The sequence below is a fragment of the Sinorhizobium garamanticum genome, assembly GCF_029892065.1.
Classification (GTDB): domain Bacteria; phylum Pseudomonadota; class Alphaproteobacteria; order Rhizobiales; family Rhizobiaceae; genus Sinorhizobium; species Sinorhizobium garamanticum.
Genome location: NZ_CP120373.1, coordinates 616,831 through 732,173, shown reverse-complemented (window position 1 = coordinate 732,173; position 115,343 = coordinate 616,831). Strand labels below are relative to the sequence as shown.

General features: G+C 61.1%; 98 protein-coding genes, 3 tRNA genes, 1 pseudogene and 1 riboswitch (2 of these 103 only partly in view). Of the genes and pseudogenes, 56 read left to right on the top strand and 46 right to left on the bottom strand.

Features of this window, described 5'->3' with window-relative positions; translation table 11 throughout:
• Positions 1-567 carry the 3' portion of a phosphate signaling complex protein PhoU gene (gene phoU, locus PZN02_RS03530; protein ID WP_280660239.1) on the top strand. The gene continues 147 nt to the left of window position 1, outside the view, so the window shows 567 of its 714 coding nt (coding positions 148-714); its start codon lies off the left edge, out of view; the stop codon is at positions 565-567.
• A gap of 121 nt (positions 568-688) precedes the next feature.
• Positions 689-1,372 (top strand): phosphate regulon transcriptional regulator PhoB, encoded by a 684-nt coding sequence (gene phoB, locus PZN02_RS03525; RefSeq protein WP_034797168.1) that lies wholly within the window; start codon positions 689-691, stop codon positions 1,370-1,372.
• Positions 1,373-1,446: 74 nt separating this feature from the next.
• Here phoB and PZN02_RS03520 read toward each other — a convergent pair whose 3' ends face one another.
• Positions 1,447-1,965 (bottom strand): GcrA family cell cycle regulator, encoded by a 519-nt coding sequence (locus PZN02_RS03520; protein ID WP_280660238.1) that lies wholly within the window; start codon positions 1,963-1,965, stop codon positions 1,447-1,449.
• A 416-nt stretch (positions 1,966-2,381) separates the two neighbouring features.
• On the opposite strand from PZN02_RS03520, the gene PZN02_RS03515 reads away from it, so the two are divergent.
• From PZN02_RS03515 to PZN02_RS03505, 3 genes are all read left to right on the top strand, one after another.
• Complete coding sequence (locus PZN02_RS03515; RefSeq protein ID WP_280660237.1) at positions 2,382-3,581, top strand: aspartate aminotransferase family protein; 1,200 nt, start codon at positions 2,382-2,384, stop codon at positions 3,579-3,581.
• A gap of 33 nt (positions 3,582-3,614) precedes the next feature.
• Positions 3,615-4,532 carry an ornithine carbamoyltransferase gene (argF, locus tag PZN02_RS03510; protein WP_280660236.1) on the top strand — a complete coding sequence of 306 codons (918 nt, stop codon included), beginning with the start codon at positions 3,615-3,617 and terminating at the stop codon, positions 4,530-4,532.
• Between the two features lie 455 nt (positions 4,533-4,987).
• On the top strand, positions 4,988-5,983 hold the full coding sequence (locus tag PZN02_RS03505) for an Hsp33 family molecular chaperone (RefSeq protein WP_280660235.1): 996 nt from the start codon (positions 4,988-4,990) through the stop codon (positions 5,981-5,983).
• Between the two features lie 36 nt (positions 5,984-6,019).
• Here the strand turns inward: PZN02_RS03505 and apaG are convergent, their stop codons facing one another.
• Positions 6,020-6,412, bottom strand: coding sequence for a Co2+/Mg2+ efflux protein ApaG (gene apaG / locus PZN02_RS03500; protein ID WP_153438655.1), 393 nt, complete (start codon positions 6,410-6,412; stop codon positions 6,020-6,022).
• Positions 6,413-6,522: 110 nt separating this feature from the next.
• On the opposite strand from apaG, the gene PZN02_RS03495 reads away from it, so the two are divergent.
• On the top strand, positions 6,523-7,137 hold the full coding sequence (locus PZN02_RS03495) for a CDP-alcohol phosphatidyltransferase family protein (RefSeq protein ID WP_280660234.1): 615 nt from the start codon (positions 6,523-6,525) through the stop codon (positions 7,135-7,137).
• Positions 7,138-7,190: 53 nt separating this feature from the next.
• Here PZN02_RS03495 and PZN02_RS03490 read toward each other — a convergent pair whose 3' ends face one another.
• On the bottom strand, positions 7,191-8,375 hold the full coding sequence (locus tag PZN02_RS03490; protein ID WP_280660233.1) for an O-succinylhomoserine sulfhydrylase: 1,185 nt from the start codon (positions 8,373-8,375) through the stop codon (positions 7,191-7,193).
• A 44-nt stretch (positions 8,376-8,419) separates the two neighbouring features.
• A riboswitch (SAM riboswitch) is annotated at positions 8,420-8,498 on the bottom strand.
• 74 nt (positions 8,499-8,572) lie between these two features.
• Here PZN02_RS03490 and PZN02_RS03485 point away from each other — a divergent pair.
• The 3 genes from PZN02_RS03485 (at position 8,573) to PZN02_RS03475 (ending at position 10,905) form a co-directional block, all read left to right on the top strand.
• Entirely contained in the window at positions 8,573-9,670 is a 1,098-nt protein-coding gene (locus PZN02_RS03485; protein ID WP_280660232.1) for a 2'-deoxycytidine 5'-triphosphate deaminase, read from the top strand.
• Positions 9,671-9,821: 151 nt separating this feature from the next.
• Positions 9,822-9,896: transfer RNA gene (locus PZN02_RS03480), tRNA-Gly, on the top strand.
• A 157-nt stretch (positions 9,897-10,053) separates the two neighbouring features.
• Positions 10,054-10,905, top strand: a complete 852-nt coding sequence (locus PZN02_RS03475; RefSeq protein WP_280660231.1) for a transporter substrate-binding domain-containing protein — start codon at positions 10,054-10,056, stop codon at positions 10,903-10,905.
• 19 nt (positions 10,906-10,924) lie between these two features.
• Here PZN02_RS03475 and PZN02_RS03470 read toward each other — a convergent pair whose 3' ends face one another.
• From PZN02_RS03470 to PZN02_RS03450, 5 genes are all read right to left on the bottom strand, one after another.
• The gene (locus tag PZN02_RS03470) at positions 10,925-11,737 is read right to left on the bottom strand and encodes a sterol desaturase family protein (protein WP_280660230.1); all 813 of its coding nucleotides are present in this window, start codon (positions 11,735-11,737) and stop codon (positions 10,925-10,927) included.
• Positions 11,738-11,928: 191 nt separating this feature from the next.
• Positions 11,929-12,339 carry a tellurite resistance TerB family protein gene (locus PZN02_RS03465; protein ID WP_280660229.1) on the bottom strand — a complete coding sequence of 137 codons (411 nt, stop codon included), beginning with the start codon at positions 12,337-12,339 and terminating at the stop codon, positions 11,929-11,931.
• A 48-nt stretch (positions 12,340-12,387) separates the two neighbouring features.
• Positions 12,388-13,197, bottom strand: coding sequence for a thermonuclease family protein (locus PZN02_RS03460; RefSeq protein ID WP_280660228.1), 810 nt, complete (start codon positions 13,195-13,197; stop codon positions 12,388-12,390).
• A gap of 13 nt (positions 13,198-13,210) precedes the next feature.
• The gene (locus PZN02_RS03455) at positions 13,211-13,870 is read right to left on the bottom strand and encodes a S24 family peptidase (RefSeq protein ID WP_280660227.1); all 660 of its coding nucleotides are present in this window, start codon (positions 13,868-13,870) and stop codon (positions 13,211-13,213) included.
• A 220-nt stretch (positions 13,871-14,090) separates the two neighbouring features.
• Positions 14,091-14,606 (bottom strand): winged helix-turn-helix transcriptional regulator, encoded by a 516-nt coding sequence (locus tag PZN02_RS03450; protein ID WP_280660226.1) that lies wholly within the window; start codon positions 14,604-14,606, stop codon positions 14,091-14,093.
• Positions 14,607-14,889: 283 nt separating this feature from the next.
• On the opposite strand from PZN02_RS03450, the gene PZN02_RS03445 reads away from it, so the two are divergent.
• Together PZN02_RS03445 and PZN02_RS03440 are read left to right on the top strand one after the other, a co-directional pair.
• Positions 14,890-15,366, top strand: coding sequence for an SRPBCC family protein (locus PZN02_RS03445; RefSeq protein WP_280660225.1), 477 nt, complete (start codon positions 14,890-14,892; stop codon positions 15,364-15,366).
• 115 nt (positions 15,367-15,481) lie between these two features.
• Positions 15,482-16,258: an aminoglycoside adenylyltransferase domain-containing protein gene (locus tag PZN02_RS03440; protein WP_280661372.1), complete on the top strand. Its 777-nt coding sequence runs from the start codon at positions 15,482-15,484 to the stop codon at positions 16,256-16,258.
• 43 nt (positions 16,259-16,301) lie between these two features.
• On the opposite strand, the gene PZN02_RS03435 is transcribed toward PZN02_RS03440, so the two are convergent.
• From PZN02_RS03435 to PZN02_RS03420, 4 genes are all read right to left on the bottom strand, one after another.
• Complete coding sequence (locus tag PZN02_RS03435) at positions 16,302-16,883, bottom strand: threonine transporter RhtB (protein ID WP_280660224.1); 582 nt, start codon at positions 16,881-16,883, stop codon at positions 16,302-16,304.
• 483 nt (positions 16,884-17,366) lie between these two features.
• A complete protein-coding gene (locus PZN02_RS03430) occupies positions 17,367-19,580 on the bottom strand; it encodes a 3-hydroxyacyl-CoA dehydrogenase NAD-binding domain-containing protein (protein ID WP_280660223.1) in 2,214 nt (737 codons plus the stop codon).
• 21 nt (positions 19,581-19,601) lie between these two features.
• Positions 19,602-20,810, bottom strand: a complete 1,209-nt coding sequence (locus PZN02_RS03425; protein ID WP_280660222.1) for an acetyl-CoA C-acetyltransferase — start codon at positions 20,808-20,810, stop codon at positions 19,602-19,604.
• 108 nt (positions 20,811-20,918) lie between these two features.
• A complete protein-coding gene (locus PZN02_RS03420; RefSeq protein WP_280660221.1) occupies positions 20,919-22,715 on the bottom strand; it encodes an acyl-CoA dehydrogenase C-terminal domain-containing protein in 1,797 nt (598 codons plus the stop codon).
• A gap of 418 nt (positions 22,716-23,133) precedes the next feature.
• On the opposite strand from PZN02_RS03420, the gene PZN02_RS03415 reads away from it, so the two are divergent.
• The 6 genes from PZN02_RS03415 (at position 23,134) to PZN02_RS03390 (ending at position 30,708) form a co-directional block, all read left to right on the top strand.
• Positions 23,134-26,826 (top strand): peptidoglycan-binding protein, encoded by a 3,693-nt coding sequence (locus PZN02_RS03415; RefSeq protein WP_280660220.1) that lies wholly within the window; start codon positions 23,134-23,136, stop codon positions 26,824-26,826.
• A gap of 16 nt (positions 26,827-26,842) precedes the next feature.
• Positions 26,843-27,424, top strand: coding sequence for a hypothetical protein (locus tag PZN02_RS03410; RefSeq protein WP_280660219.1), 582 nt, complete (start codon positions 26,843-26,845; stop codon positions 27,422-27,424).
• A gap of 356 nt (positions 27,425-27,780) precedes the next feature.
• On the top strand, positions 27,781-28,707 hold the full coding sequence (locus PZN02_RS03405) for a sulfite exporter TauE/SafE family protein (protein ID WP_280660218.1): 927 nt from the start codon (positions 27,781-27,783) through the stop codon (positions 28,705-28,707).
• Positions 28,707-29,510 carry a TIGR02186 family protein gene (locus tag PZN02_RS03400; RefSeq protein ID WP_280660217.1) on the top strand — a complete coding sequence of 268 codons (804 nt, stop codon included), beginning with the start codon at positions 28,707-28,709 and terminating at the stop codon, positions 29,508-29,510. The genes PZN02_RS03405 and PZN02_RS03400 overlap by 1 nt, the downstream gene beginning before the upstream one ends.
• Before the next feature lie 132 nt (positions 29,511-29,642).
• On the top strand, positions 29,643-29,879 hold the full coding sequence (locus tag PZN02_RS03395; RefSeq protein ID WP_280660216.1) for an Lrp/AsnC ligand binding domain-containing protein: 237 nt from the start codon (positions 29,643-29,645) through the stop codon (positions 29,877-29,879).
• Between the two features lie 271 nt (positions 29,880-30,150).
• Entirely contained in the window at positions 30,151-30,708 is a 558-nt protein-coding gene (locus tag PZN02_RS03390; RefSeq protein WP_280660215.1) for a dihydrofolate reductase family protein, read from the top strand.
• Between the two features lie 87 nt (positions 30,709-30,795).
• Here PZN02_RS03390 and pdeM read toward each other — a convergent pair whose 3' ends face one another.
• The 4 genes from pdeM to PZN02_RS03370 form a co-directional block, all read right to left on the bottom strand.
• Complete coding sequence (gene pdeM / locus PZN02_RS03385) at positions 30,796-31,521, bottom strand: ligase-associated DNA damage response endonuclease PdeM (RefSeq protein WP_280660214.1); 726 nt, start codon at positions 31,519-31,521, stop codon at positions 30,796-30,798.
• An 82-nt stretch (positions 31,522-31,603) separates the two neighbouring features.
• Positions 31,604-34,150 (bottom strand): ligase-associated DNA damage response DEXH box helicase, encoded by a 2,547-nt coding sequence (locus PZN02_RS03380; protein ID WP_280660213.1) that lies wholly within the window; start codon positions 34,148-34,150, stop codon positions 31,604-31,606.
• A gap of 90 nt (positions 34,151-34,240) precedes the next feature.
• Positions 34,241-34,876, bottom strand: a complete 636-nt coding sequence (locus PZN02_RS03375; protein WP_280660212.1) for a YitT family protein — start codon at positions 34,874-34,876, stop codon at positions 34,241-34,243.
• Positions 34,877-35,083: 207 nt separating this feature from the next.
• Entirely contained in the window at positions 35,084-36,022 is a 939-nt protein-coding gene (locus PZN02_RS03370) for a class I SAM-dependent methyltransferase (RefSeq protein WP_280661370.1), read from the bottom strand.
• A gap of 153 nt (positions 36,023-36,175) precedes the next feature.
• Between PZN02_RS03370 and PZN02_RS03365 the strand changes: the two genes are divergently transcribed.
• Genes PZN02_RS03365 through PZN02_RS03355 form a run of 3 tightly spaced genes read left to right on the top strand, consistent with a single transcriptional unit; the run spans position 36,176 to position 38,358 of the window.
• Positions 36,176-36,442: a DUF6460 domain-containing protein gene (locus tag PZN02_RS03365; protein WP_280660211.1), complete on the top strand. Its 267-nt coding sequence runs from the start codon at positions 36,176-36,178 to the stop codon at positions 36,440-36,442.
• Positions 36,443-36,444: 2 nt separating this feature from the next.
• A complete protein-coding gene (locus PZN02_RS03360) occupies positions 36,445-36,948 on the top strand; it encodes a CAP domain-containing protein (RefSeq protein ID WP_280660210.1) in 504 nt (167 codons plus the stop codon).
• A 42-nt stretch (positions 36,949-36,990) separates the two neighbouring features.
• Positions 36,991-38,358 (top strand): MATE family efflux transporter, encoded by a 1,368-nt coding sequence (locus tag PZN02_RS03355; protein ID WP_280660209.1) that lies wholly within the window; start codon positions 36,991-36,993, stop codon positions 38,356-38,358.
• Here the strand turns inward: PZN02_RS03355 and PZN02_RS03350 are convergent.
• Both PZN02_RS03350 and PZN02_RS03345 read right to left on the bottom strand, forming a co-directional pair.
• Positions 38,334-39,422: a quinone-dependent dihydroorotate dehydrogenase gene (locus tag PZN02_RS03350; protein ID WP_280660208.1), complete on the bottom strand. Its 1,089-nt coding sequence runs from the start codon at positions 39,420-39,422 to the stop codon at positions 38,334-38,336. The two genes, PZN02_RS03355 and PZN02_RS03350, sit on opposite strands and share 25 nt — an antisense overlap.
• Entirely contained in the window at positions 39,419-39,766 is a 348-nt protein-coding gene (locus PZN02_RS03345; RefSeq protein ID WP_280660207.1) for a DUF952 domain-containing protein, read from the bottom strand. Before PZN02_RS03345 ends, PZN02_RS03350 begins: the two co-directional genes overlap by 4 nt.
• Before the next feature lie 105 nt (positions 39,767-39,871).
• Between PZN02_RS03345 and PZN02_RS03340 the strand changes: the two genes are divergently transcribed.
• A complete protein-coding gene (locus PZN02_RS03340; RefSeq protein ID WP_280660206.1) occupies positions 39,872-40,321 on the top strand; it encodes a hypothetical protein in 450 nt (149 codons plus the stop codon).
• A gap of 89 nt (positions 40,322-40,410) precedes the next feature.
• On the top strand, positions 40,411-41,058 hold the full coding sequence (locus PZN02_RS03335; protein WP_136509670.1) for a response regulator: 648 nt from the start codon (positions 40,411-40,413) through the stop codon (positions 41,056-41,058).
• Between the two features lie 129 nt (positions 41,059-41,187).
• On the opposite strand, the gene PZN02_RS03330 is transcribed toward PZN02_RS03335, so the two are convergent.
• Positions 41,188-44,694: a PAS domain-containing hybrid sensor histidine kinase/response regulator gene (locus PZN02_RS03330; RefSeq protein WP_280660205.1), complete on the bottom strand. Its 3,507-nt coding sequence runs from the start codon at positions 44,692-44,694 to the stop codon at positions 41,188-41,190.
• A 332-nt stretch (positions 44,695-45,026) separates the two neighbouring features.
• On the opposite strand from PZN02_RS03330, the gene mscL reads away from it, so the two are divergent.
• Together mscL and PZN02_RS03320 are read left to right on the top strand one after the other, a co-directional pair.
• Entirely contained in the window at positions 45,027-45,455 is a 429-nt protein-coding gene (gene mscL / locus PZN02_RS03325; protein WP_280660204.1) for a large conductance mechanosensitive channel protein MscL, read from the top strand.
• 220 nt (positions 45,456-45,675) lie between these two features.
• The gene (locus PZN02_RS03320) at positions 45,676-46,842 is read left to right on the top strand and encodes a pyridoxal phosphate-dependent aminotransferase (RefSeq protein ID WP_280660203.1); all 1,167 of its coding nucleotides are present in this window, start codon (positions 45,676-45,678) and stop codon (positions 46,840-46,842) included.
• Between the two features lie 169 nt (positions 46,843-47,011).
• Here PZN02_RS03320 and PZN02_RS03315 read toward each other — a convergent pair whose 3' ends face one another.
• Positions 47,012-48,352 carry a TadE/TadG family type IV pilus assembly protein gene (locus PZN02_RS03315; protein WP_280660202.1) on the bottom strand — a complete coding sequence of 447 codons (1,341 nt, stop codon included), beginning with the start codon at positions 48,350-48,352 and terminating at the stop codon, positions 47,012-47,014.
• Positions 48,353-48,694: 342 nt separating this feature from the next.
• Between PZN02_RS03315 and galE the strand changes: the two genes are divergently transcribed.
• Positions 48,695-49,699, top strand: a complete 1,005-nt coding sequence (gene galE, locus PZN02_RS03310; protein ID WP_280660201.1) for a UDP-glucose 4-epimerase GalE — start codon at positions 48,695-48,697, stop codon at positions 49,697-49,699.
• A gap of 79 nt (positions 49,700-49,778) precedes the next feature.
• Here galE and PZN02_RS03305 read toward each other — a convergent pair whose 3' ends face one another.
• The 8 genes from PZN02_RS03305 to PZN02_RS03270 form a co-directional block, all read right to left on the bottom strand.
• Complete coding sequence (locus PZN02_RS03305; protein WP_280660200.1) at positions 49,779-50,084, bottom strand: chorismate mutase family protein; 306 nt, start codon at positions 50,082-50,084, stop codon at positions 49,779-49,781.
• 518 nt (positions 50,085-50,602) lie between these two features.
• Positions 50,603-51,607: a cytochrome d ubiquinol oxidase subunit II gene (gene cydB / locus PZN02_RS03300; RefSeq protein ID WP_280660199.1), complete on the bottom strand. Its 1,005-nt coding sequence runs from the start codon at positions 51,605-51,607 to the stop codon at positions 50,603-50,605.
• Positions 51,597-53,012 (bottom strand): cytochrome ubiquinol oxidase subunit I, encoded by a 1,416-nt coding sequence (locus PZN02_RS03295; protein WP_280660198.1) that lies wholly within the window; start codon positions 53,010-53,012, stop codon positions 51,597-51,599. Before PZN02_RS03295 ends, cydB begins: the two co-directional genes overlap by 11 nt.
• A 277-nt stretch (positions 53,013-53,289) precedes the next feature.
• Complete coding sequence (locus PZN02_RS03290) at positions 53,290-54,459, bottom strand: M20 aminoacylase family protein (RefSeq protein WP_280660197.1); 1,170 nt, start codon at positions 54,457-54,459, stop codon at positions 53,290-53,292.
• 1 nt (position 54,460) lies between these two features.
• On the bottom strand, positions 54,461-55,285 hold the full coding sequence (locus tag PZN02_RS03285; RefSeq protein ID WP_280660196.1) for an ABC transporter permease: 825 nt from the start codon (positions 55,283-55,285) through the stop codon (positions 54,461-54,463).
• Entirely contained in the window at positions 55,282-56,007 is a 726-nt protein-coding gene (locus PZN02_RS03280) for an ABC transporter permease (protein ID WP_280660195.1), read from the bottom strand. Before PZN02_RS03280 ends, PZN02_RS03285 begins: the two co-directional genes overlap by 4 nt.
• A 133-nt stretch (positions 56,008-56,140) precedes the next feature.
• Positions 56,141-56,923, bottom strand: a complete 783-nt coding sequence (locus PZN02_RS03275; RefSeq protein WP_280660194.1) for a transporter substrate-binding domain-containing protein — start codon at positions 56,921-56,923, stop codon at positions 56,141-56,143.
• A 36-nt stretch (positions 56,924-56,959) separates the two neighbouring features.
• Complete coding sequence (locus PZN02_RS03270; protein WP_280660193.1) at positions 56,960-57,733, bottom strand: ABC transporter ATP-binding protein; 774 nt, start codon at positions 57,731-57,733, stop codon at positions 56,960-56,962.
• A 274-nt stretch (positions 57,734-58,007) separates the two neighbouring features.
• On the opposite strand from PZN02_RS03270, the gene PZN02_RS03265 reads away from it, so the two are divergent.
• The 8 genes from PZN02_RS03265 (at position 58,008) to PZN02_RS03230 (ending at position 67,293) form a co-directional block, all read left to right on the top strand.
• A complete protein-coding gene (locus PZN02_RS03265; RefSeq protein WP_280660192.1) occupies positions 58,008-58,622 on the top strand; it encodes a TetR family transcriptional regulator C-terminal domain-containing protein in 615 nt (204 codons plus the stop codon).
• 49 nt (positions 58,623-58,671) lie between these two features.
• On the top strand, positions 58,672-59,862 hold the full coding sequence (locus PZN02_RS03260) for a pyridoxal phosphate-dependent aminotransferase (RefSeq protein ID WP_280660191.1): 1,191 nt from the start codon (positions 58,672-58,674) through the stop codon (positions 59,860-59,862).
• Entirely contained in the window at positions 59,859-61,472 is a 1,614-nt protein-coding gene (locus tag PZN02_RS03255; RefSeq protein ID WP_280660190.1) for a 5-guanidino-2-oxopentanoate decarboxylase, read from the top strand. Before PZN02_RS03260 ends, PZN02_RS03255 begins: the two co-directional genes overlap by 4 nt.
• 158 nt (positions 61,473-61,630) lie before the next feature.
• Positions 61,631-62,041 (top strand): hypothetical protein, encoded by a 411-nt coding sequence (locus PZN02_RS03250; protein ID WP_280660188.1) that lies wholly within the window; start codon positions 61,631-61,633, stop codon positions 62,039-62,041.
• Between the two features lie 114 nt (positions 62,042-62,155).
• Positions 62,156-64,690, top strand: a complete 2,535-nt coding sequence (gene secD / locus PZN02_RS03245) for a protein translocase subunit SecD (RefSeq protein ID WP_280660187.1) — start codon at positions 62,156-62,158, stop codon at positions 64,688-64,690.
• Positions 64,691-65,197: 507 nt separating this feature from the next.
• On the top strand, positions 65,198-65,407 hold the full coding sequence (locus tag PZN02_RS03240; RefSeq protein WP_280660186.1) for a hypothetical protein: 210 nt from the start codon (positions 65,198-65,200) through the stop codon (positions 65,405-65,407).
• A 273-nt stretch (positions 65,408-65,680) separates the two neighbouring features.
• Positions 65,681-66,136, top strand: coding sequence for an RrF2 family transcriptional regulator (locus PZN02_RS03235; RefSeq protein ID WP_280660185.1), 456 nt, complete (start codon positions 65,681-65,683; stop codon positions 66,134-66,136).
• A gap of 146 nt (positions 66,137-66,282) precedes the next feature.
• Positions 66,283-67,293: a KpsF/GutQ family sugar-phosphate isomerase gene (locus tag PZN02_RS03230; RefSeq protein WP_280660184.1), complete on the top strand. Its 1,011-nt coding sequence runs from the start codon at positions 66,283-66,285 to the stop codon at positions 67,291-67,293.
• 27 nt (positions 67,294-67,320) lie between these two features.
• Here PZN02_RS03230 and PZN02_RS03225 read toward each other — a convergent pair whose 3' ends face one another.
• From PZN02_RS03225 to PZN02_RS03205, 5 genes are all read right to left on the bottom strand, one after another.
• Positions 67,321-68,637, bottom strand: a complete 1,317-nt coding sequence (locus PZN02_RS03225; RefSeq protein WP_280660183.1) for a capsule biosynthesis protein — start codon at positions 68,635-68,637, stop codon at positions 67,321-67,323.
• Between the two features lie 15 nt (positions 68,638-68,652).
• Positions 68,653-70,269, bottom strand: a complete 1,617-nt coding sequence (locus tag PZN02_RS03220) for an LTA synthase family protein (protein WP_280660182.1) — start codon at positions 70,267-70,269, stop codon at positions 68,653-68,655.
• Between the two features lie 86 nt (positions 70,270-70,355).
• Entirely contained in the window at positions 70,356-71,159 is an 804-nt protein-coding gene (locus tag PZN02_RS03215) for an SDR family oxidoreductase (protein ID WP_280660181.1), read from the bottom strand.
• An 87-nt stretch (positions 71,160-71,246) separates the two neighbouring features.
• Positions 71,247-72,662, bottom strand: a complete 1,416-nt coding sequence (locus tag PZN02_RS03210; RefSeq protein ID WP_280660180.1) for an aminotransferase class I/II-fold pyridoxal phosphate-dependent enzyme — start codon at positions 72,660-72,662, stop codon at positions 71,247-71,249.
• The gene (locus tag PZN02_RS03205; RefSeq protein WP_280660179.1) at positions 72,659-80,203 is read right to left on the bottom strand and encodes a type I polyketide synthase; all 7,545 of its coding nucleotides are present in this window, start codon (positions 80,201-80,203) and stop codon (positions 72,659-72,661) included. The genes PZN02_RS03210 and PZN02_RS03205 overlap by 4 nt, the downstream gene beginning before the upstream one ends.
• Before the next feature lie 413 nt (positions 80,204-80,616).
• Between PZN02_RS03205 and PZN02_RS03200 the strand changes: the two genes are divergently transcribed.
• The 3 genes from PZN02_RS03200 to pncB all read left to right on the top strand — a co-directional run bounded on the left by PZN02_RS03200 (position 80,617) and on the right by pncB (position 83,915).
• Positions 80,617-81,804 carry a polysaccharide biosynthesis/export family protein gene (locus tag PZN02_RS03200; protein ID WP_280660178.1) on the top strand — a complete coding sequence of 396 codons (1,188 nt, stop codon included), beginning with the start codon at positions 80,617-80,619 and terminating at the stop codon, positions 81,802-81,804.
• A 111-nt stretch (positions 81,805-81,915) separates the two neighbouring features.
• The gene (gene pncA / locus PZN02_RS03195) at positions 81,916-82,515 is read left to right on the top strand and encodes a bifunctional nicotinamidase/pyrazinamidase (RefSeq protein WP_280660177.1); all 600 of its coding nucleotides are present in this window, start codon (positions 81,916-81,918) and stop codon (positions 82,513-82,515) included.
• Between the two features lie 95 nt (positions 82,516-82,610).
• The gene (gene pncB / locus PZN02_RS03190; RefSeq protein ID WP_280660176.1) at positions 82,611-83,915 is read left to right on the top strand and encodes a nicotinate phosphoribosyltransferase; all 1,305 of its coding nucleotides are present in this window, start codon (positions 82,611-82,613) and stop codon (positions 83,913-83,915) included.
• A 127-nt stretch (positions 83,916-84,042) separates the two neighbouring features.
• Here the strand turns inward: pncB and PZN02_RS03185 are convergent.
• A pseudogene (locus PZN02_RS03185) lies at positions 84,043-84,540 on the bottom strand (methyl-accepting chemotaxis protein); the annotation flags it as partial.
• Positions 84,541-85,028: 488 nt separating this feature from the next.
• Between PZN02_RS03185 and PZN02_RS03180 the strand changes: the two are divergent.
• Positions 85,029-85,241 carry a hypothetical protein gene (locus PZN02_RS03180; RefSeq protein WP_280660174.1) on the top strand — a complete coding sequence of 71 codons (213 nt, stop codon included), beginning with the start codon at positions 85,029-85,031 and terminating at the stop codon, positions 85,239-85,241.
• Here the strand turns inward: PZN02_RS03180 and PZN02_RS03175 are convergent.
• Together PZN02_RS03175 and PZN02_RS03170 are read right to left on the bottom strand one after the other, a co-directional pair.
• Entirely contained in the window at positions 85,210-85,416 is a 207-nt protein-coding gene (locus PZN02_RS03175) for a hypothetical protein (RefSeq protein ID WP_280660173.1), read from the bottom strand. The two genes, PZN02_RS03180 and PZN02_RS03175, sit on opposite strands and share 32 nt — an antisense overlap.
• Before the next feature lie 151 nt (positions 85,417-85,567).
• Complete coding sequence (locus PZN02_RS03170) at positions 85,568-86,074, bottom strand: DUF2380 domain-containing protein (RefSeq protein ID WP_280660172.1); 507 nt, start codon at positions 86,072-86,074, stop codon at positions 85,568-85,570.
• A 344-nt stretch (positions 86,075-86,418) separates the two neighbouring features.
• Here PZN02_RS03170 and PZN02_RS03165 point away from each other — a divergent pair, with 344 nt between their 5' ends.
• The 4 genes from PZN02_RS03165 to PZN02_RS03150 all read left to right on the top strand — a co-directional run bounded on the left by PZN02_RS03165 (position 86,419) and on the right by PZN02_RS03150 (position 93,639).
• Entirely contained in the window at positions 86,419-88,041 is a 1,623-nt protein-coding gene (locus PZN02_RS03165; RefSeq protein ID WP_280660171.1) for an ABC-F family ATP-binding cassette domain-containing protein, read from the top strand.
• Positions 88,042-88,506: 465 nt separating this feature from the next.
• Complete coding sequence (locus PZN02_RS03160; protein ID WP_280660170.1) at positions 88,507-91,113, top strand: bifunctional diguanylate cyclase/phosphodiesterase; 2,607 nt, start codon at positions 88,507-88,509, stop codon at positions 91,111-91,113.
• Between the two features lie 28 nt (positions 91,114-91,141).
• A complete protein-coding gene (locus PZN02_RS03155; protein WP_280660169.1) occupies positions 91,142-92,386 on the top strand; it encodes a type III PLP-dependent enzyme in 1,245 nt (414 codons plus the stop codon).
• 35 nt (positions 92,387-92,421) lie between these two features.
• The gene (locus tag PZN02_RS03150; RefSeq protein ID WP_280660168.1) at positions 92,422-93,639 is read left to right on the top strand and encodes a DMT family transporter; all 1,218 of its coding nucleotides are present in this window, start codon (positions 92,422-92,424) and stop codon (positions 93,637-93,639) included.
• A gap of 273 nt (positions 93,640-93,912) precedes the next feature.
• Here PZN02_RS03150 and PZN02_RS03145 read toward each other — a convergent pair.
• Positions 93,913-93,987: transfer RNA gene (locus tag PZN02_RS03145), tRNA-Thr, on the bottom strand.
• A gap of 151 nt (positions 93,988-94,138) precedes the next feature.
• Between PZN02_RS03145 and PZN02_RS03140 the strand changes: the two genes are divergently transcribed.
• The 10 genes from PZN02_RS03140 to PZN02_RS03095 all read left to right on the top strand — a co-directional run bounded on the left by PZN02_RS03140 (position 94,139) and on the right by PZN02_RS03095 (position 100,465).
• Positions 94,139-94,351 (top strand): hypothetical protein, encoded by a 213-nt coding sequence (locus PZN02_RS03140; protein WP_280660167.1) that lies wholly within the window; start codon positions 94,139-94,141, stop codon positions 94,349-94,351.
• Between the two features lie 164 nt (positions 94,352-94,515).
• Complete coding sequence (gene murA, locus PZN02_RS03135; protein ID WP_280660166.1) at positions 94,516-95,808, top strand: UDP-N-acetylglucosamine 1-carboxyvinyltransferase; 1,293 nt, start codon at positions 94,516-94,518, stop codon at positions 95,806-95,808.
• A gap of 254 nt (positions 95,809-96,062) precedes the next feature.
• Positions 96,063-96,503 (top strand): DUF2948 family protein, encoded by a 441-nt coding sequence (locus tag PZN02_RS03130; protein ID WP_280660165.1) that lies wholly within the window; start codon positions 96,063-96,065, stop codon positions 96,501-96,503.
• Between the two features lie 36 nt (positions 96,504-96,539).
• Positions 96,540-97,844 (top strand): histidinol dehydrogenase, encoded by a 1,305-nt coding sequence (gene hisD, locus PZN02_RS03125; RefSeq protein ID WP_280660164.1) that lies wholly within the window; start codon positions 96,540-96,542, stop codon positions 97,842-97,844.
• Positions 97,841-98,317, top strand: coding sequence for a UPF0262 family protein (locus tag PZN02_RS03120; protein ID WP_280660163.1), 477 nt, complete (start codon positions 97,841-97,843; stop codon positions 98,315-98,317). The genes hisD and PZN02_RS03120 overlap by 4 nt, the downstream gene beginning before the upstream one ends.
• Before the next feature lie 10 nt (positions 98,318-98,327).
• A complete protein-coding gene (locus tag PZN02_RS03115; protein WP_280660162.1) occupies positions 98,328-98,798 on the top strand; it encodes an arsenate-mycothiol transferase ArsC in 471 nt (156 codons plus the stop codon).
• A gap of 189 nt (positions 98,799-98,987) precedes the next feature.
• Positions 98,988-99,206 carry a translation initiation factor IF-1 gene (gene infA, locus PZN02_RS03110; protein WP_004435948.1) on the top strand — a complete coding sequence of 73 codons (219 nt, stop codon included), beginning with the start codon at positions 98,988-98,990 and terminating at the stop codon, positions 99,204-99,206.
• A gap of 49 nt (positions 99,207-99,255) precedes the next feature.
• Positions 99,256-99,876: a Maf-like protein gene (locus tag PZN02_RS03105; RefSeq protein ID WP_280660161.1), complete on the top strand. Its 621-nt coding sequence runs from the start codon at positions 99,256-99,258 to the stop codon at positions 99,874-99,876.
• A 6-nt stretch (positions 99,877-99,882) separates the two neighbouring features.
• Positions 99,883-100,092, top strand: a complete 210-nt coding sequence (yacG, locus tag PZN02_RS03100) for a DNA gyrase inhibitor YacG (RefSeq protein ID WP_280660160.1) — start codon at positions 99,883-99,885, stop codon at positions 100,090-100,092.
• A 297-nt stretch (positions 100,093-100,389) separates the two neighbouring features.
• Positions 100,390-100,465 (top strand) — tRNA-Phe (locus PZN02_RS03095).
• Between the two features lie 282 nt (positions 100,466-100,747).
• Here PZN02_RS03095 and PZN02_RS03090 read toward each other — a convergent pair.
• A complete protein-coding gene (locus PZN02_RS03090; RefSeq protein WP_280660159.1) occupies positions 100,748-102,241 on the bottom strand; it encodes a PIN-like domain-containing protein in 1,494 nt (497 codons plus the stop codon).
• Between the two features lie 277 nt (positions 102,242-102,518).
• Positions 102,519-103,676, bottom strand: a complete 1,158-nt coding sequence (locus PZN02_RS03085; RefSeq protein ID WP_280661369.1) for a ceramide glucosyltransferase — start codon at positions 103,674-103,676, stop codon at positions 102,519-102,521.
• A gap of 256 nt (positions 103,677-103,932) precedes the next feature.
• Between PZN02_RS03085 and PZN02_RS32115 the strand changes: the two genes are divergently transcribed.
• Positions 103,933-104,121 (top strand): hypothetical protein, encoded by a 189-nt coding sequence (locus PZN02_RS32115; protein WP_342394711.1) that lies wholly within the window; start codon positions 103,933-103,935, stop codon positions 104,119-104,121.
• A 196-nt stretch (positions 104,122-104,317) separates the two neighbouring features.
• Positions 104,318-104,560, top strand: a complete 243-nt coding sequence (locus tag PZN02_RS03080) for a hypothetical protein (RefSeq protein WP_280660158.1) — start codon at positions 104,318-104,320, stop codon at positions 104,558-104,560.
• Positions 104,561-104,614: 54 nt separating this feature from the next.
• On the opposite strand, the gene PZN02_RS03075 is transcribed toward PZN02_RS03080, so the two are convergent.
• From PZN02_RS03075 to PZN02_RS03045, 7 genes are all read right to left on the bottom strand, one after another.
• Positions 104,615-105,625 (bottom strand): GlxA family transcriptional regulator, encoded by a 1,011-nt coding sequence (locus PZN02_RS03075; RefSeq protein WP_280660157.1) that lies wholly within the window; start codon positions 105,623-105,625, stop codon positions 104,615-104,617.
• A gap of 529 nt (positions 105,626-106,154) precedes the next feature.
• Positions 106,155-106,544 carry a DUF930 domain-containing protein gene (locus tag PZN02_RS03070; RefSeq protein WP_280660156.1) on the bottom strand — a complete coding sequence of 130 codons (390 nt, stop codon included), beginning with the start codon at positions 106,542-106,544 and terminating at the stop codon, positions 106,155-106,157.
• A 137-nt stretch (positions 106,545-106,681) separates the two neighbouring features.
• Entirely contained in the window at positions 106,682-107,143 is a 462-nt protein-coding gene (locus PZN02_RS03065; RefSeq protein ID WP_280660155.1) for a YbaK/EbsC family protein, read from the bottom strand.
• A 94-nt stretch (positions 107,144-107,237) separates the two neighbouring features.
• Positions 107,238-107,426, bottom strand: coding sequence for a hypothetical protein (locus PZN02_RS03060; protein ID WP_225105556.1), 189 nt, complete (start codon positions 107,424-107,426; stop codon positions 107,238-107,240).
• A gap of 176 nt (positions 107,427-107,602) precedes the next feature.
• Complete coding sequence (locus tag PZN02_RS03055; protein ID WP_136506116.1) at positions 107,603-107,857, bottom strand: GlsB/YeaQ/YmgE family stress response membrane protein; 255 nt, start codon at positions 107,855-107,857, stop codon at positions 107,603-107,605.
• A gap of 225 nt (positions 107,858-108,082) precedes the next feature.
• Entirely contained in the window at positions 108,083-109,375 is a 1,293-nt protein-coding gene (gene rhaI, locus PZN02_RS03050; RefSeq protein ID WP_280660154.1) for an L-rhamnose catabolism isomerase, read from the bottom strand.
• 13 nt (positions 109,376-109,388) lie between these two features.
• Entirely contained in the window at positions 109,389-111,488 is a 2,100-nt protein-coding gene (locus tag PZN02_RS03045; protein ID WP_280660153.1) for a bifunctional rhamnulose-1-phosphate aldolase/short-chain dehydrogenase, read from the bottom strand.
• A 199-nt stretch (positions 111,489-111,687) separates the two neighbouring features.
• Here PZN02_RS03045 and PZN02_RS03040 point away from each other — a divergent pair, with 199 nt between their 5' ends.
• From PZN02_RS03040 to PZN02_RS03030, 3 genes are all read left to right on the top strand, one after another.
• Positions 111,688-112,500, top strand: a complete 813-nt coding sequence (locus PZN02_RS03040) for a DeoR/GlpR family DNA-binding transcription regulator (protein WP_225105552.1) — start codon at positions 111,688-111,690, stop codon at positions 112,498-112,500.
• Between the two features lie 126 nt (positions 112,501-112,626).
• Positions 112,627-113,616 carry a rhamnose ABC transporter substrate-binding protein gene (gene rhaS / locus PZN02_RS03035; protein WP_280660152.1) on the top strand — a complete coding sequence of 330 codons (990 nt, stop codon included), beginning with the start codon at positions 112,627-112,629 and terminating at the stop codon, positions 113,614-113,616.
• Between the two features lie 292 nt (positions 113,617-113,908).
• Positions 113,909-115,343 carry the 5' portion of a sugar ABC transporter ATP-binding protein gene (locus PZN02_RS03030; protein ID WP_280660151.1) on the top strand. It continues 77 nt past the right edge of the window, so 1,435 of the gene's 1,512 nt are visible here — the first part of the coding sequence; the start codon lies at positions 113,909-113,911; the stop codon falls past the right edge of the window.

Genomic DNA, 115,343 nt, shown 5'->3' with positions numbered 1-115,343 from the left:
GTGATTTCCGACGACGCGATCCTCGACGACGCCGAGCGTCAGATCGGCGAGAAGGCGATCGTCACCATCGCCAAGCGTCAGCCAATGGCGTCGGATCTCCGCGAGATCATGGGGTCGATCCGGATCGCCGCCGATTTGGAGCGCGTCGGCGACCTCGGCAAGAATACCGCCAAACGCGTGATCGCGGTCGCCGGATCCGGCATTCCGCGCAAGCTTGCGCGCGGCTTGGAGCATCTGGCGGAGTTGGCCTTGGTTCAGCTCAAGGAAGTGCTCGACGTCTATGCCTCCCGTTCGCCGGAAAAGGCGAACAGCATCCGCGAGCGCGATGAAGAGATCGACGCGATCTACACGTCGCTTTTCCGCGAACTGCTGACCTATATGATGGAAGATCCGCGCAACATCACGCCGTGCACGCATCTTCTCTTCTGCGCCAAGAACATCGAGCGTATCGGCGACCATGCGACCAACATCGCCGAAACGATCTATTACATGGCGACGGGTGCTCAGCCGCAAGGCGAACGGCCGAAGGACGACACGACGTCGACCCTAGGGTCGGTGACGGACTAGTCCCGCCCGACGTCCGCATGCCTTTGCGCATGCGTTGATCTTATCCCGGCCGTGATTGTCGCGGCCCATACTGTGTCGCGGTTGCATGATGGCGTCCGCGCGTGGGAAGGAGCATGACCGAATGTTGCCGAAGATAGCTGTTGTCGAGGACGAGGAGGCGCTGAGCGTCCTCCTGCGCTACAATCTCGAGGCCGAAGGTTTCGACGTCGATACGATATTGCGTGGAGACGAGGCCGAGATTCGCCTTCAGGAGCGGTTGCCGGATCTCCTGATCCTCGACTGGATGCTGCCCGGAGTGTCCGGCATCGAACTTTGCCGCCGGCTACGGCAGAGGCCGGAAACGGAGCGCCTGCCGATCATCATGCTGACCGCGCGCGGCGAGGAAAGCGAGCGGGTTCGTGGCCTCGCCACCGGCGCCGACGACTATGTCGTCAAGCCGTTCTCGACACCGGAACTGATGGCGAGGGTGAAGGCAATGCTCAGGCGTGCCAAGCCCGAGGTGCTTTCGACGCTGTTGCGCTGCGGCGACATCGAGCTCGATCGCGAGACGCACCGTGTCCACAGGCGCAGCCGCGAAGTCCGGCTCGGACCGACGGAGTTCCGGCTCCTGGAGTTCCTTATGTCCTCGCCAGGGCGCGTCTTCTCCCGTTCACAGCTTCTCGACGGCGTGTGGGGACATGACATCTACGTCGACGAGCGCACCGTGGATGTGCATGTCGGCCGTCTGCGCAAGGCGCTGAACTTCTCGAACATGCCCGATGTCATACGCACCGTGCGCGGCGCCGGCTATTCGCTTGAAAGCTGATAGAGTCTGCGTTTCATAGGCATCAAAAAAAGGGGCGGCACCGCCCCTTTTTCCGTAGCGTTCATGCAAGCGGATCAGCGCATGCGCCGGCGCTCGCCGGAAGGCTGATAGGCGAGCCGCGTGTGATAGCTGCAATAGGGCGAAGCTTCCGGCGACTCGTTGCCGCAGAAATGGAATTCTTCCTTCAAGGGGTCGCCGATCGGCCACTTGCAGGTGCGTTCCGTCAGCTCCGTCAGGCCGAGGCGGCGCGACATCGGAACGACGACGTTCGGTGCGAGTTCGAGGTTCTGCTCCGCGACGAGATCGACTTCGATCTCTTCCTTGAGCACGGTGGCGCCAGCGGTGCGGGTGACGGTGCGGGTTGTGACGCGCGAGGCATAATTCGGCGCGCGGGGCGCAGAGGTTGTGCGCTTCGGGCGGGCGGCATTGGTCGTGCCGCCGGCCTTGGCCCGCCCCGGCAGGCTCAGCCGGTGAACCTTGCCGATGACGGCGTTACGGCTGACACCACCCAATTGTGCCGCGATCTGGCTGGCGCTCAGGCCTTCGGACCACAGCTTCTTCAGTTTCTCCACCCGCTCGTCAGTCCAGTTCATTTCTGCACTCTCCGTTCTCGGCGTTGGATGGCAGAATCCATCACCAAGCTCCGGAAAAACTCCGGAGCTGCAACGCGATAACTCTTTTGGTGACTAGGTCCGCCGCATGCGTCTAGTAATTGAATATTAACCTACTGGCAGGGTGACTCCGTGGCAAGAGTCGCGGGATTCGCGCCGAATCGATTTTGGGGTTTTCCCCAACTTGCTGGCTGGCCGTTGCATTTTTGCAAGCCCCCGCCGGATGTTTTTTCGCACGTCGGAATCCGTGCGCCCGAGCTCGCTGCAAGCCTTGGTTTTGTTGACATTGCAGTGCGAAATGGGAATAGTGCCTGCGCCGCCGAAAGGCGGCATTTTTGATTTTTATCGGACACGATCGCCCGATATCGATGCCACCAGGACGGAAGGAGAAGTTCGCCATGGCCGCAACAACGCCGCTCTACGACACCTATATGCGTGCGCCGTTGCGTTTCGAGCGAGGCGAGGGCGTCTGGCTCATTGCCGAGGACGGCTCGCGCTATCTCGATTTTGCCGCCGGGGTTGCCGTGAACTCGCTTGGCCATGCCCATCCGCACCTCGTCGAGGCGCTGAAGGCGCAGGCGGACAAGGTCTGGCATCTTTCCAACCTCTATGAGATTCCGGGACAGGAAAGCCTGGCGCGCCGGCTGACGGCCGTGACCTTCGCGGATCGCGTGTTCTTTACGAATTCAGGCGCGGAAGCGCTTGAATGCGCCATCAAGACAGCGCGCCGCTATCATTTCGCCAGGGGGAATCCGGAAAAATTCCATATCATTACCTTCGAAGGCGCTTTCCATGGCCGCACGATCGCGACGATCGCGGCCGGTGGCCAGCAGAAGTACATCGAAGGGTTCGGACCAAAGGCACCGGGTTTTTACCAAGTTCCTTTCGGCGACATTGCGGCGGTCAAGGATGCGATCAACGATGAGACGGCGGCGATCCTGATCGAGCCGATCCAGGGGGAGGGCGGTATTCGCTCGGCCAGCAAGGAGTTTCTGCAGGAGTTGCGGGCGCTTTGCGACGAATTCGGCTTGCTGTTGATCCTCGACGAGGTTCAGTGCGGCATTGGCCGTACCGGCAAGCTCTTCGCCTATGAATGGTCCGGCATCCGGCCGGATATCATGGCGGTCGCCAAGGGCATCGGCGGCGGCTTTCCGCTGGGCGCTTGCCTTGCGACCGAAGAAGCGGCAGCCGGCATGGTCACGGGCACGCATGGCTCGACCTATGGCGGCAATCCACTGGCCATGGCGGTCGGAAACGCGGTCCTCGACGTTGTTCTCGCCGACGGATTCCTGGAGCAGGTGCGCGACGTCGCTCTTGTCTTCCGGCAGGGGCTCGCGTCGCTCAAGGATCGTTTCCCGAATGTGATCGAGGAAATCCGCGGCGACGGGCTGATGCTCGGCATCAAGGCGAAGGTGCCCTCCGCTGACCTGTTGAAAGCAATCCGCGCCGAGAAGCTGCTCGCAGTTCCCGCCGGCGAAAACGTGCTGCGTCTGCTGCCGCCGTTGATCACTACCGCCGCCGAGGCCCGAGAAGGGCTTGCGAGGCTTGAGCGCGCCGCCGAGGCGGTCAAGAGCAACAGCGGCGACGCGGCGGCCTGAACGGCCCGACTTTCACGACAGGAATTCTGAACAATGACAGGTACCAGACATTTTCTCGACATCTCGGCGATGGCGACTGCCGACCTGAGGACGATCATTGACGACGCCCGCGTTCGCAAGACCGCGACGAAGGACGGCACTGCCGAACGCCCGCTTGCCGGCAAGATGCTCGCGATGATTTTCGAGAAGCCTTCCACCCGCACGCGCGTCTCCTTTGACGTCGGCATGCGTCAGCTCGGTGGCGAAACCCTGTTCCTTTCCGGAACTGAAATGCAGCTCGGCCGCGCCGAGACGATCGGCGATACCGCCAAAGTCCTTTCGCGCTATGTGGACGCGATCATGATCCGCACGACCGACCACCGGCGGCTGATGGAGCTCGCCGAACACGCTACGGTGCCGGTCATCAATGGTCTGACCGACGACACGCACCCCTGTCAGATCATGGCCGACATCATGACGTTCGAGGAGCATCGCGGATCAGTCAAGGGCAAGACGATCGCCTGGACGGGCGATGGCAACAACGTCCTTCATTCGCTGATCGAAGGCTCCGCGCGTTTCGGATATCGCATGAACATGGCGGTGCCGCTCGGGTCCGAACCACAGGACAAATTCCTCAACTGGGCGCGCAACAATGGCGGCGATATCCTGCTTTGCCATGAGGCCGAGCAGGCCGTCGCCGGCGCCGATTGCGTCGTCACCGACACCTGGGTATCGATGAACCAGGAGCACCGCGCCCGCGGCCACAATGTTTTCCAGCCGTATCAGGTCAACGAGGCCTTGATGAAGCATGCCGCCCCGGACGCATTGTTCATGCACTGCCTGCCGGCGCACCGGGGCGAAGAGGTCACGGATGAGGTCATCGACGGCCCGCAATCGGTCGTCTTCGATGAGGCGGAAAACCGGCTGCACGCGCAGAAATCGATCCTTGCCTGGTGCATGGGCGTCGTCTAACGACAGCGGCACAGACCTTTCGGCGGCGTTCCGCGTTGACACAACAGCTTTGCGCGTCTTATCAGACGCGCAAAGACGCTGTGGTACTTTGAATTACTGCACGGTTTTGTCCTTAAATCGGCTACGAGTTAGGGAAACATGCTGTAGGGCGGACCGCCGTTGTAGATACGGGCGAGACCTCGGCGAGGACCCCGGGGCCGGCAGCGCATGAAAAGCCTATTGAATTTGTCGAGCTGAGACACAATCTAGGCGGCATGCGGGCGGCTCCGATTTTTGCTACCGGACAGTGGCCGCCCATCAGTCATCGTGCATTGCGGGCGCATGCCGCGCCTGACGGAATGCATAACCTTCTGGACAAGTTCGTTCGCGACAGGGTCAAATGAAATGACGGGCAGGCTGCGCCGGGGAATATCGATGTCTCCATGCCGCTTCACCCGCGATGCAAGGAGCAAGACATGACAGAAACAGTGCGGGGGCTTGGCGAGTTCGATTTTGCCGGTGACGACCATGTCGTGCCTTTCCACGTCGAGGGGCTCGATGTGCGCGGGCGTGCCGTGCAGCTGGGACCGATGCTCGATGCCATCTTGGAGCGGCATAATTATCCGCTGCCGGTGGCTCGTCTGGTCGCTGAGACAGTGGTGCTGACGGTACTGCTCGGCACGTCGCTGAAGTTCGAGGGCAAGCTGATCGTTCAGACGCAGGGCGATGGTGCGGTCGATCTTGTCGTCGCGGATTTTTCGACGCCGGATCGGGTCCGCGCCTATGCCCGTTATAGCGAGGAGGCGCTGGCTGCCGCCGAAGAGGGTGGGCGCACACAGCCCCATGAGCTCCTCGGCAAGGGGGTTCTTGCCTTCACAATCGACCAGGGCGCTCACATGCAGCGCTACCAGGGTATCGTCGAACTCGACGGTGCAACGCTCGAGGAAATCGCTGGCGCCTATTTCCGCCAGTCGGAGCAGATTCCGACCAAGGTGCGCCTTGGTGTCGCGGAGCTTCTCGATCGCGACGAAGACGGCAAGCCCCGGCACCGCTGGCGCGCCGGCGGCATGGTTGCCCAGTTCCTGCCGGACGCCGCTGAACGCATGCGCCAGCCGGACCTTCCGGGCGGCGATGGCGACGAAGGGGAGGCTCTCTACCTCTTCGAAGAGGACGATCTGTGGTCGGAAGCCAAGGTGATGGTCGAAACGATCGATACCGACGAACTGACCGACCCGACCGTCGGGACGGAAAGGCTGCTCTATCGGCTGTTCCACGAACGCGGCGTCCGCGTCTATCAGCCGCAAGCGGTCTTTGATCGCTGCAGCTGTTCGCGCGAGAAGATCCGGGCGGTATTGGCCGGGCTCGACCGCGAGGATATAGAGAGCAGCATCGAGGACGGCGTGATCAAGGTGACGTGCGAGTTTTGCTCAACCACCTATCGTTTCGAGGCCAGCGAGGTGCGCTCCCAGTGAGGCGCCTCGACTGATACTCCTGCGGCGCCGCACCCCTCAGTTCAGGGTGCGGACCAGCCCGGGTGAATCAAGCGAGAAGGCGGGGATCGCCACATTGAAGGTCTCCCCGTCCTCGGCCTCCATGCTGTAGTGGCCGAACATAACGCCCGACGGTGTATCCAGCGGGCAACCGGAGGAATATTCGTAAGTGTCGCCGGGATTGAGCAAAGGCTGCTCGCCGATCACGCCGGGGCCACTCACTTCGTCCACCTGGCCGTTCTCGTCGGTAATGTGCCAGTAACGGGTCATCAGGCGAACCGTGATGTCGGAATGGTTCGATATCACAATGCGATAGCCCCAGACATAACGGCTGTCGTCTGGATCGGACTGTTCTTCCAGATAGTACGGCTCAACCGTGACCTCGATGTCGCGAGTCAGGGCACGATACATGTGCAACACCCTATGCCAAATCTATTCGGGTATTCTACTGCAATATGGTTTCGGCAAGAATAACAGCAAGATTGCATGAGTCCCATTCAAATTAGACGGAGCCGAGATCCATGCTCGACGGTGCGGTGCGCAGGCGGCTTGATCCGCTTCTTGACCGGCTGGGCGTCGCTCTGGTCAAGCGCGGCGTAAAGGCCGACACCATCACGATCTTCGGTCTCGGCCTCGGACTGGCGGCCGCCGGCCTCATCGCATACCGGTTCTATCTCGCCGGCGCCGTCATGATCCTGTTCAGCCGCCTGTGCGATGGCCTCGACGGCGCCGTGGCGCGCGCCAGTCGCGGCACGGATTTCGGCGGGTTTCTCGATATCGTCCTCGATTTTGCCTTCTATGGCGCAATCCCGCTCGGATTCATCATTGCGGATCCAGCCGCAAACGGTCTTGCCGGCGCGCTTCTGCTTTTCTCCTTTTACGTCAACGGATCGAGCTTTCTCGCCTATGCCATAATCGCTGAGAAGCGCGCCATGACGACCAGCGTGCGCGGCGCAAAGTCGCTTTATTTCACGACAGGACTCGCCGAAGCGACCGAGACGATCGTTGTTTTCCTGGCCTTCTGCCTGTTTCCCGGGTGGTTCCCGCCTGTCGCGGCGGTGTTTGCGGTCGTCTGCCTTTACACGGCCGTATCGCGGATCGTTCTTGCTCGCCTCAGCTTCCTCGATCCGCAATAAAAAACCGCCCGTGCATGCACGAGCGGCATTAACAAAACAGTGGCCCGCTGTCGTTAGGCCTTCACGTTTCTCAGCGCGCGGGCGAAATCCTCGATGAGATCCTCGCTGTCCTCGATGCCGGCGGAGAAGCGCACGGTGCCGGCGGAAATGCCGAGTTCGGCACGCGCTTCCTCCGTTAGGTTCTTGTGCGTTGTGGTCGCCGGATGGGTGATCAGGCTCTTGGAATCGCCGAGATTGTTGGAGATCCGGACGATTTCCAATGCGTTCTGAAGCGCGAAGGCCGCCTCCTTGCCGCCCTTCAGTTCGAACGCCACCAGCGTCGAACCGCCGCTCATCTGCTTCGCGATGATATCCGCCTGCGGATGGTCCTTGCGGCCGGGATAGATGACGCGGTCGACCTGCGGCTGCTCGGCCAGGAAGTCGGCGATGCGGCGGGCGCTGTCGGTCTGCTGCTTCACGCGCAGAGGAAGCGTCTCGATGCCCTTGAGCAATGTCCAGGCATTGAACGGCGACATGGCCGGGCCGGTATGGCGGAAATAGTCGTGCAGGTTTTCGTCGATCCATTCCTTGCTGGAAAGCACGACGCCGCCGAGGCAGCGGCCCTGGCCGTCAATGTGCTTGGTGGCGGAGTAGACGACGACATGGGCGCCGAGTTCCAGCGGCTTCTGGAAGAGGGGGGTTGCAAACACGTTGTCGACGACCAGCTTGGCGCCGATTTGCTCGGCGAGCTTCGCAACGCCGGCGATGTCGATCACTTCGAGCGTCGGGTTGGTGGGGCTCTCCAGGAAGAAGACCTTGGTGTTCGGGCGAACCGCCTTCTCCCAGTTTGCGAGATCGCGACCATCGACGAGCGTGCATTCGACACCGTATTTGGGCGCGAGGGTCTCCACGACCCAGCGGCAGGAACCAAAAAGTGCACGGGCGGCGACGATGTGGTCGCCGGCCTTCACCTGGCAAAGGATCGCCGAGGCAACGGCCGCCATGCCGGACGCGGTGGCGCGGGCGTCTTCTGCCCCTTCGAGCATGCACATGCGCTTTTCGAACATGTCGTTGGTCGGACTGCCGTAGCGCGCATAGATGAAGCCGTCGGTCTCGCCCTTGAAGCGGGCTTCCGCCGCTTCGGACGTTTCGTAGACGAAACCCTGTGTCAGAAAGATCGCTTCGGAGGTTTCGCCGTACTGAGAGCGGAGAGTTCCACCGTGGACGAGTTGGGTTGCCGGGCGCCAAGTCTTGCTCATGCGACAATCACTTTCACAACAAAAAAACCGGCCGCGAAAACGGGCCGGTTTGACACCCGGCCTTTTTAGCTACTTGTTTAACGTGGCTGCAAGCCGACCGGCCAAATCACCACGGGATAAAGCTCCAATACTGCCTGGGCGTGCTTGCGTCAATTCCCGGAGTTTGGTTTTGTCTGGCAACTGGAATGAGGAACGGTATGTCTCGCGAGACAGGGATTTTGGCCGACCGCGCAATTGCCGCGCTGTTTGCCTCGGGGCGCTTAAAAAGCGAGAGACCGCTGGATGAGGACCAGATCCAGCCGGCGAGCCTCGATCTGCGCCTCAGCGCCAAAGCGTTTCGCGTCCGGGCGAGCTTCATGCCCGGTCCGGCCCATCTCGTTGCCGACAAACTCGACCGCCTGAAGTTGCATGTCATCGATCTCACAGACGGCGCGGTGTTGGAAACCGGCTGCGTCTATATCGTCCCGCTGATGGAGAGCCTCGCCCTGCCGGAGAACATGTCGGCCTCGGCTAATCCGAAGAGCTCGACCGGCCGCCTCGATATCTTCACGCGCGTCATCACCGACAGGGCGCAGGAATTCGACAAGATCCCTGCCGGCTACAGCGGCCCGCTCTATCTGGAAATCAGCCCGCGCACGTTTCCGATCGTCGTCAGGCGCGGCTCCCGCCTGTCGCAAATCCGCTTCCGCATCGGGCATTCCGTGCTCTCCGAACAGGAGTTGCTGGCGCTGCACGAAAGCGATGTGCTTGTCGCAAGCGAGCGGCCCAACGTCACCGGCGGCGGCATTGCGCTGTCGATCGATTTGAAGGGCACCGGCCCGGACGGCCTGATCGGCTACCGCGGCAAGCACCACACCTCGGTGGTCGATGTCGACAAGAAGGCGGAGCACCCGGTCTTCGACTTCTGGGAGCCGCTTTACAGCCGTGGCCGCGATGATCTGATCCTCGATCCGGACGAGTTCTATATCCTCGTCTCGCGCGAGGCCGTCCATGTTCCACCGCTCTACGCCGCCGAAATGACGCCCTTCGATCCTCTGGTCGGCGAGTTCCGCGTTCACTATGCCGGCTTCTTCGATCCGGGTTTCGGGCACGCGTCGGCCGGCGGCAGCGGCAGCCGGGCGGTGCTGGAGGTCCGCAGCCACGAAGTGCCGTTCATCCTGGAGCACGGGCAGATCGTCGGCCGCCTCATCTACGAGCACATGATGGAGCGGCCGGACGGTCTCTACGGCCTCGACCTTGGCTCGAACTATCAGGCGCAAGGCCTTAAGCTTTCCAAGCATTTTCGTGCAGAGTGATCCTGCTGCATGTTTCCTTAAATCGGACCCGATCCCAGGAAAACATGCAGCAATTCATAGTGCTACAGCGACCTTTTGTGCGTCTAATAGAACGCACGACGCTGTAGGTGCTTGACAGATCGCGGCCGTTGAGGAAATTTCCGCTTCTGACGCGGGTGTAGTTCAGTGGTAGAACGCCAGCTTCCCAAGCTTGATGTCGTCGGTTCGATCCCGATCACCCGCTCCACTTTTTCTCATGTCTGCACGATATGGTGGGGACTCCGGGGTGGCGCTGTTCGTCTCGTCGAGCTTCCTGTAGCCAGTCGGGCAACATCTCGATAATCTTTGGAAAACCAAACCGAATCCGCGTGTTCTAAGGCCGCGGCTCCAAGTGTCGGATCATAATGACGCGTGCTCTGAGTCTACGAATTTGCGGAATCCTTGCGCTCTGCGCCTTCCTCATCGCCGAACCGGTGCTTGCGCAACCGCGGGATCTGCCCCTCCTTTTTGACGCCCGCGAACGTATCGCCCGACCGGACCTGACCGGACTTGCGCGGCTTCGTTTTCTGACGACCGTCGATTTCCCACCGTTCAATTTCATTGACCAATCGGGCAAGCTTTCCGGTTTCCATGTCGACCTCGCCCGCGAAATCTGCCGCGAGCTTGAGATCGAGGACAAATGCCAGATTCAGGCGGTGACCTACGCGGAACTCATCCCGGCGCTCGAACAAGGCCAGGGGGAGGCCGTCGCCGCGGGTATCGCGGTTCGCCCGGAGCTGCGCCAGCGTTTCGCCTTCTCCAGGGCCTTCATGCAGTTGCCGGCGCGTTTCGCGGTCAACACTAAGGCCGAAGATCTCGTGACAAGCACGGCCGCGCTTGAGGGCAAGCCCGTCGGCGTCGTGTCCGGCACGACGCACGAGGCTATGCTCAAGGCCTTCTTTCCGAAGGTCGAGCCCAAGGCCTTTCCAGACCGGGATGCAATGCTCTCCGCGTTGCGGCAGGGATCGGTTGCAGCCGTCTTCTCCGATGGCATGCAGCTCTCGTTCTGGGTTTCGGCGGGCGTCGCCGGAGGATGCTGCGCCTTGCTTGACGGCGCCTATTTCTCGCAACGCTTTCTCGGCGAAGGTTTGACGATCATGAACCGCAAGGCCGAGCCTGCGTTGACTCAGGCGATCGATCACGCATTGCTGGCGCTCTCGCGCAGCGGCAGGCTCGAGGAGATCTATCTGCGCTATTTCCCGAACGGTATCTATTGACGGACGCGGAGCCGAAACCCTAGCCACGCCGGAAAGGCAGCATCAACGACCAGACGAGCTTGGTCGGAGCGTCGCGCCCATAAGCCTTGAGGCCCGTTACGATCGCATCGTCGCCGCTTGCCGGCTGTGCGACATAGGTTGAGAACAGCCGATCCCAGATGGAAAGGTTGAAGCCGTAGTTCGAATCCGTCTCGATCCTCTCGACGGAGTGGTGGATACGATGCATGTCCGGCGTGACGATGAAACGCCGCAGCCTGCTCTCGACCTTGGGCGGCAGCCGCAGATTGGCGTGATTGAACATGGCCCCGGCGTTGAGAACGATTTCGAAGAGCAGCACGGAGAAAGCCGGAGCGCCGAGCGCGACAATGATTGCCGCCTTCCACACCATCGATAGAAGAATTTCCAAGGGATGGAAGCGGAGCGCGGTCGTCAGGTCGACGCCAGGATCGGCATGGTGAACGCGATGGATGCGCCAGAGGATCGGCAGCTTGTGGAGGACGACGTGCTCCAGCCACACGGCAAAGTCCAGCACGAGAAAGGCGATGAGGCCGGAAAGCAGCGGCGGGACGCCAAGTGCGGGCAGCGCCCCGTATCCGCGCATATCGGCCCAGAGCGCAACGCCCGTGGCGGCGGCCGGAAAGACGATGCGCAGCAACAGCGAGGACAGAAGGAGAATCGAAAGGTTCGTCGCCCAACGGCGGGCCTTCAACGCTTTCATGAGTTCCGGTCGTTCCAGACGCGGATGAGAGAGTTCGAGCACTGCAAGCAGCGCGAAAGCAGTGCCAAAGGCGATGAGGCGCCAGAGCGGTTCTGCAACACCGTAAAACAGCATCCGTCAAGACCTCGTCGATAAGCCTGCTCTACAGCGCCGTGCGTCTGATTAGACGCGTAAAGGACGCTGCAGCACTTTGAATTGCTGCATGTTTTATCCTCAAATCGGCTGCGATTTAAGGATACATATAATAGTCGCACGGAACGACGGCGGCCTTCCGCCCGCGTCCTTGGCGGTTCAGCTTAAGAGGACTACTTCCGGAAGCGCGCGATCGCGCCGCGTTCGATGGCGGCGCAGGTCAGTTTGTCGAGGCCCAGCCGGTCGCGCAGCAATTGCAAGAGCCGGATTTCCTCGTTGCGAATACGCTGATCGGCGGCTGCAAGCTCCACGGCGAGCGCATAGGCCGTATCATAGAACCGTTGCGGCAAGGCTTCACGGATCATTTCGAGCACGACGTCGAGGCCCTCCGGTGCGGCAAGCTGGGCCGAACACTCGCGGCCAATATCGATCAGCCTGTGCTCGTCGAAACCGTCGAAGGCGGGGAGAAACCGGACGAGCCTGCCGATGCCGGCAAATTCGTCGTCGGCCATGTGTCGGTCGACAGCGGACATCATCACCATGACATAGATGAAGGCTTCGTGCTGGCTGAGGCTTGTTGGCATGGTCCCGGGCTCCTTTGACGGAGGGCAGTTAGGAATTTCGGGTGGAGGTTACAAGTCCGGTGCCGTGTCGTCCGGTATTGTCGCCACAGGTGGTTCTTCGATGACGAGCGGCGCGCGGCTCAAATCGCGCGGGTCGTCGCCGTAGAAGCCAAGCTTTGCGCTTCGGGCGGCTTCCGCCTTGGCTTCAAGCGAACTGCCAGGCAGCGGTGTCGCCCAACCGTTGCTGACCAGCCATTCCGCCGGGTTTTCGTTTCCGACCTTGCAGGTCGTCGTGACGGTTCCCTCGGAATTTTCTTCGGGCCGATCGCAGATGAGCGCGCGCGCCCTCAGGAAGTTGCGAAAGGCGGTGCGCGCGACCATGCCGCAGGGCCAACTGCGGCCGTTGCCATGGCAGGTTTTTTCGGCATTTTCCGGTTCGATATCCTTGAGCTGGACGGTCGTGTCGCCCGAGCGGATCAATCCGGCAGCAAGCGCGACCGGACGCTGGTAGACAATCGTGGGTTCTGCCGGCTTTTCTTTCGGTTCCGAGAGCGGCCGCCGCGGTGCAATGCGCTCGAGCGGCTGCGCGATTCCGTCCTGCGGCAAGGCGAAAAGCTGCGGTTCGATTGTCCGTGCAGGCAGTCGGCCGACCTTTCCAGTATCCGCCTTCTGCTCGGGTTCTGCTGGTGGCGGTGGGGCGGCGGGCGCTTCTGCCGGCGGATCCGGGACCTCGACCGTCGCCGCATCCGGCGTTTCGAGGGGGAAGTCCGGTCCGGCACCTTCGTGACCGCGGATCGCGACGACACCGCCCCAAAGGATGCCGGCGTAAAGCAGGAGGGCGAAAAGCCCGCCAGCGATTGTGAACGACTCTTGCCGCATCAGGAAAGATATCCTACTGGCTGGCCCAGATGATCCGGGCGATCCACTCCACGTCTGACATTTCGAAATTGCGGTTTGGGTGATCCGGGTTGAGCGACAGGAGCTCGATGCCGCGTGGCGTTTGCCTGGACAATACTTTCGCCATCACCTCGCCCTCGCGGGTCTTGACGACGACGCGGTCGCCGCGCCGCGCTTGCGCGGTCGGATCGACAATCAGAATATCGCCGTCGCGATAGAGCGGCAGCATGCTGTCGCCCTGGATCTCCAAGGCATAGATGCCAGAGCGGCGCTCAAGTGCTGCAGGAAAGTCGACCACATCCCAGCCTTGACCGGCGGGGAAGCCGCCGTCATCGAAGAAGCCGCCGGCGCCGGCCTGGGCGAAGCCAATGAGCGGGATGTCCGCCGATTGCTGCCGCTTGTCCGCCGGCACGCTCATTTGCGCCGCGGGGCGCATGAGGGCCATGAACTGGTCGAGGGATGAACCGGTCGCCTCCAGGATCTTCGAGATCGATTCCGTCGAGGGCCAGCGGTCGCGACCGTCGGCGGATTGGCGCTTCGATTTGTTGAAGGATGTGGGATCGAGGCCAGCGCGGCGCGCCAGGCCGGACGGCGACAGCCGATGGCGCTCGGCCAGCGCATCAATGGCGCGCCAGATGCTGTCGTGTGAAAGCATTCAATCCACTCCGGAAGGGCGAGGGACGCCATTCCTTCTGCCTCTCGCCTCAGATTAACGAAGCAGGCAATGGCCGTAAAGAATGCGAAGGAAAATAGTCCTTTGTCGGCTACAGCGCCGCGCGTCCTATCAGACGCGCAAAGGACGCTGTAGGACTTTGCTTTGCTGCATGTTTTTATCCTCAATCGGCTACGATTTAAGGAAACATGCAGAGCTGCGGTCAGGCGAGTTCGCGCTCCTCTGCCTTCCTTGCCATGACCTGCTCATAGGCCGCCTGCAGCGTCTGTCGCACTGTGGGCCTGTCCGGAGCCGCAGGCGCGGCACCAAGATGTTCGACCCTGAGTTCATCCATGAACCGTTCCCAGAGTTCCGGGCCGCCTTCCTCCATCAGCTGCGCACGGATGCTCAGCTCTTCGGTGACCGGCAGATAGCGACGGCCCCAGGCCCCGAGATGCGCCATGATCGGCACCAATGCGATCGCCATCTCGGTGAGGCTGTAGATCGCCTTCTGCTTGTGGCTGGGGTCATCGCTCTTCGTCAGCATGCCCATTTCCACCAGTGTCTTCAGCCGATCGGCGAGAATGTTGGAGGAGATGCCCTCCTGCGACCGCAGGAGTTCGCGGAAATGCCGTTTGCCGCCGAAAATCATGTCTCGGATGATCAGCAGACTCCATTTGTCACCAAAGACTTCGAGCGAGAGATTGATCGGGCAACCGGAGCGATGGTCGTCTGTCATGCTGGTCCCTGTAGATCACGATGATTTTGCGACTGAACCCAAGATCATGAACGTGAACGATTCTGGCAAGCTGAGATGCGGGATGCTGCAGAACCGCCTGCACCTTTCCACATCAGACTAACTGCTTGCATTATTGCACCAGTGCGGTTAAAGTGCAACTGCTTTTAATTCTAGAGCAGTTTCGCCCAGCGACGCATTCGCGGGATTGCTAGCGAAGACGCCAGTTCCCAAAGGATCTTCCCGGTGGAGGAGCGCCGGGTATGCCGCCGAAGAGGAGAAGGCCATGACAAGTCCATCTGCAGAGCATGCAAGCTTCACCATAGAACGTGTCTTCAAGGCATCGCCTGAGAAGGTTTTTCACGCCTTTGCCGATCCTGAAACGCACGACCGGTGGTTCGTCAAGGCAGACAATTGGCCGGTCGCGGAATACCGACACGACTTCCGCGTCGGCGGGCGCGAAAGCGGCCGTTTCAGCAAGGACGGCAAAACGTTCTATTTCAACGAGACCGTCTATCTCGACATCGTCGAAAACAGGCGGATTGTCTCGGCCTACACCATGGCGAAGGATGATCGGCGGATTTCCGCCTCCATCGCCACCGTCGACCTGCTGCCCGAAGGCAACGGCACCCGCGTCATTTTCACCGAACAGGCGGCCTTTCTCGACGGACTGGACAAGGTCGAATATCGCCGGGAAGGCTGGGAGCAGTTGATCGGATTTCTTGCCGCCGAACTCGGCGAGAAGGCCGACGCCGCGGCCTGAGGAGCGGCTGGCGATTAAGCGCGTCACAAGTTCTAGCCGCTACGGAACGGCGGCTATGCGGGACGAAGCCGCCGTTCATGTGATAGTCGTTCGCCAGAATGGGATTGAGACGGCGATGCCCATAAGCACACCAGAGCAAACCCAGACGCAGGCAGCGACAGAGATCTTGCGAGACGTCCTAGGGGATACGCTTCTTGCCGTGTATCTGCATGGATCAGCGGCTTCGGGAAAACTTCGGCCGCAGAGTGATATTGACCTGCTCGCCGTTGTCGACCGGGGTATGACCGACGATCAGCGCAATGACCTGCTGACGGCCTTGCTGCGGATTTCCGGGCACCATCCCGCAGCGCCGGGAGGTCCGCGCTGCATCGAAGTCATCGTTTTTCGCCTGTCGGCCTTGTTCAAAATCGGCTTCCCGGCGACAGCCGAGTTCACCTATGGCGAATGGCTGCGGGACGAGTTCGAGGCAGGCGAAAGGCCAATGCCTACGAGTGATCCTGAATACACGCTGGTTCTCGCGCAGGCCCGCCAAGAGGCCGTCACCCTGTTTGGGCCAATCGTCCCCGCGCTTCTGCCAGAGATACCCCTGAAACAGGTTCGACAGGCCATGCGGGATGCGCTCCCGTCTTTACTCAATCGGTTGCGAGGCGATGAGCGGAACATCCTGCTCACGCTTGCCAGAATGTGGCGCACCGCCAGAACGGGCGAATTCGTTACGAAGGATGCAGCCGCGGCCTGGGCGGTTCCGCAACTCCTCGGTCGGGACGCCGCAACACTGGACTATGCGCGCAGAGCCTATCTAGGCGAGATCATCGACGAATGGGAAAGCCGATGGGACGATGCGCAGCGGTTGGCCGAACTGCTGACAGAACGGGTCACCGAGCTGCTGTGACCGCTTCGCCCAAAACCGCTGCGCACTTTTTGGGCGACATGGATCAAAGCATCGATGCAAGCGCGCTGCCGGCCATGCCGAAGGAGAACACAACGAGGCAGGCGGCAGCGATGCGGCGGGTTAGCCGCGGACCGATCGGCCGCCTCGGCAACCGCGCAAGGAAAGTGCCGGCGATGATCCACAGCGAGCCGGCACTCACCACCAGCACTGCGAAAGCGGCAAGCCAGGGAAGCATCGCTGCCAGCCCCACCTGCGGCATGATCGCAAGCGCAATGATCAGTCCCTTTGGATTGAGCACGGTGGTGATGAAGACCTGCCCGAGCGTGATCGGCCGCTCTCCGACATCGTGCGCCCTCGTGGTCCAGAGAGCGCGTGCCATCATAAGGATCCAGCAGGCGGCGGCGAGCTTGACGATAAGCCCGATCTCCGGATGGGCGGACATGAACGGAGCGGCGAGGGCGGCGACCGGTACGACCACCGTCAGATAACCGCCGAGCTCGCCAAGAAGCAGCGGAGCCGAACGCTGCAAACCGGCCGCGGCACCCGAAAGCCACATGAGCGTGTTGGTCGGCCCGGGCGCTGCCAGGAGCAGGAGGATGGCGAGGGCGAACTGGAGCGGCAGCATGGTCGGCGTTCTGGTTGATCTCTACATGCTCTTAGCGCACCCGCTAACCCGCCGACTTGACCTTGGTCAATGGCCCGGGGATTCGTGGAGCTGATGCCCTCTCCGTGCATCAAGCTCGAGCACTTAGAGCCCTTCAGGGTTAAATGGAAGCAGTTCTGCCGGAGTAGGTTTTCGTCAGGGCAGAGGCGATCGGCGAAGGGGCGTACCCGGATGTACGTCCGAGCCGATCGCCTCTGAGCCTGGCGGAAAAATGCCCGGCCCTTCGGGTTGGCTGAAACGGGCCGCCTGATCGACCGGTCGGCTTGGACGTATGCTTTGGCTACGCCGCGCCGGCCGGTCGACCATCCGACTCCGTTTGAGCCAACAGAACTGTTTCCATTTAACCCTGAAGGGCTCTAGTCACCCGCCTCGCCGGTAAGATGAAAAAAGGGCCGCACCCATCGGCACGGCCCCTTAGATTCTTGCTTGGAAGGCCAGGGCGGCCTACGCCGCCTTCTTTGCCTCCCCGTAAGGATCGAAGCGTGCGTAGAAGGTCTCGCCCTTTTCTGCCATGTCCTTCAGCAGCGGCGTCGGCTTGAAGTGGTTGCCATAGTTCTTGGAGAGCTTCTCGCAGAGCTTGACGAAAGCTTTCGCACCCATGCCGTCGATGTAGGAAAGCGTGCCGCCGGTATAGGGCGCGAAGCCGAAGCCGAGGATGGAGCCGACATCGGCTTCGCGCGGGTCGGTGACGATGCCCTCCTCGATGGTGCGGGCGGCTTCCAGCGCGATGGTTGCGAGGAAGCGTTGCTTCAGCACCTCGACGTCGATCTTGTCGGCCTGCTGCTGCGGATAGAGCGTCTTCAGTTCCGGCCAGAGATATTTCTTGGCGGGCTTCGCCGGATATTCGTAGAAGCCCTTGCCGTTCTTGCGTCCGCGGCGATCGAGGTCGTCGACCATCTTGTTGATCAGTGCCATATGTCGCGGATCGACGGCCTTCTCGCCGAGATCGGCGACGGTCGCCTTCAGGATCTTCTGGCTGAGGTCGATCGCCACCTCGTCGTTGAGCGACAGCGGACCGACCGGCATGCCGGCCATCTTGGCAGCGTTTTCGATCATCGCCGGCGGCACGCCCTCGATCAGCATGTCGTAGGCTTCATGGATGTAGCGGAAGACGCAGCGGTTGACGTAGAAGCCACGGGTGTCGTTGACGACGATCGGCGTCTTCTTGATCGCCGCGACATAGTCGAGTGCGGTCGCAAGCGCGCGGTCGCCCGTCTCCTTGCCGAGGATCACTTCCGTCAGCATCATCTTCTCGACTGGCGAGAAGAAATGGATGCCTATGAATTGTTCCGGGCGCTTGGAATTCTTGGCAAGGCCGGTGATCGGCAGCGTCGAGGTGTTGGAGGCGAAGATCGCGTCCTCGGCAATCACCGCTTCGATCCTCTCGATCACCTCCTTCTTGACCTGCCGGTCCTCGAAGACCGCCTCGACGACAAGGCCTGCATCCTTGAGGTCGCCATAGTCGGCCGACGGCGTGATGCGGGCAAGCAGCGCCTCGCCTTCTTCCTTGGTCAGCCGGCCCTTACCGATCGAATCCTTCACCAGCCCTTCCGAATGCGTCTTGCCCTTTTCGGCCGTTTCCATGTCGCGGTCGATCAGGGTTACGGGGATGCCGGCGGCAGCGGTGACGTAGGCGATTGAGGCACCCATGAAGCCGGCGCCGACGACGCCGACCTTCCTGAGCTCGGTTTTCGGCACGCCGGCGGGGCGACGTGCGCCCTTGCCGAGCTCCTGCATCGAGATGAACAGCGAGCGGATCATGGAGAAGGCTTCGGTCGTCTGCAGGATCTCGGTGAAATAGCGCTGCTCGATCTTCAAGGCCGTGTCGAACGGGACCTGCAGCCCTTCATAGACGCATTTCAGGATGGCGATCGCACCCGGATAGTTGCCATAGGTCTCGCGGCGCAGAATGCCCGAGGCAGCCGGCCAGAGCTGCGCCGAAGCCGGCGTCCAGATGCCGCCGCCCGGCACCTTGAAGCCCTTTTCGTCCCAGGGCTGTACCGGCTTCAGGCCATTCTTGATCATCGCCTTGGCGGCGTCGATCAGTTTGTCCGGATCGACCACTTCGTGCACGAGCCCCATCGCCTTGGCACGCGCCGCGGTCAAGGAGGAGCCGGTCGTCATCATCTGCAGGGCGTCCTGCGCGTTGGTGAGGCGCGGCACGCGCTGGGTACCGCCGGCGCCGGGGAAGATGCCGACCTTGACTTCCGGCAGCGCGATCTTCACCGCCTTCGCATTGGAGGCGACACGGCCGTGGCAGGCGAGCGACAGCTCGAAAGCGCCGCCCATGCAAGTGCCGTTGATCGCCGAGACCCAGGGCTTGCCCGACGTCTCGAGCTTGCGGAAAAGGCCCGTCATGCGGCCGACGAGGTCGAAGAGTTTTTGCGCGGCATTGGCCGGGTCTTTCTTCTTTTCCTCGGCCTGAAAGGTGAACATCGACTTGATCATCGAGAGATCGGCGCCGCCGGAGAAGGACGACTTGCCCGAGGTAAAGACGACGCCCTTGACGGCCGCGTCGGCGGTCGTCTGATCGACGATCGCGTTCAGTTCCTCCATCACCTCTTGGGTGAAGACGTTCATCGATTTCTCGGGCATGTCCCAGGTAACGAGCGCGATGCCATCGGCGTCAGTTTCGATCATGAAATTCGTGTAAGACATATTCTCTCTCCCGGGATCGGATCAGACGCGTTCGATGATGGTGGCGGTGCCCATGCCGGCGCCGATGCAGAGCGTGACGAGCGCGGTGTTGAGGTCGCGACGCTCGAGTTCGTCAAGCACGGTGCCGAGGATCATCGCGCCGGTAGCGCCGAGCGGATGGCCCATGGCGATCGCGCCGCCATTGACGTTGATCTGGTCGTGCGGGATGTCGAAAGCCTGCATGTAGCGGAGGACGACCGCGGCAAAAGCCTCGTTGAGCTCGAAGAGGTCGATATCGGAAAGCTTCATGTCGGCGCGCTTCAACAGCTTCTCGGTCACGTCGACCGGACCGGTCAGCATCAGCGCGGGGTCGGAGCCGATATTGGCGAAGGCGCGGATGCGCGCCCGCGGCTTCAGGCCCATGGATTCGCCGCCGGCCTTGGAGCCGAGGAGAACGGCGGCCGCGCCGTCGACGATGCCGGAGGAATTGCCGGCGTGGTGGACATAGTTGATCCGCTCGATTTCCGGATGCGCCTGGATGGCGACGGCCTCGAAGCCACCCATCTCGCCAGGCATTTGGAACGAGGGGTTGAGCGAAGCGAGCGCTTGCATGTCGGTGGTCGGGCGCATGTGCTCGTCGCGGTCGAGAATGGTCAGACCGTTCTGATCCTTGACCGGCACGACCGAGTTCTTGAAGTAGCCCTTTTCCCAAGCCTTGGCGGCGCGCTTCTGGCTTTCAACCGCATAGGCGTCGACGTCGTCACGCGAAAAGCCGTATTTGGTGGCGATCAAATCGGCGGAGACGCCCTGCGGCATGAAATAGGCCGGCAGGTTGACGGAGGGGTCCATGAACCAGGAGCCGCCCGACATGCCGAGGCCGACACGCGACATGGATTCGACGCCGCCGGCGATGACGATGTCGTCCGCTCCCTGGGCGATCTTAGCGGCGCCGAAATTGACGGCATCGAGGCCGGAGGCGCAGAAGCGAGAGATCTGCATGCCGGGCGCGCGCGTCGAATAGCCGGCCTCGAAGGCTGCCGCCTTGGGGATGACCGAGCCTGCATCCATTACCGGATCGACGCAGCCCATGATGATGTCGTCGACGGTCGACGTATCGAGGCCGTTCCGGTCACGCACCGCTTCCAGCATCTTGGCCGCGAGGCGGACGGAAGGCACCTCGTGCAGCGATCCGTCCTTCTTGCCACGGCCGCGCGGCGTGCGCACGTGGTCGTAAACGAAGACTTTCGTCATCTCTTGATCTCCCTTTGGGCGGCATTGCTTCGAGCCGCGCTTGATGCATTGGATCGGGATGCCTGCCGAAGCCGCCTCGCGCTTCCTCATCCTGCTCCGAGTGTGAAATCAGAACGCGGCGGCGTCCAGCGCCATCAGCGTGTCGGCGCCGGTTTCGATGCGGGCCTTCCGCAGCGCCGTTTCGGGCATGATGCGCTCCATGAAGAACCTCGCCGTGATCAGCTTGTTCTTGAGATAGTCCGCGCGTTCGGTTTCGCCAGCGGCGAGCTTCTCCTCCGCCGTCTTCGCGATAAGAGCCCACATGTAGCCGAGCACGACAAGGCCGAAGAGATGCATGTAGTCGGTCGAGCCGGCGCCGGCATTGTCGGGTTTCGCCATGGCATTCTGCATGAACCACATGGTTGCTGCCTGCAGATCGTTCAGCCCCTTCTTCAGCGCCTTGGTATAGCCCGACAGCTTCTCGCCGTTGCGGTTTTCCTCGCAGAAATCGCCGATTTCCTTGAAGAACGCCATAACGGCGCGGCCGCCGTTCATCGCCAGTTTCCGGCCGACGAGGTCGAGCGCCTGGATGCCGTTGGCCCCCTCGTAGATCATGGCGATGCGGGCATCGCGCACATACTGGCTCATACCGTGCTCTTCGATATAGCCGTGACCGCCGAAAACCTGCTGTGCCATGACCGTGTGGTCGAAGCCCTTGTCGGTCATGACGCCCTTGAGGATCGGGGTCATCAGGCCGAGAATGTCGTCGGCCGCCTGGCGGTCCTCTTCGCTGTCGGAGCGGTGGGCGATATCGGATTTCAGTGCCGTCCAGAGCGTGAAGGCGCGGCCACCTTCGTTGAACGCCTTGATCGTCATCAGAGTGCGGCGAACGTCCGGGTGGACGATGATCGGATCGGCCTTTTGGTCGGGCGCCTTGGTACCAGAAAGTGAGCGACCCTGGATGCGCTCGCGGGCATAGTTGGCGGCGTTCTGGTAGGCGACCTCGGAAATGGCGAGACCCTGCATGCCGACGGCAAGACGGGCCTCGTTCATCATCACGAACATGGCGCTGAGACCTTTGTTCTCAGCCCCGATCAGATAGCCGGTCGCCTCGTCGTAGTTCATGACGCAGGTGGCGTTGCCGTGAATGCCCATCTTCTCTTCGATCGCACCGCAGGAGACGCCGTTGCGCTCTCCGGGTTCGCCGCTGCCGTCGAGCTTGTATTTCGGCACGATGAAGAGCGAGATGCCCCTGACGCCTTCCGGCGCCCCTTCGATGCGGGCGAGCACCAGATGGATGATGTTCTCTGCCATGTCGTGCTCGCCGGCGGAGATAAAGATCTTCTGGCCGGAGATCCGGTAGGAGCCATCGCCGTTCGGCACGGCCTTGGTGCGCAGGAGCCCGAGGTCGGTGCCGCAATGGGGCTCCGTCAGGTTCATCGTGCCGGTCCAGGTGCCGTCTACCATCTTCGGCAGGTAGGTTCGCTTCTGCTCCTCGGAGCCGTGGACGATGATGGCGGCGATCGCCCCCTGCGTCAGGCCCGGATACATCATCAGCGACATGTTGGCGGCAGACATGAATTCGCCGACGGCCGTGTGCAGCGTGTAGGGCAGGCCCTGGCCGCCGAATTCTTCCGGCGCCGCAAGGCCAAGCCAGCCGCCTTCGCGATAGAGGTCAAAGGCCTGCTTGAAGCCCTTCGGTACGGTAACGGAACCGTCGTCGTGGCGCGTGCAACCCTCCTGGTCGCCGGAGAGGTTGATCGGGAAAAGGGCCTCTTCCGCGAGTTTGGCAGCCTCGCCGACGATTGCCGCAACCGTGTCGGGGGTCGCATCGGCAAAACCCGGCAGGTTGTTGTAGCGCTCGATGCCGAGCACGTCGTTGAGGATGAACAGGGTGTCGTCAACCGGGGCCTTGTAGATGGGCATTCGTTCCTCGCCTTTGTCTCCCTTCGGGCACGCGCAGGGTGCAGTTGCCCGATTCTCAATGCTTTGAGCGTACACCGCTGGGCGCGGTCTCGCATCGTCGGCAGGATGCTACAAAATTTTGACGTTTGCGTAAACGTCAAAATTGCCAAAAGTTTCGCAGTCGCGTTCTCGCGAGGGGAGTCACCGCGCCTGAGCGTGAGCAATGGTGGTGATCCTGACAAAACGTTAAAAAATTGAGGCTGATTAACTGCTTATTTACCACGTTTAATGAATTGTGGGTGGTGAGATAGTCAAAGCTGCAACCGGTCCCGTCGTCGCGTTGTTGTTGCTTTGACAGCATCGATCGCACAGCGGCCTCGGAGCCTGGCTCTTCTCGTCGCGGCTTTCGATGATGGTCAACGACAGGGGCGAAGAGACAATGAACGGATCGCGATCCAATCCTCAGCGCGCAAGTATCCCGTCCTACAGCGACAGGCCGTCGCTTGATGCCCTGAACCGCACGATCGAGGGCCTGGAGGCGCGCATTGAAGGCTTGATGAGCGGCGCGGGGCGCGAGGCTCAGCACGGCCAGACCGAGCGCCAGACGACGACCAGCGACGCTGTCACCGAAATTCTCCAGCGCCAGCGCGCTTTGAGCGCAAGCCGCGAGCGGACGTCGCTGCGCGAACGTATCGCCGCGCGAGAGGCGGATCGTTTTGCCTCCGGCCGCGTCCACGAAGACGCGCGGCCGCCGGTCGCACCGGCGCGATCCGCATCGGCTGCGGCCGACATAGCCGAAGCTCTGGTCGGCCTGCGGCAGGAGTTGAAGCGTGATATCAGCGACGGACTCGTTCGCGAACTGAGTGCTCTGCGTTCGGAAATCCGCGGCATCAAGGCTGAGGCGCAGGATCATCTTTTCGCCGAAGACATTCGGGCAGATATGCAGCGCCTGGCGGACGGCATTCATCAGCTCGGCCGGCAGGCGTCGCCCGCCCAGGCGGATGCGTTGCGCGTCGAATTCGATGGCCTCAGGGCGCTGATCGACGGCCTGGCACGCGAAGACGGCATCCGGCGCCTGGAGGACCGCTGGAGCGGCGTCGAGGACCGCCTGAATGCCTTCGACCAGAACCGCGATGACGAACTCGTGGCGCTCGCCTACAGGCTCGATGACATCAAGTCGCACATCGGCTCGGCGAACAACGGAGCGGCCTTCGACGTCCTGGACGAAAAACTCCTCGCGATCGCCGATGCGATCGAGCTCTTGGGACGGCAAATGCAGCCGGATGACGGCCGCCTCGTCTCGCAGCTGGCCGATTTTGATGGACGGTTCGATGAAATCAGCCGGGCGATCGCCGTCAGTAGCCGCAGTGCGGCCGACTTTGATAACGTTCTCGTCAGCCGTCTCGAAAGTCGGCTTGGCGATCTCTCGCGTCAGATCGACGAAGCCGCGCGCCCGGTCGAGACCGGGCTCGGCGCGCGGATCGAAGCGTTGACGGCGCGCATCGAAGAACTGTCGAGTGCGAAGTCGGCTACGCGGCTCGAGGAGCGCCTCGACGAACTCTCGATGCTGCTCGAGAGCAACCAGAAAAATGCGCAAGCGGAACTGGCTGACTATCTCGCCGACATCTCCCAGCGAATCGAGGCCCTGGACCAGGGCAGCATCAACTCGGCTCTGGCGGAGCGCCTCGACTATCTCGCGCGCCGTATCGACGACTTGAACATGCATGCGGTGCAACCCGTGGCGGGCCAGCGCTTCGAGCGTCTGGAGGACCGCCTCGCGGATATCGCGCAACGCCTGGAAGAAACGCATGCTGCTCCGTTCGACGACGGCGAAGCGCTGCGCAACCTCGAGGCTCAGATCACCAATCTGTCGACGTTGATCAGCCAGCCGCGCATCGAGGCCGGTTCTGCTCCGGCGGATTTCGAAAGCCGGATGAGAGCGCTTGAAGACTATCTGGCAACCAGCGACGAATACATCATCGAAGCGGCTCGCCAGGCGGCGGAAGCCGTCATGGAGGCCTTTGCCAAGAATGGCCCGATACATGCCAGCGGCGACATGGCGGCAATCTCGGCGCTCGCTGAGGATCTGAGGACGCTCGAGGACCTTAGCCGTTCGAGCAATGAACGCACGGCGCGGACATTCGAAGCCTTGCATGAAACGCTTGTTCAGATCGCCGAGAAGCTGGAACTGCTCGAAGACCGCGAACCGGTCGCTGCCGCTACGCGGCCCGATGCAGCGATAACGCGCGACGTTCCCGTAATGCCGAGGGCCGCGCAACCGGATTTCGGCAACCGCTTCGGCAGTGCCGATCTCGATGATCGCGACGACGATCTTGAGCGGAATGTCCGGGCGCTGCAGGCGGAAGAAGAGGTGGCTGCGGCCGCGCCGGCCTCCGCCACAGTCGATGATCTGGTGGTTGCCGAGGCAGTTTCGACGGTCGAAAAGGACGAGGTTCGGGAGCTGGCGCCCTCCGCCAGAACGGGATTGCTCGCCGGGCTGACCCGCCGCTTTAGCGGCAAACGAACCGCTGCATTGCCTGAGCGCGTGCGGCAGGTGGTCGAACCCGCTCCATCGATCGACCCGTCTGAGATGCTCGCCCCTGAGGATGCCAACCAGCTGCTCGAGCCCGGCTCCGGTGCGCCGGACGTCAAGAAGATTCTCGAGCGCGTCCGCGCCGGTCAGATGAGCCGCGGCGGTCAACCGGCCCTCGAAGGCGACAAGGCCGATTTCATCGCGGCTGCGCGTCGCGCAGCGCAATTGGCGGTCGAGGAAGCGGATACGCTGAACGGCGAGAAGGACGGTAGCGGCTCATCCGGTATCGGTGCCTTTGCCCGTCATCGCCGTCCGATCCTGATGGCGGTCGGTGCGGTGCTCCTCGCGATCATGTCCTATCCGCTCGTCAGCACCGTCCTCAAGGGCCGGGACATGCCCGAAGTCCAGCCCGTAGCGGTGATCGAGCAGAAGGCGGTTCCTGACGTCGCGGAAGCGAAGGCTGCGGACGACCGCCTGACGGAATCGGCCCCCGCCCCTGTCGCAAAGATATCGGCAGAGGCGCGCCTGGCAAAAGCGGCGCCTGAGGCAATGGCCGTCGGCACAGCGACTACGGCTCCTGCTACGAAGGCGGCTGAGACCGCGACCGCAACAGCCGGCAGCAACCACGCGCCCTTGCTGCAGCCGGCAAGCGGACCGGCACAGGCGAGCGCGTCGACATTTCAGGTCGCTCCTGCCGTCGCCGCCAAAGCGGGGACATTCGAGCCTGCGGCCAAGGCCGGCGACATAGTCCTTCCCGAAGGGTTTGGTCCGCCAGCGCTTGTTACGGCCGCCAAAGGTGGCGACCCTCTCGCTTTCTACGAGATCGGTACACGCTTCACCGAAGGCCGCGGCGTCAAGGAAGATCCCGCGGAAGCGGCAAAATGGTATCAGCGCGCGGCGGATGCCGGCGTGATCCCGGCCGAGTACCGGCTCGCCAATCTCTATGAAAAAGGGTCGGGCGTCGCGCGCGACCCAGCCAAGGCGAAGACGCTTTATCTCAAGGCCGCTGCCGCTGGCAACGCCAGCGCGATCCACAATCTCGCTGTCATGCTCGCCAGCGGTCGCAACGGGGCACCGGATTTCGTCGAAGCTGCCAAATGGTTCGAGAAGGCGGCGAACCTCGGCGTCCGCGACAGTCAGTTCAACCTCGCGGTGCTGTATGCCCGCGGCAATGGCGTCAAGCAGGACCTGGAAGAATCCTACAAGTGGTTCTCGATTGCGGCTCGCGACGGCGACAAGGATGCTGGCGAAAAGCGCGACGAGATTGCCAAGGCGATGAAGCCCGAACAACTGGCAAGCGCCATGGCCAAGGCCGACACATGGAAACTCCAGCCGGTCGACGCCAAGGCGAACACCGTCGATATCCCCGACGCGTGGGTCGGTCCGCCGACCAAGACAGCCACGGTCGACATGACCAAGGCCGTGCGCAATATCCAGGCGATTCTCAACAACAATGGCTTCGACGCCGGCACGCCGGATGGACAGATGGGCAAGAAGACGATTACCGCCATCAAGGCCTTCCAGAAATCCATTGGCCAGGAACCGACCGGAGAGATCACCGACGCACTCGTCAAGGAACTGTTGAAGCGGAACTCCTAAAGCAATTCCAGGAAAAGTGCGTAGCGGTTTTCCGTCCGGAATTGCGCCATCGCAAAAAGCAATTCCAGGAAAAGTGCGTAGCGGTTTTCCGTCCGGAATTGCGCCATCGCAAAAAGCAATTCCAGGAAAAGTGTGCAGCGGTTTTCCGTCCGGAATTGCGCCATCGCAAAAAGCAATTCCAGGAAAAGTGTGCAGCGGTTTTCCGTCCGGAATTGCGCCATCGCAAAAAGCAATTCCAGGAAAAGTGTGCAGCGGTTTTCCGTCCGGAATTGCGTTAATTCAAAAAGCAATTCCAGGAAAAGTGTGCAGCGGTTTTCCGTCCGGAATTGCGTTAATTCAAAAAGCAATTCCAGGAAAAGTGTGCAGCGGTTTTCCGTCCGGAATTGCGCTAATTCAAAAAGCAATTCCAGGAAAAGTGTGCAGCGGTTTTCCGTCCGGAATTGCGCCGCTCAAAGAGCCGGATCGTTTTATTGTTTCAATAAAACAACGAAACGATCTACAGCGCCGCGCGAGACACTCTGCTTTCAGCCGCCGCCGCAATAAAGCCGCAGATCGGCGCGACAGGGTTCAGGGGCGAAGTCTGGGGTCATGTGCCTGAAAAGGTTGACAGCTCCGGCCCTGGAGCGCATGAGGAATTGCCGCCTGTTCCTCATCGCTGAGGGGCGGTCCGCCATACATCCCCTGCTCGTGGTGAATCACTTGCCACTTTGAAACGTCGCGCCGCGCGTCTCTCCGGACACGTGCAGGAAGCGAAATAATTCTACAACGCCGCGCGTCCACCGGACGCGCTAAGGTCGCTGTAGTGCTTTGAAATGCTGCATGATTCCTTAAATCGATTCCGATTTAAGGAATCATGCGGTAGGCATTGCACAATTCCTCAATCGATTCCGGTTAGGGATTGTGGAGTTGCAATTCTGCCCGCGTCGCGGGCCTTTGTCGTATCGAGGTTCGGCCGTGACGGTCTATCTGCCCATTGCAGAGTTGTCGGTGAACATACTCATCATTCTCGGCATGGGTGCGGCCGTCGGATTTCTGTCCGGCATGTTTGGCGTCGGCGGCGGTTTCTTGATCACTCCGCTGTTGATCTTCTACAACATTCCGCCGGTTGTGGCGGTGGCGACGGGCGCAAATCAGGTGGTTGCCTCGTCGATCTCCGGCGCCATTACGCATTTTCGCCGAGGCACGATCGATATCAAGCTCGGCACTGTGCTGCTTTGCGGCGGCCTCGTCGGCGCAACGCTGGGCGTCTGGCTTTTTTCGCTGTTGCGCCGAGTGGGGCAGCTCGACCTCGTGATCTCGCTGCTTTACGTCGTGCTGCTGGGCTCGGTCGGTGGCTTGATGCTCTGGGAGAGCATCGGAGCGATGCGGAAGGCCGCGAAGAACCAATCGATGCCACGCCGCCGGCCCGGGCAGCACAACTGGATCCACGGCCTGCCGCTCAAGATGCGATTCAAGAAATCGAAGATCTATCTGAGCGTCATTCCGGTCGCCACGCTCGGTTTCACCATCGGCATCCTGACCTCGATCATGGGCGTCGGCGGCGGCTTCATCATGGTGCCGGCGATGATCTATCTCTTGCGGATTCCGACGAGCGTCGTCGTCGGCACCTCGCTCTTCCAGATCGTCTTCGTCTCGGCTTACACCGTGATCGTCCAGGCATCGACAAACTATACGGTCGATATCGTGCTCGCCTTCGTGTTGATGATCGCCGGCGTCATCGGGGCGCAATACGGCGTTCGCGTCGGCCAGCGGTTGCGTGGCGAACAGTTGCGGGCGCTGCTTGCCCTCCTCGTCCTCGCCGTCGGTATCCGGTTGGCGATCGAACTCATCATTCCACCGAAGGATATCTATTCGGTTGTTTCAGCGGGGTTCGGATTCTGATGTTCGATCTCGCGCGCCTATGTTTTGTCTCCTTAGTCCTCGCCCTCGCGGCGCCGGCCGCCGCCCAGGTTCGGGAAGAGGATCTCTCGGAGTTCACGGAGAAGCTCGAGATCGGTATCTCGACGGACGAAATCTCCATCACGTCCGACTTTCGCGGCGCGGACCTCACGATCTTCGGTGCCATCGACGGCTTTGACGAGAACCTCCTCGCCCAAGGCAAGTACAGCATCATCGTCACGCTCGAGGGCCCCAAGGAAAACGCGACGGTGCGCAGGAAGGAACGCGTCTTCGGCATCTGGGTGAACACTCGTTCGATGACCTTCGAGCTGGTGCCGGAATCCTATTCGCTGTCGAGCACGCGCGATATCGAGACGATCGCGCCGCCGGGCGAGCTGGGCAACATGGGTATCGGCGTCGACCATATGCGTCTCGTGCCGCTGGGCTTCGTCGGGGACGGCAGCAATCTCGGCGAGTTCCGCAACGCTTTCCGCCGGATCAGGGAGACGAGTGGTGTCTACCAGCGCGACCCGGGCGGCGTGCGTTTCATCAGTTCGAGCCTGTTCAGGGCGTCCGTGCGCCTCCCCGCCAATGTGCCGAATGGCGTCCATATCGTGCGGGCCTATCTTTTCCGGGACGGTCTTTTCGTCGCCGCGAAAGCGCTTCCGCTGACAGTCGTCAAAACCGGCCTCGAACAGGCGATCACGCGCGCAGCGCACGACCAGCCCGTGATCTATGGTCTCTTCGCCGTACTTCTGGCGGTCATCACCGGCTGGGGAGCCAGCCTGCTGTTCCGCAAGGAGTGAAGCTTTTCTTATCGACATGGGCCTCCCTCGCGTTTTCTTTTGTGCGGTGGCGGTCTAAGGAGGAGGGAGGTATTTTGACATCGGAGCACTGCCGAAGAAGGGCGCGGCGCTCCGGGCAGCAGAGGAAACTCCATGAAACCGATTTTTGTCCAGTTGCAATGCGCTCCCGGCAAGACCTACGAGGTGGCCGACGAGATCTACCGCAAGGAGATCGTCTCGGAGATGTATTCGACGAGCGGCGATTACGATCTGCTTCTGAAGATCTACATCCAGGAGGGCGAGGATATCGGCAAGTTCATCAACGACAACATCGCATCGGTTCCGGGTATTTCCCGGTCCTTGACTACTTTGACCTTCAACGCCTTCTGAGATCGCTTCCGACGCGGCTTGTTTCGCCCCGCAGCGCCGCGCGTCCATCAGACGCGCAAAGGTCGCTGCAGTAGCCGACGCCTCCTTTCTTAGTGGGGCAGCCTTCCCGTATTTTCCGAAAAATTGCGCTGCCAATCCCGCGCCTCCCGCGTCCCGCAACGGCGCCGGACAGGGTAGAGGCGCTCCTCGAATATACTGATTGCAATTTGAAAGCGGTTCGCTATGATGAAACTGCTTCAGTTATGCAAGCAGTTTTACGGAGGATGGAATCATGGGCAAGGTCATCGTCTGGAATTTGGTCACACTCGACGGGTACTTCGAAGGAACGAAGAAATGGGACCTCGACTTTCATAACCGTGCCTGGGGGCCGGAACTGGAAGCGCTCAGCCTGGAATTCGGAGACAAGGCGCAGGCGCTCGTCTTCGGTCGCGTCACCTATGAGGGCATGGCGGCCTATTGGCCGACGGCGGAAGGGGAGGGCAAGGTCAAGACCTATATGAATGCCCTTCCGAAGATTGTTGCCTCGCGCACGATGGAAAAGGCGGATTGGAACAATAGCCGCGTCGTTCGGGATGCCGCCGCCGAATTGCGGCGACTGAAGGGGGAGAGCGAGAAGAACCTCTATATCTTCGGAAGCGCCGACCTCGTCGCCTCGCTGTTGCCGGAGAACGTCGTCGACGAGATCATGCTTTGCCTCGTCCCCGTGCAACTCGGTGACGGGACGCCGTTCTTCAAGAAGGCCGCGGCCGCCAAGCCGTTCAGTCTGCTCGAGGCACGACCGCTTTCCAACGGCAGCGTCATTCTTCGCTACGCCCTCGAAGTGGCCTGAGCCGTTTGCCGATGACTACAGCGCCGCGCGTCCAATCGGACGCGCGAAGGTCGCTGTGGGTGCGGGCCGCTGGGCCGCTGGGCCGCCTCAGCGGATGAGATTGTCGTAACGAACCGAGTAGATGCGATCGCGTCCAAGCATATGGGCAACCAGCTTGCCGCGATCGAAGAGGCCGCTCATCGCCCGGTGGCGCAGATCGAGCCCGCCGGTCGTGACGCCGAAGGCCGGCATCAGAAGCCGCTTGCCGTCGGTTGCGAAGCAGGCGCGCCGCACCGATCTTTCACGGCGCCGGACGGTTGCCGACGGATGCAGGTGGCCGGCGACCTCGCCCTCGGCGTCGATACTCGACGGTTCGTGCCGGAAGACGAGCCCGGCATGGCGGAGTTCGTCCATGGAGGCGCCCGGCAGCCCCCACGCGCCATCGGGATCGTGATTGCCGTTGATCCAGATCCAATCGCGGCCGCGGGCCATGGCCGCGATCATCTGCCGAAAGGTCTCCGGCATCGCCGCCGATCCGGTCCGGTCATGGAAATTGTCGCCAAGGCTGATAACCGTGCGGGGATTGTGGCGCGCGATCACCGCCTCGAGAATGCGCAGCGTCGCAAGCGTATCGTAGGGCGGCAGCATCATGCCACGCCGGGCGAAGGCCGAGCCTTTTTCGAGGTGGAGGTCGGAGACGACGAGTGTGCCGCTCTCCGTGAGATAGAGACCGCCGAGCGGGTCGCAGATCGCGGCGACGCCGTTAACTGTGGTGCGCGCGTGAAAAGTGGCATTCGCGGGCGGAGCCGACATCGCGTGGACAAGTCGATGCATGTTATCCCGCCATTCTCTGGAGTGACCCGCGCGGGCGTGAACCACCGTCTGGCCTGCCGGCCATCTCTCTCATATTGCTCCCCTATCCATCATGGCCGGCGCCCATCGCCTCGTTCATCAGGTCATCGGCCGCCACCGTCAGCAGGAAGTCGTGAGCCTCTCCGTGGATCACTTCCTTCCCGATCTCCAGCATCACGGGGATGGCAAGCGGCGAGATATGATCGAGCCGGCGGTGGGTGATGTGCCCCTTGATTCGGTTCAGCATAGATCCGAGCCGGCCGATGTCCAAAAGTCCCGTCGCGGCGTCGCTGCGTGTTGCCTCCAGCAGTATGTGGTCCGGCTCGTGCGCCCGCAATACATCGTAAATGAGATCGGCCGAAACGGTAATCTGTCGCCCTGTCTTCTCCTTGCCCGGGTGGCGCTGGTCGATCAATCCGGCGATGACGGCGCAGTTGCGAAACGTGCGCTTCAAGAGGAAGGATTCGTTCAACCAGGCTTCGAGGTCGTCGCCGAGCATGTCTTCGTCGAAGAGTTGCGCGAGCGACGGCCGACGCGCCCGGAAGGCGCTGCTGAGATCGTCGAGTCCCCAGACGGCAAGCGAATAGTCGGTCGCGACGAAGCCGAGCGGTTTCAGGCCTGCGCGGTCCAGGCGTCGGGTCAAGAGCATGCCAAGCGTCTGGTGCGCAAGCCGCCCCTCGAAGGCATAGATCACCATGTAGTGGCGGCTGCCGCGCGGGAAGGTCTCGATCAGCAACTCGTCCTCGCGCGGCAGCATGGAGACGTCCTTCTGCAGCGTCAGCCAGTCGCGCACCTGGTCCGGCAATGAGGCGCGGCGGGTCGGATCGGCAAGCATCTTGCGAACTTGCGCCGCGAGGTAAGTGGAGAGCGGGAATTTTCCACCGGCATAGGTCGGCACCTTCGGGTCGAAGGAAAAGGCTTGGGAGACGAGGCACTCGTTTTCGCGGATGCCCTCGAAACGCACGACCTTGCCGGAAAAGAGAAATGTGTCGCCCGGCGACAGCATTTCGAGGAAATATTCCTCCACCTTGCCGAGCGTCATGCCGCCGCGGCCAAGCGAGCCGCGTGCGTTGCGCTTGACCATGCGCACGTTCAGCATCGGGGATTCGACAATGGTTCCGACATTGAGGCGGTATTGCTGGGCGACCATCGGGTTCGACACCCGCCAGAGCCCGTCTTTCGTCTTGCGGATGCGGGCGTAGCGCTCGTAGGTGCGAAGTGCATAGCCGCCGGTGGCGACGAAATCGACGATGCGTTCGAAAGTCTCCCAGGAAAGGTCCGCGTAAGGGGCCGCACTGGTGATCTCCCGATGAAGATCGACGGCATCGAAGGGTTTCGCGCAGGCGGCTCCCAGGACATGTTGGGCCAGCACGTCGAGCGCGCCTCTGCCGAGAGGCGGCGTATCCTGCGCGCCGATATAATTGGCGTCGAGCGCCGCCTGGCATTCCATCACTTCAAAGCGGTTGGCGGGCACGAGAATCGCCCGGCTCGGCTCGTCCATGCGGTGGTTCGCGCGACCGATGCGTTGGGCAAGACGGCTCGCCCCTTTGGGTGCGCCAACATGGACGACAAGATCCACATCGCCCCAGTCGATGCCGAGATCGAGCGTCGAGGTGGCGACGACGGCCCGCAGCCGGTTTTCCGACATGGCCGCCTCGACCTTGCGGCGTTGCGCGACATCGAGCGAGCCGTGATGGAGGGCGATCGGCAGGTTGTCGTCGTTGATCGTCCAGAGTTCCTGGAACAGCATTTCCGCCTGGCTGCGGGTGTTGACGAAAAGCAGCGTCGTGCCGTGATCCTTGATCGCGGCGTAGACGTCGGCGATCGCATAGCGGGCCGAATGCCCGGCCCAGGGCACGTGCTCGTCGGTGCGCAGGATCGAAATTTCCGGCTTCGCGCCGCCGGAAACGATGATCAGTCCGGCATGATTCTCCCGTTGTTCGCTCTGGGCTACGAGCCAGCGCTGCAACTCCATTGGTTCGGCCACGGTTGCCGAAAGACCGATCGTCTGGAGATCGGGCGCCAGCCGGCGCAGTCGTGCAAGGCCGAGCGAGAGCAGATGCCCGCGCTTCGAGGTCACCAGCGAGTGCAATTCGTCGAGCACGACGTAGCGCAGATCCTTGAAGAAGCGGTCTGCCTCGCCATTGGCGATGAGGAGGGCCAGTTGCTCCGGCGTGGTCAGCAGGATATCCGGCGGATTGAGCCTCTGGCGCTGTCGCTTGCCCTGCGGCGTGTCGCCCGTCCGGTTCTCGATCCTGACCGGCAGGCCCATCTCGGCTACGGGCTTCATCAGGTTGCGTTCGATGTCGACCGCGAGCGCCTTCAGCGGCGATATGTAGAGCGTGTGGATGCCGATGAAAGGAGAGCCCGGCGGGATCTCGCCGCGCCGGGTAAGATCGACCAGCGACGGCAGAAATCCGGCAAGCGTCTTGCCGGCACCAGTCGGCGCGATCAGAAGCGTGCTTTCTCCCGCCTCCGCACGCGATAGGAGTTCGAGCTGGTGGGCGCGGGGTCGCCAGCCCTTCTCGGCGAACCACCGGAGAAACGGCGCCGGCAACGTCAGCGCGTCGCTTTCCGGCAATGGAGAATCGATCCTGTTCACGGGGAACAAAAGTAGATCATGTTCGGGAAAAGAGAAGTCCGCGCATGGGTATTGCCGCGGACACCCTGACTCGTCGGCTACCGCGCGAGGAACATTCAGTCAAAGCGCAATATACCGGTCGGCGCGGTGGTTGATGGCCACGAACAGGTTGAGGACGACCGCGCCGAGCACGGACCAGACGACGACGGGCGGCGTCGTCACTGCGAAGGCCGTGGCGAGGACGACCATGTCGATCGCGAGTTGCACCAATCCGGCGCGAATACCGAAGCGCTCCTGCAGATAGATGCCCAAGATGCCGACGCCGCCGAGGCTCGCGCGGTGGCGATAGAGCGCCAGAACGCCGTACCCGAGCAGCAGGCCGCCGAGAAGCGCCGCCCAGGCGGGATGGATCGCGCCGATCTCAAACAGACGCGATTGCGTGTCGGTCAAAAACGACGTCAACGCGATGGCGATGAAGGTCTTGATCGTGAAGGCCGGCCCGAGCCGCTTCAGCGAGAGATAGAAGAACGGCAGGTTGAGGAGAAAGAAGGCAAGCCCGAAGTTCACGCCGGTCGCGTAATGCAGCAGGAAGGCGACGCCGGCGGTGCTGCCGGTCAGAAGTCCGGCACTCGCGAGGAAATAGAGCCCGAGCGCGGCCACGAGGCTGCCGGAAAAGATGCCTTGCACGTCCTCGACAGGCGTGTGCCGGGTGGGGCTGGTATTCCAAAGACCGAAGACGCTGCTGATCTGTGCCATGACGAAACCCCGATTGCTGCTGCATGATCCTTAAGTGGGAATCGATTTAAGGACGAAATCATGCAGCATTTCAAAGTGCTACAGCGACGTTAGCGCGTCCGATTGGACGCGCACCGCTGTAGACCATCAGCATTGCTGCAATGCACAAAACATTCAAGAAAAATATGTAAGCAATGCTGACCTATTTTCGCGTGGCAGCCTTGCGTTCTATGCAGGCTTGCGCGCAAGAAAGAGAATTCCCGCGATCGGCTTTCCGGCATCCATGCGAATGACCGTGCGTTCCGTTTTGATCAGCGAAAATCCGCGTTTGGCGCAGAGATCGGCGATATAGGGTTCGGAATGCGCGTAACGCAGCGAGGGCCGGAGGATGAAAGCCTCGTCCGTTGCAGCGTCCTCGACCGAAAAGGCAAAGAGACCAGCGGGTGCGAGCAGTTGGTCGGCGATCACGAAGACATTTTCGAGATTGCCGAGATACATCAACACATCCGCCGCACTGACGAGATCGGCCCTTGCGGTGGGAAAATCGCCCAACGCGCCTGAATCCTCCGGCACAAGCGACAGGTCCGCCTGCGCCAGACGATCGTAGATCGCCTTTGCCTCCGCCTTGGCCAGCATGTTGGTGGAAAGGTCGAAGCCTTCGAGATAGGCGCAGCGATGGCGGATGCGCTCGCCGAAAAGACCAGTGCCGCAACCGAGGTCGGTGACGTGATGAAAACGACGGCCGTCGGTCGCCCGGTCGATCAGCGCGGCGAGCTTTTCGGGTACGCTGTAGTCGAGCTTTTCGACGAGGGCCTTGTCGAAGCGTTCCGCATAGTCGTCGAACAGGCGTTCGACATAGACGCTCGGCGGCTGTTCGGGCGTCTCGGTCGCGCCGAGAAGGGCGAGTTTCAGACCGGCGCCGAAAATGTCCTCAGAACTGAGCCGCAGCGTGTTGCGGAGTGCCTCGATCGCTGCCTCTCTTCGGCCAGATTTTTCCTCATAGTCCGCCAGCCGAAACCAGCCGGCCGCCCAGTCCGGGGCGCGTTCGAGGGCCTGGGCCATCAGTTCCGCCGCGCTCTGCGGCTCGCCGGCTTCGGCGAGCATTCTTGCGTAGTCGGCGCGGCGATCGGCGATCAGGTCGCCGGAGGAGAGCTGGTTGAGGGTCATCGACATGACGGTGTGGTTGCGATGGACGCTTCTGGCGCTGGCCACGGCAAAATACAAGCGGAATCTGAAAGACGACGCAACTCGCATTCTCTTGCGCCTTGCGACCTCGGTGAAGGCGGCTTATGTGAAGGTGAAACAGGAGAATTCTCGCCGATGTCGGACGGACTTAACAAGTTTCTCGGGGACACGCCGCTGCGCGTACTGGTCAAGCTCGTCGTCGTGTCGATCCTCGTCGGTTTCGTCATGACAGTGTTCGACTGGTATCCGGTCGATGTTTATTTCGCCGTTCGCAATTTCCTTCTCGACCTGTGGCGTACGGGTTTCGCGGCCCTCGGACGGGTCGGCGACTATCTGTTGCTCGGCGCCGCGATCGTCATTCCCGCCTTCCTCATTCTTCGTGTTTTGAGCTATCGACGGTAAGCATGCAGCATCAGCAGTTTCTAATCCGCAGGCGCGTCCTGTTGCGGGCTGGCGGTTTCCTCTCACTCGGCGTGCTTGCCGGCTGCACGACATCAAACCTCCTATCTACTGGCGAAGGCAGCGGAAGCGACCAGACGACAGCGACACTTGGCTACGTCAATACGCTGCGGAAGGATCGCGGGATGACGGCCCTTGTTCACGACCCGGTCGCCTCGGTTGCTGCGCTGAGCCAGGCGGCGCGCATGGCGCGTGTCGGCAAGATGCAGCACAACATCGGCTGGCGCGACAGTTTCTACGACCGGATGAAACAGCAGGGTGTCACGCTTCCGGCCGCGGAAAACATTGCCATGGGCCAGGACGATGCGGAGAGTGCCTATAACGCCTGGTACCATTCCCCAAAGCATCTCGAAAACATGCTCGGCAGCTACCGTGGCCTCGGTGTTGCCGTGGCGCAGAATTCCGCTTCCGGAAACCGCCCCTATTGGGCCATGGTGCTGTCCGGCTGACCTGATTCCCTTGAGGGGCGGTCGCCCACAAGGAACTTGACCATGGCTGCCACGGAAACCCTCGAACGCGAAGCGCACGCCGGCGAAGCCGGCCCGTTTCACGTCACCAACAGGCTGATCTTTTCGATCGCCTTGCCGATGACGCTTGGGTTTTTGACGACGCCGCTGCTTGGCCTCGTCGACACTGCGGTGGTCGGCCGCCTCGGGCGGGCTGACCTGCTGGCCGGGCTCGCGATTGGCGCCGTGATGTTCGACCTGATTTTTACGACCTTCAACTTCCTCCGGGCTTCCACGACAGGTCTTGTGGCGCAGGCCTATGGACGGGGCGACCGCCGGGAACAGCAGGCGGTCTTCTGGCGGTCGCTGGTGATCGCGCTTGTCTCCGGCGTCGCCATCGTCGTTCTCTCGCCGTTGCTGTTTGCTGCCGGCCTGTGGCTGATGGCGCCGGGTGCCGAGGTCGAAGCGGTCACGCGCACGTATTTCTTCTATCGGATCCTGTCAGGGCCGGCGGCGCTCGCCAACTATGCGATCCTCGGCTTCGTCCTCGGGCGAGGCGAGGGCTCGATCGGCCTCTTGCTGCAGGCGCTCATCAACGGCATCAACATCGTGCTCGCCATCCTGCTCGGCCTCGTTCTCGGTTGGGGCGTGACGGGTGTAGCGTTGGCGGCTGTGACGGGCGAAGTTATCGGTGCACTCGCAGGCTTCGCGATCGTCTATGGACGATTTGACCGGCGCGATGCCCCGGACTGGGCCACCATCTTCGCCCGCGAGCGGCTGAAGCCGATGTTCGGTCTCAACCGCGACATCATGATCCGCTCCTTCGTGTTGCTCGCCGCCTTCACGCTGATGACGCGGATCGGCACGTCGTTCGGGCCTGTGACGCTCGCCGCCAACGCCGTGCTGATGACGATTTTCCTGGTCGCAGGATACTATCTCGACGGCCTCGCCAATGCGGCCGAGCAGCTAACCGGACGATCGATCGGTGCCGGATATCGTCCGGCCTTCGATCGCGCGTTGCGGATGACCGCGCTTTGGTCCCTTGGGCTCGCCGCACTGACGACCCTTGGCTTTCTCGTCTTCGGGGATGCGCTGGTCGACGTGCTGACGACCGCGCCGGATGTGCGGGCACTCGCTTACGAATACATGCCCTGGGCGGCGCTGACGGCGCTGACCGGCGCACTCGCCTTCCTGATGGATGGTGTTTTCATCGGCGCCACCTGGTCGCGCGACATGCGCAACATGATGCTGGCAGCCTTTATCGGCTATGTGCTCGCGCTCGGCATACTGATCCCGGCCTTCGGCAATCACGGGCTCTGGGCAGGACTCAACCTGTTCCTGCTGATGCGCGGGGTGTTCCTGCTGGTCCTCGTGCCGCGCCGTGCCGCTCAGGCGTTTCGTGCAGTCCAGTAGCCCAGCCGGCTGTCGCGGATGTCGCGGATCGAGGCAAGCTGCTCGCGATCGCAGAGCTCGGATAGGCCCCGCACGATCCGGCCAGGCAGGCCTGGCCCCTCATAGACCATGCAGGAATAGAGCTGGACGAGATCGGCGCCGGCGCGGATTTTCTCCGCTGCGGTTTCTGCCGAGTGGACGCCGCCAACGCCGATGATCGGCAGGGCAGGGCCGACGCGCTTGCGCATCCGCGCGAGCACGGCCGTCGATTTTTCGAAAAGCGGCCTGCCGGAAAGCCCGCCTGCTTCTTGAGCCTGTCGCCGATCCTTCAATCCGTCGCGCGCAAGTGTGGTGTTGGAGACGATCAAGCCGTCAAGATCATGCGCCAACGCTTCTGCCGCGATGTCGTCCATTCCTTCGTCGGTGAGATCAGGGGCGATCTTCAAGAAGACCGGGATTCGTTTTGCGCTTTTCTTTGCTTCCTCGTCGCGGGCCGCGAGGACAGCCGTAAGCAGTGCTGCCAGGCTTTCGCGTGCTTGAAGGTCGCGCAGGCCCGGCGTGTTCGGCGACGAGATGTTGGCCGTAAAATAGCGTGCGACCGGATAGAACGTTCGGATCCCCGCCACATAGTCGCTGATACGATCCGTGCTATCCTTGTTGGCTCCGATATTGACGCCGATCAGTGCCTGGCGCGAGCAGCCCTGAAGGCGCGCGAGCGCGGCTCCATGGCCTTCGTTGTTGAAGCCGAGTCGGTTGATGACAGCCTGGTCTTCCACCAGCCGGAAGACGCGCGGCTTGTCATTGCCGGGCTGTGGCCTCGGCGTGACCGTGCCGATTTCGGTGAACCCGAAACCGATCTTCAGGAGTGCCTCCGGCACCTCCGCGTTCTTATCGTACCCGGCCGCCATGCCGATCGGATTGGTGAAGGTAAGGCCGGCGATCTCCTGCTTGAGGCGCGGATCGGCCGGCGCCGCGCAACTCGGCACGAGCCCGCTCTTGAGTGCCTTGATCGATAGGCCGTGCGCGGCCTCTGGATCGAGAAGGAACAGGCCGCGGCGTGAGAGGAGTTTCAGGGCGTCGATCATGGTAGAAGCTCGGGAAAGACGTGGAGGCCGTCGGCACCCAATGGCAAAGGCTTCTCCCAGATCACCGCATCGAGCGGGAGCGGCCCGTAGAGATGCGGAAACAGCGCGCCGCCGCGCGAAGGTTCGTAGACCAGCTTGCCGCCAAGGGCGGCGCCGTTGATGGCGATGAGAAGCAGGCCGTCCTGCCCTTCGAAGTGCCTTGTGGCCGTTTCGACGACCTGATCCCCGGTCGAGAAATGGATGAAGCCATCGGCGAGGTCGACTGGCGCCCCCGTGAACTGTCCTGCTCTCCGCGCCTCCTGCCATAGAAGTGCCGGAACGATCTTGTATATAATGGCGTTCATGTGCCCGCTTGTCCGTCGTGAAACCCAATCGTGGCCTTGCCGCAAATATTGGCGCTTGTCCACCACGGAAGGCGGATTTCCGCAGCATCCAATGGAGGGGCTGTCATGAGGAATTTAGTTGCGGCACTGGCGATGGCGGCACTCGCGATGGGCTTGACGCTCGGCTGGGTCGCGTCTGCCTACACGCAGGAAGTTTCCCCGGGGCGCTATAGCATGCAGAAATCGGACACTGGCATCGCGCGGCTCGACACCGAGACGGGCGAGGTGACGCTGTGCCGGGAAAAGGACGGCGAACTGGTCTGCCGGATGGCAGCCGATGAGCGGGCGGCCTTGGAGCGAGAGATCGATCTCTTGACCAAACGCGTCGAGGCGCTGGAAAAGGCCGTCAAAAGCGGTGAAACTGCGATGAAACCGGCTCTTCCGAGCGATGAAGAGATTGACCGGACGATGAGCATCATGGAAAGAATGATGCGCAAGTTCATGGAGATCGTGAAGGATCTCGAAGGGAGCGGAGACGGTTCCACCGATGGTACCGAGGTGCCGCAAAAGACCTGACGGGTACTGGCACGAACCATTGAGACGCGATCCGGCGCGTTGGAGGATGCGCAGGGTCCGGGGCTGAGGCTCTTGGGAGGGAGCATCCAATGCCGGAAATGACCATCATCATCGCCGATGACCACCCGCTTTTTCGTGGTGCAATGCGCCAGGCGCTGAGCGGCATGGCCGATGCTCCGGGTATAGTCGAAGCCGGTGACTTCGCGGCCGCACGCAAAGCCGCGGCCGAGTATCCGGATGCCGACCTGATGCTATTGGACCTCACGATGCCCGGCGTCAGCGGTCTTTCAGGCCTCATTGCGTTGCGAGCGGAGTTTCCGAGCCTCCCGGTGATGATTGTCTCGGCCCACGACGATCCGGCGACCATTCATCGTGCGATCGATCTAGGTGCGGCCGGGTTCCTCTCCAAGTCTGCTGGCATCGACGAAATTCGCGACGGCATCACCAAGGTGATCGCCGGTGAAGTTTTCGTGCCGGCGGGTTACGACCAGAATCAGGAATATGAACCGGAAGTGGCCGATCTCCTGCATCGGCTGCAGACGCTGACGCCGCAGCAGTCGCGCGTGCTCAGCATGCTTGCCGAGGGCCTGCTCAACAAGCAGATCGCCTACGAGCTTGGCGTCTCCGAGGCGACGATCAAGGCCCATGTTTCAGCGATCCTGCTGAAGCTCAACGTGGACAGCCGCACCCAGGCAGTCATCCAGCTTTCCAAGATTGGCACCGTGGCAGCGGCTTGATTTGCCGGCTCACGTTCGCTTCCGCCCCTCATCCGGCTGCCGCCACCTTCTCCCCGTTTTGACGGGAGAAGGGATATGCCGCACTTCCGAAGTCCCTTCTGGGTGAGGGGCAATTTCCGTCAGGCACCTCTATTCCGCTGCCGCCTTTCCCGCAATGGAGAGCTGGGTCAACCATGCGCGCATGGCTGCCGGACGTACGGGCTTGTTTTGCAGGGCGATCGCGTCGCGTTCGGCGGCGCCGCGTACCTCCGGCGAGCGGTCGGCCGTCACCAGCAGGGCTGGAATGCTTTCCCCCCAAAGAGCACGGATGCGGGCGATCGCTTCGATGCCGGTGCCGTCGCCGAGATGATAATCGGCGATGATCGCATCGGGTCTCTTCGTTTGAAGGCTGGGGCCGATTTCCGAGCAGCCGGCAAGCGATTCCACCGTGGTGACGTTACAGCCCCAGCCGCCGAGCAGCACCGCCATGCCGTCGAGAATCTTTGGCTCATTGTCGATGCAGATGACGCACAGACCGGCCAAGGCGTCATTCGCCTTCGCGGCGACGACATCTCGCGGTTTGGCACGTTCGCTGACGCTTGCCTCTAGCGGCACCGTGACCTTGAAGCCTGTGCCTTTGCCATGTTTCGACTGAAGGTTGACCGGGTGGTTGAGGACGCGCGAGATGCGGTCGACGATCGATAGGCCGAGCCCGAGGCCGGACGCCGTCCGCGCGCCTTCGTCGAGGCGTGCGAACTCCTTGAAGACGGTGCGGAATTTCGAAGGCGGAATGCCGATACCGGAATCGAGCACCTCGATCGTCGCCGTCCGGCCGCGGCGGCGCACCCCGACGAGCACCTTGCCCTTCAGCGTATATTTGATGGCGTTCGAGACGAGGTTCTGCACCACCCGCCGCAGAAGATTCGGATCGCTGCGCACGACGAGGGATGTCGGCATGACCATGAGTTCGAGACCCTTCGCCCGCGCCATCGGAGCGAAATCCGTCTCGATGCGCCGGAGCAATTCGTTGAGCGGCACCGATTGCAGGCGCGGCTTCATCGCTCCGGTGTCGAGCCGGGAAATATCGAGCACCGCCCCGAGAATGGCTTCCACCGATTCCAGCGAGGAATCGATGTTCTGGACAAGCGTGCTGTTATCGGAACCGCCGAGGCGCTCGACGAGCGACGAGGAATAAAGGCGCGCGGCGTTCAACGGCTGCAGGATGTCGTGCCCGGCGGCGGCGAAGAAGCGGGTCTTGCCGATGTTGGCTTCCTCGGCTGCCGCCCGCGCTTCGGCGAGTTCCCGGTTGACTCGTGTCAGTTCTCCCGTCCGTTCGGTGACGCGTAGTTCCAGCGTCTCGTTGGCTTGTTTCAGAGCCATGTCGGCTGCGACGCGCTGCGTGATGTCGGTATAGGTGGTGACGATGCCCTTGTCCGGCATCGCATTGGTTCTGACTTCTATGATGCGATCGCCATTAGCGAGTTCGAGCAGGAAGGGTTTGTCGAGCGTCAGGAAATTGGCGATCAGCGCCTTCTCCTGGTCCTTGCGGATATCGCCGCGTCTCGTCAGGATCTCGACGATATCGGCGAGCGGGAAGCCGACCTGACCTGCGGCTTCGGGCAAATCGAGCAATTGTCTGAAGCGGCGGTTCCAGATGATCAGGTTGTTGGCATTGTCGAAGACGGCGATGCCCTGATCCATCTGCGAGAGCGCCGTTTGCAGCATGTCCTGGTTATATTGCAGTGCCTCGCTCGCCTGGTCGAGCAGCCAGGCCGTATCCGACGAGGCATCGTCCATCCGCTGCAGCACGAGCGAAAGCACCAGGCGGGCGGAGGATGAACCGATGGCGCTGCCGAGCAATTGTTCCGAGAAATGAATGAGCGCCATGTCGGCAGAGGCATTCTCGTCGAGCCAGCGGCCGGACTGCTGCTCATAGGTGTGGAAGGAACGCTGCATGCGCTCCTCGCCCATGTAGCGGCCGATCGTCGTCTTGAGGTCGCGCACGGTCACCTTGGTCTTGCGTCCGCGGAACGTTCCTTCCGTGCGCGAACGGCGGGTGATGAACACGCCGGCCTGGAAGCGCTCCAAGGGTTTTGGCGTCCGGGTCAGCGAGGCAAGCACGTAGGCCGCGCTGTTGACAAAGAGGCTCAACGCCGTGGCATTGACCAGGGGGTCTGCATCCGGTCCCGAAAAGAGATCCGTGAAGGGCAGAAGGAAGCTCAGCACCGTCGTCGCCACGTGGGAATTGTCGGGCCCGCCGAGGCTCGGCAGGAACAGCAGATAAGCCCAGACAAGAAAGCCGCAGACCATCCCGCTGATCGCCCCGCGGGCATTGGCCTGCCGCCACACAAGGCCGCCGAGAAGCGCGGGCGCCATCTGCGATACGGCAACGAAGGACAAAAGCCCAAGCGAAGCGAGGCCAGCACTGATATCGGCCGAGCGATAATAGGCATAGCCGAGCAGAAGGACGACGAAGATCGCTGTGCGGCGAATATTGAGCAGCGTCCCCGCCATGTCCTCCTGGAGCCCACCACGCAAGCCGAGCCGCCGGCGCAGGAACACCGGCATGACGATGTCGTTGGAAATCATGATCGACAGCGCCACCGATGCGACAATGACCATGGCGGTTGCCGCGGAAAAACCGCCGATGAACGTCGTCAGCGACAGCAGGGGGACCTCGCCGGCAAGCGGCAGCTTCAGCAGGTAGAGGTCCGCATCGCCGGAGCCTGAGAAGGTCAGAATGCCCGCGATGGCGATCGGCAGCACGAAGAGGTTGATTGCAATCAGATAAAGCGGAAAGAGAATGCCCGCGGTGCGCAATTCGGTTTCGGTGCGGTTTTCGACCACCGTCACATGGAATTGCCGCGGCAGCATGATGATAGCGAAGGCCGAGAGCACGATCAGCAGGATCCATCGCGCCGGCGGCGTGCGGTATTCGAGGGCGGCGAGGACCGCAGGACTTTGCTGGGCTTGCGCCCACAGGTTCGCGGGGCCATCGAACAGGACGAAGACGACGTAGCCGCCAATCGTGAGCATCGCCACGAGCTTCACGACCGATTCCATGGAGATCGCGAGGATCAGGCCGTCCTGGTGCTCGGTCGCATCCGTATGGCGCGTGCCGAAAACGATCGCGAAGCAGGCGAGGAAAAGCGTCACAAGCAGCGGCAGATCGATGAAAGTCTGCCCGGCACCAATGCCGTAATGGCTCGTGTCGATCATCGCCGCGACCGAGCTCGAAACTGCCTTGAGCTGGAGGGCGATGTAGGGAATGGCCCCGACCAGTGAAATGAACGCGACGATCGCGGCGACGGCCGGGTTCTTGCCGTAACGCGCCGCCATGAAATCGGCGACGGATGTCAGCCTTTCTGTCTTGGCGAGCTGGATGATGCGGCGGACCAGCGGCATGCCGAGCGTGAACATCAGAATCGGACCGATATAGATGCCGGTGAATTCGAGCCCGCGTTCGGCAGCCAGTCCCACGCCGCCGAAATAGGTCCAGGACGTGCAATAGATCGCGAGGCTGAGCGCATAGACCAACGGCCTGCCCTTGCTGGCAGCGTTGTTTCTCTTGGCTCGCCGGTCGCCATAACTTGCGACTGCGAAGAGCAGCAGCAGATAGGCGAAGGCCGAGGCAAAAATTACAGAACCCGAAAGCATGCCTCACTCCTCCGAAAGGCAGCATAGGGCAAGTCCAGCGGGTTGAGAATTGCCTGGCCTATGCGTCTTAAGTCCAAGAAAGCGGGCGTTCGCCCGGCCGGGTTGATCCGCCTTGATCAAATGCAAAGAACGGTTCCCACTGAGCGGCCTTTGGTCTAGATTCCAAACCAGCGGTTGCCGCCACGGCATGTTTCCTTAATCGTAGCCGATTAAGGGCCAAAAACATGCCGCAAATCAAAGTGCTACAGCGACCTTCGCGCGTCTGGTAGACGCGCGGCGCTGTAGCACAGATGCGGTTGCCGTTCTGAAACGGGGACCACACGGAGAGACGCATGCTGAACGAATTCAAGGAGTTTATTGCCCGCGGCAACGTCATGGATCTTGCGGTCGGCGTGATCATTGGCGCCGCCTTCAGTAAGATCGTCGATTCGGTCGTCGCCGATCTCGTAATGCCGGTCGTCGGCGCCATCACCGGCGGCGGCTTCGACTTCTCCAACTACTTCATCCCGCTTTCCGCGAACGTCACCGCACCCTCGCTTGCGGCGGCTCGCGCGCAGGGCGCCGTCTTTGCCTACGGTAACTTCATTACCGTGCTCATCAATTTCCTGATCCTCGCCTGGATCATCTTCCTGATGATCAAGGCCGTGAACCGGATGCGTGCTTCGATCGAAACGAAAAAGGAAGCGGCGCCTGCCGCCCCGCCGCCGCAGGATATCGTGCTTCTCTCCGAGATCCGCGATCTGTTGAAGCAGCGCGCCTGATCGCCTCACGGGCTCCTGCATGTTTCCCTAAATCATAGCCGATTTAAGGATAAAACATGCAGCAAATCAAAGTGCTACAGCGTCCTTTGTGCGTCTGAAAAGACGCACGGCGCTGTAGGAGCCGCGAAACATCACAAAAATCGATAAACCGGTCAGATAATGTCGCGTGATCGTCTGCGCAAAAACGTCTAGAAGCGGCGGAAAGTCCAGGAGCCCGCTTATGACGATCACGACCAGTCTCAGCCCCCGTTCTCTTTCGGCCCCCGAAAGCGGTATCGTCGAGGTTGTAAACTACGCGCGTGGACGAGAAGGCGTGATCCCGCTCTGGGTGGGCGAGGGGGACCTTGCCACGCCGGACTTCATCAGCCGGGCTGCCGCCAGCGCGCTTGTGGCCGGTGAGACCTTCTACACCTGGCAGCGTGGCATCCCGCCGCTCCGCGAAGCGCTGGTGCGCTACTATCGGCGCCGGTTCCAGAATGTGCTGTCTCCGGAAAACTTTTACGTCACGGGATCGGGGATGCAGGCGATCAAGCTTGCAATCGAGGCGGTGACGTCGCCCGGCGACGAAGTGGTGCTGCTGACGCCCGCCTGGCCGAATTTTGCTGCTGCTGCAGAGATTTCGGGAGCACGGCCGGTTTCCGTGCCCCTGCATTTCGAACATGGCAAATGGCAGCTCGATCTCGACCGGCTCGATGCCGCGATCGGCGAGAAGACGCGGGCCTTGTTCATCAACACGCCGTCCAATCCGACCGGCTGGACCGCGACGCAGGATGATCTCAAAGCCATTCTGACGCTCGCGCGCAAGCACGGCCTCTGGATCATCGCCGACGAAATCTATGCACTCTACTACTATGCCGGCGGGCGAGCGCCGTCGTTCCTGGACATCATGGACGATGACGACCGAATCCTGTTCGTCAATTCCTTCTCCAAGAACTGGTCGATGACCGGCTGGCGCGTCGGCTGGATCGTAGCACCGCCGGCGATGGGACAGGTGCTGGAAAATCTGATCCAGTATTCGACATCCGGCGTTGCGCAGTTCATGCAACGCGGCGCGGTGGTGGCCCTCGACGAGGGAGACTCCTTTGTCGACGAGAACATCGCCAAGGCGGCACTGAGCCGCGACCTGCTCTGCGACGCGCTGATCGCGACCAATCGCGTCGAAACCCTGAAGCCGGATGGCGCGCTCTACGCCTTCCTGAAGATCGATGGGGTGACCGATTCACGACAGGCGGCGATCGACATCGTCGACAAGACAGGGGTCGGATTGGCGCCCGGAACCGCCTTTGGCGAGGGCGGCTCGCTCTTCATGCGCGCCTGCTTTCTGCGCGATCCGGCGCAGGTGGCGGAGGCCGCTCAGCGCCTCAGCCGCTATATACTGAGCCGGTAGAGTTGATCTCCCGGCTCGATCGAAGCAAGCCTCAAGTCGTCCCCCGCTACTGCATGATTCCTTAAATCGGAATCGATTTAAGAACAAATCGTGCAGCAAATTCAAAGTGCTACAGCGACCTTTGCGCGTCCGATCGGACGCGCGGCGCTATAAAGCAACATCCCCCCTTCTAGCGCACCAGCCGGATTGCGCCCGGGTAGTAGATGCCCTTGTCGGCAAGCTGCGTCGTGCAATCCATCTTGAATGTGCTGTTGCCGGTCAGGGTGATTTCCTGGGCGATCAGCCGGATGCACTCGCCGCTCGTTGTGCCATTGCCCGAATATTGCAACTCTGCGGCGTCGGGGAGGTAGACGATACCGGTCAGGGACGACTGGCTGTTGCCGTTGATGATCGCGGTCTCGATGTTTCCATGCTCGGCGACGATCGCGAACCCGGCCCAATCGCCCACGAGTGACGGCGAGATGTCGAACGTCGCAGAGCCGTTGATGCTGATCTCGGCGCCATTCATGAGGAAGAAAGTGACGCCCGCGCCGGTGACGGTGGCCTGGCTGCCGAATTCCAGGCGCCCGCCGTCAATGATGTAGTTGCCGGGCAGGAGATTTACGGCGCGCTTGATGTCCAGGCTTTGATAGGTTCCGGGCTTCAATGTGACGACGTGGTCCTCGTTGTTCGTCTTCGGCGTCTTGCCGGTACCATTGCAATCACCATTGCCGCCGCCGCCGGCGATGAAATCCTGCCCGCAACCGGAAAGATCGACCCAGGGCGATGTTTTCGGCAGTGCCTTGTTCTTGAACGGGTCGGCCACGCGTGACGCGCCTTCCATCGCCTTGTCGCAAGCAAGTTCCACCGATAGCGGCGCACTGTAAATGGCGCCGGCGGCGTAAAGACACTCGGCCTTGAGCTTGCCGGTGCCGCCGACATAGATCGATTGGTCGTCGTTGGAATTCGAGATGACGGTGCATCCGGTCAGATCGACCGCTGCGCTACCGCTGACATCGAATGCCCGGTCGGCCGTGTGATGCAGTGCCAGAATGCAGGCTTCCGCGCTGGCGGCACGCGCAGCGACGGCCTGGCGCCGGATTTGGAGCGGCAGGCGCTCCAGGAACATCGGCTTGTAGTCGAAGCTGAATTCCGCTGCGGCGACGTCTTCGGTGGTGTTGCGCGTGAACGCGACGGACAATGCGCCGCCTTGCGTGGGTGTGTCCGCGAGATTGGCTCCCTCGACGACGTTTTCTTGCGGCAGCGCGTAGTTGCTCCAGAAGAACTTCTCCGCTGCTTCGGAGGCTTCGCTTTCGTCCGCGCTTTCGCCGTAGGCTCGCACGGAACCGAGTGCGGCGGCGTCCAGCGCGGCCTGAATTTTCTCGGCTTCTAGATAGGCACCGACGAAATCGAGCGTCAGGCCGACCGCGGCAATGACGGGGACGATGGCGATTGCGCCAAGGACGGCAAAATTTCCGTCTTTGTCGCGGGCCAGTCGTTTCAGTTGGGCATGGAGCTCTGCACGTCTCATTCGTGGTTCCCCCTCTAAGGCCATATTTCGGAAGGCTAATACATGCCGTTTCAGAAACCGTTAGAGAGCGTCTTTGTGTTTTAGTAAAATTTGATTTTTTGAGATTTTTCAGGTGAGAAGAGCGTATTGGCCGGTCGTCATGCCCTTGGTGCGATGGGCGGAGATATGGATTCTGTGCAGATGCGACGTCATCCATAAAATTCTCGATAATCGGCAGAGTGGTGCTTAACCACGGCCACGAGAATATCGGGCGAAGGCCGCTGGGCGCGCCCCGAGTTTACCAATTCAGAAAGCTCGACTCGTCTTTCCTGTCTCCATCTTTGAGGGGATGGCAATCGGGCAATGGCGATATTGGTAACGGGTGGAGCGGGTTACATCGGCAGCCACATGGTGTGGTCGCTGCTCGATGCGGGCGAGTCTGTCGTGGTGGTTGACCGGTTGTCGACAGGCTTCCGCTGGGCGATCGCGCCGGAAGCAAAGTTCTATTTCGGGGACGTCGGCAACAGGACGCTGCTTGGCAGGATCTTCGCGGAAAACGAGATCGATGCCGTCATCCATTTCGCGGGATCAGCGGTCGTTCCGGAGTCCGTCGCCGACCCGCTTACCTATTACGAAAACAACACGGCGAAGACGCGCACGCTGATCGCCGCGATGATAGCGGCCGGTATTCGCCACTTCGTCTTCTCATCGACCGCGGCGGTTTACGGCACGCAGGATACCGCCGATCCGGTCAAGGAGACGGCCGCGTTGCGTCCCGAGAGCCCCTATGGCCGCTCGAAGCTGATGTCGGAAATCATGCTGCAGGATGCCGCGGCCGCTTACGATTTCCGCTATGTCGTGCTGCGCTATTTCAACGTCGCCGGGGCGGACCCGCTCGGTCGTGCCGGGCAATCGACGGCCGGTGCCACTCACCTCATCAAGGTCGCATGCGAAGCGGCTCGCGGCGTACGCCGCAAGGTCGATGTCTACGGAACCGACTATCCGACTGCCGACGGCACCGGCATTCGGGATTATATCCACGTTGCTGATCTGGTCACGGCACACAAGGACGCGCTCGGCTATCTCAGGAGCGGCGGTGAACCGCTGACGAGCAATTGCGGTTACGGCAAAGGCTTTTCTGTGCTGCAGGTTCTCGACACAGTGCGGCGAGTGTCAGGGCGTGATTTCCGCGTGGACTATGCACCGCGGCGTCCAGGCGACGCTGCGCAGGTCGTCGCGGACTCCTCGCTTGCGCGGCTGAAGCTCGACTGGGTGCCGACCCATGCAAGCCTCGAAGACATCGTCCAGAGCGCCTTCGACTGGGAGGGCTATCTCAGCCGCAAGAACAGCTATGACAAGGCGGTCTGAAGAAGAGGGTCAGGATCACTGTGCCTGGCGCGCCGCCAATTCCCGGAAAGTGTGCCGGCTTTCCGCCTGGACAGCGACGCTACTCGTCAGCCTCGCCGAGCAGCCGGCGTTCGTGCGCGATGGCATGATCGATCAGTTGGGCCCAGATGCCCTCGTAGAAATCGGGATCGAGGCCGAGTTCGCTCGCGTGCCTGCGCGCATTTTCCCGCACTTCGGCCACGCGTGCCGGGATATCGGCTCTCAATTTGAGCGGGCGCTTTATTTCGGCTGCACGATCGATATAACTCCAGCGCTCCGCGAGCAACTTCATCAGGGCGCGGTCGAGCCGATCGATCTCGACACGCACATCCGCCATTGTCGTGCATTCTGCGGGGGTCTTCTGCATCGCTTGTCCAGCTCCTGCGGGGCGGAAGCCGCCCCACTGCATGTCTCCTAAAATCGACCTCGATTTAAGAACAAAAACATGCAGAGATTCAAAGTGCTACAGCGTCCTTTGCGCGTTTGGCAGGACGCGCGGCGCTGAAGGGTTTGTCGCGGCCGAACTGCTAGCAAAGGGAAGCGTGGCTGAGAAGAGGCAAAACGGCCGCAGCGATCGGGCACTGTGGCTTACGGAGTGGTCACCTCGGCAGGCGATCGCAAGGGAGGAGGGTGCGGTCCTGTCTCCACCGGCGTTCGCCTGCCGATGTGTATGCAGACGTTAGGCCCCAAAACTTGAGCGAGCCTTTTTTCGGTTCTAATGAGTTAAAGCGGCATGCAGGCGGAAAACCGCGCACACTTTCCTCATCTCGCTCTATGTGCCCAGCACCAGTTTGATCGCGAGGCCGACGATGCTGACTGCAGCCACCCCTGCAAGCCAGAGCGCGACAAACCAGAGAAGCTTCCGGCCGGTGCCGTCCGCCCGCATCAATGGTAGCCCTCCTCCGGATCGACCTTGCCGCGGAAAACCCAATAGGCGTAGCCAGTATAGGCAAGGATGATCGGTACGAGCACGAGCGCACCAGCAAGCAGGAAGGCAAGGCTTTCCTCCGGCGCAGCCGCTTCCCAGATGGTGAGCGACGGCGGCACCATGTAGGGATAGAAACTGATGCCGATGCCGATGTAGCCGAGGATGAAAAGGCCGAGCGCCGCAATGAACGGCTGCACGTCATGCCGGTCGCGAATGCCTTTGATGAGCAGATACAGGCAACCGAGGACAAGCAGGGGCACGATCACGCTGAAGATTGCCGTCGGCCAGCCGAACCAGCGCTGCAGATAGACCGGATCGAGAAATGGCGTCCAGAGACTGACGACACCCATCGCCCCGATGGTCGCAAAGCAGCATTTGAGCGCAATTGCGCGTGCCCGTTCGGCGAGATCGCCGTGGGTCTTCATGACGAGCCAGGTGGCGCCGAGCAAGGCGTAGCCGACGACGATCGCGATGCCGGTCACGATGGAAAAGGGCGTCAGCCAGTCCCACCAACTGCCGGCATAGGCGCGGTTTTCGACCGGTATGCCCTGGACCAGCGCGCCGAGTGCGATCCCTTGCGCGAAGGCGGCCAGCATCGAGCCGCCGGCAAAGGCCCAGTTCCATAAAAATTCGGCGCGCTTCGTGCGCCAGCGATATTCGAACGCGACGCCCCGGAAGATCAGGCCGATCAGCATTGCGATGATCGGCGCATAGAGCGCCGGCAGGACCGTCGCATAGGCAAGCGGGAAGACGGCCATCAGGCCGCCGCCGCCGAGCACGAGCCAGGTCTCGTTGCCATCCCAGACGGGGGCAACCGAGTTCATCATCACGTCGCGATCGTGCTTCTCGGGGAAGAGCGGGAAAAGGATACCGACGCCGAGGTCGAAGCCGTCGAGAACGACATAGGCCAGAACGGCAAAGGCAATGATGGCGGCCCAGATCAGTGGCAGATCAAAGTCCATGATGTGCTCCATGAGATTTGGCGCTCGCCGGGCCGTGTGCGACGCCGGCCGTACGGATCGGTCCCTCGTCGAGCTCCGGCATGGTATCGCGCGGTAGCCGCGCCATCAGCCGCAGGATGTAGAAGGTTCCCGCGCCAAAGACGAAGAAGTAGACGATGATGAATGCCAGAAGCGAGGCGGAAACGGCAGGAGCTTCGATCGGCGCGATCGAATTGGCCGTCAGCAGGTGGCCGTAGACCGTGTAAGGCTGCCGGCCCACCTCCGTGGTCACCCATCCCGCCAGAACGGCGACGAAGCCGGCGGGACCCATCAGCACGGCGGCGCGGTGGAGCCAGGGATCGCTGGCGAGCGTACCGTGGTAGCGACACCAGAGCGACCACAGCCCGATGCCGAGCATGGCGAAGCCGATGCCGACCATGATACGAAACGACCAGAAGATCACAGCGACCGGCGGATGCAATTCGGCGGGGATCGTGTCCAGTCCGGCAAGCGGCGCATTAAGATCGTGTTTCAGGATGAGGCTCCCCAGTTTCGGCACCTCGATCGCGTAATCGATGCGTTTCTCGGCCGCATTCGGGATGCCGAACAACACCAGCGGAGCGCCGTCGGGATGGCTTTCGAAGTGGCCTTCCATCCCCATCACCTTGGCGGGCTGGTGCTCGAGCGTGTTAAGCCCGTGCTGGTCGCCGGCCAAGATCTGGATCGGCGCGACGATCGCCGCCATCCACATCGCCATCGAGAACATGGTGCGGGACCGGCGTGGTGCCGTCTGGCGCAAGAGGTGCCAGGCGCCGCAGGCGCCGACGACGAACGCCGTCGTCAGATAGGCAGCGAGCACCATGTGGACGAGGCGGTACGGGAAGGACGGGTTGAAGATGATCGCCCACCAGTCTACCGGCGTGAACTGACCGGCTTCGTTTACCGCAAAGCCCGCTGGGGTCTGCATCCAGGAGTTGGCGGACAGGATCCAGGTGGCCGAGATCAGCGTGCCGATCGCCACCATGGCGGTTGCGAAAAAATGCAGTCTTGGACCGACACGGTTCAGGCCGAAGAGCATAACGCCGAGGAAGCCGGCTTCCAGGAAGAAAGCCGTCAGCACCTCGTAGCCCATCAATGGGCCGATGATCGGACCGGCCTTGTCGGCAAACACGCTCCAGTTGGTGCCGAACTGATAGGACATGACGATCCCGGAAACGACGCCCATGCCGAAGGTGACAGCGAAGATCGTCTTCCAGAAGTTGAAGAGCTCCAGGTAGACCTCGTCCTTCTTCCACAGCCAGAGAGCTTCGAGGACGGCGAGGTAGCTGGCAAGCCCGATGGAGAAGGCGGGAAAGATGATGTGGAACGAGACGGTAAAGGCAAACTGCATGCGGGCGAGCATGGTTGCGTCGAAGGATTCAAACACGACGTGATCCTCTTGGGCACTACAGCGCCGTGCGTCGTTTCAGACGCACAAAGGACGCTGTAACACTTTAAATTGCTGCATGTTTTTATCCTTAAATCGGCTGATTTAAGGAAACATGCAGTAGCGGAAAGCCAGGCGCCCGCCTGTCAGCCGGAACCGCCATTTCATCGTGTGATTGAATCTGACGCAAAATTGGCAAAGGTCAATGACAGCCGGATCGCCACGTTGTCACACTGCGGCAATGTTTCGCCTGCGGCATTTTGCGGGTCCGATGCTCTCAGCTTCGCGCGAGATAGGCCTCTGCCAGTTCAGTCCAGAAGGCGGCGCCGATCGGCAGCAAATCGTCGTTGAAGTTGTAACCGGGATGGTGGAGCGGCTTCTCCTCGCCTGTCACTCTTGATCCGAGGAAGAAATACGTGCCCGGCCTCTGCTGCAGCATATAGGCGAAATCCTCGCTGCCCATGAAGGGCCGCGCCAGGTCGACGACCTTGTCGGTGCCGGCGAAGCGGATCGCAAGGTTGCGCACGAAATCGGTTTCGGCCCTGTGGTTGATCGTCGCGTCATAGCTTCGCTGGTAGTCGACGGTGGCGCGCATGCCGAAGCTTGCCGCCTGCGCCTCCGCGACCATGCGGATGCGGCGCTCCAGCTCGTCACGAACGGCGGGGTCGAAGGAGCGAATGCCGACGACGATCTCGGCCCGTTCCGGGATGATGTTGCTCGCGGAGCCGGCGTGAAAGGCGCCGACCGTGACAACGGTCGGGTCCATTGGGTGGATGTTGCGCGACACAATGGACTGCAGTGCCATGACGATGCTGGCGCCGCAGACGATCGGATCGGCGGTCTCCTGCGGTTCGGCCCCGTGACCGCCGCGGCCATGAACGGTGATACGCGCCTCGTCCACGGCCGCCATGATCGGCCCCTCGCGCAGGGCGAACCGGCCGAACGGAAGGTTCGGTTCGTTGTGAAGCGCGAACACCGCGTCGCAGGGGAATTTCTCGAACAGGCCTTCGTCGATCATGATCTTCGCGCCGCCGCAATTCTCCTCGGCCGGCTGGAAGATGAGATGGATCGTGCCGTCGAAATTCCTCCGTTCGGTAAGCGCACGGGCGGCGCCGAGCAACATCGCCGTATGGCCGTCATGGCCGCAGGCATGCATCAGCCCGGGCGTCCTGCTGGCATAGTCGAGGCCGGTCTCCTCGTGAATTGGCAGCGCGTCGATATCGGCGCGGATGCCGATCGAGCGTGAGCCGGTGCCGCACCTCAGCGTGCCGACCACGCCAGTCTTCGCAAGTCCCGTCGTTACCGTGTAGCCAAGCGCATTCAGGTGCCGCGCAATGAAGGCGGAGGTTCGCGTCTCTTCCAGCCCCAGTTCCGGATGGGCGTGCAGGTCACGGCGGATCGCGACGAGTTCCGGCATGGCATTGTCGATGGCGGCAGAGAGCTTCATGTCAGGCACCACGCGTCGGTATGCGGTTTTCGAAATAGCGGAAGGCGACCACCAGAATGCCCGTAAGGCACAGATAGATCAGAGCAAGCAGCAGGAGCGGTTCGTAGGTGAGAAAGGTTTCCTGCCGCACCTTCGAGATGACCGCATAGACATCGACGACGGTGATCGTCGCAACCAGGGGCGTCGACTTGAGCTGCAACACGGTCTCGCCGTTGAGCGTCGGGAGAGCGCGGTGGATCGCACGCGGCAGCCAGATCCGCCGGAACATAATCCAGCGGCTCATGCCATAGGCCCGCGCTGCCTCCAACTCGCCGGCTGGCACGCCGGCAAAGGCGCCGCGCATAACTTCGCCCTCGTAGGCGGCGAAGGAGATGGTGAGCGCCGCGACGCCATAAGGCCAGGCTTCACGCAGATAAGGCCAGAGAAACGAGTGGCGGATCGCCGGAAATTGCGGAAACAGCGAGCCCAGCCCGTAATAGAGCAGCCACAGTTGCAGGAGCAGCGGCGTCCCGCGGATGACCGTACAGAAGATCCGGGCAAGACCCTTCAGGTACCAAGGGCCGGTAACCTGGACGAGGCCCAGCGGCACTGCGAGCAGGAATCCGAGGATCGACGTGCTGAACAGCATCACCATGCTGACAAGGATGCCCCAGCCGAGCCTCGGCAGGTAACGCGGCAGCCAGTCCCAACGCATCAGGAAGGCGACGGCGACGATCAGTGCAGCGGCGAAGAGGATGAGAGCGATACGGTGAGGCTTGAAGAAGTTCTCGCCCTTCGGCAGGTCCTCGGGAGTAATGGCGAGGGCGTGCGTCGTTTCGTTGGTCATCGCTGCTCCACGAAACCGCGCCTGGCATGCCTTTCCAATGCGCCGATGAAGATGTTGGACACGAGCGTCAGCGCAAGATAGAGCGCGCCGGCCGCGCAGAAGAAAAGCAGATAAGCCTTGGTCGCACCGGCCGCCTGACGGGTTACCAGCGTCAGTTCGCTGAAACCGACGACAGCAAGCAGGGCGGTGTCCTTGGTGGCGATCAGCCAGAGATTGGCGAGGCCGGGGATAGCATAGGGCAGCATCGCAGGCAGGGTGACGCGCCGCAGCACCTTTCCGGGCGACATGCCATAGGCGCGCGCCGCCTCGATCTGCCCGGCGGGTACGGCCTTGATCGCGCCGCGCAGCACTTCCGTCGAATAGGCCCCCTGGACAACACCGATGACGAAGATGCCAGCCATCAGGCCGCTGATGTCGAGCGTTCCGAAGCCGGCGGCGCCGAGAAGCTGATTCAAGAGGTCGGTCCCGGCATAGTAGAGGAGGAGGATGAGGACGAGTTCGGGCACGGCCCGAACGATGGTGGTGTAGCATTCGAGAAGATCGCGCGTTACCGGCCCGCCATAGAGCTTGCCGAAGGCGCCGCCGACGCCGAGCAGGAGGCCAAGCGCATAGCCGCCGACCGCGATCTGGATCGAGTGGAGAAAGCCCTGCAGCAATACGCCGCCCCAGCCGGGCGCCGAGAGCGAGAGCAGGCTCCAGTTTATGATGGAATCCGCAGCCATGGCGACTTCATGCTCCTTCTGCATATTCCCCAGCTCGGAACCGAGCTGGAGAAACGCAGCAACTCAAAGTCCGACCGCGCCCTTTGCGCGTCTGATAATACGCGCGGCGCTGTAGGACTGCCGGCCGAGGCGCTTAGCCGCCATAGATGTCGAAGTCGAAATACTTCTTCGAGAAGGTATCGTAAGTGCCGTTTTCGCGGATCGCCTTGATCGCCGCGTTGATCTTGTCCTTGAGCTCGGCTTCGCCCTTGCGCAGGCCGACACCGACGCCGGGGCCGAGGACGGCGAGATCCTGGGCAACATCACCCTTGTAGTCGCAGCATTCCTTGCCCTGGTCGCTCTTCAGGAAGGCATCGAGCGCGATCGCATCCGCCTGGACGGCGTCGACGCGGCCGGCGGCCAGATCCTGGTTTGCCTCGTCCTGTGTCTGGTATTCCTTGACCTCCACGCCGGCCGGAGCGAAGTGGTTGGTCGCATAGGCCTGATGTACGGTCGAAACCTGCACGCCAAGCGTCTTGCCCGAAAGGCCTTCCGGCGTCGGCTTGATGTCCTCGCCCTTAGTGCCGATGATGCCGGTTGGCGTGTTGTAGTACTTGTCGGAGAAATCGATCGTCTTCAGGCGCTCTTCGGTGATCGACATCGAACCGACGATCATGTCGATCTTCTTGGAAGTCAGCGCCGGGATGATGCCGTCCCAAGCGACCGGCGTGATCACGCAGTCGAGTTTCGCCTCGGCGCAGATCGCCTTCATGAACTCGACTTCCCAGCCTTCCCAGTTGCCGTTGGCGTCAGGCGAGGTGAAGGGCGGGTAGGGCTCGGCGGCGAAACCGACCTTGACCGTTTCCGCCTGCGCCGCGACGGCGCCGGTGATCGACAACGCGGCCGCGACGGCCAGGAGTTTCAATGTCTTCTTCATGCTGTTCCCTTTTTTGGTTGTTGAGCATTGCGGAATTCAGTGAATGGAGCTGATGAACTTCTTGAGCCTCTCGGATCTCGGCGCACCGAAGATCGCCTCAGGCGACCCCTGTTCTTCGATGACGCCGTTGTGCAGGAAGACGATGTGATTGGCGACGTCGCGGGCGAACTTCATCTCGTGGGTGACGAGGATCATCGTCCGCTTCTCGCGTGCCAGATCGCCGATGACGGAGAGCACTTCGCCGACGAGCTCCGGATCGAGCGCAGAGGTTGGTTCGTCGAAGAGCATCACCAGCGGCTGGATCGCCAGTGCCCGGGCGATCGCCGCGCGTTGCTGCTGGCCGCCGGAGAGGAAGGCCGGATAGGCGTCGCGCTTCTCGTAAAGCCCGACCCGGCGCAGCAGCGTCTCCGCCGTCTCGATCGCTTCGGCCTTGGATTTGCCGAGCACGTGCACCGGCACTTCGATGACGTTTTGAAGAATGGTCATGTGTTGCCAGAGATTGAAATTCTGGAAGACCATGCCGAGCTGGGTGCGGATTCGCTGCACTTGCTTGCGATCGGCGGGCATCAGTCCGCCATGGCCGTCGGACTTCATGCGGATCTCCTCGCCGTGAACGCTGACACGTCCGGCCGACGGCAATTCCAGCATGTTGATGCAACGAAGAAAGGTGGATTTGCCCGAGCCGCTGCCGCCGATGATCGCGATCACGTCGCCCTGTCGAGCCGTAAGCGACACACCTTTCAGCACTTCCAATGGCCCGAAACGCTTGTGCAGGTCAGTGACCGCGATTGCCTGGGCCGTACCCGTCATCGACGCGCCACTCCCGTGGCTCGAAGAGCTTTCCTTGAAGGCATGAAAACAGTTCCCCTGGTCGTTCTCTCGTGCAGCATCTTCGGCTTGTCACGCTGTTTCATTGGGGGGAATGTTGCACTTGTGCCGATATTATTCAAGCGTATAATAACTTCGTCGCGGTTTTTTTGGCCGCGCTGTTCGAACGAGCATCACCGCAGGAGCAACGCATGGGCACATCCGGTTCGCTGACACTGACGATCTGGTTGCGCCGCGCTGCGCACCGGAGGTTGCAGTGACTCGCCGCACATTTCACCGCGCTCCCGAGGGCGAGCGGCGCCAGGAACTGATCGAGGCGACGCTCGATTGCATCTCGGAATTCGGCCTGAAAGGCGCGACCGTTCGGCAGATCGCGATCCGCGCCGGCGTCACCGCGGGGCTCGTCCGCCACTATTTCGAGTCCAAGGATCAGATGGTCGCGGAGGCCTACCGCGCCGTCATCGCGTCTCTCACCGAGAAGGCCCAGAATGTCGAGGGCGATCCTGCGACGCGGCTGAGAGAGTTTATCGCGGTCAACCTCACCGAGCCGGTTGCTGACAGCCGCAGCGTCTCGCTCTGGGCAGCCTTCATCAGCCAGGTGCGGGTCGATCCGGTCCTCGCCGAGATTCACCGCGAGGGCTATCTCGCCTTCCGCAACACACTGCAGGAACTGCTGAGCGAATTCCTTGCCGCCAAGGGCAAGCCCGCAAGCGAGGAGGAGTGCCGCCGGTATGCAATTGCGATCAACGGCCTGGTGGACGGGCTCTGGGTCGAAGGCTGCCTTGCCGGCGACCTCTTTCGCGATGGCGAACTGGTCAGCATCGCCATGGCCTCGGTCGAGGCCGTGCTCGGCCTGCCGATAGAAAACTAATGCATGTAACGACATGCATAAAAACAAATGACCAAAAGGGAGCAAACATTTGCGCTACGCGGCGATCACCTCACGTCTTGCTGATCTCGGTTCCGGTAAATGGACGCTGCACATCCGCGCGCGCCAACTGAAGGCAGAAGGGGCCGATATCATCGAGCTGACCATCGGTGAGCCGGATCTGCCGCCGGACCGCTCCCTGCTCGACGAATGTCAGCGTGCCATGAATGCCGGGCGGTACCGCTACTCGAACGGGCGCGGCGAACCGGCCGTCGTCGCTGCTCTTGCGGAGAAATACCGGCGGCGCCGGGCCGATGTGACTGCAGAAAACGTCCTGTGCTTTCCGGGCACGCAGACGGCGCTCTTTGCCGTCATGCTGGGCCTCGTCGAGGCTGGCGACGCCGTGCTCGTCGGCGATCCGCTCTATGCCACCTATGAAGGCGTCATCCGTTCCACCGGTGCCCACCATGTCCTGGTTCCGCTGAAACCCGAATTCGGTTTTCACATGCGGGCGAAGGACTTGGAGAAGGCCATCACGCCGGAATGCCGCGTGCTGCTCCTCAACACCCCGCACAATCCGACTGGTGCGGTGCTGACCGCCGCCGAAATCGCGGCCATCGGCGAAGTCGCCCGTCGCCACGACCTCTGGATCGTCTGCGACGAAGTCTATGAGGAGTTGGTCTTCGATGCTGCGTTCGCGTCGCCCTTCGACAATGCCGATCTCGCTGAGCGCACCGTTGTCGTCTCATCGATTTCCAAGTCGCATGCTGCGCCAGGCTTCCGCAGTGGCTGGGCGGTCGGTCCCGTCGAATTCACGAATCGCCTCCTGCCTATCTCCGAGACCATGCTTTTCGGCGTGCAGCCCTTCATCGCCGACATGACGGCTTACGCCCTGACGCACGAGATCGACACGGCGAAAAAGATGCGCGAAGCCTACAAGCGGCGCGCGGGGCGCATCGTTGATGGCCTTGCCGATGCGCCGGGTGTCCTTGTTCTACCGCCGGAAGCGGGCATGTTCACGCTGATCGACGTCTCCGGTACCGGCCTGTCCGGTGCAGCCTTCGCCTGGGCGCTGCTCGAAGAGGAAGGCGTGGCGGTGATGCCGGGCTCTTCCTTCGGCGAGGAAGCGCAAAATTTCCTGCGCGTGAGCCTCACAGTGCCCGATTCCGATATTGACGAAGCATGCCGGCGCATCAGCTCTCTGGCGGAACGCTTGACCGCCCGCAAGGAGCGCCGCGCATGACTGCTGAAATGAAAACCGTAGGCGAGGTGCTTGTCGATCTCCTCGAGGCAAACGGTGTCGAAGTCGTTTTCGGCATTCCAGGCGTCCACACGGTCGAGCTCTATCGTGGTCTTGCCTCATCGAAGATCCGCCATGTCACGCCGAGGCACGAGCAGGGCGCGGGCTTCATGGCCGACGGATATGCCCGCGTCAGCGGCAAGCCTGGTGTCGCGCTGGTGATCACCGGTCCGGGCCTGACCAATACCATCACGGCGATGGCGCAGGCCCGCCAGGACTCGATCCCGATGCTGGTCATTTCCGGCGTCAACCGTCGTGATTCGCTCGGCCACGGACGCGGCCTGCTGCATGAATTGCCCGACCAGCACGGGATGATGAAGACGCTGGCGCTTTATTCCCACACGTTGCTCAACCCCACGGATTTGCCGCTTGTGGTGGACCGGGCCTTTGCAGTCCTGCTTTCCGGCCGGCCTGGGCCGGTGCACATCGAGATTCCGACCGAGGTGATGGCTCTGAGGATCGAGAGCAAGCCGGCCAGACCTGCCGCGGCGACCCGCCCGCGCTCCGACAGTGAAACCCTGCAGAAGGCGGCAATCCTGTGCGCCGACGCTGCGCGTCCGGTGATTCTCTGCGGGGGCGGTGCGCTGACGGCGGAAGCGGAAGTCAGGCAACTCGCCGAGCAGATCGGCGCGCCGGTGGCGACGACCGTCAACGCGCGCGGCATGCTTGCGGGCCATCCCCTGAGGGTCCCGGCGAGCCCGAGCCTGAAGGCGGTACGCGCCCTGCTGCGGGCCGCGGATCTTGTCTTGGCGCTCGGCACGGAGATGGGCCAAACGGACTACGATCTCTATGCCGATGGCGGGTTTCCGGAACTCCGCAATCTCATCCGCACCGACATCGACGCCGCGCAGCTTGCCCGCGGGCCGCAGGCAGCACTTTCCATCCTGTCGGGCGCGAAGATGGCGACGGCGGGCATCCTAGGCTTTCTGCCCGGCCATGTGGCTGCAAGGGACGGTGCAGAACGCGCGGAAGCGGCCCGCAAGGCGGCGCTGAAGGAATTGTCCGCCAAGATGCGTGCGGAAGTGGCCGTCATCGACATGATCTACGGGGCGCTTCCGGATTGCGCGATCGTCGGGGACTCCACGCAGGCCGTTTACGCCGGCAACCTCTATTGCGATGCACCTCGGCAACGGAGTTGGTTCAATTCCGCGACCGGTTACGGGGCGCTCGGTTATGCACCGCCGGCGGCGGTGGGCGCGGCCGTGGCGGATCGCGGCAGGCCTGTCGTCTGCCTCGTCGGCGACGGCGGCTTCCAATTCTCGCTGGCCGAGATCGGCTCGGCCGTCGATGCCGCGACCAGGGTGATCTTCCTCGTCTGGAACAATGACGGCTATCAGGAAATCGAGTCCTACATGGTCGATTCCGGTATCACCCCGGAAGGCGTGAAGCCCTCTGCTCCAGACTTTCTGATGACTGCCGGGGCCTATGGCGTCAGGGCCGAGCGGCTGGCCGATGTCCGCGATCTCCCGCGCGCGCTCACTGAGGCGGCTGCGCGACCCGGGCCTTCGCTGATTGAAATCCATCAAGCAAAGACCGTCGGCGTCACCGCCTGAAAAGGCGAGGAGCCGAGCCGGATTTGACTTTTCCGCCTCGGAATGGTGTTAAGAGCGCCGCACGCTCGAATCCGGCCATGTTCTTTCGCTAGGCTGAAGCAGTCGGGCTGAATTTCGTCTCGCCGGCATCCGGTCGAGAAAAAGGGGTAGTGTCCTCGATGAACCTCTTGGGTGGCAGCAAGAGCATGCAGGCCAGCCGGCTCTTTGCCGTGCTGTGGCTGTTCTGTGCCTCCTTTGCCATGCAGGTCATTGCCGTTGGGCAGAGTGCTTCGAGCCGCGTTGCCGCAGGCGTGCCGACCGGCAACGTCGCCTTGCCGGATACCGGTTCTTCCGACCGTCCAGTGGTGCGGCAGGGTTCCAGGGCCGTTACGTTGCCTGATCTCCGTCTCGTCGGCGAGCGAGCGGATGGAAAATCGACGACCGGAGGCGATCTCCCACCGGTTCTTCTCTTCAACCTCGCCAACTTGCCAACCCTTGAAAACGCTCGACCGCCGTCGTTTCCGCGCGCGGACGTCGCTGCAGGCGCGCCGTTTTTCAGCGAACGCATTCGCGCCCCGCCCCGGGCATAAAGCATCCTTCAGCGTTTGGTGGAGCCGGCGATCTCCGGTTCCGCCTGAGTTTTGATGAAAACCTAGCCCGGACGCCGCTGGTTGAGCGCGCTCAGGCATTCATGGAATTTCCACATGCGTACATCCAAATGGGCGGTCCTCGCCTATGTCGCGATTATTATTTTCGGATGCCTCGCGGCGATGCCGAGCGTTCTGCCGCAGGCGATGAGAGAGCAGTTCACTGCCGTGCTACCCTTCAAGCCGGTCACTCTCGGTCTCGATTTGAGGGGTGGCTCGCACCTCGTTCTCGAGGTCGACGGCGCCGGCCTGCAGAAGGCGCGGCTCAATACGCTTCTCGACGATACCCGCCGGGTTCTCCGTGGCGAACGCGTTTCCGCCTCGTCGGCGCGCATCAGCGGCAACAGCGTGACGGTCAGCATCGCGGACGCGGCCGATCGCGAAAAGGCGCTGCCGAAGCTGCAGGAACTGGCGACTCCGGTCAGCACGATCGGCTTCGGCGCCTCCGCTCCCGAGGTCGAGGTGACGACGAACGGCGACGTGGTGACGCTGGCGATCACCGAGGCCGGCATGGCCGACCGCATGACCAAGGCGGTCGAGCAGAGTCTCGAAATCATCCGCAACCGCGTCGACCAGGTCGGCGTCGCCGAGCCACTGATCCAGCGCATCGGCTCGAACCGCATTCTCGTACAGTTGCCTGGTCTGCAGGATCCGACCCGTCTGCGCGAGCTCCTGGGCTCCACGGCACAGATGAGCTTCCACATGCTCGATCAGAGCGTGGACGTCACGCAGCCGGCACCGCGCGGCGTCGACATCCTTCCCGGCGCCGATGACGGCAACCGCTATCCGGTCGAAAGCCGCGTTGCCATTTCCGGCGAGCGCCTCGACGATGCCAAAGTCGGCTTCGACCAGCGCACCAACCAGCCGGTCGTGGACTTCACCTTCGATTCGCTTGGCGCCCGCCAGTTCGCCGAAATCACGCGTGAAAATGTTGGCCGCCCCTTCGCAATCGTCCTCGACGGCAAGGTGCTGACCGCACCGGTCATCAACGAGCCGATCCTCGGCGGCCGCGGTCAGATCAGCGGCAACTTCACTGCCGAGTCGGCGACCGTCCTTTCGGCGCTGCTGCGCTCTGGCGCTCTGCCGGCGCCGCTCACGATCATCGAAGAGCGTTCGGTCGGCCCGAACCTCGGCAGCGATTCGATCCGCATGGGTCTCTACACCGGTCTTGCCGGCTTCGGTCTCGTCGTGACGCTCATGATCGTGCTCTACGGCGCGTGGGGTATGATCGCCAATGTGGGCCTGGTGCTGCACACGATCATGACGATCGGCGTTCTCGGCCTGATCGGCTCGACGCTCACCTTGCCCGGTATCGCCGGCATCATCCTCGGCATCGGCATGGCCGTCGACGCCAACATCCTCATCAACGCCCGCATCCGCGAAGAGACGGAAGGGGGCGCCGGCGCGATGAAGGCGCTCGACGTCGGCTTCAACAAGGCCTACGCCACGATTCTCGACTCCAACGTCACGACGCTTGCGGGCACGATCCTATTGTTCTGGCTCGGCAGCGGCCCCGTCCGCGGCTTTGCCGTCACCATGATGCTCGGCATCGTCATCTCGATGTTCACGTCGGTCACGGTCGTGCGCCTCTTGATGCGCGAGGTCGTTGTCCGCCGCAAGATGAAGAAGCTGGAGATTCCGTCGCTCTTCGGTCGCGTGCCGCACCTGCCGACCTTCTCCTTCATGAAGCGACGCTTCCAGGCGATCGGCTTTTCGGCCTTCCTGTCGATCAGTTCCGTCGTCCTGTTCTTCACGCCGGGCCTGAATTACGGCATCGATTTCATCGGCGGTATTCAGGTCGAGGCGGTGTCGAAGGACAAGATCGATCTGGCGACGCTACGCCAGAGCCTTGAGGAGCTCAACCTCGGTGAGGTGGCGCTGCAGGACTTCGGCGGCGGCCAATCGGTGCTGATCCGCGTCCAGCGGCAGCCGGGCGGCGAGCAGGAGCAGACGGCGGCGCTGAACCGGATCAAGGAGGCGGTGACGGCGTCCGTTCCCGGCTCGACCCTGGAGCGGACCGAGGTCGTCGGGCCGACGATCAGCGGCGAGTTGCAGCGTTCCGGCTTCCTCGCCGTCGGTCTCGCGATGGTGGCGATCCTGCTCTACATCTGGCTCCGCTTCGAGTGGCACTTCGCCGTCGGCGCGATCGCGGTGCTCTTGCTCGACATCACCAAGACGGTGGGCTTCTTCGCCTTGACCGGCGTGGACTTCAACCTGACGGCAATCGCCGCGCTGCTGACGATGATCGGCTATTCGGTGAACGACAAGGTGGTCGTCTACGACCGCATGCGCGAAAACCTGCGCAAGTATAAGTCGATGCCCTTCTCCGATCTCATCGACATGAGCATCAACCAGGTGATTGCGCGATGCATCTTCACCTCGCTGGCGACGGCCCTTTCGCTGGTGCCGATGGCGATCTGGGGCGGCGAAACGGTGCGCAGCTTCGCCTGGCCGATGATGTTCGGCGTCATCGTCGCCACGACCTCGTCGATCTATATCGGTGGACCGATCCTCCTGTTCCTGAGCCGCTGGTGGAAGGACCGCGAGGCGGCTCGCAGTGCGACGCAGCAGCCGGGAGCGCCGACGGCCTGATCCGATCACAAATGACAAAACCAAAAGGGGCGGCCGACGGCCGCCCCTTTTTCGTCCGAAAGTGCTGTCTTTATAGCATCGTCCCTTGCAGATTGATTCGTCGCTACCTAGATAGCGTGAGAGTTCTCAGCGAGGACGACAAAAATAGAATTGTCGCCATGACGGTTCAAAACGGGAGCGTAGAGAATTATTTTTCTCCTCTTTGTTTTTGGAATTGACTAATTTGGTAGATTATTCTAGTTTGCAGACCGTGACGCGGAAGGAGTCCGCCTCACATTGTTCATGAACCGCCGCGGCGTGCGATGCGCCCGGCCCCAGCCAAAGGAGAGTGACATGTCCGGAATCGTCTCGACCGCCGCTTTCTGCGGCTCGCGTTCCTATTGTCGTGCAACAGTGAAACGTCACCTTCGCGCACTTCGCCGAATGTGACTGTCTGAACTTCCCGAATTCACCTTTTTGCCGAGAATCGAATGATCCGCGCCGCGGGGCGTGGAGGAGCGTTATTACATGAGCAAGCAAGTTATCGAATATGGCGGCGAGGCCGTCGGCGTTGTTGTCCCTGACGAGGACCGGTTGAAGTTCTTGGCCGTGAAGTATCACGTCTGGGACTTGGACGCGCAGCGTTTCCGCTCGGCCGATGAAGCGCGTGCGGCGATCAGCCGTCTGCTCTCCGGCCAGGGCGCCAGAAACCATCAGGTTGGCATTGCGGCGGCGTGATCTACTGCATGTTTCCTTAAATCGTAGTCGATTTAAGGTTGAAAACATGCAGCAACTCAAGGTGATACAGCGTCCTTTGCGCGTCTGATGAGACGCGCGGCGCTGTAGCCTCCGCCGCAATGCGGCAGCAAATCCATCAAATTTGAAGTTCATCCTCCCGAATTGTCCACCAAAATTGTGTATTGGCGGGGCGTTTCTTGTGCTATGCCAAGACAGGATTGTGTTGTTGCCAACGGTCCCGCCGTTTGGGGACCGGGAGGGGAATTTCTGGGAATGCTGACGAAGAAAGGAAAATACGGCCTCAAGGCCCTCGTCGATCTGGCGCGCCTCGAACCTGGCGAGACCGCCTTCATCAATGAAATCGCCCAGCGCAACAACATTCCAAAAAAATTCCTCGATACGATTCTGCTCGAATTGCGCAACGCCGGCATGCTCCGTTCCAAGAAGGGACCAGGTGGCGGCTATTCGCTTTCTCGCCCGGCATCGGAGATTCGCATCGGCCATGTCATACGCACGCTGGACGGTCCCCTCGCACCGATCCGTTGCGCCAGTCGCACGGCCTATGAGGTCTGCGAAGACTGCAGCGACCCCGAGACCTGTCGTGTACGGATATCGATGACGACGGTTCGAGATGCCATCGCCTCCATTCTCGATTCGATGACGCTCGCGGAATTTGCGCGCGACGGTGAGCCGCCGCACGAGATTATCGAGGAAAAACGCGCGGGCTGACGGCCGAAGACTGCCGGTTTCAGTGCAAACAGTCGTAAATAGACTTGGTTTGCCAAGAAAAAGCGCTTATCTGCCTTCTATATACTCAAATTGCCGCTGAAACGGCGGGCTTTCGGACAATTTCGTTGCGGGGACTAGGGTCAACGATGGGCTTGAGACAAGTGAAGGCGGATGGGCAATCCCGCTCCGCCATGCTGGATTCGATCGGCAGGACGCTGACGACCGCAACCAATGGGATCAAGGCTCTCGCCGATCACCTGACGACGGATGAAGTCTTTGCGCGCAGCCTTGTGGACGCGGTCGAATTGATCGGCGACAGCGAGGGCCGGGTCGTCGTGTCGGGCGTCGGCAAGAGCGGCCATATCGGCCGCAAGATCGCGGCGACCATGGCGTCCACCGGCACGTCCGCCTATTTCGTCCATCCGACCGAGGCGAGCCATGGCGATCTCGGTATGGTCACGTCGCAGGATGTTCTGATCCTGCTTTCCTGGTCGGGAGAGACGGCCGAGCTTGGCAACATGCTCACCTATGCCAAGCGCTTCAAGGTGCCAGTCATTTCGATCTGCGCCAATCGCGACAGCATCCTTGCCCGCAACTCCGACGTTGCCCTGGTGCTGCCCAAGGTGCCGGAGGCCTGTCCGCACGGCCTCGCGCCCACGACGTCCGCCATGCTGCAGCTCGCGGTCGGAGACGCCTTGGCGATCGCGCTCCTCGAGCGACGCGGGTTCTCGGCTGAAGATTTCAAGACATTCCACCCCGGCGGCAAGCTCGGCGCGCAACTGCGCCTGGTGCATGAACTGGCGCATGTGGCAGAACAGGTGCCGCTGCTTTCGGTCGGCCGTCCGATGAGCGAAGCGGTCATCGAGATGTCGTCGAAGGGATTTGGCGTTGTCGGCATTGTCGAAGAAGGCGGCACGCTGATCGGTGTGATTACCGACGGCGACCTGCGCCGCCACATGGCGGGGGATCTGCTGCTTCAGCGGGTCGAGGACGTGATGTCGCGCAATCCGAGGGTCGTCAAAGGCGATGTCCTTGCCAGCGCCGCCATGGAGTTCATGCAGGAGAACAAGGTGACCGTCCTTTTCCTGGTCGACGACGCCGGGCTCCCGGTCGGCATCCTGCACATTCACGACCTCTTGCGCGCCGGCGTGGCGTGATCCGACCGTCAACGGCGGGCGATGACGTCAGCCGCCCCCAAGTGCAACAGGGCGCGCGCTTTTCGCCGGTTTTCGCCTGGGCGGAGGGTCGATGAAGGCCCCGGGCTCGTTGACGACGCCCTGATGCAAACGCTCCGCGATCGCGTTTGCGCCGGCGCTAGTGCCTGCGCTCGAATAGAAATTACCGCGCACCTGGATTGCCGCGGCCATCAATCTGAACAAGGCCGCACTCAAGGCGGCATCCGGCCCTCGAGGCGTTTGCCAGAACGCATCCAGCGGCTGCTGATCGGTGAGCCCAGCAATGTCGAATACGGCACTGCCGAGCACTTTTACGGGCTTGCCCTGTTTCAACGCATGCAGACCGGCGGTCGAGTTGACCGTGACGACGCCCGCGCTCCCCTGCGCCAAAGCGTCCAGATTGCCGCCGTCGAGATAAGCGACGCGGTCCGCGATTCCGGTCTTGGCTGCTGCTTCAGCGACGACCTTGCGCCAGCGGATGAGGCCATTGTCCAGGGGGTGGGTCTTGATCGCAAGTTTGCTGCCCGCGGGGGCGTGGTGTGCGAAAGAGGCGAGGATCGCGCGGATCGCTTCCTTCTGGCTGTTGAACGGCGAGTGCGCACGCAGTTGATAGTCGGTCTCCAACTGCAGCGGATAGACGAAATAATCGCTGCCCTCCGAGGCTAGCGAGCGGATGAGGGCATCGGCTGCGCGTTGTCGCCGCCTCTGCGTGGTTAGGCGCAAGAGCCACCCCGCATATTCCGCCAGGGGATGAAATATCCCGTGCCGGCGATAGCCCGGAAAAAGAAAGAAAAGGAAGACGTTCGGAAGATTGTAAAGCAGATCGCAGGTTGCTTCGGCGAGGAAGGACTGCTCGTAACGCCGCCGCCAGTCCGGTTCCGGCAGGCCGGCAGCCGCGCTGAGGATCTGGTCTGGTTCGGCTGGAAAATGCGAGTTGGACGACATGCCGCCACGCTCCAGCGTCAACCAGTCCGGGCGCAAATAGCCCATCTCCACGATGAAGACGGCAACGCCTGTCTGGCCGGCAGCGGCGATCGCGGCCTGATGGTAGGGGCGCTCTTCGCCAAGGAGCACGAGGTCGGTAACGGCGCGGCGACGGATGAAGGCCTCAACAAAGGCTGGCCACGCCGACATGGAACCGCGGTAATTGAAGGCGCCTCCGCGTCGCCAGAAGATCTGGTCGCCGACATTGAGGTTGATGCGAAGGCAAGTGTGGCCCAATGCCTCGAGCCGGTCTGCGATCTTGGCAAAGATCGGCGACGAGGGACCCTGTAGAAACAGGAATGTCCTTGGTGTCGAGCGATTGATCGTCGTGTCCGCTGTCATTGCCAGTCGCCGCCGCTATTGCAGCGCATCCTTTTGCAGGTTCGCATATCTGAGCAGCGACCGTATCAGGTTCCAGGGGTCCTCGTCCTTGGGTGCTTTCGCACCGGATTGGGCGGGGCGGGCCTTGGCGAGCGGCACGATGAAATAGTCCGTCCGGGGATCCGGGAACGGGTCCGCGAAGGATTTCAGCAGAGGCGCATGGTCGCCGTAGAACACGAGCCAGACGGGACGCTCGAGCTTGTTGAGACTGTCGACCAGCTGCTTGAGGGCAGCATCCGACTGCTGCAGGATTTCCATGTAGATATCGACGGGATTCGTGAGCGTGTCCACGCGGCCGGGCTCCCACGGGCCGTGATTGGCCATGGACGCGACGAAGAAAAAGCCGCTTTCGTCTTCCGGAAGCTTTTCGACTTCCGCGATCACTCTTTCTGTCAGTTTCGCGTCGGACACATAGAGCCCGTCGCGCTCGGGCTTGTGGTCGAAGGCGTCCAGCATGGTGAGCTTGTCGAAGCCAAGCTGTGGCATTGCCTTGTGCCGGAGAAAGAACGTGCGGTCATAAGGGTGGATGAAGTGTGTATGCCAGCCGGCGCGCTTCAGTTTTCCCGGCCAGACGACATCTGCGTAATGGGAGGCGCGCAGATAGGGATAGCTCGCATCGACATGGAGATCGTCCGGCACAAGTCCGCTCAGCACAGCGAACTCGGTACGCAAGGTATAGCCGCCCTCGAACACGTTGCTGAGGCGGCCCCACTGTATCGCCTGTTTGCGCAGCCGGTCGATTGTCGGCAGCTTGATCGTCTTGACGCCGAAGTGGCGCATGTCGATGAAGGATTCCGATTGCCAGACGATGATCAGCGGGGCTTCCTCGTGCCCGATCAGATCCAGCACGACGGCGCGAAGCCGTTCAGAGAGCTCGGCGACGATTTTTTCGCGTTTCACGCCCAGCCATATGATGAAATGGAAGACGACAGAGGCAAACGTCCCAAAGCGCACCGTATTCGTCTTGACCTTGACGGCCTTTACGAGCTTTTGCACGAGGGCCGCTGTCGGCCGGTTCACCGGACCATAGAACAATAGCCCCCAAGGCGCGCTTGCCGCGAGGATCATCAGCAGAATCCAGAACAACTTGCCTCCCGCGGGCAAGATGCTCGGCTCGAAATACATGTAGAGTGCGGAGACGCCGAACACGTAAAGGAATGCGACGATCCAGAACAGGATATTCAGCGAAGTCGCGTAGAAGATCGTCTTGTATTTGAAGACGTCCGCAACAAGGGCGATGTCTGAGAAAACCAGCGGCTCGCGGATGAACTTGAACTTCGCGCGGGAAATGCCGGTGAAGATGATAAAGAAGCTCATGACTCCGGCAGCGGCATAGAGGGGCCGCCAGGAAATCGCGAAAAAACCAGCAAAGACGAGTGCTATGACCGGCAGGCGTGCGAGCGCGTCGATGATATCATGATTGCGTCCGTAGGGAGGCCTGTTTCTCCTGCGCTCGCGTGCCGGCAGAGCGAAGCGATCCGTGAAGAAAATCACCGCACAGGACAGGAGATAGCAAAAGAGGGTCAGCGCTGCCGGGTAGTCATGCAGTTGGAAGGGAAGAAGCGCCAAGCCGATACCTTTGAGCCATTTCACCGCCGACGCCGCCTCGGCAGCAGGCCGTCGCTCGACACTTAAATGCTAACGTTGGCCGGCACAAGCGCGGCCGCACCCCGGTGCCTTCACCGTCCACTATTACGGGCGATTGCCCTGTCGAACCACCAGTCGAGGAGCGGTCTGACGGCCGGTCCGAAGCGGCCGAGCAGGAAAAGCGTAAGGCCGAAATAGACTTCAGGCCGCCGCCGGTCGATGGCCTTCACGAGCCTGCTTGCGACCGCTTCGGCGGTCCAGGGCCGCACCGCCCCCATCACCACGGTTGCTTCGGGCGGCCGCTGGCCGAGTTCTCGCGCGAGCTGCGGTGTCTTGGTATCGGGCGGAAAGCTGACCGACACTCCGACATTGTGGCGGCGCGCCTCGCTTCTGAGCGCCTGGGCAAAGCCGTGCAACGCGAATTTCGACGCGCTATAGGCGGTATAGCCGTGAATACCGATCAAGCCGGCGCCCGAGGAGATCATCATGATGCGGCCGCTGCGCCGCCGCTTCATTTCCGGATAGACGGCGCGTACGGCATGCACCGTGCCGCAGAGGTTCGTTTCGATCTGTCGGCGAAAGATCGTGCTTTGCTGCTCCTCGAAAGGTGCCGGTTCGACGATGCCGGCCGAGGTCACGAGAATGTCGCAGGGGCCGAATGTTTCGGTGCAGCGTCGAATGGCCGTTTCGATTTCTTCCTCGCGGGCAACGTCGGCTGCCTCCACGTGGATATCTCCGGCCATTGCACCATGCTCCGAGACAAGCATTTCTTTGGCCTGGTCCAGAAGATCGCGGGAACGTGCGATGAGAGAAAGCCGTGCGCCCCGGCTCGCGTAGACGGATGCTAGTGCCAGGCCTATGCCGCTCGAGCCACCGGTGATGATCACATGGGTCATGCTGAGGTTCCGCCTGCGGCTCAAGGGGACAGAGGTTTCACTGCAATTCACGTCTGTAACGGTTTTCCGCCTGGAATTGCGTAATGACTAGCGCGCCGAGAGCGCCTTCAACATCTGTTCGATATCGACTCCGCCAAGCCCGAAATTCCGTTCGGTCAAATCCTTGAGGCGCTCGGCGGTCAGCGCGACGGTACGGCGGATCTGCTCCTTCGTGTGATCGCTGGTAATGAAGAAGCGCAGCCGCGCCGATCCTTCCGGTACGGCAGGATGGATGATCGGCAGCACATTCACTCCCGCCGCGAGCAGATCGTTGGAAAGCTGCACCGCGCGCAACGAATCGCCGACGATGACGGGAACGACCGAGAAGCCGCCGCTCAAGCCCGTATCGAGGCCTGCTTCCTTGGCGAGCTTGAGGAACAGGCCGCCGTTGCGCCTGAGCGCCGCGGTGCGTTCGGGTTCGCGTTCGAGGATATCGAGGCTTGCGACCGCTGAAGCGCCGAGCACCGGTGCCAGGCCGACGCTGTAGACGAAGCCACCGGCCGATGCTTTAAGCACCGCCGCCAATGCCTCGTTCCCGGCAATATAGCCGCCGCAGCTCGACGTCGTTTTCGACAGCGTTCCCATCCAGATGTCGACCTCGTGGGGATCGACGCCGAAGTGTTCGGCGAGCCCCTTGCCGTGCGGCCCGAGAACGCCCAGTGAATGGGCCTCGTCGACCATCAGCCAGAAACCATATTCGGCCTTGAGCTTCAGCAGGGCAGGAAGGTTCGCGACATCGCCGTCCATCGAATAAATGCCTTCGACGATGACCATGATGTGACGATATTCTCCGGCGACCGTGCGCAGCACATGCTCGAGATCGGCCGTGTCGTTGTGCTTGAAGAGGCGGCGCGTGGCGCCGGAAAGCTTGATGCCGGCGAGCGCGCTGTTGTGGATGAACTCGTCATGGATGACGAGATCCTTGGGACCCATCAGGCAGCTGATGGCGGCAACGTTGGTGAGATAGCCGCTGACGAAACAAACCGCCGCTTCGACGCCGTAGAAGCGCGCGATCTTTTCCTCGAGCTCGACATGCACGGGCCGCTCGCCGGCAACGAGCCTGCTCGCGGAGGCGGAAATGCCGAAGTTCCCGATCGTGTCGCGCGCTCTGTCGAGTACGTGGGCGTGGCGGTTCAGCCCGAGGTAATCGTAGGAGGCGAAGTTGATCATCGTGCGGCCGTCGATCACCGTCGTCGCGCCGGCAGCCGTCTGGTGTGCCCGATAGAAGGGATTGGCGATGCCCAGCTGCTCGCTCGCGAATTTCTGCGTAATCACTTGCTTATATTCGGGAAGATCCTCGAAGCGCGCCTGGCGGCGACGGGGAGGGGCTGGCAACTCCCGTTCCGAGCGCGCCATCCGGTTGCGCTCCGACGATTGATGCGTGTTCCTCATCCTGTCCAGTAGGTTCTCCTTGAGGCTGCTGTTCATCTTGGAGAAGGTCTGGCCGTTTCCGTCATTGCTCATTGGCTCAGTGCTTTTTCCCTGTCCGCCCCGGCGTGGCGCTGTGTAAGTTCGGTTACCAGCCGGTCATCGGCTGCCTCGCCATCGTCACCCTGGTCCCGCTTGCTTACCTTTTCATAGAGTTTGCGCGCAACGTCGCCCACCGTCGTATTGTCGGCGACGCCGCTCAAGGGCATGTCGAAGCCGGTGTTCTGCTGGAAGCTCATTCCGAGTTCCACCGCCATCAGGCTGTCCAGGCCGATTTCCTTCAGGATCTTGCCGCGGGTCACCGTATCTTTCGACACCCGAAGGATCGCGGCGATCTCGCCTGCCACCAGGTCGAACAGGATGTCTTCCGCTTCCTGCGGCGACTTCCCCTCGATCATCGCGACGAGGTCCATATGAGTTCCCTCGGCACCGGAAGAATGCTGGTCCGCGCTGCGCAGGATCACCTCGAACAGCGCGTTGCGGGCAACCGGCAGGTTGCGCGCGGCCGTCCAGTCGATCTCCGAAATCATCACGACCGCCGCATCGACGGTGCCGGGATCCGAGGCGATGTGGCTTTCGACCATGTCGAGCGCCACCTGGGACTTCAAGGCGGTCTTGCCGATGCGCTTGGCCAGAAGATCGTTCACATCGGTGTTCTGCGCGAGATAACCGGCGTCGGCGATCGCGCCGAAGCCGACGGCGAGACCCGGGAGACCCTCCGCGCGCCGGGCCCGGGCAAGGCCTTCGAGATAGCCGTTGGCCGCGACATAGTTGGCCTGTCCGGGATTGCCGACAAGCGTCGTTGCCGACGAGAACAGGATGAAATTGTCGAGCTCGTCGTCACGCGTCAGCCGGTCGAGGATCGCAGCGCCCTTGGCCTTCGTGTCGATCACCGGCCGGTTGCGCTCGCGGTTGAGATTGCTGATCAGGGCGTCGTCCAGCACCATAGCCGCATGGACGACGGAACGCAGCGGCGCCTCGGTGCGAAGCGTCGCGAGAAGCCCGTCGACCGCGGCCGCATCGGTGATGTCGCAGGCATGGAGCGAGGCGGACACGCCCGTCTTCTGCCAGCGCGCGAGCATCGCGCTCGTCTCGGCGTCCGCCTGACCGCGGCGAGAGCACAGAGCGATCCTGCGTGCGCCCTTCTCGACCAGCCAGTTGGCGGCTGCGAGACCGAATCCGCCGATGCCGCCGACGACGAGATGTACGCCGTCCGGATCCACTTTGACGCCCTTATGCGGCTTCACGGCGATCTCGTGCTTGCCGGCGACCGGCGGCAGGACGACGATCTTGCCGATGTGCCCGGCATTCTGCATCAGGCGGAAGGCGTTGCCAATTTCATCGAAATCGAAGGCGCGGTAGGGCAGCGGCGTCAGCTTGCCTTCCTCGAAAAGCGCCCCGATTTCCATGAAGATGCGTTTGGTGAGCGCAGGCGCATTGACTAGAAGCTGGTCCGCATCGATGCCGAAATAGCTGACATTGCGCCGGAACGGCCGCAATCCGATCTTGCTGTCCGCGTAGTAGTCGCGCTTACCGAGTTCCAGGAACCGGCCGAAAGGCTTCACCAGCGCGAGGCTTTGTTCCATCGCTTCGGCGAACAGCGAGTTCAGCACGAGATCGACGCCCTCTCCGCCGGTGACGGCGCGCACGTCGTTGACGAAACCGAGCGACCGCGAATCGAAGACGTGATCGGCACCGAGCATCGCCAGGAAGCGCCGTTTTTCGCGCGTTCCAGCCGTCGCTATGACCTTGGCGCCCTTGAGCTTGGCGACCTGGAGCGCGGCGAGACCGACGCCGCCGGCAGCGCCATGGATGAGGATCGTCTCTCCGGCCTGGATACGGCCGAGCTCGACCATCGCGTAGTAGGCCGTGAGGAAAGCGACGGGCACGGTGGCCGCGGCCACGGGGCTGATGGTCCGCGGCAGTTTTGCGACGCCAGCGCGGGATACGACGGCGTGCGTCGAGAATGCCGAAGGTGCGATCGCCATGACCGCGTCGCCGACGGCCAGGTCGTCGACCCCTTCGCCGACGGCGACCACGTGGCCGGAAAGCTCCATGCCGATCGTTGCGCCGGCAAACCCGTCCTCGAGCGCTTCTTCGGGAAGAAGGCCCATGGCCCACATCACGTCACGGAAGTTCAGGCCCGTTGCCGCAACGGCGACGACGATCTCGCCCTGTCTGGCCTGCGGCACATCCGCTTCCTCCCAGGCGATGCTCGCAACCTGCGAGCTGACGCGCTGGCGGATCGTCGCTGCCGCAAAGGCGCTTGTCTTGCCTTCGGTTCTGACCGCGGGGCCGGGAACGGCGCGGATTTCCGAGAGCAATCCAGTGGCCTTGTCCAGCAACCATTCACGATTTGGACCGGACACCGTCAACAGCGGCAGCGCCGAAGTAATGCCATCCTCCAGGCCCGCCTTGTCGTGACCGTCGAGGTCGAGCGAATGGACATCGAGGAATTCGTACTCGTTCTGCAGAACACGAGCGAACGCCCAGAGCCCGGAATTCACACCGGAACTGACCGCGACGCCATCTGCCCGCGAAGCAACCGGCGCGCCGCCCGGAGCGACGATCACCAGCCGAGGGCGGTCGTCGCCGGACAGGTCAGCATCTCCGACACGCTGCCTTAGCGCTTCGACGAAGGCGCTCAGCGCAAGCACATGAGCCTGCAGCGAGGCGGAGTCGGTGTCGCTTGCATGACCGGTCGCCGGCGAAACCAACACCGCGCGAACAGGATTCTGCCCCAAGTTGCCGAGTGCGGCCTGCAGCGTTGCAACGTCGGCCGCCATATCGCCTGCCAGCAGTACCGGGACGGCGTCTGCGGACATCGACGCCGCGTCGTGGGGGGCACGTTCCACCTGAATGACCAGGTAGGGGCCGGCAACGGCCTTGATCGCCTGCACCGGTTCGCCGGATGCTGTCGTAGCAGCCGCGCCGCGGGCCTCGAGCAGAATGATGTTGCCGTGTGCACACTCGTGGTCTGCGACGTTGATGTCGCGCAGCCCGAGATCTGTCAGACATTTCTGCCAATGCGGCACGGCGGCAAGATTGCCGATCGGGAACTCGGCCGTCTGGCTGCGGGCAAACCAGCCGTCGGAAAGGCCGAGAGCGAAGTCGCCGAAGATCGAGGGAGCGCTGACGGCGGCAGCAAGCGCGCCGCCTTCGCGCAGCATCAAGCGCAATGCGGTGCGCAGCGCGATTTCGTCCTCGATCAGCTGGTAAAGATGGTCCGAGGCGCTGACGGCGAGATCGAAGGGTGCGATTGCCGCGAATTCGCTCTTTTTGAGAATGCGCACATGCGCATCGTTCTCGAATGCGATCTCAAGGTTGCGCTGCGCGTTGTCGCGCGGTTCGGCGACGATCAGGCTCGCGCCATGACGCGCCGCCAGGTCGGCGAGCCGACGCGTGAAGCCCGTCGAAACGCTTCCGAATTCGACAATGCGCAAGGGGATGCCGGTGGTTTGTGCTGTCAGTGCCCGTTCCACAGCGCCGAGCACCCGCTCCATGCGCTGCCGGCTCGCAACGGAATGCACGGCCTGGTGGTCGAGCGTCGCGTCGCTGATGAAGCCCGCGCTGAAGGCGTGCGCCTGGTCGCCGTCCGGCCCCGCAGCGAAAAGCGCGTCGAGCCGGCTTAAGGCTTCGGCGTAGGCATTGTTGATGAGCACGCCTTCGACCGCGCGATCGGGACGCTCGCCATAGAGTTCGCCGAGGATTTCGGCCACGGTCGGAAGGCTGAACTCCCGCGCAACGGTCCAGACACCATTTTGATGTTCGCTGAGTCCGGCGTCCTCCAATACATAGAGGCAGCTTGTCAGGAAACACTGGAAGGCGAAGTCGCCGGGCAGGGCATCGCCGTGGATCGTGGCGCCTCCCCTTGCAAGCTTCAGCGCGATCTCCTGGCAGGCGCGGTAGGTCGCAGCGTTGAATAGCAAAGTCGCGTTGTCGACGCTGTCATCGCCACCGGCGGGCGCCGTCAGCAAATGCGGCATGGGTGCGGCCGGCTTGGCACCGGGCAGCGTCATCTCGGAAAGCACGGTCTCGTAGTGGAAGGAAAGCCCATCCAGCGTCTTGTGCTTGCGCAAATAGGTGCGGCGGAAACGACAATCGTCGAAATGCGCAATCGCTTCGCCCGACTTGTCGAAGAAATGGAACCTCGCCTTGATCGAATTGGCGCTGACGCGCTCGATCTCGATCGTGGCGCGGGCTATCGGCCGTCCGGCGTTGACGACACGCACGGAACCGAAGCGTACCGGAATGTAGGGTGCTCCGCCCTTGTCACCCGTGAAGCGGTCGAAGAGCGCAACGAGCCCATGGAACGTTGCGTCGACGGAGATTGGATGAAGAGAATAGCTGACGAGCGGGTGTCCCGCCCCGTTCGGCGCCTTCAGTTCGACGTCAACGATCCGGTCGCCGTATGCGACAGCCTTTGAAAGCAACTGGAAGCTTGGACCGTAATCGAGCCCGAATTGTTTCGCCGTCTCGTAGGCTTTCGAAGGATCGACACTTGCCGTTTTCGCCAATTTGGCGACGGACGGAGAGGCATTATTCTTTCCGGGCACGGGCTTGCGGCTTCGCGCAACGGCATGCACTGTCCAGTCGTCCTCCGAGAGGCGCTCGCGCGAACGGATCTCGATGTCGCCTGTCTCGGGTGACAGGATGGTCGAGAGCTCCATCATGCGGCTGTCGCTGAGCTCCAACGGGCGAACGATCTCCAGGTTGGTAATCTCCACCTCGTCGTTGCCGTAATATTGCTGCGCGGCGGAGACGGCCACCTCGATGAAGCCGCTGCCCGGCAGAATCGGCTTGCCGTCGACGACATGCTCGGCAAGGTCCGGGAAGAGATGCGCATCGACATGGTTCTTCCAGCTGCCGCTGTTCGGATCGCCGCGCCAGCCCGTCAGGCGATAAGGCCGGGCGGAACGGCCGAAGAGGTCGCTCGCATCGGTCGTCGCCGCAGGCCGCAATTCTACCGGTTCGAAGGGCAGTGCGGGCAGTTCGACGAAGGCGTTGCGCTTTCCGTAGACGCGGGGCCGGTCGACCGCCGCACCGTGCGCGACGGCGCGCGCCATCGAAGCCGAAATCGGATCGTGACCGCTCTGGCCGACGTCCCGAAGCAACGTCGGAACGACCGCCGCCGGGAAGGCCGCCTGCTTGATTGTTTCCTTGACATAGGATGCCAGGATCGGGCGCGGGGAAATTTCGATGAAAAGCCGGCAGCCGAGTTCGAGCGCCGCCTCCGCGGCGGCCTGGAAGCGGACCGGTTCACGGACGTTTTTCCACCAATAGTCCGGGTCAAGCTGCGTTCCGTCGAGTGCGGCGCCGGTTACGGTCGAGAGAAAGGTCAGCTCTGTCCGCCGCGGGGCAATGTCCGGAATGTCGGAAAGGAAGGACTGCTTTGCCTTGTCGATGACCGGATGGTGGAACGGATAGTTGATGTCGAGGATCTGGACCGGGATCTTGGCCTTGCGTGCGGCGTCGCGGAACGCAGAAATTTCATGCGCCGGACCGGACATCGTGACCGAATTATGTGCGTTGACGGCTGCGACGCAGAGCCCGTTGAGACCGCGCGCTTGCGCGAACGCCTCGGCGGCTTCCTCGCCGAGCATCACGGCTGCCATCGTTCCCTGACCAGCCAGGAGATCCTGATGCAGCGAGCGCTTGGCAACGATCGACACGGCATCGACGAGCGACACGGCGCCAGCCGCATAGGCAGCGGCGATCTCGCCGACCGAGTGGCCGAAGACGGCTGTCGGCTGGATGCCCATCGCGACCAGCGAATCGGAGAGAGCAGCCTGGACGGCGAAAAGCAGCGGCTGCGCGACCTTCGTATCCGAGAGCTTCTTGTCGAGTTCCGGATCCGTCAGAAGGTCGGTCAGGACGATGTCGGAATGGAACTTGAAGAGCGCGCTGACGGACGTGAAGGACTGGCGGAAGTGCAGGTTCTCGCGGAAGGCTTCGACGCCCATGCCGGCCCATTGGGAACCGTTGCCCGAGAAGACGAACGCGACTTTTGCATCCTTCACCGGGGCTTCGCCCACTTCGCCGATGTCGGAGCCGGGCTTCTCCAGATGGTTGGCGATCGCCCGCACGATATCTTCTGGGTGATCGCTGCGCGCCGCGAAGCGATGGCGCATATGGGTGCGGTTGGCGCCGGAGGCGGCGATCATCGCGCGCGTCTCTTCCTTCGAGGCACTCGCAAAGCTCGCCTTGTACTCCTTCAACAGGTTCTCGAGGCTCGACGCCGTGTGGGCGCTTGCCATGAATACGTGACCGGCCGACGAAGGCGCGGGTTTCTCGTCCTGTACCGTTTCCGGGTCGCTGATGACCACATGCGCGTTGGCGCCACCGAAGCCGAAGGAGTTGATGCCGGCAAGCCGTGCACGCTTGCCTCTCAGCAGTTCGATCGGGTTGGCGGTGACGCGAACGTTCAGTCCATCGAAATCGATATGTTCGTTCGGCGTATCGAAATGCAGCGACGCCGGTAGGTAGTTATGTTCGAGCGCCAGAACGGCCTTCATCATGCCGAACAGTCCGGACGCCGGTTCGGTGTGGCCGATATTGGACTTTATGGAGCCGATTGGCACCGGCGCCCTGCGCTTGGCGCCAATGACAGTGCCGATGGACCATACTTCCGCCGGGTCGCCCACCTTCGTGCCGGTACCGTGGCCTTCGACGAAGGCGACCTGGTTGGCGTCGATGCCGTTGCCTTCGTAGATGGCCCTAAGCAAGTTGGCCTGCGCCTCGCGCGAAGGAAGCGAAATGCCGTTGGTCCGGCCGGCCGAGTTGACCCCGGTTGCCACGATTTTGGCGTAGCTGCGGTCGCGTTCGCGGCGCGCCCGATCCGAGCGGCGCAGGATGAAAACGACGCCGCCTTCGGCGCGAACATAGCCGGCGCCGTCGTTGTCATAGGCCCGGCAGAGGCCTTCCGGCGACAGCATTCGCGCCTGGGCGAAGCCGACGAAGGGAAGGGGATGGGCAAGAATGTTGACGCCACCGACGATCGCCGTGTCGATCTCGCCTGCGTTGAGCGCCCGCATCGCCTGATCGAGCGCCACGAGCGAAGAGGAACACGCGGTATCCACCGTCATGCTCGGCCCGCTCAACCCGAAGATGTGGGAAATGCGGTTGGAGACGATCGAAAGCGTGTTGCCGGTCATGAAATAAGGACCGGCGGCGGCGGGATCTTCGACCGTCAGGTTGGCGTGGTCGAGGCTCGACGCGCCGACATAAACGCCGACATTCTCGCCATGGAGGGAGGCAATGGAAATGTTGGCATCCTCGAGCGCGCGCCAGGCGAGCTGCAACAGCACGCGCTGCTGCGGATCCATATACATGGCTTCCCGCTGGGACATGCCGAAGACAGCCGGATCGAAATCATAGATTTGATCGAGCACACCGGCGGCAAAAGAATAGGTCTTGCCTTGCACGCCCATGACGGGATGCCAAAAGCGCGCCAAATCCCAACGGTCCGAGGGAACGCTGGACACGGTGCATTTGCCCTGCCGAAGGATCTTGAACAGCGCCTCAGGCGATTTCGCTCCGGGGGCGAGGCATGCACGCCCTATGATTTCAACAGTCATGTATGATCGAACGCTCTAAACTGCCGTTAAAATTGTCCTAGCCAATTGCCGTACTAAACGTAAATTGCAATTGGTGAGATTACCGATTTGTTATTTTCCCCGATTTTATTCGTCGAGCTGTCCCCGCTGTATTAGTGAGCTTTTAACTCAAAGTACCTAGCTTTCAACCCCAACGGCTTAGATACACAGGTCGTGAGGGCCCATCCAGACAATTACGGCGACGGATCGTAAACAATGTCGAGGAGGTATGACCGGAAAGGCGCAGTGCCGAATATTTTGGCTGCCCGGCGGCGAGGTGGCTTGTTGTGAAACGGCGATTGTGCTTTGCAGTGACCGGCGGATTCCCTGCCGGGAAAACATACGGCGCAGATCTGTAAGCAGAATCATCGCTGTGCCGAATACGGAGTATAGTAGTGAGACGAGTGACTGCCCTTCTGCTTTGCACCGCGCTTGCGGGATGTCAGGCCGTGCCGGGAGAAGGCCCTCTGACCACCGACATCGTCGCGGATGCCGGCCAGTCCGGTGCGCAGATCGGCAGAAAGAATGCGACCGTCTTTGACATCGTCGACGTCGACGGCCAATCGGCACGGTTGGTCTCGGACTATGTTTCCACGACGCTCAGCCGACGCTTCGGCATTGGCGGCGGCGTCGGCCAGGTCGTCATCGGCGTCGGCGACCAGCTGAAAATATCGATCTTCGAGGCGGGCAGCGACGGCCTGTTTTCCACAACGGAATCAAAACAGACCAACATCGATCTGGTCGTCCAGCCTGACGGTAAGGCGGCCATTCCCTATGTCGGTCCGGTCCGCTTTGCCGGCTTGACGCTGGAACAGGCGCGCCAGGCAATTCTCGAGGCACTGAAGCAGAAGGCCGTGGAGCCCGATGTCATCGTGACGAGCACGTCCACGGCATCGCGTATCGTCACCGTTTCCGGCGCGGTCGGCCGTCCGTCCGTCGTGCCGTTGAACCTCGTCAGCGAGTCGATAAACGAGGTCATCGCCAAGGCCGGCGGTCCGTCGGCGCAGCCTTACGAGACCTATGTCACGCTCGTGCGCGGCAAGAAGACCGGAACGGTCCTCTTGAAATCCATCATCGAAAACCCGTCAGAAAATATTCACGTCAAGCCGGGCGACCAGGTCTTCGTGACCCGCGATCCGCGCACGTTCACGATCCTCGGCCAGGTCAGGGCGAACCAGCGCGTCGAGTTCGGCGCCAATGACCTGAACCTGCTCGAAGCGGTGGCGCTTGCGGGTGGCGGCGCCGACCGGACCGTCGATGCGAAGGGCTATTTCGTCTTCCGTTACGAAGAGCCGGATATCGTCATGAGCCTGCTTGGGCGGGAGCGGTTCAATACGATGCTGAGCAAGGGCATGAAGCCCGACAGTGTCGGGCGCTATCCGATCGTCTATCGATTCAACATGACCAATCCGGATAGCCTGATCGTCGGCCAGACCTTCCCGATCAAGAATCGCGACGTGATCTATGCATCGCGTCATCCCTCCGTCGATATTGCGAAATTCCTCGACTTCGTGGCGCGGCCGATCGGCATCGCGAATACCGGCGTCAATCTCGCGGACAACCTGGACGATCTGCAGAACTGACGAAGATCGGCGGCAAGTGAACCTGCTTGCTGCCGTGCGCGTTCTGTGGTTGATCTGGATTAAATCGATTTGTGATGGCCGCCACAGCGGCCGGATCGCGAGGAGGTTCCCATGGCTGAAGACGCGTTAATCGTCATCGACATGCAGAATGACTTCTGCCCCGGCGGCGCCCTTGCTGTCGAGGGCGGCGACGAAATCGTACCCGCCGTCAATCGCCTCATCGAGCAGTTCCGCCACGTCATCCTGACGCAGGACTGGCATCCTGCCGGCCACTCGAGCTTCGCGTCCAGCCATCCCGGCAAGGCGCCGTTCGAGACCGTGACGATGCCCTACGGCGAGCAGACGCTCTGGCCGGATCACTGCGTCCAGGGAAGCCCCGGCGCCGATTTCCATCCGGCCTTGCGATGGACGACGGCGGAGCTGGTCGTTCGCAAGGGATTCCGGACCGAGATCGACAGCTATTCCGCCTTTTTCGAGAACGACCACCGCACACCAACCGGCTTGGCCGGCTACCTGCGTGAACGTGGCATCTCCAAGGTGTCGCTCTGCGGTCTTGCGACCGATTTCTGCGTCGGCTTCTCGGCGCTCGATGCCGTCGCCCAAGGCTTTTCGACCTCCGTTGTGCTCGGCGCCTGCCGCGGCATCGATCTCAACGGATCACTCGCGACGATGACGCAGCGCATGCGCGACGCGGGCGTTGCGCTGGTCTAGCAGCGCCGGACGTGGGATCGCTCGGAATGACGAAAATCGATCAGGATGGTGCTTCGGCCGAGCGCCAGGGTGATCCAGAAGGAGCGTAGTCGCAGATGCCAAAGACCGATATCGCACGGCGGGTCTATAACCATACCTGGAAGCTCGATCCGATCATCCGCAGCCTTTTGGATACGGATTTCTACAAGCTCCTGATGCTGCAGATGATCTGGCAGCTTCATCCGAATGTCGATGCAACCTTTTCGCTGATCAACCGCACCAAGACCGTGCGCCTCGCCGACGAAATCGACGAACAGGAACTGCGCGACCAGCTCGACCACGCGCGGACGCTGCGTTTCGGTAAGAAAGAGATGATCTGGCTCGCCGGTAACACGTTCTACGGGCGTAAGCAGATCTTCTCGCCGGAATTTCTCGCCTGGCTCGCCAAGTTCCAACTACCCGAATACGAGTTGTCGCGCCGTGACGGCCAGTTCGAACTGAACTTTCGCGGTCGTTGGGTCGAAACGACGATGTGGGAGATTCCGGCACTGGCGATCATCAACGAGCTGCGCTCGCGCGCGGCGATGAAAGGCCTCGGCCCTTTCACGCTGGACGTGCTCTATGCGCGCGCCAAGGCGAAGATGTGGTCGAAGGTCGAGCAGCTGCGGCAATATCCCGACCTGCGCATTTCCGATTTCGGTACGCGCCGCCGGCACAGTTTTCTTTGGCAGCGGTGGTGCGTCGAGGCACTGAAGGAAGGGATCGGCGGCTCGTTTTCCGGCTCCAGCAACGTGCTGCTTGCGATGGACACCGATCTCGAGGCGCTCGGCACCAATGCGCACGAACTGCCGATGGTGGCGGCGGCGCTCGCGCGCAACGACAAGGAACTCGCCGCAGCCCCCTACAAGGTCCTGCAGGACTGGAACCAGCTCTATGGCGGCAATTTGCTGATCGTGCTGCCGGACTCCTTCGGGACCGCGGCATTCCTGCGCGACGCGCCGGATTGGGTGGCGGATTGGACCGGCTTTCGACCGGATAGCGCGCCGCCGATCGAAGGAGGCGAGAAGATCATAGGCTGGTGGAAGAAGATGGGCCGCGACCCGCGAGAAAAGCTGCTGATCTTTTCCGACGGGCTCGACGTCGACACGATCATCAAGACCTATCGCTATTTCGAGGGTCGCGTACGCATGACTTTCGGCTGGGGAACCAACCTCACCAACGATTTCGCCGGCTGCGCGCCGACGGAAATCAGCGGCCTCAACCCGATATCGATTGTCTGCAAGGTGAGCGAAGCCAATGGTCGGCCCGCCGTCAAACTTTCGGACAACCCGCGCAAGGCGACCGGAGATCCCAAGGAAATCCAGCGCTATTTGAAATTCTTCGGAACCGAGGATTTCGTCGAGCAGACCGTCAAGGTCTGAACGCGCCCCGCAAAAAAAGAAACCGGCAAGCGCCGGTTTCAAGAAGGGGATTGCGATTGTCCATCATCGCATTGTCAGATATAGCAGTAGAATCTTAAGCTTGCGTTAAGGTCGCCGTGGCGGGCCATCACGCGCGCCGGCGAACAAATTCGATATTAGTGTCGGCCGAGTTGCCGATCTCGGTGCGCTCGTCGAAGGCTATGCGGAACTGCGAAACGAGTCGCGAGAGACCGGACGCCTCGTTCGAAAGCCGATGCGTCATTGCTGTACTTTCTTCGACCATCGCGTTGTTTTGTTGCGTCATGCGGTCGAGCTCGCGCACGTTTTCGTTGACGTCCTGAAGGCCGCTCACCTGGGCGCGCGCATCGGCGGCGATCTCCGATATCTGGTCGTTGATGGCGTGGATTTGTCCGGAGATCCGGCCGAGCGCATCGCCGGCTGCCCTCACGAGCGACACGCCATTCGCCACCTCGTCTGCGGAGGCGGTAATGATGGTTTTGATTTCACGCGCAGCGACCGCGGATTTCTGGGCAAGCTCCCGCACTTCGTGTGCGACAACCGCGAACCCCTTGCCCGCCTCGCCGGCGCGTGCGGCTTCGCCGCCGGCGTTCAGCGCCAATTCGTTGCGTCGGGCGTCCGCCAAGGCTTCGAGTTTCTCGACCGCCGCTTGAGAGGACATGGTGCCGCTGACGGTGAGGCTGGCAAGGCTGGTAGCGGCGATGGAAAGAACGGCCATGACCCGCCGCTGCGAGCGGGAGCTTCACGGATAAACGCATAACAACACCGAATTTTGAAAGGAAATCAAATGCCGAAACGGCAAGTCACGATGCGTCATGCATCCGGCGGGCTTCCCGCAGGGCGAGTTATACGGATTTGTTTTAAGGTTTGATGACGGGTGGCATGTGTGAAGCAAATAACATCCGGACGCACTTTTAGGGTTTTCGAAGATGCGCTGTGCCACGTTTCCGCTGGCGCGGCCGGAGCCGAAACGGCGTCGGAAGGCCGTCAATGGTATGACTTATTGGGGTACCTCAGTATTTTCTTGAATTTGCCCCAAAATGCCCCATGATGCCTCTGATGAATGCGTTGAGGTACACACCTTGGGAGGGGTTCGTGCGTCAAGCCTACTCACCGGATGATGTCGATGTCATGCGCGGGGCACTGGATGTCTGGTGCGCTCTGCACAACGTTGGAAGAGATGGAGTGGAGGCCAACGAGGCCGCCCGCCGCATCCTGGATCTGATGGGCAGGAAGAAATTCACCTGCGACCAGCTTCTGGCGCAGCTCTCCGATTTCAGGCCTGCCCCTCGTCACCGGGTTTCCTGATCAAGCCTGAAACGGTATCCCTCAGCTTCAAGAGCGGGAGGTATTCGTTCGCCAGGTGGATATCGAGGTGCGCGAGCTGTTCACCGTTCAGCTCGGCGGTCTGCCCGGTTTCCTTGTCGATCACCGTCCAGGAGCCGTCCGGTTCTTCTTTCAGTTCGTATCTCTGAGCTTCCATAAGGAGAAGCTTATGCGACGTGCGGAGCGTTGGGTAGAGGTTTCTGCTATTGGACGATCACATGCCTGGTTGATCTGATCGACTGCCGAGCCCGCTGCATGTTGCTCATCCCGGAGAACCAGTGTGCCTGACATCTCAGGACGCCGCCGCTCTACTGTAAAATCCTGTTTGTCATCAGCCATTTCGCCGAGCGGGGCCAAGCGTGGTTCGCGCCCATGCGAAGATTGGTAAACCCCGAGGAAACCGGCTTTCCGGTTTCAGCGTCAAGGATGCGAATGAACATGGTGTGCTCTGTTCGGTTCACGCGCGTTACGATGCCTAGCAAGGCAAGGGACGCCCCGTGCGCTTTGGCAATAGAGGCCTCACAGCCCCCGCAGTTTCGCAGTCCGCGCGGTGCAGCCGCCTGTTCATTGCCTGCCGGCACATCGATTACTGAAAAACGCCCGGACTTTGAGAGCATGTCCTTTGTAACCTGTGCCGATTCGGACAGATAGCGCCTGTCGTAGTCATCCGGCGGGATTATCCCTGCCCCAGCGCTCTTGTCCTCCAATTCGAAAGGAAACACCTCGATTGACATCGGCTTTGTCTGCTGGGCGTGCGCAAATGCGCAGGTGCCGGCAAGCAGCGCCGCGAGGACAGTCAGGATGCGAACGCGCATGGTAGTCCTCCCAGGAACGGGCCGGCCATTGTACGCGGCCTGACTATGCAAATCACGATCAACGCAGAGGAAGTCCGGACGCTTTGACCATGGCGTCGTCGCGCAGCCTTGGTCGATACTGGTGATGGGTCGAGTGCGACCCATTCTCTGACCTAAAGTCAACGGCGCGAGCGATGCTTCGATCGACCCACGGCTATCCCGAGAGGGAAGCTATACGCATCTCAACGCTGGCAACCTCGTCAACCGGCGCGACTAACGTCGACGACAAAGGATGCGGGTTCGCGTGACAGCGGCGCCGAGCCGTGGCATAGGGGGCCCGTAATTCCCACCAGGCCGTCTTCCCCATGATCCGCATCGATAATATCAGCAAGTCCAACAGTCACCGCATCCTCTACATCGAAGCCTCAGCAGCGTTGAACCGTGGCGAGAAGATTGGTCTTGTCGGGCCCAACGGGGCGGGAAAGACGACGCTCTTTCGGATGATCACCGGCGAGGAACTGCCCGACGAGGGACAGGTCTCAGTCGAGAAGGGCATGACGATCGGCTATTTCGATCAAGACGTCGGCGAGATGGCCGGACGGTCGGCCGTCGCCGAGGTGATGGAAGGGGCGGGACCGGTCAGCGCCGTGGCGGCGGAGCTGCGTCAGCTCGAAGCGGCCATGTCGGATCCGGACCGCTTGGATGAAATGGATGCGATCATCGAACGCTATGGCGAGGCGCAGGCGCGCTACGAGGAGCTTGATGGCTACGCCCTGGAGGGACGTGCCCGCGAGGTTCTGGCGGGACTGAGCTTTAGCCAGGAGATGATGGACGGCGATGTCGCCAAGCTGTCGGGCGGCTGGAAGATGCGCGTAGCACTCGCCCGCATCCTGCTCATGCGTCCGGACGTCATGCTGCTCGACGAGCCGAGCAACCATCTCGATCTCGAAAGCCTGATCTGGCTGGAAGATTTCCTGAAAGGCTATGACGGCGCCCTGCTGATGACGTCCCACGACCGCGAGTTCATGAACCGGATCGTCACCAAAATCATCGAGATCGACGGCGGCGCGCTGACGACCTATTCCGGCGATTATGGCTTCTATGAAGAACAGCGGGCGCTGAACGAGAGACAACAGCAAGCGCAGTTCGAGCGCCAGCAGGCGATGCTCGCCAAGGAGATCAAATTCATCGAACGCTTCAAGGCCCGCGCCTCTCACGCTTCGCAGGTTCAAAGCCGGGTGAAGAAGCTTGAAAAGATCGACCGTGTCGAGCCTCCGCGCCGGCGCCAGACAGTCGCCTTCGAATTCCTGCCGGCGCCGCGCTCCGGCGAAGACGTCGTCAACCTCAAGAATGTGCATAAGGCCTATGGCAGCCGGACGATCTATGACGGCCTCGACTTCATGGTGCGCCGGCGCGAACGCTGGTGCATTATGGGCATCAACGGCGCCGGCAAGTCGACACTGCTCAAGCTGGTCACCGGCTCCACCACGCCGGACAAGGGCAGCGTGTCGCTCGGCGCTAGTGTCAAGCTCGGCTATTTCGCCCAGCACTCCATGGACCTGCTCTACGGCGACAGCACCATCCTTCAGTGGCTTGAGGAACGTTTCCCGAAGGCCGGGCAGGCGCCGCTCCGAGCGCTGGCCGGCTGCTTCGGCTTTTCCGGCGATGATGTCGAGAAGCGCTGCCGCGTGCTCTCTGGCGGTGAGAAGGCGAGACTGGTGATGGCGGCGATGCTATTCGACCCGCCGAACTTCCTCGTCCTCGACGAGCCGACCAACCACCTCGATCTCGATACGAAGGAAATGCTGATCAAGGCACTCGCGGCTTACGAGGGCACCATGCTGTTCGTCTCGCACGATCGCCGTTTCCTGTCGGCACTCTCCAACCGGGTGCTGGAGCTGACGCCGGACGGGATCCATCAATATGGCGGTGGTTACATCGAATACGTGGAGCGCACTGGACAGGAAGCGCCGGGGCTGCGCGGGTGATGGGTGGCGCTTCCGCGATTTGCGCCCGAGGCTGATGGACACCTGGGTGAACGTTGTGACCGGGCAAATTGGTTGTAGCGGACGAAACCGGCACCTGTCAGGGCGAAGCGCCTCCCGAAGTTCGGTCTTGTTATCGAGGGAGGGGCGGAGCACTTTTGCGTTCCGCACACCAACTGTGACAGGCGGCTGCAACAGAATCAACTGGCTCCGATCGACTCCACCTCCGCCCACTTTGCACGTTTATGTCTCTTGGAACGACATCAGAGCCCAAGCATGAAAATGCCGGGCGCGAGTATGGACGGGCCGATCAAAATAAATCACTCATACGTTACAGTGAAAGGTCCCCCAAACATACTGTCAGTAGAATGATCAGTAATTGTTTTTTTACCACATCAATTATGCAAAATATTCAATATTTTGGCCCACTTGTATATTCAAATTACAGAAATTTTAGGCGGGCGGCTAATGCATTTCATTGGTAAATCGTCAGGCGTTGCCTTTAATGGCGAAAAATTTACGCGGCGTATTATATTACCGTTAGCCGCACTCATGATTGTCGCATTCACAGTTGTTTTGGCATTTGTCATTGTAAGCGCTGACGGTCAGAATAGACTGGAAGTAGAGGCATCGACCAAGCTTGCAAAAACAGCGTTGACGGTAAAAACGAGAGAGGTTGCCCGCAACCTTCGAGACTATGCCGTATGGGAGGATGTTTACAACAACCTCCATCTCGCAGTCGACGTTGAATGGGCCTCAACGGATGGAAACGTTGGAGCAAATATCTTTGAGGGCCTTGGTTACGAGATGGCCTTTGCCATCAATTCCCAAAAAAGAACAGTTTACGCCGTCATTGAGGGCAAGCCGAAAGACGTTGACGCCCTTAGTCTGATCCCTCAGGGACTTGCAACCTTGCTTTCTCAGGGCGCCTCACGGTCAGAACCTGCAACAGGCCTGCTCAAGTCAGGGGAAGACGTCTTGATCGTGGCGGCTACCGGCATAGTACCGCCCTCGATTAATCGCTCGACGCTGAATCCAGACGATATCTCGATGCTGGTCTTCGCAAAAAAGCTGGACGAGAAGTTCCTTGCCCGCATGGGTGAGGAGTATCTTCTGTCGAATCTCGTGTTTATGCCCGCAGGGACAGCCGAGGCTTCGGCTTCGGTTCCCCTGGTTTCCGAGGAAGGTCAAGACCTCGGTTATATAACGTGGTCACCGGCTGAGCCTGGTTACGAATTGTTGAGATTGCTTCTACCGCCCCTGGCGGCCGCTGTCGTCGTCCTGGCGGCTTTCGCCGTACTGGTCGTGCGCAACGCCCGCAGATCCACCCACGCTCTGGAAGAGTCCGCAAAGACCGTTGAGGCTTTCGCGCAGACCCTTCAGGAAAGTGAGATGAGATTTCGTGATGTCGCAGAAGCATCGTCAGACTGGATTTGGGAGTGCGACCCAGACCTTCATTTGGTGTACTTTTCAGCCCGGTTCTCTGAAGTAACGGGGTTATCTGCGGCGAGCGTTCTAGGCAAAACGCTGGAGCAGTTTTTCTCCAGCGACACGGAATCGGATGGATGGCAGCTTCTTGTAGAAGGCACGCATGGACAATCGTCGTTTCGTGATCTGCGATGCTGCTACCGGGATGCAAACGGACAAAGCCGCATTTGCCGACTGGCGGGGCGACCAATCTCAAACAGTCATGGCACCTTCTCGGGTTTCAGGGGAACTGCGACCGATATTACAGATGAGGTTCAGGCGCAGGCTCGGGCAACCCATCTGGCACTGCACGACGCCCTTACCGGTTTGCCAAATCGCGTGTTGTTTCGCGACCGATTGAACCTTGCACTTTCTGGCAAGAGGCGAAACCCGTCCCGGGTCGCCGTGATCTGCCTGGACCTTGACCACTTCAAGGAAGTGAATGACACGCTTGGGCATGGCGCTGGCGACGTTCTTTTACAGCAACTATCCGACCGCCTCCAAGCCTGCACCAAGAGCAACGATACCGTAGCGCGACTTGGCGGCGATGAATTCGCGATCATTCAGATTGGAGCGAATCAGCCATTTGAATCCGAGCAGTTGTGCCGCACGCTTATCGAAGTGATCAGGGCTCCGTTCCACGTTGATGACCAGGAACTGCATGTCGGGGTCAGCATCGGCATAGCGATTGCCGATATGTCGGGCGATGATCCAGAACGTCTCTTGAAAAATGCGGACATCGCACTCTATCGCGCAAAGCAAGCCGGCCGTGCAACATACCGAATATTCGAAGCAAAAATGGATCAGGAGCTGCAGGCCCGAAAGGCATTGGAGTACGATCTGCGGCAAGCGGTCTTGAAGCATGAACTGGAAGTTCACTATCAGCCCCTTATCGATCTGGATTCGAAGTCAATTGTCGCCGTCGAGGCGCTTGTCAGATGGCGCCACCCGTCGAGAGGCCTGGTGTCTCCGATGGACTTCATTCCTCTAGCCGAGGAAACAGGTCTTATTGTCGGGATCGGCGAATGGGTGCTGGAAAAGGCTTGTACCCAGGCGCTGTCGTGGCCCCAACTTAGAGTTGCCGTCAATCTTTCGCCCATCCAATTCCGCAATCGTGATCTGATCGAAACGGTCCGAGATGTCCTGACCCGGACAGGATTGGAGCCCGCTCGGCTCGAACTCGAAATTACCGAAAGCGTTCTCATCAACGATGCGTCGTCCGCGCTTGATATTCTCAATGCGCTCAAGGATCTGGGTGTGAGGATTGCAATGGACGACTTTGGGACCGGCTATTCTTCACTTGGATACCTGAACTCGTTCCCTTTCGATAAGATCAAGATCGACAGGTCGTTTATCGGAGACATGAACGGTAAGGACAAATCCAGCGCTATTGTACGCTCCGTCATAACGCTCGGCCAGAGTTTGAACATGACGACGACTGCAGAGGGCGTCGAGACAGCCGAACAGGCGACCTTCCTGACCCAGGAAGGATGCAATCAAATTCAAGGCTATTACTTCAGTCGACCTATCGCCGCCGACGAGTTCACCATTTTCCTGGAGAACTGGACAGGATTTGAGACAAATCTCTCTTCTGTCGCTGCCGCATAATACAAAAACCAATAATTGGGAATTTGACATGATTTCGCTCGCCGCAACAACTGAGAGAAACGAAACACATTCCGCGCCGCTTCAGTATCAGCAGGACCTCCAACGGGCGCTTCATAGTTTAGAGAAAGCTCGACATACCGGATCGCCGTTGAAGCAATACAAGAACGTCGACGCGGTCATTGCGGAGTTGCAGCCAACCGAACCGGTGTTCTGCATTACACCATCGAAAATCGTCGAGGCAGTGCACAATTTTGGCGCTTTCCCAGGGCGCGCGCTCTATGCTGTCAAGTGCAACCCCCATCCGTTTGTTCTGGAAACGCTCTTTGAAGCCGGGATCACAGATTTCGACGTTGCTTCCTTGGATGAGGTGCGACTAATCGACGGCCTTTTTGGAAAACCGGCGGGACAGTTCTTCAACAATCCGGCAAAGACGCGCCCAGCAATTCGCGCCGCAAGTCATAACCACGGCATCCGCTTCTATACGGTCGATTGCATCGAAGAGATCGAAAAGATACTACAGGAAGCCAAACCTGATGATGATCTCATTATAGCAGTGCGGTTGGCTACGCGCCCTGCAGACTCCAGATATATCCTGTCGACAAAATTTGGTGCGGCGCCGAATGACGCGGCCACTATGCTCAAGTCTATCCATCAACGCGGCGTCAAGACTGGCATCTCCTTCCACGTTGGTTCCCAGTGTCTTGATCCCAAAGCCTTCAGCGCGGCGATCAAGCTTGCTGGCAAGGTTGCGCATGACGCCAAAGTGCCCATCAGCGTCCTGAATGTTGGCGGCGGATTTCCCGCAGCTTACCCGGGCGACAAAGTACAGTCTTTCGAGCATTACTTTGCGCAGATCATTCATGCTCGCCGTGAACTCGATCTACCCCGTGGCTGTATACTGTTGTGTGAACCTGGTCGCAGCCTCGTGGCCGCCGCCGGAACAACAGTGGCTCAGGTGGTGGTGCGACGTGGCCGTGCGATCTACCTTAATGATGGGGTATTCGGTACATTGCAAGAGCTTGGGCACCCTAAGGAGCACCGCCCAACGCGCCTGATTCGAAATGGAATTCGTCCTACCGGGAGGCCGGTCGAATTCAAAGCCTATGGTCCCACCTGCGACTCGAACGATGTTCTCGGTGCACCGTTTCTTCTGCCGGATGATGTCAGGGAGGGCGATTGGATCGAGATTGGGATGATGGGTGCTTACAGTTTGTCCATGCGGACCCGGTTCAACGGCTTCCACGCCGACAATATCGTTTCCTTGAGCGAATAATAACGAGATATCTCTGACAGCACCGGGGGATGCCGATGGCGCATCATTTTTCTGGCCGGGTAGGAGCATCGGTGCTCGGTGCCATTGGCATTGTGCTTTGGGCCACAGAGACAACGCTCGTTACATTCACGACAGCGATACCGCCCTTGCAGACCGTCGCGGTGGCGTTTTTCTTCGCGGCCGCCATATCGCCGATTGTATGGTGGGTTACCTGTAGCGATCCGTTGGAGGCTTTTCGACAACCACCTCGAGTTTGGTTGCTCACAGTTGCTTCTCTTGTGGGATACCACGCTTGCATTTACTACGCTACGCAGAAAGCGCCTCCGGCCGCTGCCGCATTGTTGCAAGGCACCACGCCGCTGATGATCGTAGTCGGGTCAGCGTTTATTCCGGGCGAGCGACTACGATGGTGGCACATAGCTGGCGCACTCATGGGATTTGCTGGCGTGCTCTCGTTGGTGGAGGTAGGTGGTGAAGCCACATATTCCGGCGACAGCGCCTGGTTCTATCTTACCATTATAGGGGTAGCTGCGGCCCTATGGGGTCTTTATTCCCTCATATCACGAACTCTGCCAGAGGTTCCATCAACAGCTCTAGGCATGTTTTATGCAGCGTCGTCCCTTGTTTCATTGGCAGCGCATTTTTGCTTTGAAGAGTGGGTTCAGCCAGCGCCCTCTGAATGGCTTTCAATCGCGGCGCTTGGCATTCTACCGATGGGCCTCGCGATATATTTCTGGGATTTTGGCCTTAAACGCGGCGATATCCAAGCGCTGGGAGCCTTTTCTTACGTCGAGCCATTCATTGGCGCGGTGCTTGTTGCTCTGTTCACCGTATCATCGTTGAACTGGTCGCTCATGTGGTCAGGACTTCTGGTGGTCGGGGGGGCCGTCGTAGCCAGCACGAGTTTGTGGGTACGCAAGCACAGTTCCGAAACTTCGGAAGGACATCCTCAAACTACTAGAGCAACCTTCATACTTGCCGCACTCGCACAAGTGAATGACCGTCAGGACCTTAGCCGTGTAAGCAATCAAATCCTGTCGCGCCTCGTGCAGATAGGTGCCGATTATGAGCGCCCACGTGAGCATGACGAGGAAATCCGAAAGTTGCTGTCCGCGCTTCGGGTCTCTATGGACATTTGGGACGGATTGACCACGGAGAACGACCGCACTGCCGCCGATTTTGGATCAGGTTATGTCGACAAAGTATGTCAACCAAACGAGAGACAGCTCGAGAAAATTGCGGTTGTCCCGTAAAAACGGACGCCCCCACTTCCGCCACAGCTCTCTTGACGCGCCTTAGTGCCTCAAGAGGATCCCGGGTCCTCAGTTAGAACGTTTCTTCGGTCTTTGGGTAGGAGTCTTGGATGTCACGCGGGATTGGCCCACGGTGCCACAGGCTGCGCCGCGACGAAAAAGATGTGGGTGAGAACGCACGCCGTCCATGGCTCCGCTGTAACAGCGTGCTGGCACGGACGAAAGCCTAACCCATTGATTCTGGGCAAACTGTTGATTTCACTGGAGGAAAACTGGTGCTGCTAGAGAGATTTGAACTCTCGGCCTCTCCCTTACCAAGGGAGTGCTCTACCCCTGAGCTATAGCAGCATTCCGGCGGCCGGTTTGTGATAAGCCGCATCAAGCGAGGCGCCTATTGCCATAGCTTTGGGGCGAGCGCAAGCCGCATTTCGAAGTTTTTGGCCCGATCCATCAGAAATCGCCCTGATGCTTTCGAAGGTCCCGATTTTGCGCTAATGCATTGGCCATGCAGGACGATGAAGACAAGCAGCACGCGCCGAAGGCAGCAAAGGGCGGGCGCACCGCAGAAGCAGACGCCAAGCAATTGCGGCTCGCAAAGAACTTGCGCGACAATCTCCAACGCCGCAAGCAGCAGATGCGAGCGCGCCGCGCAGGCGCCGCCGACGAGACATCCGGATTGCCTGCCGCAAAAACGGACGAATCGGACGATTAGAGAGAGATGGGAACGATTGTCGCGAATTCTTCCGGAATTCTCGGTTATCCCCGAAGACCCGCATTTCAAGGCACTTCTAATTTCACGGCATCTCCAATAAAGAGACGCCTTCAAACAACACTGAATTTATGGAAAGGCGGGCTTGAGCCCGTTCAAGAGGCCTCATGGATCGCATCAGGATTGTAGGCGGCAACGAACTTCACGGGGTCATTCCTATTTCCGGCGCCAAGAATGCGGCCCTGCCGCTGATGATCGCGTCGCTGCTCACCGACGATACGCTGACGCTGGAAAACGTTCCGCATCTGGCCGACGTCGAGCAACTGATCCGCATCCTCGGCAATCATGGCGCCGATATTTCCGTCAACGGCCGTCGCGAGCGCCAGGGCGAGAGCTATGCCCGCACGATCCATTTTACGAGCCGCAACATCGTCGATACCACTGCGCCCTATGAGCTCGTATCGAAGATGCGCGCCAGCTTCTGGGTCATCGGGCCGCTGCTCGCCCGCGAAGGCAAGGCGCGCGTGTCGCTGCCGGGCGGCTGCGCCATTGGCACGAGGCCCGTCGATCTCTTCATCGAGGGATTGACCGCGCTCAGCGCCGATATCGAGATCGACGGCGGTTACGTTAACGCGAAGGCTCCGGAAGGCGGGCTGATCGGTGCGCGCTACGTCTTTCCGAAAGTCTCCGTCGGCGCCACGCATGTGTTGATGATGGCTGCGACGCTTGCCAACGGCACGACGGTGCTCGGCAATGCTGCCCGCGAGCCGGAGGTTGTCGATCTCGCCAAGTGCCTCAATGCCATGGGCGCGAAGATCAGCGGGCAGGGCACGAGCACGATCACGATCGAGGGCGTGCGCTCTCTTTCCGGCGCCCGCCATCGCGTGCTGCCGGACCGCATTGAGACCGGCACCTACGCCATGGCGGTCGCAATGGCCGGTGGTGACGTCATTCTCGAAGATACCGACGCCGCCCTTCTCGATACGGCGCTCGAAGCGATCCGGCGGGCGGGCGCGGAGATCAGCCAGACGAACAGCGGGATTCGCGTCGTTCGCAATGGCGCCGGCATCAAGCCCGTCGATATTGTCACCGATCCCTTCCCTGGCTTCCCGACCGACCTGCAGGCCCAGTTCATGGGGTTGATGACCAAGTCGAGCGGTGTTTCCCACATCACGGAAACGATCTTCGAAAACCGCTTCATGCATGTCCAGGAACTGGCGCGGCTCGGTGCGAAGATCTCGCTGTCGGGCCAGACGGCGAAGATCGAAGGGGTAAGCCGGTTAAAGGGCGCGCCGGTGATGGCGACCGATCTGCGCGCCTCCGTCTCGCTCGTCATTGCCGGGCTTGCGGCCGAGGGCGAAACCATGGTTTCGCGCGTCTACCATCTGGATCGCGGCTTCGAGCGCCTGGAAGCGAAACTTACCCGCTGCGGCGCGCATGTGGAGCGCGTCAGCGACTAATTTCAGGAAACGGGAGCGGGATGCGCGCGCAAGACCCGCATCCCGCGCCTTTCGTCCCCTTCTGCTGCATGATTTCTTAAATCGGAATCGATTTAAGGACAAAATCCTGCAGAAGCTCTGCAGCGACCTTTGCGCGTCCGATTGGACGCGCGGCGCTGTAATGCGCGTGGAACCGTTGCGGATTCCGGCGCGACGTCTTATGTCCATTGCGATTGCGGCGCAAAAATATGGCGCCTAAAAACAGGATGGATCGCATGGATGCTCTGAAGCTGCTGGCACTCGACGAGGAAGACCTTGGCGTCGTTTCCGCGCATGTGCAGGACGCAGTCTTCAAGGTGGCGGGCATTTCCTATGACCCCCGCCGTGGTCAGCTTTTCCTGGTCATCAACCGGTTCGTCTGGGAAAATGCCGACGGCAAGCGCCGCAGTTTCGAGCGGCGCCGGGCCGTGCTCTCGTTCAAGCGTGTGGTCGCCGTGCGTTCGCTCGGTTTCGACCGGGGGGATGCAGAAGCGGTTCTCGACCTCCTGGCCCTGCGTTTCTCCATCAAGGGCGAAGGTCCGGAAGGTGCGATCGAACTGGTGCTCGCCGGCGAGGCATCGATCATGCTCGATGTAGAATGTATCGAGGTACAGCTTGCCGACACGGGCGGGGCGTGGGAAACCGCGTTCAGACCACGGCATCCCGAAGGCGCCTGAGCACCTGACCGGTCATCACCAGAAGGATATCTCGCATTGGCAATCAGGCTGAACTATCTCGACAGCGGCTTCGAACAGGCGTTTGCCGCGTTTTTGACAACCAAGCGGGAAGTTTCGGAAGACGTCAATGCCGCCGTACGCGCCATCATCGACGATGTTCGCGCCCGTGGCGACGCGGCGTTGGCCGAATACTCGGCTCGCTTTGACGGCATCGATTTCGGCACGACCGCCATGGCTGTCAGCGCGGCCGAGATCGACGCTGCGATCGCCGCGGTTGAACCCGAGGTTCTCGGCGCCTTGAAGGTTGCCGCAACCCGGATCGAGGCGCATCACCGCCGACAATTGCCGAAGGACGATATTTACGAAGATGCAATGGGCGTCGGGCTCGGCTCGCGCTGGACGGCGATCGACGCGGTCGGGCTTTACGTGCCAGGCGGGACGGCGAGCTATCCGAGTTCGGTTCTTATGAATGCTCTGCCTGCCAAGGTTGCCGGCGTGCCGCGCATCGTCATGGTCGTGCCCGCAAGCGGCGGCGCGATCAATCAGGCAGTGCTTGCGGCCGCGCGTCTCGCCGGTGTGGAGGAAATCTACCGTGTCGGCGGCGCCCAGGCGGTCGCGGCACTTGCCTATGGCACCGAGACGATCGCGCCGGTGGCCAAGATCGTCGGTCCGGGCAATGCCTATGTCGCGGCAGCCAAGCGTCAGGTTTTCGGCACTGTCGGCATCGACATGATCGCCGGTCCGTCGGAAGTGCTGGTGATCGCCGACAACGGCAACGACCCGGAATGGATCGCCGCCGACCTCCTGGCGCAGGCCGAGCATGATCCCGGCGCGCAGGCGATCCTCATTACCGATGATGCGGCCTTTGGGGATGCGGTGGAGGCGGCGGTCGAGCGGCAGTTGAAGACGTTGCCGCGCGCCGAAACCGCGGCCGCAAGCTGGCGCGATTTCGGCGCCATCATTGAGGTTCCGGATCTGGAGAAGGCGGTGCCGCTTGCCAACCGCATCGCCGCCGAGCACCTGGAACTGGCGATGGCGGATGCGGATGCAATGGTCCCGAAGATCCGCAATGCCGGTGCCATCTTCATCGGGCGCCACACGCCTGAGGTTATCGGCGACTATGTCGGCGGCTCCAACCATGTGCTGCCGACGGCGCGCTCGGCGCGTTTTTCGTCCGGCCTCGGCGTGCTCGACTACATGAAGCGGACGTCGATCCTCAGGCTCGGAGCGGATCAGTTGCGCGCGCTCGGTCCGGCGGCCATTGCACTCGCGCGGTCTGAAGGCCTCGAGGCCCATGCCCGCTCCGTCGCCATTCGCCTCAATCTCGGGGACGAGGGATGAAGGCTGATCGCAACCTGCGCCTCTGTGATGTCGTGCTGGACGAAACGATCGGCCGCTCGACCCCCGACGTGGAGCACGAGCGCGCGGTTGCGATCTTCGACCTGCTCGAGGAAAATCTCTTCGAGCCCGTGGGGCACCCCGGCGGGCCTTATCGGCTGAACCTTTCGCTGGTTGATGCGAAGCTTGTCTTCTCGATTTCGACGGATGGCGGGGAGGATGTCGCCACGCACATCCTGTCGCTGACGCCCTTCCGGCGGATCGTGAAGGACTATTTCATGATCTGCGAAAGCTATTACGCCGCGATCCGCTCGGCGACGCCGAGCCAGATCGAAGCGATCGACATGGGCCGCCGCGGTATTCACAACGAAGGCTCGCAGACGCTGATGGATCGCTTGTCCGGCAAGATCAGGCTGGACTTCGACACGGCGCGGCGGCTCTTCACGCTGGTCTGTGTGCTCTATTGGCGTGGTTGACGGAGGCGATATGACCGGTACCGCCTTGCCGCAATCGAAATCGCTCCGCTCGGTTCTCTTCATGTGTGGCATGAACGCCATCCGCTCGCCGATGGCCGAAGCGCTCGCCAAGGCAACGCTGCCGAAGGGGACTTACGTCGCATCCGCCGGCGTACGACATGGCGAGCGAGATCCCTTCGTCGATGTGGTTCTCGCCGAAATCGGGCTGACGATCGACCGCCATCAGCCGCGCACGCTCGATGAACTCGAGGACGATTATTTCGACATCATCGTGACGCTCGCGCCGGAAGCCCATCACGTGGCGCTTGAATTGACCCGGTCCATGGCCGTCGACGTCGTCTATTGGCCGACACCGGATCCGACGGTTGCGACGGGGACGCGGGAGCAGATTGTCGCGGCCTATCGCTCTGTTCGCGATCATTTGTCGATGCTGATCACCAGCCGGTTGGCTGCCGAGCACGCGCGCCGCAAGGAGGCCTGACTCTCAAAAAGCATTGCCGTTCCGTCCAAGCGCAAACGGTATTGATGCCGATTGAGGAAGCACGGCGTACAATTGCTGAAAAAGCCGGATCTAAGCGGTTCACAAACCCTCGCCGATTGTGTAGTTTCCGGCAAATTTTCGAAGATGCGTGGCGCATCCCAGAATGAACACGAGAAAGAACAATCCTGCATGGCGAAAGAAGAAGTCCTCGAATTTCCGGGCGTGGTCACCGAATTGCTTCCCAACGCGACCTTCCGCGTGAAGCTTGAAAACGAGCATGAGATTATCGCTCATACGGCCGGCCGTATGCGCAAGAACCGCATCCGCGTTCTCGCCGGCGACAAGGTGCTCGTTGAAATGACCCCCTACGATCTGACGAAGGGCCGCATCACCTACCGCTTCAAGTAGGTCCCGGCGACGGCAGCGCTTACCAACCGGGAAATGACGGCTCGCTTTAATGGCAGTGACCCAAAAACTGATACTGGCGTCCGGATCGCCGCGTCGTGTGGAACTTCTGGCGCAGGCGGGCATCGAGCCCGCGCGCTTGCTGCCGATGGATCTCGATGAGACACCGAAGCGTGCGGAACATCCCCGCTCTTTGGCACGGCGCCTTTCGGCCGAGAAGGCGAAAGCTGCGCTGGCCGCGATCAAGGGAGAGCCGGGCTGGGACGGCAGCTACATTCTCGCTGCCGACACCGTCGTCTGTGTGGGCCGCCGCATTCTGCCGAAGCCGGAGCTGGTGAGCGAGGCGTCGAGCGCATTGCACCTTCTGTCCGGCCGCAGCCATCGCGTCTATACCGGCATTTGCCTCGTCACCCCGGACCGCACCTTCCGCCAGAAGGTCATCGACACGAAGGTGCGCTTCAAGCGTCTTTCCGGTCACGACATCGAAAGCTACCTGGCCTCCGGCCAGTGGCGCGGCAAGGCGGGTGGCTACGCTATCCAGGGCATTGCCGGCAGTTTTGTCGTCAAGCTCGTCGGTTCCTATACCAATGTGGTAGGCTTACCGCTCTACGAAACCGTCAATCTTCTCATCGGTGAAGGATATGACGTGCACAATCGCTGGCTGGAAGGCTGAAGAGAATTGAGCGGCAAAAGCAAGAAGAGCGGTTCGAATGTCGCACCCCTGCGCGCGCCGCGGCCCTGCCCGGAATGCGGCCGTCCGTCCGCGCGCGAGCATTATCCGTTCTGTTCCGAGCGCTGCCGCAACGTCGACCTCAATCGCTGGCTTTCCGGTTCCTATGCGATTCCGGTGGCCGATGACGAGTCGAAGGCGGACGACGAGGATCGCTGACGCCTTGTGATGCGTCCGGTTCGTGCTTCGATTTCCGCTGTACCTTACGTGTTCCCTGCAGCAGCCGACCCCCTTCGATTTCGGCCTGACGCGCTCCGAAATCGTTGCCGATCCGGCGCGATCCTGCTGAATAGCTTTAACTTTTTTGCCTTTTCCACCGCACGCTAAATTCCTTTCAAAAAAGAGTCATTTGGTGCTGGACACGGCCGAACAAGATGTTATAACCCCGCTCGCTTCCGGGGCGAACGAGAGCGCCCCGATGGTTCTGAAGAGAGCCGTTGCCGTCAAAGGCAGGATGCCCGGATAGCTCAGTTGGTAGAGCAGCGGATTGAAAATCCGCGTGTCGGTGGTTCAAATCCGCCTCCGGGCACCATTACAATCCTCTATTTTTTTCTTGCAATTGCGCTCTTCTGAATTTTCTCCGGTTTGACATTTTCAGGACACGGGCTGACATTTTTTCTGCCCGAGAACGCCAGCGATAGTCGCGTAATCCACCCCCAGTTTTCCTCACGACGGTCTCTACCCGTCGGAGACGGCCTTGATGGTGGACTAGGCTGAATCGCTCCAGCCTTCTCCAAACAACAAGAAATCATGATTTCCGATAAGCTCTATGATCGGAAGCTATAGCGAACCGTCACGCCCACCGAGCTGACGTTCAATGAGAGGCCTTTGTGACTACAACGTCTGCGACGCCGTCCATATCTTTTATCGTGCGGGTCAGATAATGCGCTCGGCGCAACGTAATTGGGATATGAATATTCACCACCAAGCCCTCAAGTACTGACGTTGCGGTGAACGTCCTTATTGCATCTTTCCCTTCTGACAGCTCTTTCACAAGAGTCATCTTGATCCAATTGGCGAGGTGCGAGAAAGGTAGCCCCTCCGCAAGGTCGAAGGTAATTCTCAAGTCATATAGGTCTACAGGATTTTCGAGCTGTGGTCGTTGTCTATGCAGGTAACTTTCTGTTTCGTGCTCTAAGTTCGCCGGAACACTTCTGACGTCAAGCACGCCAGGGATTTTTGAGATTTGTGAATACAGATCGAAGTCATGTGTTTCGTGTGGCGCAGTGAACCTGAATGTTCCATTTAGCAGCTTGAATTCGAGGTCACTATTCGGGAAGTATCGCTGCGCGACATCTGTAATTTTCCCCGCCGCCTCCAACATCCCATCACGCGAAAGATTCCTGTCAAAATAAACACGCAATGACCTACCATTGCGTCTACCTAAGTAGTGACTGAGAGAGAGTTTGTCGTTCACTGCCTCATTGATTTCAGCGACTTGTTCGATCGACTTCGGATCAATATCCGCATGCAGATACTTGTCGGAGAACCTTAGAAAATTCTCCGTCGTGTACATATGAAAATTCTCCACCCCGGCAGCAGATTTTATCTCTGCCTTAAGGGCCGGAAGTGGGCCAATCGTTTTACCTGAAATCGTTTGCCACCAATCCTCCTTGGTATCATCGGTGATCAAAATCAGAGATTTACAGGAGTGTTCCTTTGCCTTCTCGATGATTTGTCGCCAAAGCAGTAGATCTCCATATTTGGTCTCATACTTGGTCCCACGGAAATAGAACGCGTCTTCCTTCTTGATGTCCATGAAGCCAGGGGGGATCTTCCGCTCGTATCGTTCAATACCTTCGACGCAAATTTTCTCCACGGATTCCTTCGAGGGTTCCTCCCCCACCCTTCCGGCGAGGAGGGCATCTATCTGATCTCGAATTGTGTCGCTCTCGTGCACTGCAGGCTGTCGATCACTCAGAGGCTGAAGCGCCTCCGTATAGGACGTGACCAACTCCCTAATGGAAGTAACGAGCGGCCCAGGCTCGATAAGTGGATGTCGCGAGTTGAACAAGGCCTCGATTTTGCCGACCGCACTGTCGAGATCATTGCTAATTGTTTCGAATGCTTTTTTCTGTTCAGCGATAATATCGAGGCGCTTTCTTTGATATTCCAGTGCGGCCTGGAAAGGCATCCACAGCCTGTCGCCAACTTTACTCAGCGCCTTCAAAAGATCATCGCGAGCCGTCACGGGATATCGGTAGAAGTGCAACACGACATTGGCGTCAATCACAAAAAGACCCTCCTTCCAGAGGGTCTTCAGTTCATTATCCGTAGGTTTGTAGAACTCTGAGAACGTAGACTTCATGCTGCGCCTTACCGGTTTGCTTCGGTGACGGGAGACAATCCCGATTCGTTGCCTTTTCGTGAGCAATACTGCGCGTCTAGATTTTTGGAGTCGAGCCCGTTAACGAGGTCATGCCTTAAAATCTACTTATCTCGAATGTTGCCGCAAGCAGCGGTCGGACTTCGTTCTCGCGATCTGAGGAAATGACCGAGAACCGAGACTGCCTTGCGCCTCAGACGGTCTCGCGAGAACGCCGTATCGGGCCGGATCACCCGCCTCAATCAAGCGGCTAGCGCTGTTACGAGGTGCTCGCGAGCGGCCGGGGCGCAGTTGTTTCGAGCCGGGACTCATGCGAGCCGATCGACATTCTGTTGCCTCGCCAATCGGCACTGCCCGCCAGCCAGCCTCGAACCCATATTATCGGAAGCAATGCATCGCGCGTGAACATGGCGACGAGCGACCATCGGGAAATGTGCCAGTTCTTCCGGTAGGCGAGGGCGAGTTCCGGCAAGTAGCTAGCACCGACGACAAAACCAGTGATGGCCGACACGCTGTGGCCTGCAACGATAGCGGCGATCAACGACAGCAGAAGTGGCGGCATCACGCCGAGCAGGATTTCCGGCGAGTAGAAGTGAGGAAAGGTGACGCGTCGCAACCTCGCCCAACGGCACTGACGCGCCCAGATCTCGCGAAATGTCCTGGTGCCCAGTGGCTGTTCGAATGGAGAGGAGACCAGGTGTACTTTCAAGCCGAGGCTTCTCACCAATTTCGTGGCGGCTGCATCCTCGGCGATCTGCGACGCCAGCGCCTGAATGCCGCCGTGCGCATCCAGCATGCTTTTGCGCCAGAGCATGCTCTTGCCTTGCGCAAACCCAAATCCAAGGGCTTCGCCGGCGTATTGCCAGCGCGCCTGGTGGGCATTGAGGAACGCACATTCAACCTCCGCCCAGAATCCATACGGACGTGAACCAAGCGGAGTCGAGCATACCAGCCCGCTATCCTGCCGCCACGCTGCCATCAGGCGAATGAGATAATCGGTGGGCATGAGAACGTTCGAATCGGCGAGAACCACCCATTCATGCGAAGCCGCATTCCAGCCTTTCACGCAGTTGTTCAGCTTGGGATTGGCGCTGATCAGGTTGTCACCGATAAGAATTGTTGCGGGAATGGCTGGGTGACGCTCGCGCACCTCCTCGATCAACGGGATCACGGCATCCTTTGCGTCCGCGACGCAGAAGATGACTTCGTAGCCGGGCCAATCCAGGCGAAACGCGCTTTCGAGCGTTTCGCGGGAAAATTCCTCGAGCCCGCAGAGCGGGATCACGACAGAGACAGGTGGTCGATGCAACGTCTCAGGCTGGGCACCGAGACGGGGCCAGATACGCCAGCCCGCAATTATCAGGCTAAACATATTGATGGCCAGCAACGCAGCGGCGGCGGCAAACAAAATCAGCATCATCTACCCAGCGACGAGTCGCGGCGCCATTCCGACGAACTCAGGCATCGGATAAACATCACCGTAAGATGACATGCCTATGACAGTCGACGCCTTAAGGCCAAAGCCGCTGGTTGTGTCGCAGTCTTGGCTTCGGACGTTGATCAATCAATTCTCGAAGGCGCTCGGACTCGCGCTCTATCAAGACAAGTTCCTGCGCGCCGTGGAACCAAACCCTGCTACCGGCGTTCTTTGAGGGCTATCCGGGAGGCGAAGGATGACACATGCTGATATCAGAATGCTCGATAAGTCTCGGGCCAAGCATGTTTGGGACGTGGCAGAATATTGCCGGCGAACGGGCATACATAAGGCCGAGGAAAAGCGCCTGATCAAAGTCCTCGGCAGGTATGCATCCAGTCACGAACTGCAGATGAACATCGTTCGGCCTCAAAGCCGCGTCCGCTGAACCGGTAACATCTCGGGCGCATAGACAGCGACTGCCGCGCGTCTAGTGCATGATTCCTCAAATCGGAATCGAATTGAGGACAAAATCATGCAGCGATTCAAACTGCTACAGCGACCTTTGCGCGTCTCAAAAGACGCGCGGCGCGGTAGTGGGGCGCGGTGCTGTCGCGTGACCACGAACGCCAGAGGAGGCGCGCGTGTGGGCAATACTGGTCGGCGCGTTTCTTTTCGTCTGCGGCATGCTCTTCATGGCGCGGGAGGCGCTCGTCCGTCGAAATTTGAGTAACCCGTCACCCCCTTCCCAGGACGGAACTGACCAGGGCGGAACCGGACCGACGCTCGAGCCGGAGCGGCAGGGCTTGCGCTTTCTCGGCTTTGCCCGGAACTGGCCCGGGTTGGCTCTGATGGCAGTTGGCGCTGTCTTATTGCTTTTCGGTTAGCGTAATTCCGCCCGGAAACCGCATTCCGCCCGGAAACCGCATAATGCGCAGGAGTTAGCGGCTGGAAGCCGGGCGCTTCGCTGCGGCAAGCTGCTTGCGCGCCGCGCCGGGGGTAAGGGAAAATGCCTCCCTGAACTTCCGGATGAAGTGAGACACGTTCTCAAAGCCGGTTTCGAGCGCAATATCGATCAACGGCTTCTCGGTGGATGCAACCAGCCGCATCGCCGCGTCGAGGCGAAGTTTCAGATAGACCGAAACCGGGGTGGCGCCGAGCTCGTTCTGGAACAGGCGTTCGAGCTGCCTGCGCGATATGCCGAGCGCATTCGCCACATCGTCTATGCCGATGACGTCCTCAAGGTGCTGCTCCATCACCATGAGCGCGAGACTGATCCGTTTATCCTGCACCGTGACCGCGCCAAGCGGATTGCGCGTCTGCATTTCCGTGGCGTCGCGGCGGCGGGTGATCTGCATGATTTCGAGCGCGTTGCGCTCGGCTTCCTCGCCGACATGTTTGCGGATCAGGTAGGTGGCGAGGTCGGCGACGCTACTGCCGCCGGCGCAGGTGATCACATTGCCGTCCTCGACAAAGATATGTTTTGACGTCACCGCGATTGCGGGGAAGCGTGATCGAAATTCATTGTGATGCAGCCAGCTGACGCAGGCGGAATGTCCATCCAGCACCCCCGCCTCGGCCAGGATGAAGCTTCCCGTGCACACACCGATGATCGGCACGCCCGCCCGCACCGCCCGGTGAAGATAGTTGATCGTTTCTCGATCGATCGGCTCTTCGACATTGAGCCGCCCGCCAACGACGGCGATGTAGCTGAACTCGGTCGGCGGGCGGAGCGAGGCCGAGGGCGCCACCTGTATGCCGCAGCTGGACATGACGAAGTTTCTAGTGCTGCCCAGCACCTCCCAGTCGCAGTTCACCCGGCCCGACTTGTCCTCAACATCGCTGCCAAGCCTCAAGGCATCGGCAAACAGGGAAAAGGCGCTGAGCGTGAAGCTCCGTGCGAGAATGAAGCCGACGCGTAGCACCCCTTGACCAGCGGGATGCCTCGTCACGGCCGCCCTTTTTCCTATCAGAGTCGTTTCCAATGCGATGCAATCCATTCCTGCTGGGCACTAAGCATGCGTCCGCGGCCTATGATCGAACGCATGATACCAAGCGCAAACCGCTATAGGTAGGCCACCTGCGTTGGAACTGGCTGGGGCGAGGCGGGCAACTCCCGATATCTTCGTCTGTGCCGATCTGCTCCGTAAACCGGGCTAATCCCCATGTATATGATGCTTTATTAACTGATTTGTCAGAAAATTGTCATTGTCCGATTGGGCGCGCCGGCTCGGCGTATCGGACGCATCGGTTCGCCGGTCTGGTGGTTAGGTTCGTTCATCGGGGAATGAGGCTGGGATGTACGAAATGACGGAACACATGATGAAGGTGCTTATAAGCATCATGGCCGCGCTTTCGCTCGGCTCGCTGATGTTCCTTATTGCCGTGCTCTAGGTTTTGGAACCTGGAGCGTCCCTTCTGCTTTCATTGAACGACGTGAAAGCAGGATGCTCTACCCGTGGGCGTATTTTGCCTGCTGCGTCAGGGGTAAAGATAGAGCTGGTCCCAGCGTTCCCGCGGCACAAGTTCGCCGATCTTGTATTCAAACGACAACACGTCGAGGTGCTCTGCGTTGATACGGCACTTGAAGGCGAGCTTGTACCATTCGCCGCCACTTCGGAAGACTGCGCCCGGCGCCTTCATCTTGTCGCCATTGAAGATTGGATCGGCGAAGGTGTAGGCGATCACCTTGTCCGGCTTGAACGACGTCTTGTCCGCGCTGATCCGTTCCATCGCCTCGGTGTCGCAACGCTGCTCCAGGCGCGTCTGCGGGTCGAGCTTTTCGAACTGTCGCACCATAGACTGATCCATCGCAGCCGCCGGATTTGCCATCGACAGGCCAAGGACGAATGCGCAGGCGAGTGCTTTCATTCCCGGTGTTCTCCTCCGAAAGAGCGGCTGCTCATTTTTTCAGGTAAGTGCAAAGCACGCGGTGTCCGCGCGAATCGCTGTCCGCTCGGCGCCCGAGGTTTTCAGTTAAGCTCTGCGGCTATTCCAAGGCACAAACGTCACGTTGCCGAAACATCGACCCATTCCGCTCCGGTCAATTCCGCGATGCGTTCGGGGCTGATATGGACCGCGGCGTTGGTCGCGCCGGCCGCGGGAACGACGACGTCGTAGGCCCTTAAAGACTCGTCGCAATAGACATTGTGCGGCTTGGCCAGACCGAAAGGGCAGACGCCGCCGACCGGATGGCCCGTTTCCGCCTCGACCTCGTCGAAGCCGAGCATGCGGGCCTTTGTGCCGAAGCGAGCCTTGTACTTCTTGTTGTCCAGCCGGGCGTCACCGCGCGTGACGATCAGGATGATGTCGTCTCCGACCTTGAGCGCCAATGTCTTGGCGATTTGCGCGGGCTCGACACCGTGGCCTTTGGCTGCAAGTTCCACGGTGGCGGTACTTTGTGCAAGTTCGATGACATTGATGTCAGGGGCGTGTTCGGAGAAGAACTGTTTGACGGAAGCAAGGCTCATCGGGGCGATCCGTGCGGCAAAAACAGGGTGTCGGGAGAAATACGAATGTGTGACGGCAAGCCGGGATTGCGCTCGCTGCAGACGGGTCAGTGTTTCAATCGTCGTTCGAGGCGTCAAGATCTTCGGGGCGCCGGCCTTCCTGCTGCGGCGGCAGATAGCCGTGGCTCGCGAACCAGTTCTCAAGGATCGTCGAAATCGCCTGTTCGCGCGTCAGCATGCCGGGATGGTCGGTGATGAAGGATTTGAGCGCCGTCTCGATCTTTGCGGCATAGAGTTCGGTCATGGTTGCCTCCGCTTACAGCGCCTCGCGTCCTTTCAGACGCGCAAAGGTCGTTGTAACACTTTGAATTGCTGCATATTTTTATCCTTAAATCGGCTCCGATTTAAGGAAACATGCAGTAGCTCCTTCGAGAGGCGGTCCGCGCTTCCAGCGCGGATCGCAAGGTCTCTTCAGCAGGCCTATGCCTGTTTGACGATGCGGATCAGCACCAGAAGGATGATCGCGCCGATCGTCGAGTGAATGATCGCGGAAAGGATGCCAGTCCCAAGGCTGATGCCGATCGCGGGAAAGAGAAAGCCGGCGATGAAGGCGCCGACGATGCCGACGACGATGTTGCCGATCAGGCCAAAACCGAAGCCGCTGACGATCAGACCGGCAAGCCAGCCGGCAACAGCGCCGACAATCAGGAACACCAGGATGCTTTCAATACCCATGAATCGCTCCTCTCCGTTGGATCCATAGGAAAAGATAGATCAGGATTTGAAATCAGATAGAGGGCAATTTTATCGCGCGGCGATTTTGCACCGATTTCCGGCCGCCGGTACACGCATCCAGCGATCCCGCGACGTGGGTCGGGCGCGGCCGCTCTTGGCGGTGCCCGCAGCGCCGTATGTCCAATCGGACGCACGGCGCTGTAAGAGCTCGTTGCAGTTGACAGCTCAGACGATGCCGCCACCGCCGCCGATGGCTGCCGGCCGCTCGCCCGCGACCTTGGCGCGGTAGCCGCTGGCACGGTAGGTCGCGACCGGCGCGATCGCACCGCCATGCTCGAGGCGTGCCATCGCCAGGATCGGTTCGACGTCCGTCCTGAAGGCGACTTTCAGCGTTTCCGACGCCATCAGCGCATCATTGCCCTGCTGATAGTCGTTGAGCGCGTTCCGATCGACGAGAAGGGCCTGGGCGTAGGCGCGGCAGACTTCCATCGCGCTGGTCATCAGGCTCTCGATCGGATCCGTCACGTTGTGGCTCTGGTCGAGCATATGTGCGGGATTGAAACCTTCCGCACCCCGCACCTCGGCGTCGACCAGTTCGTTGAAGACCAGAAACAAGCGATAGGGATCGATCGATCCGGTATCGAGATCGTCGTCGCCGTATTTGGAATCGTTGAAGTGGAAGCCGCCGAGTTTCCTGAACTGGATCAACCGGGCGACGATCATCTCGATATTGACGTTCGGCGCGTGATGGCCGAGGTCGACGAGGCAGAAGGCCTTAGGCCCCAGTTCCTGCGCAATCAGGTAGTTCGTGCCCCAGTCCTGCACAACAGTGGAATAGAAAGCCGGCTCATACATCTTGTGTTCGGTGAAGATGCGCCAGTCATCCGGGAGCGCGGCATAGACTGCCTTCATTGATTCGAGGTAACGCTCGAAGGCCCTGGTGAAATTGCTTTGCCCGGGAAAGTTGGAGCCGTCGCCGATCCAGACGGTCAGCGCCTTCGACCCCAGCGCCTTGCCGATCTCGATGCATTCGAGATTGTGCTCGACCGCTTGGCGCCGCGTCGCCGCATCGCTATGCGAGAGCGAACCGAACTTATAGGAATGGGCCTGCCCCGGCGCATCGGAGAAGGTGTTGGAATTCATCGCGTCGAAGCCTAAGCCCAGCGCCGCCCCCTTCTCCTTCAATGCGTTGAGATCGGAAACCTTGTCCCACGGGATATGCAGCGAAACGGTCGGCGTCGCCCGCGTCAACGCATGGATGACGCCGCAGTCTTCGAGCTTGTCGAAGATGTTGCGCGGTTCGCCCGGGCCGGGAAAGCGCGCGAAACGCGTTCCGCCAGTGCCAACGCCCCAGGAGGGAACGGCAACGCCATAGGCGGCAACCTTTTCCTTGATGGAGTCGATCTCGATGCCGCGGCGGGCAAGCCTTTCGCCGAGGCTTTCATAGTCTCGATTGAGCGCGTCCCGACGGCTCGCATTCTCCGCCTCGACAGCGGCCTTGCTGATCATCTCGGTCATGGGTGCCTCCGGATCAGCGCGTGAACGACTGGGCATTGCCCGCGTCGACATTAATGATGTTGCCGGTCGATTTGGCCGACATGTCGGAAGCCAGGAAGTAGATCGCTTCTGCGATATCTTCCGGGAAGACGCTGAGCTTCAGCATCGAACGCTCGCGATAATGAGCTTCCAGGTCGTCCACGTCCATCTTGTAGGCGGCAGCGCGCTGCTCCTTCCATTCGCCGGTCCAGATCTTGGAACCACGCAGCACCGCGTCGGGATTGACGACGTTGACGCGGATCTGCGCCGACGCCCCTTCGAGGGCGAGGCAGCGGGCAAGATGGATCTCCGCCGCTTTGGCCGTGCAGTAGGCGGACGCGCCGGGAGAGGCGGCAAGGCCGTTCTTCGAGGCGACGAACACGACATTGCCGCCGGCCTTCTGGTTGCGGAAGATGCGGAAGGCTTCGCGCGAGACCAGGAAATAGCCGGTTGTGAGAATGTCGATGTTCTTGTTCCAGAGGGCGAGGGTCGTATCCTCGATTGCCGCCGACGAAGCAAGCCCGGCATTGGAGACCAGGATGTCGAGACCACCGAAGGCAAGCAGAGTGTCGCCGAAGCCGGCTTCGACCGCCGCCTCGCTGGTTACGTTCATATTGACAGAGCGGATGAAATCCTTGCCGTAGCGACCGGCGAGTTCGGTTTGCGCAGCCTCGAGCGCCGTTTGGTCGATATCCGCGAGAACGACGCAGGCGCCTTCCTGCATCAGCCGGTTTGCCGTTGCCTTGCCGATGCCGCCAGCGCCGCCGGTGACGAGCGCGATGTGGCCGGCGAGACTCTTTGGCTTCGGCATGCGCTGGAGCTTGGCTTCCTCCAAGAGCCAGTATTCGATGTCGAAGGCTTCCTGCTCGGGCAGGCCGACATAGGTCGACACGCCGGAGGCGCCGCGCATGACATTGATCGCATTGACGTAGAATTCGCCGGAGATCCGGGCCGTCGCCTTGTCCTTGGCGAAGGTGATCATGCCGACGCCGGGAACCAGATAGACGACGGCGTTCGGGTCGCGTATCGCCGGGCTGTCGGCGCGCTTGCAGCGCTCGTAATAGGCGGCATAGTCGGCGCGATAGGCGGCTATCGCCTCGGAAATCCCGGCGAGTGTCTTGTCGATATCAGGATTGGCCGGATCGAAATCGACGACCAGTGGCCGGATCTTCGTTCTAAGAAAATGGTCGGGGCAACTCGTTCCAAGGGCGGCGAGCGGTTCGAGATTTTTGGATGTCACGAAATCGAGGACGGCCTGGCTGTCGTCGAAGTGCCCGACCTTTTTCTCCTCCGCGCCGATCAGCCCGCGGATTACCGGCATCAGTCGCTTGGCGATCGCAACGCGCTCGGCGCTATCCAGCGTCGGCTTTACCGCCCCGCCGAAGGCCGGTGCCGTGTTCTCTGCCTCGAACCAGGCGATCGCGCGGTTGATGATTTCGATGGTCGTCTCGTAGGCTTCCTTGGCCGTGTCGCCCCAGGTGAAGAGACCGTGGCTTTCCAGGACCACACCGCGTGCCTTCGGATTTTCGAGGCAGAATTTTTCGAGCCACAGGCCGAGCTCGTAGCCCGGCCGCTTCCAGGGCAGCCAGCCGATCTCATCGCCGAAAATTTTCTGCGTCAGCTCCTTGCTGTTCGAGGAGGCGGCGATCGCGATGATCGCATCGGGATGCATGTGATCGACATGAGGCTTCGGCACATAGGCGTGCAGCGGCGTGTCGATCGAAGCGGCGCGCGGATTGAGATTGAACGTGCAATGCGGCAGGTAGCCGACCATCTCGTCTTCGAACTCGACACCCCGGTAAATGCCCTTCAGGGCGCGGAGCTTGTCCATGTAAAGGGTCGCGAAGCCGTCGAGCTTGATGGTGCCGACGTCGCCGCCGGATCCCTTGACCCAGAGGACCTCGACCATTTCGCCCGTCAGTGGATCTTTTTCCATCACCTTGGCCGAGGTATTGCCACCGCCGTAATTGGTGATCCGCTTATCCGATCCGAGGAGATTCGAGCGGTAGAGAAGCTTCTCCGGCTCGCTCATCCCTGCGGCCTTGGCCTCATCCCAGAGATTGGCCAGGCGTGCGCCCTGTTGCTTGTCGAGCATGTTGAATTCCTCCCGGTAAGCTATCCGGCGGCAGTAAGGCCGCGGCGACATGATTGGCATCAGATCACACGGTCGGTGCGCGAATGTCAATCAAAAACGATCAAAATCATTCATATTGCGCTGCACAATGAAAAAATATGATTGATACTGATTGACAATGCTCGGGACTGATGGAAGCATGCGGGCATCGGAGGAGCGAATGCACGAAAAAGAAAGACATAGGGTCATCCTGTCTGCGGTTCAGGAGAAACCGGTCGTGACGGTGCCCGAACTTGTCGAGCTGACCGACAGTTCCGAGGCGACGATCCGGCGCGATATCGCCGCTCTTCACGTGCAAAAACGCCTGCGCCGCGTACGCGGCGGCGCCGAGGCGATCAATCCGCCGCAATTCGTCGGCCTCGCCGGCCGACCGTTCAGTGTCAACGAGGGCCTGCATGCCCGCGAGAAGCAGGCGATCGCCAAAGAGGCGGTGGCGCTTTGCGCGGACGGAGAGCCGATCATCATCAATGGCGGCACCACAACCTTCCAGATGGTGCATTTTCTCGCAAACCGCCGGATGCAGGTCTTCACCAATTCCTTCCCGATCGCCGAACACCTGCTCAAGCACTCGAAGAACACCGTGATGCTTTCGGGAGGCACGATCTACCGCGAGCAGAACATTATATTGAGCCCCTTCGACAACGACGTGACGCGCAATTTCTATGCGCGCCGCATGTTCATGGGGGCGCAGGGACTCGGACCCCTCGGGTTGATGGAGGCGGATCCGCTTCTGATCCAGGCCGAACAGAAACTGATCGATCAGGCCGACGAATTGGTCGTGCTGGTCGATTCTTCGAAATTTCACAGGCGCTCGAGCCTCATTCTTTGCGGGCTCAAGCGCATCGCCACTGTGATCACGGATTCGGGCATCGAGGACAGGCATGCCGCGATGCTCGAAGGCGCCGGCGTCAATTTGGTCATCGCCAACGCGAAGCCTGTCGTTGACGCAGAAAGTGCTTCATCGTCCGCCTGATGCGGGCGGAGGAGAGGGGAGTCGGACGTTGCGACAATCCCGGGCATGGCCGGGGCAGGTCGCAGATTGGGGGCCGGACCGATGCATTCATACCGAATGCGCGCGGCCCAAAGGGAGGAGAAAGTCATGAAGCTTATGAAATCATTGATGGTCACGGCCGCCGTTGCGGTGGCGCTCATGGCCAATGCCGCGCACGCGGAAAACAAGAAGATCGCGCTCGTCGTCAAGGCGCTCGGCATCGGCTTCTTCGAAGCTGCCAACAAGGGTGCACAGGAAGCCGCCAAGGAACTCGGCGATGTCGAGGTCATCTATACCGGCCCGACCTCGACGACAGCGGAAGGCCAGATCGAGGTAATCAATTCGCTGATCGCCCAGAAGGTGGATGCGATCGCCGTTTCCGCCAACGACACCGATGCGCTGGTGCCGGCTCTCAAGAAGGCTATGGATCGCGGCATCAAGGTTATCTCGTGGGATTCGGGCGTCGCCAAGGAAGGCCGCCAGATGCATCTCAATCCGTCCTCGAGCCCGCTCATCGGCAACATGATCATCAAGCTTGCCGCCGACAATCTGCCCGAAGGTGGTGATGTCGCGGTGCTCTCGGCCTCGGCAACGGCAACCAACCAGAACACCTGGATCGCCGAAATGAAGAAGGTGCAGGGCAACTACAAGGGCATCAATGTCGTCACCACGGTCTATGGTGATGACCTTGCCGACAAGTCCTACCGCGAAACGCAAGGGCTCATTCAGTCCTATCCGAACCTGAAGGCGATCATCGCGCCGACCTCCGTCGGCATCGTCGCGGCCGCGCAGGCGGTTACGGACGCGGGCAAGATCGGCCAGATCAACGTCACCGGCCTCGGTCTGCCCTCCGAAATGGCGGGCCACGTAAAGTCCGGCGCGTCGAAATCTTTCGCGATCTGGAACCCGATCGACCTCGGCTACTCGGCGACGATGATCGCTTATGGCCTCGTCAATGGTGCCGAAGCCAAGCCCGGCGCGGAACTCAAGATGGGCCGCATGGGCACGGTCAAGCTCGACGACAACAATGAAGGCGCCATGGCCGATCCGTTCGTCTACGATGCCTCGAACGTCGAAGAGTTCGCGAAGATCTTCTGATCGCGCAGGCGAGGGGTGTTTGCCCCTCATCCGGCCTGCCGGCCACCTTCTCCCCGCTGGCGGGGAGAAGGGAACGCGCGGCGACCGCTCGCGTCCTCTCGCTGCATTGAGGGAGGATCGATGCGACGGCGCTCTCGTCCCCTCTCCCCGCGTGCGGGGAGAGGGCTAAGGTGAGGGGCAACCTCATTGTCGAGGGCCTCACGGCGAAGACGGTTGAACGAACAACGGCCGCGCAATTGAAACGACTGAACTGGTGGACCCTCTCTTGTTGCAGGACACAACCACATCGCGGATGAAGCCCGCCATCGCGCTCGAGGGCATATCGAAGTCCTTTCCCGGCGTGCGTGCGCTCTCGGATGTTTCGCTCGCGCTCTATCCCGGGTCGGTGACGGCGCTCGTCGGGGAGAACGGTGCGGGCAAGTCGACCCTCGTCAAGATCCTGACTGGCATCTACCAGCCCGACGCTGGCGTCATCCGGCTCGCCGACGCGGAAACGACATTCCCGACCGCCCTTGCTGCGGCCCGCGCCGGTGTCACCGCGATCCATCAGGAGACGGTCCTTTTCGACGAGCTCTCCGTTGCCGAAAACATCTTCCTTGGTCATGCGCCGCGCAACCGCTTCGGCTTCATCGACTGGAAGAAACTCAATGCCGATGCTGCGGCCCTGCTGCATCGGGCAGGGGCGGACTTCGATCCTACGATCCGGCTGCGCGACCTCGGCATCGCCAAGAAGCATTTGGTGGCAATCGCCCGTGCGCTCTCGGTCGAGGCGCGCGTCGTCATCATGGACGAGCCGACAGCCGCCCTCTCGCACAAGGAAATCCATGAGCTCTATGCGCTCATCGAACGGCTGAAGGCCGACGGCAAGGCGATCCTCTTCATCAGCCACAAGTTCGACGAGATCTTCCGGATCGCCGACCGCTACACCGTCTTCCGCGACGGAGCGATGGTGGGCGAGGGCTTGATTGCTGACGTCAGCCAGGACGATCTCGTGCGGATGATGGTCGGTCGCGCCGTCGGCTCCGTCTATCCGAAGAAGGAGGTCGCTATCGGCGAGCCGGTGCTGACCGTTTCCGGCTATCGCCACCCGACCGAATTCGAGGACATCAACTTTGAACTCAGGCGCGGCGAAATCCTCGGCTTCTACGGCCTCGTCGGCGCCGGCCGCTCGGAATTCATGCAGTCGCTGATCGGCATCACCCGACCGTCGGCCGGCGCGGTCAAGCTCAACGGACAGGTGCGGGTGATCCGGAGCCCCGCCGAGGCGATCCGCGCCGGCATCGTCTACGTGCCGGAGGAGCGCGGCCGGCAGGGCGCGATCATCGGTATGCCGATCTTCCAGAATGTCACCTTGCCCTCGCTGTCGCACACGTCGCGCTCCGGCTTCCTGAAGCTCGCCAATGAATTCGCGCTCGCACGCGAATACACCTCCCGGCTCGACCTGCGTGCCGCCTCTCTCGACCAGGACGTCGGCACGCTCTCCGGCGGCAACCAGCAGAAGGTCGTGATCGCCAAATGGCTCGCGACCAGGCCGAAGGTCATCATTCTCGACGAACCCACCAAGGGTATCGACATCGGCTCCAAGGCGGCCGTCCACGCCTTCATGAGCGAACTTGCGGCCGAAGGCCTGAGCGTCATCATGGTATCCTCGGAAATACCCGAGATCATGGGCATGTCGGACCGCGTGATCGTCATGCGCGAAGGGCGGATCGCCGGACGCTTCGAGC

Bases quoted from the DNA above. Each gene is read 5' to 3' on its own strand.
- phoB (WP_034797168.1), top strand. From the start codon at position 689: ATGTTGCCGAAGATAGCTGTTGTCGAGGACGAGGAGGCGCTGAGCGTC.
- PZN02_RS03520 (WP_280660238.1), bottom strand. From the start codon at position 1,965: ATGAACTGGACTGACGAGCGGGTGGAGAAACTGAAGAAGCTGTGGTCC.
- PZN02_RS03515 (WP_280660237.1), top strand. From the start codon at position 2,382: ATGGCCGCAACAACGCCGCTCTACGACACCTATATGCGTGCGCCGTTG.
- argF (WP_280660236.1), top strand. From the start codon at position 3,615: ATGACAGGTACCAGACATTTTCTCGACATCTCGGCGATGGCGACTGCC.
- PZN02_RS03505 (WP_280660235.1), top strand. From the start codon at position 4,988: ATGACAGAAACAGTGCGGGGGCTTGGCGAGTTCGATTTTGCCGGTGAC.
- apaG (WP_153438655.1), bottom strand. From the start codon at position 6,412: ATGTATCGTGCCCTGACTCGCGACATCGAGGTCACGGTTGAGCCGTAC.
- PZN02_RS03495 (WP_280660234.1), top strand. From the start codon at position 6,523: ATGCTCGACGGTGCGGTGCGCAGGCGGCTTGATCCGCTTCTTGACCGG.
- PZN02_RS03490 (WP_280660233.1), bottom strand. From the start codon at position 8,375: ATGAGCAAGACTTGGCGCCCGGCAACCCAACTCGTCCACGGTGGAACT.
- PZN02_RS03485 (WP_280660232.1), top strand. From the start codon at position 8,573: ATGTCTCGCGAGACAGGGATTTTGGCCGACCGCGCAATTGCCGCGCTG.
- PZN02_RS03475 (WP_280660231.1), top strand. From the start codon at position 10,054: ATGACGCGTGCTCTGAGTCTACGAATTTGCGGAATCCTTGCGCTCTGC.
- PZN02_RS03470 (WP_280660230.1), bottom strand. From the start codon at position 11,737: ATGCTGTTTTACGGTGTTGCAGAACCGCTCTGGCGCCTCATCGCCTTT.
- PZN02_RS03465 (WP_280660229.1), bottom strand. From the start codon at position 12,339: ATGCCAACAAGCCTCAGCCAGCACGAAGCCTTCATCTATGTCATGGTG.
- PZN02_RS03460 (WP_280660228.1), bottom strand. From the start codon at position 13,197: ATGCGGCAAGAGTCGTTCACAATCGCTGGCGGGCTTTTCGCCCTCCTG.
- PZN02_RS03455 (WP_280660227.1), bottom strand. From the start codon at position 13,870: ATGCTTTCACACGACAGCATCTGGCGCGCCATTGATGCGCTGGCCGAG.
- PZN02_RS03450 (WP_280660226.1), bottom strand. From the start codon at position 14,606: ATGACAGACGACCATCGCTCCGGTTGCCCGATCAATCTCTCGCTCGAA.
- PZN02_RS03445 (WP_280660225.1), top strand. From the start codon at position 14,890: ATGACAAGTCCATCTGCAGAGCATGCAAGCTTCACCATAGAACGTGTC.
- PZN02_RS03440 (WP_280661372.1), top strand. From the start codon at position 15,482: ATGCCCATAAGCACACCAGAGCAAACCCAGACGCAGGCAGCGACAGAG.
- PZN02_RS03435 (WP_280660224.1), bottom strand. From the start codon at position 16,883: ATGCTGCCGCTCCAGTTCGCCCTCGCCATCCTCCTGCTCCTGGCAGCG.
- PZN02_RS03430 (WP_280660223.1), bottom strand. From the start codon at position 19,580: ATGTCTTACACGAATTTCATGATCGAAACTGACGCCGATGGCATCGCG.
- PZN02_RS03425 (WP_280660222.1), bottom strand. From the start codon at position 20,810: ATGACGAAAGTCTTCGTTTACGACCACGTGCGCACGCCGCGCGGCCGT.
- PZN02_RS03420 (WP_280660221.1), bottom strand. From the start codon at position 22,715: ATGCCCATCTACAAGGCCCCGGTTGACGACACCCTGTTCATCCTCAAC.
- PZN02_RS03415 (WP_280660220.1), top strand. From the start codon at position 23,134: ATGAACGGATCGCGATCCAATCCTCAGCGCGCAAGTATCCCGTCCTAC.
- PZN02_RS03400 (WP_280660217.1), top strand. From the start codon at position 28,707: ATGTTCGATCTCGCGCGCCTATGTTTTGTCTCCTTAGTCCTCGCCCTC.
- PZN02_RS03395 (WP_280660216.1), top strand. From the start codon at position 29,643: ATGAAACCGATTTTTGTCCAGTTGCAATGCGCTCCCGGCAAGACCTAC.
- PZN02_RS03390 (WP_280660215.1), top strand. From the start codon at position 30,151: ATGGGCAAGGTCATCGTCTGGAATTTGGTCACACTCGACGGGTACTTC.
- pdeM (WP_280660214.1), bottom strand. From the start codon at position 31,521: ATGCATCGACTTGTCCACGCGATGTCGGCTCCGCCCGCGAATGCCACT.
- PZN02_RS03375 (WP_280660212.1), bottom strand. From the start codon at position 34,876: ATGGCACAGATCAGCAGCGTCTTCGGTCTTTGGAATACCAGCCCCACC.
- PZN02_RS03370 (WP_280661370.1), bottom strand. From the start codon at position 36,022: ATGACCCTCAACCAGCTCTCCTCCGGCGACCTGATCGCCGATCGCCGC.
- PZN02_RS03365 (WP_280660211.1), top strand. From the start codon at position 36,176: ATGTCGGACGGACTTAACAAGTTTCTCGGGGACACGCCGCTGCGCGTA.
- PZN02_RS03360 (WP_280660210.1), top strand. From the start codon at position 36,445: ATGCAGCATCAGCAGTTTCTAATCCGCAGGCGCGTCCTGTTGCGGGCT.
- PZN02_RS03355 (WP_280660209.1), top strand. From the start codon at position 36,991: ATGGCTGCCACGGAAACCCTCGAACGCGAAGCGCACGCCGGCGAAGCC.
- PZN02_RS03350 (WP_280660208.1), bottom strand. From the start codon at position 39,422: ATGATCGACGCCCTGAAACTCCTCTCACGCCGCGGCCTGTTCCTTCTC.
- PZN02_RS03345 (WP_280660207.1), bottom strand. From the start codon at position 39,766: ATGAACGCCATTATATACAAGATCGTTCCGGCACTTCTATGGCAGGAG.
- PZN02_RS03340 (WP_280660206.1), top strand. From the start codon at position 39,872: ATGAGGAATTTAGTTGCGGCACTGGCGATGGCGGCACTCGCGATGGGC.
- PZN02_RS03335 (WP_136509670.1), top strand. From the start codon at position 40,411: ATGCCGGAAATGACCATCATCATCGCCGATGACCACCCGCTTTTTCGT.
- PZN02_RS03330 (WP_280660205.1), bottom strand. From the start codon at position 44,694: ATGCTTTCGGGTTCTGTAATTTTTGCCTCGGCCTTCGCCTATCTGCTG.
- mscL (WP_280660204.1), top strand. From the start codon at position 45,027: ATGCTGAACGAATTCAAGGAGTTTATTGCCCGCGGCAACGTCATGGAT.
- PZN02_RS03320 (WP_280660203.1), top strand. From the start codon at position 45,676: ATGACGATCACGACCAGTCTCAGCCCCCGTTCTCTTTCGGCCCCCGAA.
- PZN02_RS03315 (WP_280660202.1), bottom strand. From the start codon at position 48,352: ATGAGACGTGCAGAGCTCCATGCCCAACTGAAACGACTGGCCCGCGAC.
- galE (WP_280660201.1), top strand. From the start codon at position 48,695: ATGGCGATATTGGTAACGGGTGGAGCGGGTTACATCGGCAGCCACATG.
- PZN02_RS03305 (WP_280660200.1), bottom strand. From the start codon at position 50,084: ATGCAGAAGACCCCCGCAGAATGCACGACAATGGCGGATGTGCGTGTC.
- cydB (WP_280660199.1), bottom strand. From the start codon at position 51,607: ATGGACTTTGATCTGCCACTGATCTGGGCCGCCATCATTGCCTTTGCC.
- PZN02_RS03290 (WP_280660197.1), bottom strand. From the start codon at position 54,459: ATGAAGCTCTCTGCCGCCATCGACAATGCCATGCCGGAACTCGTCGCG.
- PZN02_RS03285 (WP_280660196.1), bottom strand. From the start codon at position 55,285: ATGACCAACGAAACGACGCACGCCCTCGCCATTACTCCCGAGGACCTG.
- PZN02_RS03280 (WP_280660195.1), bottom strand. From the start codon at position 56,007: ATGGCTGCGGATTCCATCATAAACTGGAGCCTGCTCTCGCTCTCGGCG.
- PZN02_RS03275 (WP_280660194.1), bottom strand. From the start codon at position 56,923: ATGAAGAAGACATTGAAACTCCTGGCCGTCGCGGCCGCGTTGTCGATC.
- PZN02_RS03270 (WP_280660193.1), bottom strand. From the start codon at position 57,733: ATGACGGGTACGGCCCAGGCAATCGCGGTCACTGACCTGCACAAGCGT.
- PZN02_RS03255 (WP_280660190.1), top strand. From the start codon at position 59,859: ATGACTGCTGAAATGAAAACCGTAGGCGAGGTGCTTGTCGATCTCCTC.
- PZN02_RS03250 (WP_280660188.1), top strand. From the start codon at position 61,631: ATGAACCTCTTGGGTGGCAGCAAGAGCATGCAGGCCAGCCGGCTCTTT.
- secD (WP_280660187.1), top strand. From the start codon at position 62,156: ATGCGTACATCCAAATGGGCGGTCCTCGCCTATGTCGCGATTATTATT.
- PZN02_RS03240 (WP_280660186.1), top strand. From the start codon at position 65,198: ATGAGCAAGCAAGTTATCGAATATGGCGGCGAGGCCGTCGGCGTTGTT.
- PZN02_RS03235 (WP_280660185.1), top strand. From the start codon at position 65,681: ATGCTGACGAAGAAAGGAAAATACGGCCTCAAGGCCCTCGTCGATCTG.
- PZN02_RS03230 (WP_280660184.1), top strand. From the start codon at position 66,283: ATGGGCTTGAGACAAGTGAAGGCGGATGGGCAATCCCGCTCCGCCATG.
- PZN02_RS03225 (WP_280660183.1), bottom strand. From the start codon at position 68,637: ATGACAGCGGACACGACGATCAATCGCTCGACACCAAGGACATTCCTG.
- PZN02_RS03215 (WP_280660181.1), bottom strand. From the start codon at position 71,159: ATGACCCATGTGATCATCACCGGTGGCTCGAGCGGCATAGGCCTGGCA.
- PZN02_RS03210 (WP_280660180.1), bottom strand. From the start codon at position 72,662: ATGAGCAATGACGGAAACGGCCAGACCTTCTCCAAGATGAACAGCAGC.
- PZN02_RS03205 (WP_280660179.1), bottom strand. From the start codon at position 80,203: ATGACTGTTGAAATCATAGGGCGTGCATGCCTCGCCCCCGGAGCGAAA.
- pncA (WP_280660177.1), top strand. From the start codon at position 81,916: ATGGCTGAAGACGCGTTAATCGTCATCGACATGCAGAATGACTTCTGC.
- pncB (WP_280660176.1), top strand. From the start codon at position 82,611: ATGCCAAAGACCGATATCGCACGGCGGGTCTATAACCATACCTGGAAG.
- PZN02_RS03175 (WP_280660173.1), bottom strand. From the start codon at position 85,416: ATGGAAGCTCAGAGATACGAACTGAAAGAAGAACCGGACGGCTCCTGG.
- PZN02_RS03170 (WP_280660172.1), bottom strand. From the start codon at position 86,074: ATGCGCGTTCGCATCCTGACTGTCCTCGCGGCGCTGCTTGCCGGCACC.
- PZN02_RS03165 (WP_280660171.1), top strand. From the start codon at position 86,419: ATGATCCGCATCGATAATATCAGCAAGTCCAACAGTCACCGCATCCTC.
- PZN02_RS03160 (WP_280660170.1), top strand. From the start codon at position 88,507: ATGCATTTCATTGGTAAATCGTCAGGCGTTGCCTTTAATGGCGAAAAA.
- PZN02_RS03155 (WP_280660169.1), top strand. From the start codon at position 91,142: ATGATTTCGCTCGCCGCAACAACTGAGAGAAACGAAACACATTCCGCG.
- PZN02_RS03150 (WP_280660168.1), top strand. From the start codon at position 92,422: ATGGCGCATCATTTTTCTGGCCGGGTAGGAGCATCGGTGCTCGGTGCC.
- murA (WP_280660166.1), top strand. From the start codon at position 94,516: ATGGATCGCATCAGGATTGTAGGCGGCAACGAACTTCACGGGGTCATT.
- PZN02_RS03130 (WP_280660165.1), top strand. From the start codon at position 96,063: ATGGATGCTCTGAAGCTGCTGGCACTCGACGAGGAAGACCTTGGCGTC.
- PZN02_RS03120 (WP_280660163.1), top strand. From the start codon at position 97,841: ATGAAGGCTGATCGCAACCTGCGCCTCTGTGATGTCGTGCTGGACGAA.
- PZN02_RS03115 (WP_280660162.1), top strand. From the start codon at position 98,328: ATGACCGGTACCGCCTTGCCGCAATCGAAATCGCTCCGCTCGGTTCTC.
- infA (WP_004435948.1), top strand. From the start codon at position 98,988: ATGGCGAAAGAAGAAGTCCTCGAATTTCCGGGCGTGGTCACCGAATTG.
- PZN02_RS03105 (WP_280660161.1), top strand. From the start codon at position 99,256: ATGGCAGTGACCCAAAAACTGATACTGGCGTCCGGATCGCCGCGTCGT.
- PZN02_RS03090 (WP_280660159.1), bottom strand. From the start codon at position 102,241: ATGAAGTCTACGTTCTCAGAGTTCTACAAACCTACGGATAATGAACTG.
- PZN02_RS03085 (WP_280661369.1), bottom strand. From the start codon at position 103,676: ATGCTGATTTTGTTTGCCGCCGCCGCTGCGTTGCTGGCCATCAATATG.
- PZN02_RS32115 (WP_342394711.1), top strand. From the start codon at position 103,933: ATGACACATGCTGATATCAGAATGCTCGATAAGTCTCGGGCCAAGCAT.
- PZN02_RS03070 (WP_280660156.1), bottom strand. From the start codon at position 106,544: ATGAAAGCACTCGCCTGCGCATTCGTCCTTGGCCTGTCGATGGCAAAT.
- PZN02_RS03065 (WP_280660155.1), bottom strand. From the start codon at position 107,143: ATGAGCCTTGCTTCCGTCAAACAGTTCTTCTCCGAACACGCCCCTGAC.
- PZN02_RS03060 (WP_225105556.1), bottom strand. From the start codon at position 107,426: ATGACCGAACTCTATGCCGCAAAGATCGAGACGGCGCTCAAATCCTTC.
- PZN02_RS03055 (WP_136506116.1), bottom strand. From the start codon at position 107,857: ATGGGTATTGAAAGCATCCTGGTGTTCCTGATTGTCGGCGCTGTTGCC.
- rhaI (WP_280660154.1), bottom strand. From the start codon at position 109,375: ATGACCGAGATGATCAGCAAGGCCGCTGTCGAGGCGGAGAATGCGAGC.
- PZN02_RS03045 (WP_280660153.1), bottom strand. From the start codon at position 111,488: ATGCTCGACAAGCAACAGGGCGCACGCCTGGCCAATCTCTGGGATGAG.
- PZN02_RS03040 (WP_225105552.1), top strand. From the start codon at position 111,688: ATGCACGAAAAAGAAAGACATAGGGTCATCCTGTCTGCGGTTCAGGAG.
- rhaS (WP_280660152.1), top strand. From the start codon at position 112,627: ATGAAGCTTATGAAATCATTGATGGTCACGGCCGCCGTTGCGGTGGCG.